This window comes from Siminovitchia acidinfaciens, from assembly GCF_003605385.1.
GTDB lineage: Bacteria > Bacillota > Bacilli > Bacillales > Bacillaceae_C > Siminovitchia > Siminovitchia acidinfaciens.
The window spans coordinates 288,031-403,373 of sequence record NZ_QYTV02000003.1 but is presented as its reverse complement, the minus strand read 5'-3'; the positions used below and the strand labels follow the sequence as shown (position 1 = coordinate 403,373).

Below are 115,343 nucleotides of genomic sequence, written 5' to 3'. Positions count from 1 at the left end.
TTATTGGAGATGAATTGTCGATTTCCTCCTCCGAGGAAAAACTGGTGATTACAGGTTTTACAGATAATGCCCGATTTAATGCTTCACCTGTCCTTTATGGGGCCATTGAAACTTACCAACGGATTAAATATGGCGATGCTGCCGAACAAAATAAAGATCAAATCAACGCTTTGGTTGTGAAAGATCCTAATATCGAATCCTTAAAAGCACCCAAAGGGTATGAGTGGGTTGAAATCGAGACATTCATTAGCAATTTACCAGGCTACACGGAGCAAAATCTTACACTCACATTCATGATTTATTTCTTATTTGTCATATCATCTGTTATTGTTGCAATTTTCCTTTATGTTCTGACTGTCCAGAAAATTAGCATGTTTGGCGTAATGAAGGCACAAGGTATCTCTAACCTATATCTTTCTCGATCAGTCGTAGCACAGACTTTTCTCCTTGCCTTTATCGGAACCTTTATTGGTTTTTGTTTGACGACATTATCCGGTTCCTTTTTGCCGGCGGCAGTCCCAGTTTCTTTTGATTTGGGCCTCATGCTTGTTTATGGCTTGGTGCTTATTGCGGTTGCAGTTGCAGGCGCTGTATTCTCTGTCTGGACTATTGTTAGAATCGACCCATTAAAAGCGATAGGAGGATAACGATGACCGTCTTGAAATTAATTGGGGTAAAAAAATCTTTTGGCACAGGCCATAAGAAAGTGGACGCTTTAAAAGAGCTCAATTTTACAGCTGACCGTGGAAAACTCATTGCAATCATTGGGCCCTCCGGTTCTGGAAAAAGTACATTTTTGACCGTTGTAGGCGGACTTTTGACACCAAATGCCGGAAAAGTGATCATTAATGGAGAAAACATTACAGAAATGAGCGAAAGGCAACGCTCAAATATTCGTTTGAAAGAAATTGGATTTATATTGCAGGCATCGAACCTGATTCCCTTTTTAACCGTTGCAGATCAATTAAAGCTTTTGGATAAAGTGAAAAAAGGCAACATGTCAAAAGCTGATTTGGAAAGACTGTTTATAGACTTGGGAATTGAAGAGCTTCGTAACAAATACCCGTCTGATTTATCTGGCGGGGAAAGGCAGCGTGTAGCGATTGCCAAAGCATTATACAGTAATCCAACAATAATCTTAGCGGATGAACCCACTGCTTCCCTCGATTCAAATCGTGCATTTGAGGTAATGGAGTTGCTGAGCAGCGTAACAAAAAATAAAAATACAACATCCATTGTGGTTACACATGATACTCGACTGACTCGCTATTTTGATAAAGTATACCGGATGACAGACGGGGTCCTCGAAGACGTGACAGAGCAAATGGGAGAAAATACTTCATTGGAACATAAGCTGGCAGCACAATGATCAAAACAATTGTGTTATTTCACAGGGATCTCCGGCTGCACGACAATCCGGCGCTCACAGCCGCTGCCCAACGAGGAATAGTGATTCCGGTTTTTATTTGGTCTCCAAACGAAGGAGCCTTTGGAGATGAAGGAAGCGCCTCAAGCTGGTGGCTTTCTCAAAGTTTACATGCCCTCCGGCAACGCTTGGACGGACACGGTCTGAAACTCATCGTCCGCATGGGTCAACGTTCGACTGTAATTAGAACATTGCTGCATGAAACTGATGCAACTGCCGTTTATATGAATGGATGCTATGAACCAGATTGCAGGAATACAGATGACAATTGGGTCGAAACATTCATTAAAAAAGGGATTGAGGTAAAGCAGTTTTCCGCTTCACTGCTAATATCCGCTACCAAGCTGTTAAATGTTCAAGGCAAGCCATACAAAGTTTATACTGCTTTTTTAAAAAAGTTTCATACAAGTTCTGTTCCCCGGCCCTTACCTGTACCAAAAGAGCTGCATGGGTTGAATGAAGATATTCACACTGAGACCATTGACAATCTTCCTTTGCTCTCTTCTAATACTTGGCATTTAAAATTGCACAACCACTGGGAACCCGGTGAGACAGTAGCGATTAAGAGATGGAATGAATTTTTGAAAACCTCTTTGATAGAATATAAGGATGGCAGAGACTTTCCAGGAGATGAAGCTGTTTCGAAGCTATCTCCGCATATCGCTTTTGGGGAAATCAGTGTGCGCGGAATATGGCACGCGATCGAGCGTAATCGAGTATTTTCGGAAAATCCAAAGCTCCATTCCTCCATGGATGCCTTTCAAAAGCAACTTGTCTGGCGCGATTTTTCCTATCACCAGCTTTTTCATTTTCCTTCAATCCGGACAAAGCCGATCCGACAGCCATTTGAACATTTCCCTTGGCACACGGATGCAGCTTCCCTCACAAATTGGATGCACGGGCAAACGGGCTATCCGATTGTAGATGCTGGAATGCGGCAGTTATGGGAAACGGGATGGGTGCATAACCGGGTTCGAATGATTGTCGCCTCGTTTTTAACCAAACATTTATTAATCGCTTGGCAAGAGGGAGAAAGATGGTTTTCAAATACACTTGTTGATTTTGATATGGCGAATAATGCCATGGGGTGGCAATGGTCGGCAGGAAGCGGGAATGATGCAGCACCATATTTTCGTATTTTCAATCCGATCTTGCAAGGGAAAAAATTCGATAAAAATGGTGAATATGTCCGAAAGTGGATTCCTGAATTGCGCTTATTGCCTAGTGCTTATATCCATGAGCCGTGGACCGCTCCAAAGCATATACTCGATGCTGCCCAGGTCCAACTGGGCGAAAATTACCCTTTTCCTCTTGTGGACCATTCAGTTGCCCGTCAACGGGCCCTTGAAGCTTATCAGCAGATAAAATGAGTGTTTCGGTATAATCTATATTGAAGCAAAAAGACGGCTCCTGATCATTTCGAGCAGGAGCCGTCTTTCTTATGAGTAACAGGGTGTTGGCATGCAGAGCTTACGATTTGCTTTCTTGCACTTGCTCCACGACAGAAGCACAACGCGGACAAATGGTCGGGTGTCCTTCGACATCTCCAACTTCAGGAGTTACAACCCAGCATCGTTCACATGTTTCGCCTTCTGCTTTTTCAATGACGACAGCTGCCTTCTCAAGCTTCAATGCATGGTCCGGCGCTTCATCATATGATCCAGCCACTTTAAACCCAGATACAATGAACAGTTGCTTAAGGCTCTCTGAAATGCTCTCGAGCAGATCCTTGACGTCGTCATTTACATACAGGCTCACTTTAGCAGTCAGTGATTTCCCAATCACTTTTTCATTTCTTGCTTCTTCCAACGCTTTTAGAACATCATCCCTGACAAGAAGGAATTCTTTCCATTTGTTTTCAAGTTCAGCTCCGTTTGCAATTTCCTCCACTGTCGGCATATCAGTCAACTGCACACTTTCTTCCTGAACTCCAGGGATGTGTGTCCAAACCTCGTCTGCTGTATGCGGCAATATCGGTGACAATAATTTTGCCAGAGCCACTACGCATTTGTACATGACAGTCTGCATGGCTCTTCGTTCAAAGTTGTTTTCCGCTTCAATATAGAGAACGTCTTTTGCAAAATCCATATAAAAGGAACTAAGATCAACTGTACAAAAATTGTTGACTGCGTGGTAAATATCAGCAAACTCGAAATCCTCGTAAGATTCAAGTGCCTCTTTAACCAAGTTGTTTAGCCTGATCAATAAGAATTGATCCACTTCTCTTAGATTCTCAAAAGAAATTGCATTTTCTTCAGGATTAAAATCAGCCAAGTTCCCGAGCAAGAAACGGAATGTGTTTCTGATTTTACGATAAACCTCGCTTACCTGTTTCAAGATCGGGTCGGAAATCCTTACGTCTGATTGATAATCGACTGATGCCACCCACAGGCGGAGGATTTCAGCCCCAAACTGGTTGGTCACTTTTGATGGAACAATTACATTCCCAAGGGATTTACTCATTTTGTGCCCTTCTCCGTCAAGGACAAACCCGTGACTTAATACTCCTGTATATGGAGCCTTACCAGTAACAGCCACAGATGTTGTTAAAGATGAGTTGAACCATCCGCGGTATTGATCTGAACCTTCCAAATACAGATCGGCAGGACGTCTTAAATCATCTCTTTCCACTAACACTCCCTGATGCGAAGATCCAGAATCGAACCATACGTCCATGATGTCCGTTTCCTTCGTAAATGTTCCGTTCGGGCTCCCTGGATGAGTAAAACCTTCAGGCAATAGTTCTGAAGCCTCTTTTTCAAACCAGATATTGGAGCCTTGTTCACGGAAAAGATCAGAAACGTGAGAAATCGTTTCATCTGTAATAATTTCCTCACCGTTTTCCGCATAAAATACCGGAATCGGTACACCCCATACTCTTTGGCGGGAAATGCACCAGTCTCCGCGGTCTCTGACCATATTATAAAGTCTGGTTTCTCCCCATTTAGGTACCCATTTCACATCTTTGATAGACTCAAGAAGTTCCTCCCTGAAATCTTTGATGGATGCGAACCATTGGGAAGTCGCTCGGAAAATGACCGGTTTTTTTGTCCGCCAGTCGTGCGGATAGGAGTGAGTGATAAACTCCAGCTTCAACAAAGCACCTGTTTCCTCAAGCTTTTCCGTAATCGGTTTATTAGCTGCATCATAAAACAGACCTTCGAATCCAGGAGCTTCCTCTGTCATATGGCCTTTATCGTCAACAGGACAAAGTACATCTAGGCCATATTTTTGGCCGATATTGAAGTCATCTTCCCCATGTCCAGGTGCTGTATGGACGCATCCAGTACCTGATTCCATCGTTACATGCTCCCCAAGAATAACTACAGAATCCCTGTCATAGAATGGATGCTTTGTAACAACGTGCTCAAGCTCAGAGCCTTTGACTGTTTTTACCACCTTGGCATCAGGCCATTCGAGCACATCTTTCAGAGTTGAAACAAGCTCTTCTGCTGCAACATATTTTTTACCGTCTTGTTCAATCACAGCGTAGGTTAGTTCAGGATGGACAGCAATAGCGAGATTTGCCGGAATCGTCCATGGTGTAGTCGTCCAGATGATGATGCTGCTGCCATCTTCCAAAACTCCATTTCCATCAGTCACTGTAAAAGATACATAAATGGATGGTGAGCGCTTATCCTTATATTCGATTTCCGCCTCAGCAAGGGCCGATTCACTGGAAGGTGACCAATAAACAGGTTTCTTCCCTTTGTAGATATAGCCTTTTTTAGCCATCTCACCGAACACTTTAATTTGTTCAGCTTCATATGCAGGCTTTAGTGTAATGTACGGATTCTCCCAATCTCCCCTGATTCCGAGACGTTTGAATTCCGTTCTCTGATTGTCAATTTGCTCATATGCATATTGTGTACATTTCTCCCTGAATTCAGCTACAGACATCTCCTTGCGCTTTACTCCTTTATTTGTCAGCGCCTGTTCGATCGGAAGTCCGTGCGTATCCCATCCAGGAACATATGGAGCACAAAAGCCTGCCATAGATTTATAGCGGACGATAAAATCCTTCAAGGTTTTATTCAGGGCATGCCCCATATGAAGGTCGCCATTGGCATACGGCGGTCCGTCGTGCAGAACATAAAGCGGCCTTCCTTGAGTTCGCTCCTGAACCTTTTGATAAATATTTTCCTCTTCCCATTTCGCTTGCATTTCCGGCTCTCTTTTCGGCAGATTTCCGCGCATCGGAAAATCAGTTTTCGGCATGAGCAGTGTATCCTTGTAATCCAATTCTTTTTCCTCCTTATATCCATATATCATTTTTTACAAACAAAAAACTTCCCGCCCCAAAAAGGGACGAGAAGGATTTTTTCCCGCGGTACCACCCAAATAGACAATACATCGTGTAATTGTCCGCTCATAAATCCGTATCGTGGATGGAACGCTCTCTTCTACTTGCAACGCTTTCGAATCAAGTACTCAAGGGTGATTTTCCAATCTCTTCTATTACCAGGCTCCCACCGTCCCCGGTTCGCTTTTCAATAGGAATTGAGATTGTACTCTCCCTCTCATCGCATAATATTATAAAATAATTTTACTACATTATATGAGAATCATAAATGCAGAGTCAAGTTTTAGTCCATTTCTTCTACTTCTTCCAAAGAGTTCAGCTCAGTTGCATCCAATTCAAACTCCATCAACTGGTCCCAATCATCATTATTGATCAAATCCAGTTGGGCTTCAATCAGCATTCTAAACCGTGTACGGAATACTTTCGACTGCTTTTTCAATTCTTCAATTTCAAGTGCGATTTTGCGCGCTTTAGATAATGACTCATTGACAATCCTATCAGCGTTCTTTTCCGCTTCTCTAATGATAAGCTTTGCTTCCTTCATCGCATTGCCTTTTACCTCTTCTGCGGCTTCCTGCGCTACGACAATTGATTTGTTAAGTGTTTCTTCAATCGTACTGAAATGACCAAGCCTCTCATTCATTGCGGCAATTTTTTCTTCAAGTTCCTTCTTCTCGCGAATGACCAATTCATAATCTTTTATTACTTGGTCCAGAAACTCGTTGACTTCATCTTCATCGTATCCCCGGAATCCTTTGCTGAATTCCTTGTTATGTATATCGACCGGTGTTAACGGCATTTTGCCACCTCCATAGCTCTAACTGGTTCATATGTTATTCATATTATACTAGAAGTTCGACTAAAGTTGGCGGGTTTCTTTATTATTTTACATTATTTTAATATTCCAACCTTCAATCTTGACTTGTTTTTCTTGGTTGTCCCTAGCAATTCAATGATTCTGCATCTGCCAAGCCTGCGTGCAGAAATCATATCTCCCTCCATGCATTCTGCTGCAGGATTTTCAACAGTTTTCCAGTTCAGCTTAACTAGCTTCTGCTCAATCAACGTCTGCGACTTTTGTCTCGAGATATTAAAAACTGAAGAAATAATCCCGTCCAAACGCAATGATGCAGCCGATATTTCTTTTTCCTTCCATTCCTCAGATTCCTGGATCGCTTCGTGAATAGGAAGCTTTTTAAGATGTACAGCTGCCCGTCCCACTTCTCTAAATTCAGCCATTAAAAATTGCTCAATCTCTTCACTTGAGAATAATTGAATACGATCTTCATCTACGAGAATATCGCCGAACTTATCCCTTTTTACTCCCAATGACATTAGAGAACCTAAGACCATGGGATGTTCAAGTCTGATAAACTTACGTGGGTACTCTATTTCGTAAAGACCTACTTGAAAATCTTCATTACTAGGTTCAAAATATTCGGGGTAAAGAAGGACCCTTTTTCGCTCACTTTGTTCTTTCCCTCCGAAAAACTTATACTTAACATCCGCCGCTTCACCAATGATGGATTTTAAAATAAACTGCTGACGCGGATCTAAAAAATCAGCCAATTTTGGAGCATATGTATTTTCTACATACTCCTTCCAATCTAGGACTGTATCAATGAAATGCTTTTCTTCAGGCCTGAAATGCTGATATATGGAAGACATTCAATACAACTCCTATTTACAAGTGCGGATACGCCATCGTCAAAATTAAATAAGAAAAGCGCAAAGGCGCGCAGCCTAAGGCGACAAGCGCAAGGCGAATTTTGATTAGGGAGCATTTCAGCCACCACAGCAAAGCTGCTTACTTAATTACATCGCGAAAAACATCTTTGAATATGCTTCGTGCAGCTTTGCGACTCGCTGAACGAGACCTGCTCGAATTAAGCTATGGTACAGGAGCACATTCAACCTGATATAGGCTTCCTTATAGCTTGTGCCCCTCGATCCGAAGGCGCATGGCCGCCTAGACCGCGACATCCTGTCGCTTCGGTGGCACTAGCGCGTCCTGCGCGTCGCCGCCTCAGGACGTGACATCCTGTCGCTTCGCCTGCACTAGCACTTCCTGTCCGTCGGAGCTGGACATAACGATAATTATCTGAAAGAAAACTTAGTCAGATTTTCTACTTCCTCACCATTTAAAAAAAGGAGAGCTGGTCAGCTATCCTTTTTTAACTTACCCATCTGGCGATTTCCAATAGCCCCGCTGATGCCAGCTTAAGGACCAAGAACGCTACAATCGGGGAAATATCAATCATTCCAAGCGAAGGGACAATCCGTCTGAATGGTTCCAGATAAGGCTCGCATATCCTCCCCAAAAATTGTCCAATCGAGGATTCCCTTGCATTTGGAAACCAGGACATCAATATATAAATGATCAATGCCCATGAGTAAAGGCTTATCAGCTGCATAATGATTGCTATTACAAAATTCATACCGTTTATGACCACCTCGGATCTTCATAATTCTCATCTTCAAACATCTCGGTAATATTTCCGGATACTTCCACATTATCCGGAGTACAAAGGAAAATATCCTTTCCAACCCTTTGGATATCTCCACCAATAGCGTATACCGTGCCACTTAAAAAGTCTACAATCCTGATTGCCTGATCGTGCTGGATCCGTTGTAAATTGACTACAACCGCTCGTCGATTGACGAGGTGGTCTGCCACTTCCTGAGCTTCAGCATATACTCTTGGCTCAACCAGCATAAGTTTTGAAGAATGCTGCACACTTTGAAGGCTGACAACATTTTGTTTACGGTTCGATGCTGCTGTCTTTGTTTCTTTCGCTGCTTGAGGTTCAATTTCATTTTTTTCTTCTTCGTATTCGTATTCATCTTCCAATAGGAAAAAATTCTTGAACTTTGATTTAATGCCCACTTTATTTCGGCCTCCTCAGCATCATTCTCCAACAAGGGCTGATCCGATACGTATGTATGTCGCCCCTTCTTCAATGGCAATTTGATAGTCATTCGACATGCCCATCGACAGTTCATGACACGGTGCATTCTTTAAGCCTAGCGCTTCTATTTCCTCTTTCAGGTTTCTTAGACGGCGGAAGTATGTACGCAATGCTTCCTGATCGTCTATATACGGTGCCATCGTCATTAAGCCGACGACTTGAACATTTTCATATGGCTCAAGCTGTTTAATGAATTCAATAGTGTTTTCAGGCTCAAGGCCATGTTTTGATTCCTCTCCGGATACATTGACCTGAACAAAGCATTTCACCGGCTTATCGGCACGCTTATTGATTTCACTTGCCAAAGACATGCGATCAAGCGAATGAATATATTCCACTTTATCAACGATAGCTCTGACTTTGCGGGATTGAAGTGTACCTATAAAGTGCCATGTCGGCTTGTCCTCTAAAACTTCCCATTTAGCCAATAACCCATCGTCACGATTTTCTCCGAGGTTATGGATGCCGGCTTCCAAAGCCTCGGCAGCCCTTTCGACTGAGACATATTTTGTAACAGCCACAATATGGACATCCTCGGGATTTCTATTCGACCGCTCGCATGCTTCTGCCACTTTTTCTTGGATTAATTCTAAATTCACTTTTACATCTCTCACGATTGATTGCTCCTATTATTGTATCTTCTTGTTTTTTCCTGAAAAAAAGACATTTTCTTAAGTGTACCATAAAAGTATGCGAACGGCATCCGAATTATCTAGTCTTTTGGCGTTTCGAGCTGCTGTTGAGTATATTGTGACCCCGAATACCTTACAAGAATGACATCCTCCCCGATTTTGATAATCTGATTCCAGGGGATTACAACCTCGTCTTCCTTCCCAAAAAAGCCGAGCAGTTTCCCCGTTGTACTTATGATAATTGATTCTATTTTTCCGGTATCCAGGTTAATCTCAATATCACCAATATTTCCAAGCTTTCTTCCGTCGGAAATATTGACGACATCCTTTACTTGAAATTCCGAAATTCTAACCATGTTGATCCCCCCACTTCTATCGTTCATTCGAACAAGAGCCTCCTCTTTATAGTTCATATATATGCTCATAGCCCCAGCCTTCATGATAATAGAAATAGAGCTGAATGTTCCTCCATGGAACATCCGGCTCTAAATGGGATTTGACCCCTTTTATTGCAATAAAAAGATCTGGGCCTGGCGCATCATTGGGCCAGTTACTTCCTCTTTAAGTTCTCCAAGGCACAGTTTATTCAAGCTTGTCAAAACCTCCTTGAAGATTACTCGATAAGTCAGCACTTTCCCATGATAAATCCTCGTCGCAAATCCGCACGAAGCTTTTTCGAATAGAAGTAAGCTGCCCGGCTTCGACTGATAGGACGTCCTAGTGGCTACCGACGTCACAGGGCCAATACAGGAGAAGCGACAGGACGTCGCTGCCCTTAGCCTGACGAGTGCCAGTCGTTAGAGGTCGCTTCAAAAAAAAAAACAATGAAGGCATACTGCCGCCTTCACTGTTTTTTCTCCAGCGCTTGTCGCCCCTGACGGGCGCCCTACGCTTTTCTTATTGGATATTGATATTTTTATTCATTTGTTTGATTGCAGCCTTTTCAAGCCGCGACACTTGCGCTTGAGAAATCCCGATTTCCTCTGCTACTTCCATTTGTGTTTTACCTTGAAAAAATCGCTTCCGAATAATCATTTTTTCCCTGTCATTGAGCCGCTGCAGCCCATCATGCAAAGCAATCTCTTCAATCCATTGACTGTCGCGGCTCCGCTCGTCACTCAACTGATCCATTACGAAAATCGGATCACCGCCGTCGTTATAAATCGGCTCAAATAATGATACAGGGTCCTGAATAGCATCAAGGGCAAAAACAACTTCTTCATGTGGTATTTCCAACTCTTTGGCAATCTCTGCCGCAGTTGGCTCTTTTGAGGTTTTTGCCATAAGACGTTCTCTTACATGGAGTGCTTTATAAGCGATATCGCGCAATGACCGTGAAACACGGATGGGATTATTATCCCGCAAATAACGGCGGATTTCTCCTATTATCATCGGAACGGCATAGGTGGAAAACCGGACATTCTGGCTTAAGTCAAAGTTATCAATCGATTTCATCAAACCGATGCACCCGACTTGAAACAGATCGTCCACATATTCTCCCCTATTGTTAAAGCGCTGGATGACACTCAATACGAGACGGAGGTTGCCATTAATCAATTTTTCTCTTGCTGTAATATCACCTTGCTGCATTTGCTTTAAAAGTTCCCGCATTTCTTCATTTTTAAGGACAGGGAGCTTTGAAGTATCCACACCGCATATTTCTACTTTATTTCGCTTCACTTATTTCCCTCCTAGCAGGAGCTGCTAAAAATAAGTATCTCCGCAGGAGGAAAATATATGCATAGGCAAATGGATGTAAATAGAAAAACCAGAAGGTGAAATTGTTAAAATCCAAGCAGTAATTTGAAAAAAACAGCTTAAATCATTTTATTGAATTCTTTTCGAAGGCGTTTGATAATCCTTTTCTCAAGGCGCGAAATATAAGATTGCGAAATACCCAAAATCTCGGCAACATCTTTTTGGGTCTTTTCTTCTTCTCCCGCCAGCCCGAACCGCAACTCCATAATCTGCTTCTCTCTTTGAGTCAGCTTTTGAAGGGCTGTAAGCAGCAGCTTTTTATCAACATGTGCTTCGATATCGCGGGTGATTATATCATTATCGGTGCCTAAAACATCCGATAATAGCAGCTCATTTCCGTCCCAGTCAATGTTCAACGGCTCATCAAAGGAAACTTCAGAGCGGATTTTATTATTGCGTCTTAAATACATTAATATCTCGTTTTCAATACATCTTGATGCATATGTAGCCAGCTTTATCTTTTTTTCGGGATTAAATGTATTAACCGCCTTGATCAGACCGATTGTCCCAATACTAATTAAATCCTCAATATTTATTCCCGTATTCTCAAATTTCCTTGCAATATATACTACGAGTCTAAGATTCCTTTCAATTAACAAAGACCTCGCCGTCTTGTCACCTTTTGGCAGTTTTTTAAGTAAGATGGCTTCTTCTTCCCTGGAAAGAGGCGGGGGTAAAGCTTCACTACCTCCAATATAATAAATTTCGTCAGACTTCCAACCTAACTTTTTCAGAACCTTATACCAATAATAGGTGAGATGCAATCGTATTTTTTTCACGCAGTCTCCTCCTCCCATATACTTTACACCTGATTAGGAAGCATTTTGAACGACAGCCTGTTCCACCATTGCCGGGTGGACAATACACTGGAAACGTCCATCACTGGATAATTCTTGATCTGTAAAAACTATAAGAACTTTTTTAGCAACCCGTCGCTCCTCTCCGGTTTGTAATAAAAGAGCGTCGGGCTTGAATGCACAAAGCAACTGATTATTGTTCCCTACAGTTTTGGCAGGTATCAGCCTCATCTTTTCACTCCAAGAATCTGGTATTGTATCTGCGAGTTCAATTGGATTGTTTTTCTTGTCAGCAAGCTGTGCAATTTCGTCCGGCAACTGATCATTAAAGGTGGAAATACTTGCAATCATAACCGGGGTTTTGGATATCGGGTCATATAATTGATTTCCGCTGTCAATTAACCCTTTTAGTTGAAGATCAAGACCATTGATTCGAATAGTGGCATCAATCAGAACATCATACTCAATTGAAGAAATCGTCAGGTCTTCCACCCTTCTTTTAGAGAAATGCCATGCTGCTGGAAAAGCGGCTGCCACAAACAGCCAGCTGACCGGGTCGCCGAATCCGCGGATACTTTCCAACGATACGGCCGTCCTAAGCTTCAAATCATACGTAAGTAAATAATGCGTTCCGAGTAAAACTCCACCCATGAGAAAAGTCGAGAAATAGAACGTCAACAAACAAGACATAAAGGACTTTAATCTTTTAAAACCGAATACAGTCAAAACCATGCAAAAGGACACGAACATTTTAATCACAGGATGACTTGCAAGAGCAGCGACAGGGGTGATAGCCAATAGGATTAGGCTAGAGCCCATCAGGCCTCCCAGGAGTATTCTCCAGGTCTTTACATCCCTTTTCAGGAATATGGCAGTTACCCATAGGAGTAAACTGTCGACTAGGAAGTTTAAAAACCAGATGACATCCATGTAAATGATCATTTGTACGACCCCCCAAAGAGGCTGAAGCATTTTAGAATGCCCGGCTTTTTCTATTAATGATTAGTATAACGGACGCAAAAATTGGATTGTGTCAATTCCTGTATGTGAATTTAGAGAAGTTTTCACAATTAGCATCGAAGAATGGCTAAAGAGGGAAAGATGAGAGCAAAAGCAAAAGCGCCTGTCCATCAACCTAAAGACTGATTGGAAAAGTGGGAGCCAGCCGCAACCTTTGAAAATGGTGAGCGATACGAATCTTCGTATTCCGGAAAAAATGGGGGATGGATGCCTATCATCTGCTTTCATAGTTACCGGGGAAGCGGTGAAAACTACTTTGTGGTCACTATGACTGCTTCATAGTGGCCACAAAAGCGAAGTTACTGGCAATTGGGGGACAGTGATGCGTTCATAGTGACTGAGATAGTAAGAATGTTAGGCTTTCGGCCACCATGACTTAAAATACACGCCTCTAACAAAAAAACAGTTGCCCGCGCACTGCATTTTTGCGCCGTAAGCAGATCCCAATAGCTCCCGTTATAAAAATAAAGCTGTCCAGTAAAGTCAGTTATCATTGACTTTCTGGGCAGCTTCTTTATAGAGCGGTAATTATCTTCTTCTATTTCTGTTTCTGAGAAAAGTAGGTATATCAAGCGTATCTTCAAGGGATTGTTGCTGGTTAGACCTTACGGGCTGTTCCTGCACTTCTTCCCTTTTTTGCTCACGGTTCTGCATTGGAGCTTGTTGTTGTCGCATTTGCCCAAACAATGGAGCTTGTTGCTTTTTTTGAGGTTTTGCATCGTTAAACCCGGTTGCTATTACCGTAACAACAATTTCTTCTTTCAAATTATCGTTAATAACTGAACCAAAAATCATATTTACCTCTTGATCGGAGGCAGTTGCAACAACATCTGCTGCTTCCTGGACCTCGAATAAGCTTAAATTGGCTCCGCCCGAAATATTCATCAAGACACCTTGGGCTCCATCAATGGAGGTTTCTAAAAGTGGAGAAGAAATTGCCTTTTTGGCCGCTTCCACTGCTCGACTTTCACCTGTTGCAACTCCAATTCCCATTAAGGCAGATCCTTTGTTAGTCATAATTGTTTTGACATCTGCGAAGTCAAGGTTAATCAATCCTGGGACAGCAATCAATTCGGAAATGCCCTGAACACCCTGGCGCAATACATTATCGGCTTCTCTAAAGGCTTCCAGCATCGGAGTGCTCTTATCAACAATTTCCAGAAGTCTGTCATTCGGAATGACTATTAATGTGTCAACAGCCTCTTTCATTGCGTCAATTCCGCCGCTAGCCTGTGTCGCTCGTTTCCGTCCTTCAAAAGTAAATGGCCTCGTGACTATTCCGACAGTCAGTGCTCCGAGGTCCTTTGCAATCTGAGCGATTACAGGTGCTGCTCCCGTACCAGTTCCTCCACCCATTCCTGCTGTGACAAAAACCATGTCTGCCCCTTTTAATGCTTCCTCAATTTGCTCTTTACTTTCCTCGGCTGCTTTTTTACCAACCTCTGGGTTAGCTCCTGCTCCAAGCCCTCTTGTGAGTTTGGCACCAATTTGCATTTTTATTTCTGCCTTGGATAAGTTCAATGCCTGGGCATCAGTATTTACTGCGATAAACTCAACACCTTGTACCTCATGTTCAATCATACGGTTTACAGCATTGTTTCCGCCGCCGCCAACCCCGATTACTTTTATAGTCGCTAAAGAATCAATATTTGTATCGAAATCCAACATGACATATCCTCCTGTTCGTTTTATTCAACCGGATGCATTACTCAAAAAAGTAGCCAAAAAACTTTTTAACTTTAGTGGATATTTTTTTGTCCGGATCCTTTTCAGCTTTTGGCTTAGCTGTCGGTTGTGGATCTTGCATCGACCCGTGTTCATGTTCATTAATTACGTGAACCGGAGATGTGCTAACAGTTCTTCCTTGCAATCTGGCATTCTGATAAGAATGCTTGATTAAGCCGACAGCGGTCGTATACTGGGGCTCACGCACCCCAATATAATCGGGAATTGCCACTCTTACTCTACTCTGGAAAATCACTTGTGCGAGTTCAACTACGCCCGGCATATTGGCGGAACCACCCGTTAATACAAAACCTCCAGGCAGATCAGTAATTCCCATTCTTTTTAATTCTTCTTGAACCAATTCAAAAATCTCTTCCATCCTAGCTTCCACAATATCCGAAAGTTCCAGCTGATTGAACTGCTGATGTTGGTCGCTGCCAATGATCGGCACACTGAACACTTCATCTTCAGATGCATGGTCATAAAATGCATGTCCATATGTAATCTTGATTTTTTCCGCATCTTCTGTGGCTGTCCTGAGACCGATGGACAGGTCTTTTGTAATATGTTCACCGCCTACTGGGATGACGCTGACACTTTTGATGCTTCCGTTTTCAAATACTGAAAGTGTTGTTGATCCGCCACCCATATCAATTAAAGCTGTTCCAAGCTGCTGCTCATCTTTTGAGAGGGCTGCAGCAGCAGCTGCGAGCGGTTGTAATACAATGTCAGTAATGCTCAGGCCCGCACGTTCAACACATCGCAGCGTATTATGTAAAATTGTTTTTGCTCCTGTGATAATGGTTCCTTCCACTTCAAGCCGGACCCCGATCATTCCTCTCGGATCTGTGATTTCATCCAGTCCGTCTACAATAAATTGGCGAGGTATCACATTGATGATTTCTCTTTCAGGCGGGATTGAAATGACTTGTGCCGCATCCATTACTCTGGCTACATCCTCGTTCGTAATTTCCCGATTTTGACTAGATACAGCAACCACCCCATGGCAAGGCTGTAAAGCGACATGGTTGCCGGCAATCCCGACAATCACATCGTTGATTTTCATCCCTATCATTCTTTCTGCCTGCTCGACCGCACTTTTAATTGAATGAACCGTTTCATCTATATCAACAATGGAACCTTTTCTAATTCCTTTGGAACTGACATTTCCAACCCCAATTATATTCAATGAATCACTACCCATTGAACCTATGATTACCTTTACGGTTGATGTACCTATATCAAGGCTTACATACATTTCATTATTGTTCATCCCGCGGCACCTCCTTTGATACTCTCTATATCTTGATATATCAAAATTTCTAAAATAATCATTCTTGACACAGCAATTACCTTTATGTATTCGGCAAATTCAGGAAATTCCCTTTTATTCCATTAAATTTTTTAGGAGTTTTATTCGTTATTTTTCTTGACACCGTTTATTTCATTCAACAACATTCTACGAATTACGGCAATTTCTACCTATCTATGGCTTTTACCAAATACAGCAGCTAAATATTAGTCTACACTAAGATGATGCCCTAGAAAAGCCAAACTTACCTCAAGTTGAATATTTAGGAAAATCACTTAAATTAACCGTCGATGTAGAACATTGTCAATAAATCTGAAAAAACATATAAAAGGGAGGAAGATTGCGTAGTTATTCTCCTTCATTTTTGTTATTTGATTCTTTAGTTTCATAGGCTTTGAAGAATGAACCTACCTCCAAATCTATGACCCCTTTGATTTTAGGATCCAACTGGCTGACGAAAGAAGGATAATGAACCATCTTTTCCGAGAAACTCAGTATTGTTGCACTCACTTCAAATCCATCATTCATAAAAAGTGTGATATGATACTTGTCCGTTTTTTTCGGCGTATAATATATTTCCGAAATGACATTTATAATTTCTGGTGGCAACTCCTTCAATTCCTTGGCCATATGCTCCAAAACCCCATCTTCTTTGAAACTCGATAGGATCGGCGCGCTTACCGGAACCCCCCCCTCATGATTGTTCACTACAATCAACCCGTTCTCCAGGATTGGGTGAAATTCTGTCCCAGTAGAGACGTAAGCTATCGTCTTAAACTCCTTTACTTGCAAATAAACTGTGTTAGGGAAACCAAGCTTGATTTTTGCATTCTTGATTTCTTGAAGCTCTTCAATATTTTTGACCGCTTCCTTCTTATCCAGTTTCCAAATATTGTTACCTTTCTTAAGACCGCTGTTTTTGATAATGATCTTATCCGGAACCGATTCATTCCCCTCAACTTTGATTTCATTAATATGACTTAAGGGAGATTGGAAATAAATGACTAACATGATCAAAAGAAAGAATAATGAAATAAGGAAAATGAGCCGCCTGTTCGCTTTCCGCCTTCGATGCTCTTTTATCTTTGGAATCCTGTCTTCCAGGGATAAAACTTTCCCTTTCTCCACGGCCATTTTCCCCCTTTCACTCTTATATCCTCTTTGAAAAAGTTTTATTTTTTATAGGTGCAACGCTTATCTAATGTTCAGCTCCGAGCTTCAGCAACTAGCAGGCTTCCCCCTTGGGTGCTCCAAGGCTATTCAGAAAGCTTTGTTACCAAAGCTGCACGAAGCGTACCTACTTAAAGAAATATCATGCGATGGGATTGAGTTCAGTAGGTTCCGTGTGGCATCTGAAAAATTCCTTCTTCGGGAATCGTCTTATTTGCCCGCACTGAACAAGGAGTTTCCGCTTATCCGGTCAGGTCTGTCGCTAAGCGTTGCCCTTTGCTTTTCTCTCTACTATTTCAACTTCCGTATGCAATTCAATACCGTTTCTTTCAAGCGCTGTTTCTTTCATATACTCTATCAGTGCCAATACATCCGCCGCTTTTGCCGTTCCATTGTTAACGATAAAATTCCCGTGGAGTTCTGATATTTGAGCTCCTCCAATAGAATATCCTTTCAAACCGGCGTCTTGCATTAGTTTTCCTGCATGTTCCGGCAGCGGATTACGGAATACACTTCCGCAGCACGGTTTAACCGGCTGGGTATCGCGACGATAAGTCCTATGTTTCTTCATTTCTGCCGCAATAATGTCGCGATCGCCTTCTTGAAGATTAAATACGGCTTCCAGGACAATTCCAGGCCGTTTCTTTTGAAGTATCGAAGTCCGGTATGAATACTCCATGTCTTCATTAGTCAGCCATTCGACAGCTCCATCAGGAAAAAGCACTCGCGCTTTTTCCAAAACCTTTGAAACATCGGATCCATGAGCACCAGCGTTCATATACACAGCTCCTCCGACAGACCCCGGTATCCCTCCTGCAAATTCAAAGCCGCTCAGCCCTTTTCTTCCCAATGCATTGGCCAGAACAATAAATGAATATCCTGCTCCAACACGGACGGTTGTTCCATCTATATCCAAATTATCCATGCCTTTAGCGAGTTTGATGACAACTCCAACAATTCCTTCATCGGAAACAAGGAGGTTCGACCCACGTCCGATGACTCTCCATGGCAGCTTATTTTTTTGGATAATTTCCATTGTCTTTATAAGTTTATCTATGGAATCAGGCTCAACGAAAATGTCCGCAGGCCCTCCGACTTTAATCGTAGTATGATTGGACAGCGGTTCATTTGCCTTTACCTTTCCAACTTCATTTGCACGCAGTTCTTCAATAATTTTTTCCATGTTCATGCCCCTTTCAACTCCTGCCGCGTTCAATCATATTTAAAAGCACGTCATATAACCGGTCGGATGCATCCGGCATCCCCAGCTTCTTCGATGCTTCTCCCATGCTCTTCCTTTTTTTATCATCCAATAAGATTTCATCAAGGGCGGAAATAAGCTTCTGGCTGGACAATTCCTTCTCTGGCAGCATAATAGCAGCACCAGCGGATGTCAAAACAGCCGCATTTTTTTCTTGGTGGTTATTAGTAACATACGGACTTGGTATAAGTATGGATGGAAGCCCCAACGCGGTAATTTCGGCCAGCGAGGTAGCTCCGGCTCTTCCAACAGCAACATCTGTTGCGGCAAGCACTTCTTCCATATTATGAATAAAAGGAACGACGACTACATTTGGAGAGTCGCCGATCAAAGCAACTTCTTTTTTTACAGCTTCAAAGTGAACTTCTCCGGTTATGTATAAAATTTGATACGGCTTATTGGCCAGTTGGGTCAATGATTTAATTACAGCTTCATTGATTGGCCTTGCTCCCCGGCTTCCGCCTGTAATCAAGGCTGTCGGAACGTTCTCCTTTAATCCCAGCTTCGCCAGTTCACCGCGCCCTACTTTTCCGACCACCTCAGAGGCTCTTGGATTGCCTGTCAGAATGACTTTGTTTGCAGGAAAAAACTCCTTGGCTGAGTCAAAACAGATAGCAATCTTTTGTACAAACCTGCTTAAAAACTTATTCGTTAAGCCCGGTACACTGTTCTGTTCGTGGATGACGGCGGGGATATTCTTTTTTGCTGCAGCATAAACTACGGGAGCCGAGACATATCCTCCTGTTCCAATCACCGCATCTGGTTTGAAGTCCTTGATAATCTGCTTGCATCGTTTGACGCCCTTGAAAAAACGGACAAGTGTCTTGATATTTTCAAAGGATAGCGACCGTTTAAACCCAGTGATTTCCACTGTTTCAAATGGTATGTTCTCCCTGCGGATAATATTTGCTTCCAATCCTTTTTCTGTTCCAATATATAGAAATGTTGTATCCGGATGCTTTTCTTTAATTGTCCGGATTAAGGCCAGCGCCGGGTATACATGTCCCCCGGTACCTCCGCCGCTTACAATGATTTTCATGGTAACACCTCAACTAGTGTAATCTACTTAATAGACCAAACTCCTTAATTATCTTATTTTACTATATTTTATACAAGAAAAATGTGTTCCCGGCAGATTGTTGTTATTTTGAAATAAAAAAGAAACCCAATTGATATTGAGTTTCTTTTCAGACTCTTGCATATCGGCTAATATTCAACAGGACACCCACAGCCATTAACATGATTGTCAGTGAAGATCCCCCGTAGCTTAAAAAAGGAAGTGTAATTCCCGTTACCGGCATTAATCCTGTCACTACGCCGATATTGATCATTACCTGGATAGCAATCATGGAAATGATACCTACTGCCAAGAAACTGCCATATAGGTCAGGCGCTCCAAGAGCAATTTTTATCCCGCGCCACAACAGCAGAGCAAACAGCAAGATGACGAGACTTCCCCCGATAAAACCAAGTTCTTCAGAAAGGATGGCAAATATGAAATCTGTCTGCGGCTCCGGCAAATAAAAAAACTTCTGCCTGCTTTCACCAAGCCCCAATCCGAACAAGCCTCCGGGTCCGATCGCATATAGAGACTGGATAATCTGAAACCCACTGTTTAGCGGATCCTGCCATGGATCTAGAAAGGAAGTGATCCTTGCGATTCGATAAGGTGCCGAGATAATCAATCCGACGAAGCCTGCAAGACCAATTAGGCCCAATACGGCAAAATGGAAAATCCGTGCACCTGCTATGAAGAGCATTACCATGCATGTCCCCACCATGACTGTTCCCGTACCCAGGTCCGGCTGCAGCATGATCAGCCCGAAAGCGAGAAACACCAACGACAAGGAAGGCGCCAGGCCTTTTTTTATCGTAGTAATGTAACGTTGCTTTTCGGAAAGGAACTTTGCCAAAAAGGCAATCAGTGCGAGCTTGATGAATTCAGACGGCTGAATGGAAAAGGCGCCGACCCCTATCCAGCTTCTTGAACCGTTCCTTTCCATTCCAATACCTGGAATCAGTACCACAAGCAATAATATAAAACATACGATCAAAATTGGCTTGGCCCACTTTCTCCAAGACCAGTAATCGATGTTCATCATTAAAAACATGGCGGCAAAACCCAGTCCTGCAAACAAAAGCTGCCTTTTTGCAAAGAAAAAGGAGTCGGCAAACTTATAATCTGCCCATACAGCGCTGGCGCTATAAACCATGATCAGTCCAATTGCCAGCAATGTCAGGGTGACGAGAATCAAAATGAAATCGGGTGTAGATTTTTTCAAGGGCAACAGTCAGCACCTCTGCCTCCACTGTATTTAAGCCTGTTCCATACACCTTTTTATTGGCTCTGTTTCAGTTTATGCACGGCTTGTGCAAAAATATTACCCCGTACTTCAAATGTCTTATATTGATCCCAACTTGCACATGCCGGTGACAACAGGACAACATCACCAGGTTCTGATACGTTAAATGAAAGCGGAACAGCCTCCTCAACATTATCGACGTGATAAATGGATTGTATTCCCGCTTCCCTTCCTGCTTCTTCCAGCTTATCAGCTGTTTCTCCAAACAAAATCAGCGCTTTTACACCTGACATATGCGGAACAAGCTCCGAAAAACTGTTTCCCCTGTCCAAGCCGCCGGCTAGAAGCACAACAGGCTGATCAAATGCCTGCAATGCACTTTTGGTAGCCAGTATGTTTGTTGCCTTTGAATCATTATAAAATCTTCTTCCATTCACTTCAGCGACAAACTGTGTTCTGTGCTCCACTCCTTGAAACGTGGCTAGTACACGTTTTATTGCATCGTTGCCAACTCCAAGGATTTTCACCGCTGCTATGGCTGCAAGAATATTTTCCTGATTATGTTTTCCTGGAAGTAAAATGTCTCTAAGGCCAATGACCTCTTCACCAAAGTGGAATACTTTACCTTCCTTGATAGATACCCCTTTTTCAAGATAACGTACCGTTGAAAAAGGAATGAGCTCGGCTTGGGAAAAGCTGACGAGTTCAAGGAGTTCTTCCTGGTCGGCATTCACAATTAAAAAGTCATCCTCGGTCTGGTTCCGGGTAATATTTGCTTTTGCCTCCGCATAATTTTCTTTTGTCTGGTGGTAATCCAGATGGGCTTCATATACATTCGTAATGATGGCGATATGAGGTTTGAACTGATCCACACCCATCAATTGAAACGATGACAGCTCCACAACCATTTGATTTTCACTGGTTGCTTTCATGGCCACTTCAGATGCAACCGTTCCGATATTTCCCGCAATCAGCGGATTTTTAGACGCCTCTTCTAACATGTTAAAGATGAGGGTAGTAGTTGTCGTTTTACCATTTGAACCCGTGATGCCGATAATATCAGCTTCCGACACTCGGTAAGCCAGTTCAATTTCCGTAATGATTGGGATATTCATTTCCATTGCTTTTGAAACAAGTGGATTTGTATAAGGGATCCCGGGATTTTTTACAATCAACTCGAACCCTTCATCAAGTAGCTCAGGCGGGTGGCTGCCGCATATTACCTTAATGCCTTTTTCCAGCAGGCTCTGGGCTGCAGTATTTTCCTCAAAAGGCTTTTGGTCGTTTACCGTCACAAATGCCCCCAATTCATGTAATAAAGAGGCGGCAGCAATGCCGCTTTTTGCTAACCCCAGTACGAGTATTTTTTTATGTTCATAATCTGTAATCTTCTTCAATTCACACCCACACCTCTATGTAAATTCCTAAAATGGCAAAAAGCAGACCGACAGCCCAAAACGTGACCACAACGCGCCACTCCGACCAACCGACCAACTCATAATGATGATGCAGCGGACTCATTTTAAAAATCCGTTTTCCTGTCAGCTTAAAAGAGATCACTTGTAAAATGACAGACAATGTTTCTATAACAAAAATACCGCCAATAACCAGAAGTATTACTTCCGTTTTGGTCAGAATGGCGACAGCCGCAATCGCTCCGCCAAGTGCAAGGGATCCGGTATCTCCCATAAACACTTTTGCAGGATGCGCATTGAAAACAAGAAATCCAAGCACGGCACCAACAACAGCAACTGAGAAAACCGACACTTCGTATTGCGACTGACTCCATGCCAAAATAGCGAATGCCCCAAAAGCAATCGCAGCCGTTCCTGACAAAAGGCCATCAAGGCCATCAGTCAAATTGACCGCATTGGAAAAACCTACTAGCCAAAATATGATGAAAAAGGCATAAAAAGGACCCAGATCAATGGAAATTCCCGTTAATGGGATCGAAATGGCCGTAGAAAAGTCAAATGACTTCAACACAAAATAAAAAATAAGGGCAATTACGATTTGACCAACCAATTTTTGTTTGGAGGTCAAGCCGAGATTACGCTTCAAGGCTATTTTGATAAAATCATCCAGGAATCCAAGGAGTCCGTAGCCAAATGTGACCAAAAGAAGCAAATATGTATCAGAACCGGGCTCCGTATATTTCCACGTCATGATCAAAGTCGTGATCATAATCGAGATAATGATCAAAATGCCACCCATTGTAGGGGTGCCGCTTTTCTTTTGATGTGATTTTGGACCTTCATCACGAATGCTTTGGCCAAACTTCAGTTTTCTTAAAAACGGGATGAAAAGAGGAGATAATAAAACAGTAATGAGAAAAGCCATGATAATTGTAAATAATACGACTCGCTCCATCATTCTTCATCCCTCCCCGTTCCTGACGTGTTCCCTGGGGGTTGAATCATCTGCTCCATTTTCTTAACCAAATCCTCAGGAACTCTGCCGTCTATCGGAAACTTCAACCATGTTTTTTTATCAGTTTCTGTCAGACTCATTTTGTTTCTGTAATTTCCTAATATCTGGATGACAGCTGACAGTGGCTCTTCTTCTGAAAGAAAAACCGGAAAGTGATTGGGTGTATAAAAAGGCAGTTCTTCATCTGATTTCCAAACCGCAGCAACCGCACCGTTTGTAATTGCTGCTTGAAGGTCATCATCTTTTCCGGTTTGTATAAACAGACCTTTTAATTGTTTTTCACTGCAGGTAAAAGCGATGCACCCGAAAGAAATGGCCGCATCACTGACACCTTTTGTTTCTGGTAAAATTTCTTTAATATTTTCATATGTCAACATGTTCTTAACTCCTTAATGGCATTGCTTGCAACGAGACGGTCGTCGAAATCAAATACTCGATCACCGATGATTTGATATGTTTCGTGGCCTTTACCGGCGATTAACACTACATCGCCTTTCTTAGCAGCACTAATTGCAGCTGTTATGGCTTTTTTTCGATCTGGTATCACTTGATATCGTTTGCCTTCCACGCCTTTTTCCATATCTTTCAAAATGGCAAGCGGATCTTCGGTACGGGGATTATCGGAAGTAAAAATCGGATCTGTAGCAAATGTGCACGCAGCCTCAGCCATAAGCGGCCGCTTGGTACGGTCCCTGTCTCCGCCGCAGCCGACAACAGCAAAAATCTTACCCTTGGCAAACTCCCTGATTGTTTTCAAAACGCTTTCCAGACTATCAGGCGTGTGAGCATAGTCAACGATGACAGAAAAGTCCTGGCCCTCATCGACCCCTTCAAATCTTCCTGGAACGCCTTGTACTCCTTCAACTGAACGGATGATTGTTTCAAGCGGAACCTTTGAAACATAAGCTGCGGCAATTGCAGCCAGTGTATTATAGACGCTGAATTTGCCCATCAACTTCAAAGAAATTTCATTTTTTCCTTCCGGTGAAACGAGTGTAAATGAAGTTCCGTTTCCGTCCATAACTATGTTTTCCGCTGTAAAATCAGCATGCTGGTCGATACCGTAGGTTACAACATGTGCAGACGTATCGGCAATGTACTGCTTGCTTGCCGGGTCATCTCCATTGATCACAGCAAATTTTGGCTTTGTATAGGTGTTTCCAAGTTTCGTAAACAAAAGCCCTTTTGCTTTTTGGTATTCTTCCATCGTTTCGTGATAGTCCAAATGATCTTGTGACAAGTTGGTAAAGACCGCCACGTCAAAATCACAGCCATCCACCCTTCCTTGGACAAGGGCATGCGAAGATACTTCCATGACAGCGGCATCCACACCTTCACTGACCATGTCTGCAAAAGTTTCCTGTAGTACAATCGTGTCAGGGGTTGTGTTTTTCGTCTCGATGATCCGGTCTCCGATTTTCATGCTGATTGTTCCAATCAAGCCTGTCTTGCGGCCTGCATCTCTAAATATCTCTTCAATCATAAAGCTTGTAGTTGTCTTCCCGTTTGTTCCTGTGATGCCAATCAAGTGAAGACTACCTGTCGGATGCCCATAAAACGCATCGGCAAGGACCGCCATTGCATGCTTTGTGTCACTTACAACGATTAAAGGCGTAGACAGCGGCATATCTTTTTCAGATATGATTGCTGCAGCACCATTTTCTGCCGCTTCCTTGGCAAAGTCATGACCGTCCACGGTATGACCTTTTATACAAATGAACAACGCACCAGGTTTCACTTTTCTATGATCATTTACAATATCAGTAATTTCCGGGTTTTCAATAGTGGGTTTTACTAACGGCAAAGCTTGCAAAAGAGTATGTAACTTCATTCTTAAGATCCTTTCTATTTCATTGAATGCCCGCATCAAACTACTTGTGTTTAGGCCTTCAAAAAATTTCATTTGGGAAAATATCCCCAACTCTATAAACTCTACTTGATTTGAAACCATTTTACCACATCCAGCTTTCATATTATACCGCGGCAGGCGGGTCTATGGAATGCGGAATCCCACATTTGTAAAGACTTTGGTAAAAAGTATCAATTCAGTTATTTCTCACATTTTTTCACTTAGAATACATACCATTGTTTGAAAAAAACATCGTTATCATCTATATGCTTGTTACTTAAGAAGTTCCCTTCTTTTGTAATAAATTTGAAAACCACAGTGCGCCCGTTTATCGACGACAAGCACAAGACGAATTTTGTTAAGGAGTTCTTCAGCCAGCGCAGCAAAGCAGCCGATTTCAATCCAATCGCGAAACATCACCGTTTTTTCTTCATGCAGCTTTTCGACGAAGGAAACATATGCTTCCCTCCAATAAGCTGTACCGGAGGAGCACTTTCTTCCCGAGAAAATTCCATGTGACTTGTGACCTAGTGCCGATGGGGCCTGAAGCTGGACATATCACACCATCATTTGAATATTAATTTCTTCTACAATAGGTCGAAATGAATTATTTCATCAAGTATAGGCCTGGTGCAATATATAATGGACAATAATGGTAACCCGGTTCGTTGATTGCGGTGGATAGCGGCGACTCCTCGAAAATGCTTCTTATTTCCTTCATGAGATGTTATTCAAAGAAGCTTTTTCTGGGTCCTGCGGGAGCAGCGTAGGCCTTGAGACCCCACGGGACGCGAAGCGGCATAAGAGGCTCTTGGATAAGCGGAAACGCCTTGCTTAGCCCCGAGATGCACAAGACGAGCGCTGACGAAGGCGTTCTTTGCCTTCAAAAGCGATTGACTTGTGACGGGCTAGGCGTTGCAGTTAGACAAGCCCCGCCTGTACAAAAGCGTCCATCTGGAACGGAAATCAACCTAAGTATGCACAAATTTTAGATCAATTTATATAGTTTTAAACTTTATTAACGATAAAAAAATCTACCCGTAATGATCCGGGTAGACTTTTTGATTAGCTCACAAATTGCAAATACACGACCCGTTAATTTTCAAAAAGAAATAATAAATTTATATGAATTTTGTTTTAAGATTAACACAGGCAGGACGCGTTAGCTCCACCAACGCACAGGAAGTGCTAGTGAAAGTACAGCGACATGACTAGGAAAACTTCGGCAGCGCTCATCATACATAGGAAAAGCATCAGCTTTTCGAGGACGTAGCGGCTGGAGGCAGCCAGCGCTTGTCGCCCCTAAGCGACCCTCTTCCGCATTTCAATTTTGTACGTTGCGAAACGGGCGCTAACACTTTCCTTATTTCATATAAACCCTTATGACCGATCCGGCTTCGACCTTGACGCCCGGCTCGGGAGCCTGCTGGATCACTTTTGTCCCCTCCCCACTTACTTCCAGCCGCAAATCTAACATTTGTTGCAGCAGCTCCTTCCTTGTATATCCTTGCAAGTCAGGAACAGTGACCATTTGCGGATCAAGCCAGTTGGTCTTTTTTTCGATTTGATTTTTTCTTGGTTTTACATCGAGGGCACGCAATGAGTCTTCCATTATTTTTCCTACAACCGGCGCAGCAACTGTCCCACCGAATTGAATAGTACCTTTCGGATTGTCCACAGCAGCATAAATGACGAGCTGGGGGTCGTCAGCAGGGGCGAAACCGATAAAAGAGACGATATGATTATTTTCCAAGTATCTTCCGTCTTTGGCTTTTTGCGCTGTCCCCGTCTTGCCGCCGACTCGATACGTATCTATGAAAGCATTCCGACCCGTACCTTGGGCCACGACACTCTCAAGCGCATGGCGGAGTTCCTTGGAAGTCTTTTCCGATATGACACGCCTTTTTGCTACAGGCGTCTTCCTCATAGCTACTGTACCTGTTATGGGATCAACCAGCTCCTTAGCTATATACGGCTGGTATAATGTTCCTCCATTTACTGCAGCAGCCACAGCGGAGACTTGCTGTATGGGTGTGACTGACACCCCCTGCCCAAAAGCGGTCGTAGCTTGTTCAACCGGCCCCACTTGGTCCATTTTAAATAAAATCCCTGTTCCCTCGCCCGCCAGGTCAATTCCGGTTTTTTGTCCAAAACCGAACCCCCGGATATAATTAAAGAGCTTTTCCTTGCCCAGCCTATCCCCTAGTTCGACAAACCCCGGGTTGCATGAATTTTGGACAACTTCCAAAAAGCTTTGACTGCCATGTCCGCCCTTTTTCCAGCACCTTAGATTTGCTCCTCCGACTTTCACTGAACCGCGGTCATAAAAATGGTCATGTTCCAAATCTACCAGCCCTTCTTCCAGGGCTGCGGCAAGAGTAATAATTTTAAAGGTTGAACCGGGCTCATAGGTGCTCCAAATAGGAAGGTTCCGATTATATATTTCTTGGGGCACATCCCGGAAATCGGCTGGATCAAAAGATGGCCTGCTTGACATGGCCAAGATCTCCCCATTATTAGGGTCCATAGCTATAGCCACAATTCCATCCGGCTTAAACTGCGCCTCCGCATTATCTAATTCCCTTTCCATAATGGTTTGAATCCTTGTATCAATCGTTAATTTCAAATTATATCCGTCTACCGGAGCTTCATAGTCGTCTGACATATCTGGCATTCTTCTTCCCTTGGCATCAGAGAAAAACTGGACGGAACCCTTCTTGCCCTGCAGTTCCTTGTCATAAAATAATTCAAGGCCCATCAATCCCTGATTATCAATACCTGTGAATCCTAATACATGGGATAGGTAACGGCCGAATGGATAATGGCGCTTTGAATCCTCTGCAATATAAACGCCTTTAATATTCAATGCCCGTACTTCCCTGGCCTTCTCATAAGATATCTTTCTTCCTTCCGGAATCCGTTCGATGGATGAATTCGCAGTCATATGCTTGTACAATTTATCTTTGGAAGCATTCAGGACAGGTGCAAGACTTTCAGCAGCCGCTGCAGGATTTTCAATTTGTCGGGGTATGAGATATACGGTCGGTGCACTTTTATTTTCAGCAATCGGTACACCGTTTCGGTCCGTAATTTTCCCCCGCTCCGGTTCAAAAGGAATATTTCTACTCCACGAATCACGGGCACGGCCGGTCAGATCATCCCCAAGTACGAATTGTACATAGCCCAGCCTTATATCAATAATTAAAAAAACGATAAGTCCAATCAGCAGGAAATAGGACAGTCTTTTTCTTACTGTAACAGTTGAAACCCGCTTCACAAAAGGCCCTCCTCTTTTTACGGCTCGTTCAACTATATGTCCTGTCCTGCATGATTAGACCAATCGTTAGCCCGCTTATGAATCAATCCAGCGGCGGTTCTTCATCAGATTTTGTTTTTTTCGCTTTGTTTTTTTCAATAATTTCAGTTTGGGGTGCAAAATTAACAACGAGCTGATCGCCGGCCGACACTCGGGATTTCGGCTTGATATTTTGCTTCATCACATAGCCGCTGCCAACCATATTGATCTTCAGCTCAGCAAGCTTGGCAACCTTGAGTACATCCCTTTTTGACCATCCCTTCATATTGGGAACGGAAAGGTTCCCGTCCGTCCTGATGATAACTTTTTCTCCTTCTATAAGCTTTTCGCCTTGTGTGGGAGAATAGGACACAATCTGTTTCCCAGACCCGAGCAGTATTGGTTTGAGTCCTCTATCAGTCAAATATTGCGTTGCTTTTTGCACACTCATTTCAGTCAGATCCGGTATTTCAGTGATTACAGCATCCTTTTGCTCCTCTGGCTCAATGTTCAAGTATTGAAGACTGCTTTTCATCACTGGCTTAAATATCTCAGATACCGGCATAGCTCCATTTTCATCCAGCTCAAGCTTCGGCTTTTCTACGACGACATACATGAGAAGCTTCGGGTCGTCTTTTGGGGCCATTCCCAAAAAAGAAAAAATATAATTTTCTCTCCCCTGTAAATAGCCTCCGCCAGGCGCCGCTATTTGCGCTGTTCCGGTTTTCCCTGCTACAGAATACCCATCAAGCTGGTAAAATTGATTACCTGTACCGATATCCGACGTAATGACTGTTTCTAAGATATCCCGGACTTTTTTTGCACTTTTTGGGCTTAACGGCTGCCCGCTGACTTCAGGCTTTGTCTCGGTGACCTCGCCGCTTGCTGGATCGGTAATTTTTTTTACAACATACGGCTTCATCATTTTACCATCATTGGCAATAGCCGAAGCCGCCTGAATCATTTGCATGGAAGTTACAGTAGTACCTTGGCCGAAGACGCTTGTCACTTTTTCAATCGGCCAATCGTATAATATTTTCCCGCTGGCTTCATTTGGAAGAGAAATACCGGTTTTCTGTCCAAACTTAAACTTATCCATATAGTTGCGCCATGTATCTGTACCCATCTTTTCCAAAAGATAGGCAAATCCGACGTTTGAAGAGCGTTGCACACCTTCCAAGTATGTAATGTCCCCCCAACCGGCTCCCTGGTTATGGTCTTTTATCGGTGGCTGTTTCTTGTCTAAATAATACTTACCAGATGGAAACTTGGTGTTTGGATTGAAAACTCCTTCTTCAACGGCTGCGGCCAAAGAAAAGATCTTCATTGTTGAACCAGGCTCAAAAGAGCTTTCGACCACTTCGTTATGCCATGTTTTCTCAATTCCTTCGCGGGTCACAGGATGATAGGTGGGGCGCTGTCCCATACCTAGAATCGCCCCCGTTTTCGGATCCGCAACAATTGCAAATATCCTGCTTGGTGAATAGTCCTGATCCACTTTATTCATTGCATCTTCCAAAAACGTCTGGATTTTTTTATCAATCGTCAAATAAATATCCTTGCCGTCTTTTGGCTCCTTGACCTGTTTTTTGGAATTCGGAAGAATATAGTTCCAAAAATCTCCTTTATATTGTAATGACCCATCCTTACCGATAAGCATTTCATTATAGCTTTTTTCCAATCCGGCTTTGCCCACAATTTCAGACGGCTTCCCATCAGACTGCTCTCTTTGGGCATAGCCAATCAAATGGGAGGCAAAAACGCCGTTGGGATAGAAACGCTTTGTATCCTTTATGAAGCCGATCCCTGGGAGCTCCAACTTTTCAATTTCTTCTTTTGTCCGGTGGGAAAGATCACGGCCCGCGGGACCAAACTCAACCTGCTTCCGCCCATCTTTTGTCAACAGATCATAAATTTCCTGTTCACTAAGTGAAATGTGTTCAGAAAGCTCTGCAGCCGTTTTCCGGGGATCCACGACATGGTTCGGGTGCTCTGGATCGGCTGTCAATGCCCCATCCAAAACTGCGACAAGTGTATAAGATGCGGAATCCTCAGCAATAACTTCCCCTTCGCGGTCGTAAATGGTTCCCCTCTTTGCTTTAATTACATCTGTGCGTAAATACATTTGTGCGGCTTTTGCGGCGAGAGCCTGGCCTTTCACTTCACCAGTGTATTGGATTGTAAAAAAACGAACTGCCAAGACAAAAAAGAGCAGCCCGAATATAAAAAATAACAGCGCTGCTCCTATATTTCTATTTTTTTTTTGAACATTCATCTATTCTCAACAACCTTAACATTATTCTCGTTTAAATTCAGTCCGAGCTCTTTGGCTTTCTTCCAAACCCGCTCATATCTGCTGAGTTCATCAACTTGCATCGACAGGTCGGCATTTATCTTTTCGTGTTTTTGTATCGTTCTTTCTATTTCTTGGACCTCTTTATTAACTTCATATACTGCTGCCTGCACTGTAACAATTTTTACTGCCATAAAAATTATAAATGCGGTCAGCAATAAATACAATATTTTTTCTCCAGGACTTACTTTAGCATGTCGCTGAACTTTAGTTATTTGAACTTCCTGCTGCTGAACACTATTGTTCTGCTGAAGTTGGCGAGCCAAATTACTCATTGTCTCTCCCCCATTCCTACTAAATTTTTTCTATTCTCTATAGTTTTTCTGCTATTCGTAATTTCGCCGACCTTGAGCGGTTATTGGATTCCAATTCAGCTTCCGATGGAATAATCGGTTTTCTATTGACCAATTTGAGAACAGGCTTGTATTCTTCCGGAATTATTGGTAAACCCGGAGGAAGGTCCGGACCTTCACTCGCATCTTTAAAAACATGCTTACAAATACGGTCTTCCAGAGAATGGAATGTAATGACACTGATTCTTCCTCCTGGATTCAATAGGCCGATGGCCTGCTTCAATGAATCTTCAAAAGCTTTCAATTCATCATTGACTGCTATTCGTATGGCTTGAAAAATCCGCTTGGCTGGATGGCCCCCTTTTCTTCTTGCAGGTGCCGGAATACTTTGCTTGATAAGATCCACAAGCTCATTTGTCGTCTCTATTGGCTTATTTTTCCTGGTCGACTCGATATTCCTTGCTACTTGCTTAGAAAACTTTTCTTCCCCGTACCGAAAGAAAATCCTTACCAAATCCTCATAAGCCCATTCATTCACCACGTCATAAGCAGAAATCTCGCCATCCAAATCCATTCTCATATCCAAGGGGGCATCATGATGGTAGCTGAACCCCCGTTCAGGAGTATCCAACTGCGGAGATGATACTCCAAGGTCGTAAAGAATCCCGTCAACCTGAGCAATACCCAACTTATCCAATTCATCAGCCAAATATTTAAAGTTGCTTTTTACTAATATCAATTGCTCTTTGTAATCTGCCAGCTTTTTTTCAGCATTATGAATGGCAGTCTCATCCTGGTCAAAGGCAATCAGCCTTCCGCCACTCGTTAATTGTGACAACAAGTACGCACTGTGGCCTGCTCCACCCAAGGTGCAATCGACATATGTACCGTTTGGCTTAATATCTAATCCATCAACTGTCTCTTTTAATAAAACCGTCGTGTGGGAAAACATTTTTTCACTTCACCATCCAAATCATTAAACGAAAGTCGGAGCGTTGTTCAAATATCAAAGTCGATCATATTCTCGGCAATTTCAGCAAAAGATTCTTCAGATGCTGAGAAATAGTCTTCCCATAAATCCTTGCTCCAAATCTCAAAACGACTGGATACACCTAATATGACACATTCTTTTTCCAGTTTTGCATAGCCAAGAAGCGACGCAGGCAAGTTGACCCTGCCTTGCTTGTCCAATTCACATTCCACGGCACCCGAGAAAAAAAACCGGGTAAAGGCACGTGCATCTTTCTTAGTCAGTGGGAGGGCTTTTAACTTTTCCTCAATTTGTTTCCATTCATCCAATGGGTAACCAAATAAACATTGATCCAATCCACGGGTGATAACAAATGATTCCCCGAGGTGTTCTCTATATTTGGCAGGCACGATCAAACGGCCTTTTGTATCAATGTTATGCTGGTATTCACCCATAAACATGACCTTTGCCCCCACTTTCTATAATTACTGTACCACAATCCCCCACTTGCCACCACTCTTTTTTATGTTATTTCCCAAGCTTTTTATCCTTTATTTTCGATAAAAAAAAAGCCTGCTCCCTAAGAAGCGGCTCATTTCCATTTATACCCTTATAATTTTATGTCTACCGTCAAATTCATACTGCAAGTTCAACAGTTCATCGATAAAATTCTGCCCGTATTCATTCAGATAATAAAATGTGTTCCATATTCTTTCCTGGGGCTGCCCATCAGGTTTAATGATCTGTTCGATGTGTTGAAATTTTTGCAAAGTAGCCTCATGTTTTTTAGTTATGCTGTCTTCCACTCTTTTTTGCAAGAATTCCAACTGCTTGATTTGTTTTTTCAAATTTGTCTCCGCAAGCCGAACATGCCCTCGGTCGATTTCTTCTAGATTCTCAATGATTTTGTCATACCGGCTGACCAATTCGTTTTTCGTTTCTAGTAGAACTGACTCGAATCTCTTATTTTTAATAGAGGCCAAAAATCGGTTTCTTTCTTCAGTCGTTCCTCTTTCCAATACGGAATTAATAGACAAGTTCAAGTCATCCATGTAACGTTCTGTCGTTTTATCAAGAAATGTGATATTCAGCCTTGGTACAATAGGCGGCATTTGGGTTTCCATAGCCTGAAATGCGGGCAGCAGTTCTCCCCAGTATGCGATTTCTCCTGGACCGGCAATAAATGCCAAGGTGGGAAACAGCCATTCTTGCATAAGAGGTCTTGTGACAACATTATTGCTAAAACGATCAGGATTTAATTCAAGTAAGTCGCCGAGCTCCTCGTCGGTAACACGCAATTCATTTGTTTTGCTGACAAATACTTTTTCTATAGGATCAAACTCCAGCAGTTCTCGCTCGTTACCATGATAATAAAAAACATTTGCCGCATACTCATCCATTTCAATTGCATTGGAGAAGCCCATGCTTTGTTTCTTTTCCTGCTGGGCAAGCACGGATTCAGTTATGATTTGCCTGTCATTGATAAGTCTGGAGAAAAAAGGCTTTTCAAGCTGGCGAAGCTTCGGATCTGCCGAATCAATGAGAAGCAAGCCATAATCTTTGAAGAAATACATGATCAAATATGAAAAAAATTCAGTGAAAGTGCTTGTCTTTGAGATTGCTTCATCAACGACAGTAAGCATTTCTTTCGTATGTGAACGGTCACCAAAACATGAAAAGATTTCGTGTACCCATGCAAACATCTTCTCTTTATTGAACACAAGATGTGAAGCCATCATTTTCCCCACAAAAGCTTCATTATAACTCTTCTTTTTTATGTGCTCGTTCTGCGGGGCAAATATATGATTGATCTCTAAATAATCGTGGTCTTCGCCTGCAATCCAAAAAACAGGTACGATGGGCCGGCCCAATTCCTTTTCCTGCTGCTCAGCCAATTTTATTATTGAAATGATTTTATGTATTGTATATAAAGGCCCTGTCAACAATCCCGCTTGCTGACCTCCGATTACCACAGCCGAATGCGGATTGCGAAATTTCTCTATAGAGAATTTAACAGCGTCTGATTGCGGGAGATTGCCCATATAATTTTCGATGCACTCAGCAACGCCATCCCGGTTAAAATCGCGCTTCATTAAATCTTCGTATCGCTGCCGGAAAACTGATTCATTTTTTATATTATATTGAAAGAAATCTTTTACGGATTCCATATCTTCAACGTAAAGTGAAGCGAAGCGGTTTGTTGCCAATGCGGCAGCGTTTTCCAATTCCATCTATGTACTTCCTTTCTCTTACTGTGTCAATCAAAAGAAGTATAGCAAACTATATAAGGAAAAGACATTTTCCTGCTTAGAGGCGCCATGCTAGACACTAAAGATCAAGTTTTTTGCTCTTGCTATGATGCCAAATAAAAGCAACCCGATATAAAAGAAAGAGAACATAAGAAAGTTTAGCCTTAGATAACCTGCAAATACTTTCCTGTATATGATCTCCTCCCTTGTTTTCCAGTGCAAAAAGGTAAAAAAAACTGCCGTTACAAGCATAAATAAAATAATAATAAATAGATAGGAGCTTTCCCATATGGTCATGATTAAAAAATGCACCGAGGCGATCAATACGAATGTAGTCATGTATATGGCAGCATTAAGCGCTTTTCGATGATTCCTTGTTAATTGTTTGACGAGAGTAAATATCAATATATAGAAAAGAATCGGCAGTGTTATGAATACAGCCGCCGCCGATGAAAAAAGAGTTCCCACCTTGATTAGCTCATCTCCTTTCCTGTTCAATTCCTTTGACCATGACATATACCATCTGAACCGTAGTAAGCTTTCTCCCTTTTCTTTCTGCAACTTTCAAGATGTAACCCAATATGGCATCTATTTCAGTTTTTCTGCCATCCTGGATATCTTTTAACATTGACGAAGTATTGTTTTTAGTATTTTCACAAATACCAACGATGCTGTTAAAAATTGACTCTTTATCGTCTAATGGGAAAACAGTGTAAATTTCTTCAAACATTAATTTCAAAATCTCGTAATAATACGGATTTTCAACAAGGCGGCCATTTTTTACACAAAAAATTACCGTCAGTGGATTGATCAACGCGTTAGCAATCAGCTTATTCATTAAAATGCTCTGATAATCCTTATGGAAACAAATTGGGAAGGCCGGGTCCAATGCTTGCGGAAATTCATCCTCCAAATGTAAGCTTCCTTTATATACAGCCACATTTGTCCGACCTATTCCATTATGCGAAACAGTCCAGTCATTGCCCCTCTTGGCACCGTGTTCCACAGTGGCAGTGAAAATCGATGCGTGCGGGAGTGAATTTAACATTTCAAGATGCCCCATCCCATTTTGGATGAAACATAGTGGAATATTCGCTGGAATCGTCAGTAAGAAAGGCTTTAAATTCGGAAGATCATATTGTTTTACAGCAATGAAGATAATATCCAGGTCAGACATTCCGTTGCCTATAGGCTCTGCTTTAACTTTTATCACTCTATCTTCCGGCCCCTGAAATTGGAGTCTAATTCCTTTTTCGTTCAATTCCTGCGCTTGTTCTTCACGTCTTGTAAATATTGTAATTTCGTGGCTTTTCCCAAGATATGCACCAAAAAGCAATCCTAAGGAGCCGCCGCCGATTATTCCTACTCGCATCTGATCACCCTACTATGTAATTAAACTATTCTTTTTATTTCATTGTAGCAAATGTATGTTTCCCAGCCTATTCCTTTACATTAAAAAGTTCCTCTTTCTAAAAAAAAGAGGAACTTTTTAGTTCTGATTTGAAGCCGTTTTTCGCATTTCGGAAGTGCTGTGAGCCGCCGGACATGCGCCTCCGCTTTGCTGCGTGTGTTTCCTTTATCTCGTCAGGAGTCGTCCAGCCTGTACGTCGTTAAGCGTCGCCCTCCGCTTTTCTAGTGTCTAGCTACAGCGCCTATCGACTAGCAGACTTCGCGCCTCCTCCTACGATAAGTCAACATCGGCTCCTTCGTCGCCGTGTTTCCTTTATCTCGTCGGAGTCACTCCAGTCTGTACGTCGATGGACAGGCGCTTCCGCCTTTCCCTACACCGGGTAAACCGGATGCTTTCGCGTACTGAATACAACATCTTTGGTTTCATATAATTTGAAACGGTCAATCAATACTCTTCGCAAATCATCAGGCTCTGTTATTTCATCAACAATCATTTCTGACGCAAGCTTATATATATCAATATGCTCCTTGTACTCTTCTTGCTTTTCCTTAACGAAAGCAAGCCGCTCCCCGGGATCTTCAATTGCTTCTATTTTATTCGAGTATACAGCATTGACCGCTGCTTCCGGTCCCATTACGGCAATTTGCGCCGTTGGCAAGGCGATGCATACATCCGGTTCAAAGGCCGGTCCAGCCATGGCATAAAGCCCAGCACCATATGCTTTACGCACAATAACGGAGATCTTAGGAACCGTGGCAGAACTCATTGCAGCAATGAATTTTGCTCCATGTCTGATAATCCCTGCCCTTTCCACTTTTGTTCCGATCATGAAGCCAGGAACGTCAGCAAGGAACAATAGCGGTATATGGTACGCATCACATAACTGGATAAATTTTGCTCCTTTATCCGCCGAATCTACAAATAGGACCCCGCCTTTAACTTTGGGCTGATTTGCAAGGATCCCAACTGTTGCTCCTCCAATCCTTGCAAATCCGGTAATCAGTTCGGGGGCAAAGAGCTTTTTTATTTCAAAGAAGCTGTCCTTATCGATAATAGCGTCTATTGCTTCGTACATATCAAACGGGGCGTTTTGGTTTTCAGGAATGATTTCTTCAAGAGCCCTTCCCTGACTAGGTTCTTTTGTTTCGAATTTCCTTGGCTTTTCCGTATAATTCTGCGGAAAATATGTTAAGTAATTTTTAGCAGTTTCTATCGCTTCTTCTTCTGACAACGCCAACAAATCACCGCAACCGCTGACAGAGCAGTGCATCCTCGCTCCACCCATTTCCTCAAGGGTCACTTTTTCCCCAATTACTTTTTCAGCCATTCTCGGTGACCCCAAGTACATGGATGCATTCTTGTCGACCATGATAACAATGTCACAAAACGCTGGAATGTATGCTCCCCCTGCGGCCGAAGGACCAAACAAGATACAAATTTGTGGAACCATGCCCGAAAGCTTCACCTGATTATGAAAAATCCTGCCGGCTCCCCTTCGATTGGGAAACATTTCCAATTGATCTGTTATTCTTGCTCCGGCTGAATCAACCAAATATAGTAAGGGAACTTTTAATTTTTCTGCTGTTTCTTGCATCCGGATTATTTTTTCAACGGTTTTAGCGCCCCACGAACCTGCTTTCACAGTTGAGTCATTGGCTATCACGCAAACAGTTCGACCATTCACCTTTCCAAGTGCAGTCACTACACCGTCTGCCGGTAAATCACCCGCTTGAAAGTTCGCAAACAGCCCATCTTCTTCGTAAAGTCCTTCATCAAAAAGGATTGACAGCCGATCTCTTACAAACATTTTATTTTGCTGATTTAATCTTTCATGGTATTTTTGGCTGCCTCCTGCCCGGACCATTTTCTTATTCTCTTGCAAAATATCCCTGTCTGTATTCCCAGCCATAGATTTATCTCTCCTTGATCATCTATTTTTCTAAGAAAAGCGCAAAGCGCGCATGTTAGGCGACAAGCACAAGGCGAATTTTAATAAGGCAGTTCCTCAACCACCACAGCAAAGCATCTGATTTCAATCACATTGTGAAAAACATCTCTGAATTTGTTTCATGCGGCTTTACGACGAAGTAATCATAGCTTTTTCGAATATGCTGTACTGCAGGAGACATTCATCCTAAATAAGCTTCACTGCGTCTTGTGACCTCGAGCCGATAGCGCCTGACTGTCTCTAGACCGCGTCATCCCGTCGCTTCCTGTCCACGGAGCTAGACAAAAACATAAATTTTCATGAAAAAATTAGCCAGATTTAACGGTTTCTTATCTTCCTAATAAAAGCGCATGCGACCGGATCAACTTGGTAAACAAGCTGATATTCGAGGTGTCAAGTCTTCAGCAATGACTTGAAATTCATCACATTATTTTAAGTCTCTCCAAGTATGCTTCATGCAGCTTTGGAATGATTCAAAACTTCCTCTAATAAAGTCAGTCGCGTTACCACAAGTCCTATTTTGCTGCTTGTGGCCTGTATGCTCTTTAGCTAGACAGTATAAAAAGGATATCTCCTTCATTAACAAAATCTCCAGAAGAGACGTTCACTTTTGTTATTTTCCCGGCTTCCGGACTTTCGATTGGGATTTCCATTTTCATCGATTCTAGTATCAACACGGTTTGACCCGGCGAAACTTCTTCTCCGATACTGACTTCAATTTTCCAAACTGTCCCTGCCATGGTCGCCTGTATTTCTTTCATTTCCATTCCTCCGTCTCTCCATATTTTCAGATCGAATCTAAAAGACACATCAAATAGTTAAGGTTCATGAGTGATGTAATCGCTTCCTCTTTTTTCATTATATCTGAAATTTTTCAGGCTTTGTTATATAATTAAATTAAATTAGATATTAAATTCAAATTATACATAGACAAAGGGGATGAAAGCATGCCGGAGGAAGTAAAAAAATTAAGAATCAACTATAAAACGTTGGAGGAGTTTAAAAAGTTCAAGGAATACGGAGCACAGGAATTATCCATGCTGGAGGATTTACAGGATAATATTGTGGAGGATGATTTGGACTCGCCATTTTACGGCATATACTTCGGGGATAAATTAGCAGCCCGAATGAGCCTATATAAAAGAGAAGCCAGATTTGATCAATATTTTAATCCGCCGCAGGATTATCTTGAATTATGGAAATTGGAAGTATTGCCGGAGTTCCAAGGCAAGAGATACGGAGAGAAACTTGTTAACTATGCAAAAAGCTTTAATATGCCAATCAAAACAAACCCAAGATTAAATTCTCGCCCATTCTTTGAAAAGATGGGATTCCAAAACGTCAAATATGATGTTGACAGAGACCTTGGCGAAAATCCGCTTGTCTGGTATCCTGCCGGAGTTACAGAACAAAAAAATAATAATGAATAATTGAAACTAAATATGCTCCCGCTTCGTACACACTAATATACTTTTACAGCTTGGGAGGTTTTTATTTGAAGCGTACAGGGGAACTAGTTCTTGGAATCATTGGCATTATTTCAAGTGCTATGATGTCGTTGGTCGGTATGGTTTTTATTTGGGCCAACAATTCTGATGACTTTAAGCTGTTTTTTGAAGAGGAATTTGCCTCCGATCCAGCCATGGAGATCAATCCTGATGAGATGGCTTTGGTGATGGAAGGCTTGGGAAGTTTTGGATGGGCTGTAGTTGTCGCTTCCATTATAGGATTCATCCTTGGTTTGGTTGGTGTAATCTGCATAAAGGGGAATAAAAAACCTAAATTAGCTGGATGGGTCTTCATCATTGGAGCTGTTCTGACAGGACTTATTTCTGTGGGACTGGGATTTGTTCCAGCTATCCTTTATTTGATAGCGGGAATTATGGCATTTGCCCGGAAAGTCCCTTCGGATACATCAGAACCACCAATCTATTGACAGATTCCGGGCCGGTACCAATAACCGGCCCGGTTTTCATTTAGTGAAGCTTCATTTCAATCCAACCCCGTCGATGAACAGGCGCCTTCGCTTTTCTATGCATCAGTGACTTCATATCCCGATTCATTTGCAGCCATTTTTCTTGCCTTGTCCATAATAGTCAGCAATGTGGAATACTCCGCCTTCAGCAGCCCATATTCCTTTTGCATCTCCTCTAACTTCCGATTAAACTCCTCAACTTTTTGCCTTAACATCCGATTTTCCTCTTTTAACATACTGTATGACTGAATATTTGCCTCTTGATCTTCTTGCAATCCATTTAAATAGCTGATCACATCCCGAATGGACAAATGGGCATCCTCTCTATCCTGCATGGCTGCGCTTTCAGTGGGAGGAGTCAAAGACGAACTATTTCCTTGAGTGTTTTTCCTATCTTTTTTGGCCAGTATGATTTCATTTTGATATGCCTTCCGCACATAGGAATTCCAGCGGAAACCACAGGCAGCAGCTGTCCTGGCTAACTTTGCCCCTGCCTCTTTGAATGCCTTTAATTGTGTACTTCCTTCCCGTATATGTGAAAGGACCAAATCCGCAAGTAATCTATCTTCTTCAGAAGTCCATGCATCCTGTCTTCCGGTTGCCAATCGAATCACCCCCGACTTTTTATCACATACATATGCACGTAATAGAAAAGATAGACTACTGAGCAAATGATCTTTATCTTTTCAAGAAGCGCAATACCGCCTCGTGATGTTCATCCTTCGACCAGAGTGAGGCGCAGCGCCTAATTTCTTTTTCCATTCGTTCCTTAAGATTGCTGGCAAGAAGCTTGCCAATCATTGCCTTTTTATAATCCCTCAAAACATCTGTCTCTATTGAGAGAGTATTTTCTAGAAATTTATTCATGGCATCCTGGGCTGATCCTTCAAACAATTTATCGACGAAACCGAATTCAGCCATTTCCTGTGCGGATAACACCCTTGCTCCCGTCAACAGTTGTAATGCGGAAGACATGCTCACCCTTTCAAATAGTAGACTGGCTCCTCCCCATCCCGTAGTTATAGCCAGATTCCCTTGAATAAACCCTAGACTAGCGTCGGACTTTGCTATTCTCATGTCACAGGCGGCAGCCAGTTCGCAGCCTCCGCCCAGCGCTGCACCGTTTATAACAGCCACTGTCGGCTTAGGAACCACTGCCAGACGATAAAGCAAACCACCCATTCTGGACAGCATAGTAAATGCCTGTTGGTCTGTTTTTAACTGGTGGAACTCGGCAACATCCCCACCCGAACAGAATGAACGCTCGCCTTCTCCTGTTATCGCAATTGCTTTTATGGAAGGGTTTGTTTCCGCCTCATCAAGCATCTGCTCAAGTCCATCCATCACTTGGTAATTAATAGCATTCCTTTTTTCTGGCCTGTTGATTTTCCAAACAAGCAGTCCATCAGCATTTTTTGTAAAAGAAAATTCCTTCACAATTATCCCCCGCTTTTCTTCTAATCTGTAAACACATACATACCACGGAAGGAGCAGGAAAACAACTTTATAAAAGCGCCTGTTCATCGTTGTACAGACTGAGCTAAAATGCCGAAACGCCTTGGTCAACCCCCGACAAGTATAAGACAATTCCCAAGGAGGCAGTACTTCAGCACCACAGGGAAGCTACTTACTTCAATGACATCCTGTGAAACTTCTTTGTATTGACTTCGTGCAGCTTTGCGACAGGCTGAACAAGACTTCCTCCAATTATCCATGGCACAGGAGCACATTCTTCCTAAATTAGCTTTCTTACAGGCTTATGACATCGAGGGGCTAGGCGTTGGAGCTAGACAATAGTGCCTCTTACGAGATAAAGGATAAGGAAGTGCGAGAGTGCCTGCTTATCGGCGACAAGCATAAGACAAGCGCTTCTGAAGGCGTTCTATGCCTTCAGAAGCAATTGGCTTATGACCTCGAGCCGATGGCACTCAGCAGGCTCAAAACGTGACATCCTGTCGCTTCGCTTGCACTAGTACATCCTTTCCGTCGCAGCTGTACATAGAAGTAATCCGCTTACAACATTATCCATAGGCATTGGAATGTTATAATACGCTACACAAACAAAAAAAACGTGAAGGATGTAATCTCTTCACGTCTTTTTCATTAGTCATTTACAACTGATTTTCCTTTGTATGTTCCGCACTCTTTGCAAACACGATGGGCAAGTTTCGCTTCACCGCAATTTGGGCACTCTACCATTCCAGGTACACGTAATTTGAAGTGAGTACGACGCTGTCTTTTAGCCGTCTTGGATGTTCTTCTTTTAGGTACTGCCATTCTTCCCACCTCCTTAAAGTTATTATCTTATTTTTGATTTTCATCTTCATCTTTTTGAAGCAATTTTGCCAGACCAGCAAGACGCGGGTCAACTTTTTGTTTTTCACGCTCTCTCGCCTCTAAAAGCTGTTCTTCTGTCAAAACTTCCCAATCTTTTCCGGATGGCAATGATGAACTTTCCTTCGCCTCTGGTGAAAAAACCTGAATGGGAACTTCAAGAAGAACCAGTTCATAAGCGACAGGCTCCAAATCAATGACGCCGCCTACTATCTCATGAATCTCTTCATCCTCGTCAACCTCATAATCGAGCGGCTTTAATAAAAAGGTTTCAATAGAATGAATATCGAATGGGTATTCCACATCTTCCAAAGTTCTGGAACAAGGTAAAGTGAAAGTACCCGAAATATGAAGATGGAAGGCCACCTTATGTGAATCAACATCCGCTCTTCCCTGTACCCGGATGGGAGAAACCCCTCTTATCTCCGGATCAGCTTTTTTCAGCTCTTCAGCAAGATCAATTGTCTTGTCGAACGTCATTGCCTCGTACTGATATTTATGTAATTCGGCAACAGTCCATTTCATTTATCATCACCTCTAGGCAACAAAAGTAATTATAGCTTTGCTCTTTCTGTTTGTCAATATAATCTTCTTTACACCCGAAGATTTTTAAAAGGATTGATTCATTAACTACTTTACCCTTTTATAGGACAATTGAACACTGTTTGTTCCCTTACTTTATTTAAGTTAGGTATGAGCTTATACAATTTTCAGCGGATAAACATAGACTATTTGGAAATGAGTTTTATGGGAGGTGGATTTTGTGAAAAAAGAAGAGAGACAGTACCCTGGCTATCCGTTTCACGGCGGTTATCCGGGATATGGCGGAGGATTCCCGATTAGTGTCGGGTATCCTGGATACGGAGGATATCCAGGTTATGGCGGTTATCCTGGGTATGGGCATCACGGACACCATCACGGATATCATGGATATCACGGACATCACCACGGTCACCATCATGGACATCACGGACACAGAGATACCGAATAATCATATAAGAGGAGTCAACTCCTCTTATATTTTAATCTTTTCAAAAAATCAAGTATGATAAAAGAAGAAGTACAGGCAGGGAGACGATTGAATGAGAAGTGTTGGAATCGTAGCTGAATATAACCCATTTCATAACGGGCATCTATATCATTTAAAACAATCAAAAGAGATTTCTGGCAGCGACGTTGCCATTGTTGCAATGAGTGGGAACTTTTTGCAACGAGGCGAGCCAGCCATCGTTCCAAAGTGGACAAGAACTAAAATGGCACTGTTATCAGGGGCAGATCTGGTTGTAGAAATCCCCTATGCTTTTGCCGTGCAAAAAGCGGAGATTTTCGCTCTGGGATCAGTTTATTTACTAGATGCATTAAAATGCAGTTCTATCTGCTTCGGAAGTGAATTAGGAAACATCCACCCCTTTTTACATACTGTTGATCTACTGAAGGATCAGGAGGAAACATACAATAGCAGAATCAGGTTTTATATAAAACAAGGTGTCAGTTATCCGAAAGCTTTGGCTCTCGCCTACTCGGACCTTGAAAAAAATAAAGATACAGTGGATTTATCAAGGCCAAATAATATTTTGGGATATCATTACATAGCTGCCGCAAAAAAATTAAAATCCAATGTTGAATTTTTTACAGTAAAGCGTAATACAGCGGAGCATGACGATCAAACGATCCATGATGATAAAATTGCAAGTGCAACCTCGATTCGGAAACTAATTAAACAGGAGGGGAATCTCCACCGCATCCGTCCCTATATCCCTGAGGCTACCTATAATGAAATGGAAGCATATTATCGTACATATAAGCATTTCCATGACTGGGAGGACTATTGGCCGTATTTGCAATACCGGCTTCTTACTATGAATAACGATGAATTAAACCAGATGTACGACATCGAGGAAGGATTGCCCTACCGTCTTCAAAGAGCTGCGGAATCTTCAGGCAGTTTCCAATCCTTCATGGAAAATGTCAAAACAAAGCGCTATACATGGACCAGACTTCAAAGAATTTGTGTTCATGCTTTAACAAATACAACAAGAACCGATATGAATTCAGCTGGAGAAACACCAGGATATATTCGTCTGCTTGGAATGTCCGCTAAAGGCAGGGAGTACTTGAATAAGGTGAAAAAGGATCTGCCTTTGCCCCTAGTATCAACTGTATCAGCTTTCCCTGAGGCTTTGTTTACCCTTGACCGCCGAGCGGCTCTTGTATACTCACAAGTAATGAAGGAGCCGGCAAGAAGCGATCTATTCTCCATGGAATACGCCCAGCCGCCCATCATGGCCGACTGATCAAGAATTTTCTTTTTGCCACCTTTTAATCGCCGACTGTATCGATGGAAGTTTTAATAAGGTGGCTTCCTCCCCTATTTTAATGATTTCTCCGATATTTTTAAAAGCCTTTGCGCTTAAATGCTCCACAGGTGGAAGTACCATAATATCTGACTCCACTTCCCGCGCTGTGATTATTTCCATTTGCAATATATCAATGCTTTGCATGATCACATCATATATAGTTAGTATCTCTGCACCGCGATTCACCCTTGAAACATCGACACCGATGACAATGTTCGCACCCATTTCTTTTACTGTTGATACTGGAACACGGTCCGCAACTCCACCGTCAACCATCAGCCTTCCATTTATTCTTTCCGGTACGAAGACTCCCGGGATAGATATGCTTGCCCTCACGATTTCGGGAATAGGCCCTTTTTTAAATACGACTTTTTCACCTGTCTGCAAATCAGTCGCAATGACCGCAACTGGAATGTTCAAATGCTCAAGTTGCTTTCCCTGCATAAAGAGGCGGATTAGATTCTTCACACGATTGCCTGCAATAAAGCCCATTTTCGGCACAGTGAAATCTATATAATATTGTCTTTTAAAAGCCGTTGATAATTTGATCAACTGGTCAATATCATGACCAAAAGCATAAAAACAGCCAACAAGCGCTCCCATACTACTGCCCGCAATCATATCAACGGGAATGGAATGGTCCGTAAGGGCTTTTAATACTCCTAAATGGGCAAAGCCTCTTGCTCCCCCTGATCCGAGTGCAAGGCCGACTTTCGGTCTCGTCACATTCACCGCCCCCCTTGACCCATTTTATGGTCTAAAAGAGTTCACTATGAGTATATTGGTTATGTAGGGTCCCTGGGACAAGGAGGTCTGAATTTGAATTTTTCAAAAATAAAAACCATTTTACTTGCCTCAATGGTCACATTAATGGCTGCTTCCATGGTCCTTCTTCCGGAAAAATCTTTTGAAGCGTCAGTACGAGGCCTGAACATGTGGTGGGAAATTGTCTTTCCATCCCTTTTTCCATTCTTTGTACTTTCCGAATTGCTTATTGGCTTTGGAGTTGTAAAGTTTATGGGAGTGCTGTTGGAACCGTTGATGAGACCATTGTTCAGAGTTCCGGGAGTAGGGGGATTTGCCTGGGCTATGGGAATGGCCTCCGGTTTTCCAGCAGGGGCAAAAATTACCGCACGACTCCGCCAGGAGGGACATTTGACCCGAGACGAAGCCGAGAGGCTTGTATCATTTACAAACTGCTCCAGCCCTCTTTTTATATTCGGGGCTGTTTCGGTAGGTTTTTTTCATAACCCTAAACTGGGTTTCCTTTTAGCCTTGACTCATTATCTCGGAAATTTTTCGGTGGGTATCATAATGAGAAACTTCGGTCAAAAACCGTCAAGCAAAGAGAAAAAGGCGAATAAGCGACCGCTCTTTGCTGAGGCCCTTTCAGCATTGCATCAAACCAGATTGAAAAACAAAAAGCCGATCGGAAAGCTGGTGGGGGATGCAGTCATTTCATCCATCAACACACTGCTTATGATCGGCGGTTTCATCATATTGTTTTCCGTAATCAACAAACTATTGTTTCATATGCATATTACTGCTTTTCTAGCCAGACTGATAGAAGGTGTCCTTAGTATTTTCCAGCTTCCTGCTACATTAAGCATGCCGGCAATTGCCGGTATCTTTGAGATCACTCTCGGCAGCCAGATGACCAGCCAGGCACCCGAAGCAACTTTGATGCAGCAAGTAATCATGGCGAGTTTCATTCTTGGCTTCAGCGGCTTCAGTGTACAGGCACAGGTGGCCAGCATACTTGCCCAGACTGATATCCGTTTCCGGCCTTTCTTTAACGCCCGAATTCTTCACGGCTTTTTATCGGGATTTTTTACATTTCTTTTTTGGAAACCTTTTGAACAAAGGCTTTTGAGTAGCCATTCTATGTCTGTTCCGGCATTCTTGCAAAAACATGATATTTGGTGGGAAAATATGCTCCTTTGGCTGAAGCAATACGGTCCGCTTTTCACGATTTTCATGTTGTTGGTATGTATTGCGGTCTATGTACAAACAATGGGGGCCAAAAACTAACCTATTATTATTTGAACTTTTCTTTTAATGCTTTTTCCACTTCCCAGGGAACGAGCTCAGATATATCTGCATTGTATTTAGCTACTTCTTTCACAATGCTTGAGCTTAAAAATGAATATTGATTATTAGTCATGATAAAAAACGTTTCAATATTTTCATTTAGGACCCTGTTCATGGAAGTGATCTGCATTTCATATTCAAAGTCTGAGACCGCTCTCAATCCTCTGATAATTGCATTAGCGTGTATACCGTTCGCATAATCGACAAGAAGACCGTTGAACGAATCCACTTTGACATTTTTAATGTCCTTGGTCACTGTTCGAATTAGCTCAGTTCTCTCTTCTGTTGAAAATAACGGCTTCTTGGCCGAATTGCTTAAAACGACAACGTACACTTCATCAAAAACCTTGGCTCCTCGCCGTATGATGTCCAAGTGTCCGTTTGTTATTGGATCAAAACTGCCCGGGCATACTGCGATGCTCGTCATCAGCGCTCCTCCTCTTTTTCCTCATTAATAAACATCGATAAACTGCTCAAGCCATAGTTGGCGCTTTTTACCCTTATTAAATCTCCGATTGTTTCAGGAAGCGCCACTTCTGGATCGTGCTCGCAAATAATGCAACCGGATTCTGTAACCAGGGACTTTTCTGCTATCATCTCAATCAATGCTTTTAGCTTTTGCCTTTTGTATGGAGGATCTAAAAAGATCAAATCGAATTGTAGATGCCTCTTAATAACTGCCTTCAGAGCACGCTCTGAATCATTATTATAAATTTCACATTTATCCTCCATTCCACACAAGGAAACATTTGCTTTGATTGTTTGTATCGCGTTTTTATTATTATCTACGAAAATCACAAAGTCCATGCCCCTGCTAAGTGCCTCCAGACCGACACCGCCGCTGCCCGCATATAAATCCAGGCAGGAGCCCCCTGAAAAATAAGGGCCGATCCAATTAAAAATCGTCTCTTTCATTTTATCTGTTGTAGGTCTTGTTGATTTTCCAGGGACCGCTTTTAATTTCCTACCTTTACAACTGCCTGATATTATCCTCATATTCGTCACCATTCGATCATTAGTTATCGTTCTTTATACTATCACAAAAACATACGACATTCTATAATGTGAATCAATTGAGTCTATTGCACAACAGATGTATAAAAGTTCTTTTTAAGGTGATAATATGGATAACAACATCGCAGCAGATGTTGTTGCCAACCGCGGAGAAGACTTACGCTTCCCCATAAGTTCTTCCTCCGGTTTCTCCTCTCCCTTTGCCTTCTATCCGTTTTTGCGGAAAATAGAAGGACCCTGCATTTTTTTGCAGGGTTTTTTATTTTATATTAATTTCATTTGTATTTTCCACCATGTTCACGCCAAATAATGTCGAAAGCGCAGCTGTATCTATATATACTTCTTTTTGATCCACGAAAAAGGGATTTTTGCGAAACCCTAACTGTTCTCCATTCAAATCGAATATTTTCTTTGAAAAAAAGAAATTATATCTGTCTCCTCTCTTATTAATAACGATTTCCCCTTTTTTTGATGAGCTTTCAATATGAAAGCCGAGTCTTTTAATCAAAGGAATAAATGAGATGTATGTCCGGTCATTTTGAATCAATATTTTCATGTCACCAGCTTTATGTCCGTTTACATATAATTCACGAGTATCCATGAAATAAAAGGGTTGATATGGCTGGCTTACTTCTGCATTTTTTTGAAAGAAGTCTGTTTTTATATTAGCGGTACTTTCCAACAGTTCATCCATTTTGGAACTGGATAATCCCGTTTCAACAGATAAGATGCTTTCCAGCCACCGTTCCAACTGATCTTCCGTCAAAATCGATGTGATTGTCTTCCGCATTTTTTCCACCTTTTTATTGTCAACAACCTTACCGGTCATCAATGATGCAATTAAATCAATATACCACTCTTCCTCTTTTTTCAAGGTAATCTTCTTTTTAAGCAGAAGTCTAGCCAGTTGCTCATTGGCATCTTCAGTTTGGGCCGGTACAAATAAAAGTCCACCTTTTTCGGTCACTTCTTCTGCAATGCTTGAAATAATGACGGATATTTTTTCATTTGGAACCAGCTTTTGAAAAACAGCTTGGTTCAAGGGAAGGTTTCCCTCTGTATAAATAGTAAGATGGTGATTCATTTCTTTTGGTAGAAGATCTTTTGAGTTCCAATACAACGCAGGCAGGCCGCCTTCTTTTTCAAATACATAATAATCTATAGCATCCATTTTTTGCTTTCCTGCCAATTCATCGCTCGCTGCCCAGCTACCTTTGCGCCAACTCAACTCTGTTAATTGCACGCGTGTAAAACTATAAGAAACCCCTTCGATATTTGCTCCCCAGTTTTCAAGCCAGTATTCGGAAGGATTCGTTGGCGCTTTTAATTTGTATGTAAAAGTGACAGGCATACCATTTCCTTTGAGTTTGTTTCCCTTTCCACTTACCCATTTGCAGGCCTTATTTTCTGCCGATAAACAATTGGTGTCAGACGCTTTTTCCGGGAACCGTATCTGATATTGTCCCTCCGGAAGATTATTGATGACCTGTTTAATAGAGAATTCATCAGCGCCATGACGAACAACAACGGTTTGCTCAAGGTTAGCTACAGCTTTATCTTTTTCTACTGAATATCCTTTCCATTGAATAAACAATATGCTTCCAATGACTGCAGCCATTAATAAAGAAAAATGAAAAATTCTTCTGGTCATCCATTAATCTCCTCCATGATTATGAAAAAACGAAAGTCCCCTGCTATAGAAAAAAGGCAAGGTGTGCAACCTTAGACGACAAGCACAGGACAAATTTTAATGAGGAATTTTTTCAACAACACAACAATAGCATGTGAAACATCCCTGAATAGGCTCTATGCAGCTTTGCAAAAAGGGAACCATGCGCTTCCCCGAATATGTAGTGCCGCGCTGAATATGCTTCTTGGCAGCACATGACCTCGAGCCGATGGGCGCATGGCCAACTTATGGGCCACGTCCTGTGGAAGCAAATGTCCGTCGGAGTATACATAATGTACCCTTGTTTGAAGAATAATTTTGGTTTATTTACCTTCTTTATCTTCAACAAAAGGCGACCCGTTATCGGGCCGCCCAATGTTAAACTTAAAGAAAGTATAGAATTAGTCAAAACTTTCTATTCGAACGAAGATCCGTTATGTCTAGCTCCGACGGACAGGAAGTCCTATTGCCACCGAAGCGACAGGCGCCTTACGCATTTCTTTAAAGACCTATTCTATAATCGTATTCTTTCGCTTTGTCCGGCTTGGCATTTTCAAATTCTGTCTTTAAAAACGGCTTATAGGAAGGTTCCACTTTTTTGACGAATGGAAGGGCCGATAATTTTTCCGACAATGTTTCCAATTCGCTCTGGTCGCAATAAAGTACTGCATACTTCATCCTTTTTGAAACAAAGTGGACATTCCCAAAACGCCTGAGCATCTTTGTATTCTTTAAATTATACAGCCATACGATTAATCCTTGTCTTTTTGTAAACATGTAACTTCCCCTTTTTCTACTTCCTTTATGCGGAACAGCCGCAGCCGCCACCAGTTCCGCACCCTCCCCCACAAGAAGAGCCTGTATCAAAAAATGGATTACCGGCAGCAACTTTAATATTGGCAGAGACAGCCTGTCCAACGATTACACTTACCTGGTCAAGCAATGACTGAAGGTCATTTTCCGCTTTACGGAAGTTTGCCACATTGTCATCCAAATCCATCTCTCGCTTTAGCTCCCTGGTTTTTCTCGTAATTTCCTTATACTCTGGATGATACCTGCCAAACCGCTGGACATCTTCATACAATTCCTTCATCTTGACAAATGCTTCAATTTTCTGTCTTGTACTTAGATCTTCACGCAATTTATGATAATAAAACCTGTATCGCTCGGCAATATCTGTTTCGCGAATAATTTTGCCAAGCGTTTCGGCATTCTCGATGATTTTAATTCTTTCAAGTGTAGCAAGCAAAGGAGCTCACCTCCACTGCTTATTTTAACATGTTTCCATAGGTGTTGCGACATTATCAATGAACAGTAGCTGTAAACTCTTTGCTGATTCCGAGCGGTTGATTGTCTCTGTCAACAATTTCAATTTTAAAAGTATGAGATCCACTCGGTATACCTTTAACAATAAAAGCCGCAGTTTCATATTCATTGTACAGTTGTCCATCAATAAATAAAAGTGCTTTTCCCAATTGGCTGCCGGCTTTGGCATGCGAAAAAGAAACACCAGGTATAAAACATTCAATATATAAAGTATTTCCATGTACGTTGTGATGCACGGTTATTTCTTTTTTATTTTCAACAGTTGATTCCATCGCTTTCGCTTTTTCTGCTTCCGGTTCCGGTAGCCTTTGTGCACATCCGGAAATAACAATAATTACTAAGACAAATGCAAACAATCTTTTCATAGTCATCCCTCCTCATCCTTTAGTTTTCTCCAAAGGATGAGGTTCATGCATACGAAAAGCGGAAGCGCTCGATTTGAGATATACGCGACTGATTCGAAAACGCCTTGCTCAGCCGAGGAGGCAGCATTCAGCCACCACAGGGAAGGCTGTTGACTTCAATCAAATCATGTGACTTCTTTAAGTGTTCTTCGCGCGAGGTGAGCATTCCTCACTCGGATATGCTGCGCACAGGTGCACATTAGGTGCGAAGTCCGCTAGTCACAGAACACTCTAACTAGACATAAAAAAGGAAGCACTCTGGACGTTAAAAAATTTTATGTTGCCGTTAAAAAATAAGAACACATTAAGAATATTAATGTGTTCTCCTTCATGATTTCATTGCTTGCAGCATTCCCATCATCATTGATGCCATTTGAACACCCTGGGAAAACTTCTGGACCCGGTGAGGGATTGTCTTTTCAAAATAATTGCTGGATGCAATTTCAAACTGCTCCAAAAGTTCAGGCTTGCGGGATAACGTCCGGTACCAATGCGGCTGTTCCCGAATAAAACGTTTCAGTTCATTATTAGAAAAAATATATTGTGAAATTTGTGCCCTCATGCCTTCAACTCCTCCTCAATCAATCTTTCCGGAATGAAAATGGATTTCGGGGAGCGTCATTTTGTTTCGGAGGAACACTTTCCTGACTATTCCCTTGAAATTGGGTCAATACTCCCTGGATTGCTCCAATAGCCTGACTCAAATTATTTATGTGGTGTTGCATCTGATTGGCATCCATTTTTTTAACCAATCCGGTCAATTGTTGGACCCACTTCTTTTCATCATCCTTTTGATGACCAGTCTGAATTGTATCCCCTTGTTTATATTGGGTCCATTTGGGATCGTCTTCACCGAGCAAATACCAATCCTCATATAGTTCCTGCCAAGTGTATTCATTATTCCTTACTAATTTTATGAGGTTTGGATGCTCTTTGATAAATGATTTGAATTTTTCTACTGATGGATGAAGTTTTTTCCCGGCCATCACTCAATCACCTCAATTTATCCGTCCATTTATATTATGATAATTGATCATGATTGTTCATGGCAAAACTGAAACACTTCATAATTCTGTCGGCTTAATAAAGTTTTGAGTATATTGTTTCTTATAGACTCCCACACCAATCAGAGTAAAGTCCTTTTCCAAAAGAGCTTTACGGTGATTTTCAGAATTCAGCCATCCCTCGACGGCAGCAGGTCCATCAATATATTCAGCCGCTATATTTTCACCAGCTGTTTGGAAGTGGATATCTCCATGCTTCAACCGTTTTGAAAGATCTCCGAAGACCGGCGAATCGTGCGCAAAATAATCGTTTTCACTCATATCTTTACTATGCCCGTATGCCACCTCTGCGACTTCTTCATCCCAACGCAGCGGAGTAAGATCAAACTTCATGCGAAAGATGTTAGTAATATCGAAAATTTGCTTTTCACTACCTCTTTCTATTGGCCTCCAATCATTTTCATCAGGATCCTTTGGGTCATTCAAGTCTCCACGGTAAACAAGCTCATAGGGACGATGGCTGATTAGTGTTTTTTTATCCAAGAATCTGACACTGAACAATGAACCGGTGAACTTATCAATTGACAGCTGCGCGAATATATCACCAAGCTGTATTAGCGGACGGATGTTTAAATCCTCTTCTGATAATTCGAACCGATAGGTGCCTTCTTGAGCATTCACTACAATTTCAGTCTCAAGTATTGTTGAACGATAGATATCCTCTATGGACTGATCCGTTTTAAAAGGAGAAATGTCCAGCTCTCTTCCAACCGCATATATGGTAACAACCTTGCCATTTTGAATGCCTGCCTGCATATACGAATCAAGTTTCTCATTGTAAATCCACCACTCATAACCATAAGCCGAAGGATCCTTTCTGTCAGGTTCACCATACGCTTCCACCAGCTCTTTCACAGGACTTCCAATCAAGGATGCAAGGCCTTCTGACGGCTGCTTATCCGTTACTGTCATATGGGAAGGAGGGATTGTTTTATCATTATCATGTTTTGGAGGGAGTGAATATGTATCGTCTTTTAAGGGGCCCACTTCTTTAGGGGTATATAAGTAAAAACTAACAACAAGTAATGCTGCTGTAAAAATTATGATTCGGAATAATGTACGCAGTTTTACCCCTTCTCTCTAGTACTCATTCATTATTTTGAGTATATTATACCATTTCCTTTAGTATGAACATATAGCCGAACAACGAAAAAACCCTGATTTATAGGGTTTTTCGTTGTTCAAGCATGTTTACTTAATTTTGACCGACAAGATGTCTAAGTACAAGCAATTCAATAAAATACTGCTGTTTGTCCGCGCTTATCAAGAATAAACTTCGTTTAATTTCATCAATGAGTGGCCTGCTCTCCATCATCCTCTGATATTTCCGACAGTGCATGCTTTGCCTGATTGTCCGTTAAATCTCTTACTGCCAAATCACCTAAAGCAACAATACCGACAAGCATGCCATTGTCCACAACGGGTAATCGACGAATTTGCTCTTTTGCCATTAATCTTGCTGCTTCCTGCGTTGTCGTATCCGGAGTGACAGTAAATAGATTTTCGCTCATGACGTCCTCCACCTTGGATGATGGAGGCTGTTTTTCCGCAATGCAACGAAGAACGAGATCCCTGTCTGTGATGATTCCCATCAGCCGTTTATTTTCTACTATGGGAATGACCCCGACATTCAGCTCTTTCATTTTAACAGCAACTTCAAAAACATTATCTTTAAGTGAACAAGTTTCTACGTCTTGAGTCATAATATCTCTAATATGGGTCATTTCGTTCCTCCTATAGGGATTTTTACAATTCTCGTTTCATATAATCACCATCCAAGGTTCATTTTATACTTGCAAAAAAGGGCCACCCGGGTGTACAGCAATTTATGATTGATTTCGTTGCAACTAGCTGTTTTTTCGACTATTATAAAATATGGGGTATTATTAGCGGCCTGAATTTCTTAGGAGGGAAAGAAACATGAAATTTGATAACATCGGATTAGAATCGTTTAAAATTGAATTGAACCGGCTTGACGAAGTAATGTCAAAACACCGCATGGTGCGTGCTGGTCAATGGGATTATGAAAGAGTGACATATGACCATAAATTTGTTATTCAAGAAGGTACATATTACTTGCGTATTCCTGGCTATGCAATTGAAGGAGATGTAGGGGCCGGCAAGGCGCTGATTCAATTAATGACCCCAATGCTCGGCAAGCACTATTATCCTCATGGTGTAGAATACGGCGAGGACGAAGTTTACCCTGCTTCACTCGTTAAGCAATGCAATGAAATTGTAGCTGCTATCAAGAAAGACGTAGAGGTTTTTGCAGCTCAATAATCATCAGCAAGAACACGGACAAAGCTGACCGTGTTCTTTTCTGTTTATATATAATTGACTATTCAAAAATGCCATACAATATAAAAGGGATGTGAATTGTTTGGTATGATAAAAAGAAAACACTTAATTATTGGTTTGATCATTGTACTAATTTCATTGGCACTTTACTTCATCATGCCAGTTTCCGTACCTCTGATTACTGCATTAATCACCGCTCTTATGCTAGATCCTATCGTTAAGCTTCTGCAAACCAAAGTATCTTTAAAAAGGCATTTCATAGTCATGATTGTTTTTGCAGTCTTTACGGCAATTCTGGGCACTGGCATCTTCTTTTTGACGACTAAGGTAATCGGACAAGGAGTTAAATTAGTCGAAGATTTTCCTCATTATGTAAACAATGTTTCTGATATATGGAGTGATTACGAGGAACGTTTTAAAAATACTGCACAAGCTCTTCCAGAAGAAGTAGTTCATTCAATTACCGATGAAGTGAATGGCTTTTTGAATTCGATGATAATTGGAATTCGCCAAAATATAAATATCGAAAATATAAGTGCTGTACTTTCATACATACCCAATTTCCTGGTCAGTTTTATAGTTTATTTAATCGCATTATTTTTATTTATGATTGATCTGCCCAAGATTCAAAAAAGTTTATATAGACACATGAAAGAAGAAACATCTGAAAAAGTTAAATTTATGATGGGTCAGATTTCACACGTGGTCATAGGCTTTTTCAAAGCCCAGTTTCTTGTGAGTTTACTGATTTTTGCAGTGTGCCTTATCGGCTTGCTGCTTATTTCACCAAAAACTGCCATCATCATGTCGCTTGTTATTTGGGTGATCGACCTTATTCCAATTATCGGTTCAATCATTATTCTTGGACCTTGGTCTTTATATCACCTGTTGTCGGGCAATCTGGTTTTGGGAACAAAGCTTGCCATTTTGGCTGTTATACTGCTTGTCATCAGACGCACAGTGGAACCAAAGGTAATGGGCACGCATATGGGCCTTTCACCGCTTGCTACTTTAATAGCCATGTATTTGGGCTTGAAGCTCCTTGGGGTGCTTGGGATCATTATTGGCCCACTGCTTTTGATCATTTTTAAGACAGCAAAAGAAGCCGGCATTATAAAATTGAATTTTAAAATATAAAAAGCATGCATGGCTAATTTTCACCATGCATGCTTTTTTAAAGACCCAAAATTGCTTTGAACAAGGAGGTCGTTTCCCCTCCTTCATAAAAGACATAAAGCAGTAAGTATACTAATACACCAGTAATTCCGGTACCAAACCAGACAATACTCGTAATAGGACCCAATTTCTTATGAATAGTTAATCTGTCTTTTAGCCCTGACCTAAGTGAAATGATGCCCAGAACAGCTCCTGTTGTAGACAACATAATATGAAAAATTAAAAAAATAGTATAAAAAAGTTTTAAACTCTGAGGTCCCCCAAAGGAAGTATTTCCAATAAAAACAGTTCTGCTTGAGTAGATGATAAAGAAGGCAACCGCAAAAAAAGCGGCAGCAATCATTGTTTTTTTATGACTGTCGATTTGGCCTTTTTTTATTTTTCCCCAGCCTACGGCCACAAGTACAGCGCTAATGACAATAAAGACTGTACTTATTGTCGGTAGTATTGGAACAGACATGATTCAAAACCCTTCCTTGTCTATAATATTTATAATGAAAAGTGCAAAGCGGCTGACAGTAATCACATCATATAAAGCATCCCTGAATATGCTTCATACAGCTTTGCGGCGTGGTAACCTTTGCTTCCAACAATATGCTATGCCTCAGGGGCACATTCTTTCAAAAAAGCTTACCAGCGACATGTGACGTCTAGCCAAAACGCTCAAGGTAAGACTTAACACATAATGGTGTTTAGATTTTCTTTTTTCTTATTAAAAAAAGGGGGTCATGCCCCCCTTTTCAAACAATTTAGTCCACAGGATGAGGGTCCTGTTGAACAAGGCTCTCATCAATCGGATCAATTTCCCTTGACTCTTTTTTATACCATTCAAAGAAAACTCTTGCTAAGATAGTTGCCAATACGATTTCTTGAATGATTTTCATCAGAACTCCGCCTAGCTGCTGATCTTCCTGGGCAGGCATATTGGTAAACAACTCCGGTCCGCTAATATTTAAGCCCTCGAGAGTTGCACCCGGTACACAAAGAGCCATTGCCTTCATCCACATTTCGCCGTCTGTGTATGTGGCATACATCGCTTCAGGTGCGAATATGATTAGTCCGCAGGCCGGAGTTAACAGTACTCCGTCCCCAAGAATATAACCTATTTTTTTCAAGCCGTGAAGCTGATAGTGGCCCGGGAGTTTGTTGACAAGCGGCCACCAAAGGAAAATTGCAAAAACAAACAGCACAACAGTATAAAAAGCGTGCAGGAAAATGTTCATTTTTACAAAGTCCATAACCATCGGAATATGATAGATGGAAAACAAACCATTAAACATAACAAGCGCAATTAATGGCCTTGTAAAGAAACGAAACAGTCCTTTGAATAACGTCATTTCAATGATATGCGTCCATACCCAATTCGGTATACCCAAGATAAGTAACGGTGGGATGACCAAATATAGGAAAGCCATTTGGACCATATGGTAAGTAAACATAATATGTGCCATCAAATCAACCGGCGATCCCTTGATGACGTAAAGCAGCAACATGCTGATTAAAAATAAAACAGCTTGGCCCCTTTTCAAAGGTTCACTTTCATTGAATTGATGACGCTTCTTGATTGTCAGAAAGAAATATCCTGCAATCAAAATTAATATGAAAGCCATGAAATAAGGACTCCAAAGTGCGCGAAAACCGAAAATACTTAAAGGCACTGCCTTCACCTCTTTTATGGTGTACAATCTCTTCTATATCCCATTATAACGTAGCTGATTTCCACACTTCAACGTTCCGGCATGACAAGTTGATGAACATTAGTAGAAATGCGGAAGACGGCCGTTTAGGGGCGACAAGCGCTGGAGGGCAATCCAGTGAAGTTGTTCTTTAACTTCATTGAATTGACCGAAGCGACCTCGAGCCCCTGCCGTCTGAAGCTAGACAGTAGAAAAGCGGAGGTGCCTGTCCATCGACGTACAGACTGAGCTGAAATGCGGAAACGCCTTGGTCAGCCCCGACAAGCACAAGACGATTCCCGAGGAGGCAGTACTTCAGCCACCACAGGGAATTGGCTTGTGACCTCGAGGGGCTAGGCGTTGTAGCTGGACAATAGTGCCTTCGACGAGATAAAGGAAACACGCGCAGCGAAGCGAAGCGAAGCGATGTTGACTTATCGTAGGAGGAGACGCGAAGTCTGCTAGTCGATAGGCGCCGCAGCTAGACAGTAGAAATGCGGAGGTGCTCGTTTAGCGACGTACAGACTGGACGGCTCCTGACGATATAAAGGAAACACGGCGACGAAGGCAGGCTCAGGACGCGACATCCTGTCGCTTCGCTTGCACTAGGACGTCCTGTCCGTCGGAGCCGATGTTGACTTATCGTAGGAAAGCAGCTTACTCAATCATGTGAAGCTTCTGGAATCTGCTCCAGCTTTGCGACGAGCTGAACAAGGCTTCCTCGAATTAGCTATGGCGCAGGAGCACATTCTTCTTGAATTACCTCCCTTGAAGGCTTGCGACCTCTAGGGGCTGAGCGCCCTAGCTGGACACTAAGTAAACCATAGGTGCCTGTCCATCGACGTCCATCCCCTGGCACTTTAGTCTTTCAAAACAATCCCGGACAATCATGATCCTTTCTACATGCTTCCATTATTATGCCCTGAACATGTCACTATTTACCATATTCGGCCAAATTAAAAAGCCAGTCGGAATTTCCGACTGGCCTAAAGTATTGCTTACCACCAAACGATGGTCAAGAAGCCCAATAGGGTAACGAACCCGATAATGACTCCCCCGTATATAAACAACTGGACTGCTTCATGTCCTTTTTCACTCATGTGCATGAAGTAATATAATTGGAATATTACTTGAACCAATGCAAGCAAAAGGATAAATGGAATGACAAACCATTTGTCAAATCCAGCAGCTACCGCGCCGAATGCCACTAGAGTCAAAAAGATCGAAATGGCAAAAGAAATTACTTGATGGCGCATGGCTTCCTTGTTTCTTCTTCTACGATACTCATAATCAACACGCGGATTTCCTGAACTTAAGTATTGATCTTCCATACGTTATCCCACCATTCCCATTAAGTAAACGACAGTGAAGATAAATACCCAGACAACGTCAATAAAGTGCCAGTAAATACTTGCTAAGTAAAACTTTGGCGCGTTATAAAGACTTAGTCCTCGTTTTCTGTTACGTACAAGCAATGCCGTGATCCATCCAAGACCGAAAACAACGTGGCCTCCGTGGAAACCTACAAGCGTATAGAAAGCGGAACTGAAGGCGCTGCTTGTAAAGCCGAATCCCAATCCTGTCGTATAGTGCCAAAACTCATAAATTTCAAGTACAAAGAACCCAAGACCTAACAAAATCGTAATAATGAACCACAATTGCATCTTTTTATAGTTAAAGTTCCTTAAATGGTAGATAGCATACACACTTGTGACAGAACTTGTTAAAAGAAGCATTGTCATCGCAAATGCGAGCGGTAAACCAAACACGTCTGTTGAAGTCAAGCTGTCACTGTTTGGAACTTTATCTTTAAGTGCCAAATACGTGGCAAAGAAGGAGGCGAAGAGAACGGTCTCGCCTCCAAGGAAAAACCAGAGACCCAAGAATTTATTCTTTCCTTCCAGAGTAGCCCTCTCTGGCGTCTCCGGCCATGTTTCCGGAGTAAATTGCTGTTCAACTGCCATTATGCTTTAGCTCCTTTCTCAGCATCTTCCTTCAATTCAGATACAGGAATATGATAGCCGTGGTCGTCTTTCAAGGAGCGTACAGCCATTGAACCAAAAGCAATGATGAACCCTATAATTAATACCGGAATTCCCCAAGCATGATCCTGGTTGTAAATGGCTCCAAATGAAGCAACAGTGAAACCAAATGAGATCATGAATGGTATGAATGAACCATTTGGCATATGAATCTCACCAAGAGGCTCTGCTGGAGTCATTTCAGTTTTCCCATCCATTTTTTCCAGCCAGTATGCATCAAGACCGCGTACTAATGGAAGCTGTGCAAAGTTGTAGTATGGAGGCGGTGAAGGTATCGCCCATTCAATTGTACGTCCGTCTCCCCATGGGTCATTAGCAACTTTTTCGTTCTTAGCAGTTGTAATAATAACGTTTATTAGTAATACAACTACAGCTACTCCCATCATCAAAGCTCCGACGGTACTGATCATATTTCCAGTGTTCAATCCTTGGCCATCAAGGAATGTATAAATTCTACGCGGCATACCCATCAAGCCGAGGAAATGCTGGATAAAGAATGTTAAATGGAATCCAACGAAGAACAACACAAAAGTAATTTTCCCTAAGGCTTCATTAAGCATTGTTCCGAAAATTTTAGGCCAATAAAAATGCGTTGCTGCCAAAATACCAAACACAGTTCCTCCAACGATTACATAGTGGAAGTGAGCAACAATAAAGTATGTGTCATGGTACTGATAGTCAGCAGGTGCTGCTGCCTGCATGATTCCTGTAACTCCACCCATTACGAATGAAGGAATAAATGCAGCTGCATAAATCATTGGAGTAGTAAATTTGATACTTCCACCCCACATTGTCAAGAGCCAGTTAAAGATTTTAATACCTGTAGGTACGGCAATTGCCATTGTAGCAACAGCAAAGATCGCGTTAGCGATATTACCAAGGCCAACTGTAAACATGTGGTGGGCCCAAACCATGAATCCAAGGAATCCGATTAATACAGTTGCGAATACCATTGAAGAGTATCCGAACAATCTTTTTCTTGAGAATGTAGCAAAGATTTCAGAGAACACTCCGAAAATCGGCAAAATCAAAATATAAACTTCCGGGTGTCCAAAAATCCAGAAGAAGTGCTCCCAGATAATTGTGTTTCCGCCTGCAGCGACATTAAAGAAGTTCGCTCCAAACATTCTATCAAAAGTCAACAAGAATAATGCAACAGTCAATGGAGGGAATGCGAACAAAATTAGTGCGGACGTAATAAATGTAGCCCAGCTAAACATCGGCATTCTCATATAAGTCATTCCAGGTGCACGCATGTTGATAATGGTGACAAGGAAGTTAATTCCACCCATAAGTGTTCCAAAACCAGAAATTTGGATACCTGTGACATAAAAGTCTACACCATGGCTTGTTGAGTTCATGGCAAGTGATGCGTAAGATGTCCATCCTGCATCAGGCGCTCCGCCAAGAAGCCATGAAGCATTCACCAACAAACCTCCGAAAATGAACAGCCATAAACCCAAAGCATTCAAGAATGGGAAGGCTACGTCGCGCGCGCCAATTTGCAAAGGCATGATCGCGTTCATAAATCCAATCAATATCGGCATGGCAGCAAAGAATATCATCGTTGTTCCATGCATCGTTAGCAATTCGTTAAATGTTCCAGCGCTGACAAAGTCATTATTGGGTATTGCAAGCTGGATTCTAATCATCATCGCTTCAATACCGCCTAAAAGAAAGAAGAAGGCTCCTGCAGCAAAGTACATGATTCCGACTTTTTTATGGTCCACAGTCGTCAAGTAGTCCCAGAGCGTGGCGCCAAAGCCTCTTTTTTGAGCAATAGTACTCACGAATAAACCTCCCTTTATTATACTTTAATTATTTTTGTACCTTCAGATCCATTAAATACGCAGCCAAAGCGTCCAATTCATCATCAGACAAATCAGGATACGTACCTGTCATTTTATTGCCTGGTTTAATCTTTTCAGGATCTTTCAACCAGCTTTTCAACTCTTCCTCATTGTGATCCAGAATCCCTGCAATCAATTCGCGATCAGCAAATCCTGCTAGGTTAGGAGCAGTTCTTGCCGCAGGCGGTGTACTATTGTCTGGTGTAACCGCATGGCAAGTGATACAGCTTTGGTTAAAGATTTCCTCACCTTGTACAGCTAAATCTGAAGTTGGCTCAGGTGCTTTTTCTTTCGCATTTTGCATGTCAGCTACCCAAGCTTCAAACTCATTTTGTGGAATTGCTTTTACTTTAAAGTCCATCAAAGCATGTGAAGGACCACAAAGCTCGGCACATTTTCCATAGAAGATATTTCCGGCTTCTTCAGCCTTATCGCTATCAGCAATCAACCAGAATTTATTGACGTTTTCCGGGTTCGTATCCAACTTACCACCTAATGGCGGAATCCAGAATGAGTGTTTAATATCTGCACCTTCCAGTTGGAAGTACACTTTCTCATCTGTAGGAATGACGAGGTCCTGGCTTGTTACAATTCCAAGGTCCGGATATTCAAATTCCCACCAGTATAAATGTGCACGAACGTTGACAACAAGGGCTTCCCTGTTTCCGTCAGCGTCTTTTTTATCAATTGCAGCAACATCACCTTGGCTGAAAGTAACAGCAACTGTTGGAACAGCAAGGATTAGAAGCAAAACAATCGGGATTACAGTCCAAACGATTTCCAGCGTATGGCTGCCTTCCACCTGTTTTGGAATTCTATCATCTTTACGTCGGAATTTAATGATGGCAAAGATAAAGATAATTACTACAACAATGATTACCAGTGACATGATCCCTAAACTAAGAAGAATGAGATCATACTGCTGTTTACCAACTTCTCCTGCGGGAACAAGCGCGGATAGAAACGGCTCGCCGCAGCCTGAAAGCAAAAGCGCCAACATCGTTAATAATGATAATAGACGCCACTTTTGCAGCCATAGTTTCATAATTCAATCAAACCCCTCTTTCGTAAAATATCTTAGTGGTTGCTAGGACCGGGTGTTTCTATATGGATTTCTTTTAAAAAGAAAGAATTCCCAAGCTAAATCACCGCAAAAATTACGATTGCAGTAAAAAGAATGGTCAAATAGTTTAAGGAATAAACAAACATGAGCGTTGCCCATTTTATATCATTTTTCATTTTATATCCAGCAATTCCCAACGCGAGCCAACCAATATTTAATATCGTGGCTAAAACGACAAATGGTATTCCCAACGCAGACATGAAAAATGGAATCGGAAGCAATAATGCCACCCACATGAGTATACTGCGCTTAGTGGCAGCAAAACCCTTCACAACAGGAAGCATAGGTATACTGGCAGCCCTGTACTCTTCAGTTCTTCTCATGGCCAGCGCATAAAAATGTGGCGGTTGCCATATGAACATGAGGAGGAAAAGCATCCATGCCATTGTTGGCAGACTTGGATCGACTGCTGCCCACCCGATAAGCGGTGGAACCGCTCCCGAAAGGCTTCCGATGACAGTGTTGCTAACAAGTTTCCGTTTCGCCCACATGCTGTAAAGGACCACATAGCTGAACACCCCAACAATGCCGATAACACCGGCTGTTGCATTGGTAAGAAAGATAAGGGTTAAGCCCAATATCACAAAAGTGAACCCTACTATTAGTACTTTCCCGCCACTTATTCTGCCCGTCACTGTTGGTCTGGTTTTCGTCCTCTCCATAATGGGGTCAATATCACGGTCAATATAATTATTGAAGGCACATGAACCAGCCATAATAAAGGCAGACCCTAGCAACGTGAAAATGACAGTGTCCAAGGATCGGAGGAAATGCTGTCCGTTGAAAATGAGTGCAAGCCATAGCCCGGCAAATACAGGAATCAGATTTGAATTGACAATCCCGATTTTGATCAGTGACATGAAGTCAGACCAGGCTGTTGAAGGAGGGGCCTCCACTTTAGATATGAGGCGACTGTTTTCCATATCTTTTTCCACTCGTCTCCTTTCCCAAAACATATTTACTTCTTATTCTTAATATAGGCCATCTTGAGGCAGTTTACCTGCATTATGTACTATGTTTCGTTATTTGTTCACTAATTTTCCTGTTTTTTCAACTTCAGACAAAAAGCATGCCAATGGACCTGCACACCATATTGTAGCATATAGTAATTGAAAAGCCAGGGCAGATGAACCGGTTCTTTGAACGAAGGCCTTCAACAATATATTTAATCATATAATCCAATGATTTTTATACTGCATTCAGCCATTATTTTGTCCAAAGTGTGTCATGCAGATATAACATACATCCAAAATGTGTAGCGGGGGAAAAGTTAAAAGGATATTAATTCACCATTCCCTATATACAATTTCTATCAAAAATCAACGTTTTTTTCAAGTTTATACCTTTTTCGACCTCGTTAACAAATTTGTCGGTTGTTTTTTTGAACTTGTTTATGTAGTATCAAAGTTGAAATTAATCATTATAAAGTAAAATTATATAAGGATAGTAGGTGAAATTTTGCACCGGAAATTAAAATGGTTTGCTGTACTTACTACAGTTGTGATGGTATTTGTACTTCTTGGCGGTGCATTAGTTACCAAGACCGACTCCGGAATGGGATGCGGAAGATCATGGCCTCTTTGTAATGGACAGCTCATCCCAACAAACATTACTGCAGAGCTTATCATTGAGCTGGCTCATCGGGTTGTTTCCGGAAGTGCTGCCTTTCTTGTTCTGATACTTTCTATTTGGGCTTGGAAAACAATCGGGGATAAAAGAGAAACAAAAACTCTTGCTATCCTGTCTGTTTTCTTTCTAATATTACAAGCTTTGATCGGGGCAGCAGCGGTAGTCTGGGGTCAGTCTGATTTCGTATTAGCGCTTCACTTCGGAATCTCACTAATTTCTTTTGCTTCCGTATTTTTATTGACCTTGCTAATTTTTGAAGTGGATCAAAAACTTGATACTTCGAACATTAGACTTGATAAAAAAATGAAATATCACACAATTGGAGTAACGGTTTATTCTTATGTTGTAGTTTACACAGGTGCTCTTGTCCGCCATACAGAAGCCAGCCTTGTATGTAAAGATTGGCCTTTTTGCATGAATAGCTCACCATTCTCCCTTCCAACCAATATATATGAATGGATTCAGATGGGACATCGATTCATGGCCGGCCTTATCTTTTTATGGATCGGTTACATTACATGGATGGCCATCAAACATTACAAAGATCAGATGGTCGTCGTCAAAGGTTGGATCATCGCTTTCATTCTCGTGTCATTGCAAGTAGTGGCCGGAGCGGTTGTCGTATTCACAAGCCTGAATATCTATTTCGCTTTGGCTCATGCTCTTTTCATTACTTGCCTGTTCGGCCTGCTAAGCTACTTCATCATGTTAATCACGAGAGGCAGCAGTATGGAATTTTCCACAGTTTCACAGACGAATGATAGCGCAAATGGAAAATCTGATATTAAATCGCCAAATATGATCACTCAATAAGAAATACTCTTTATTTAACCTCAATAAAAAAGATCTTGCACAGGTGTTCAATTGTGCAAGATCTTTTTTTTATTTCTCCACTACTATCAAGAGATCTCCCGGCTGAATGGCATCTCCGGCTTGGACATAAATATCCTTGATGATTCCTGAAAACGGCGCCTGGACCGTCGTTTCCATTTTCATCGCTTCGGTAAGGACGAGATGGTCTCCCTTCTTTACCTTCTCCCCTCTTTCGATAAGCACCTTCAAAACCGTCCCTGGCATCGTAGCGCCGATATGGGCCTGATTTTTTGGGTCGGCCTTCTTCTTTAGTACTACAGTCGACTTGATGTTCTCGTCCTTGATGACGACTTCCCGGGGCTGGCCGTTTAGTTCGAAGTAAACGACTCTTGTACCATCAGGTTGAGGCTGGCCGATTGATACAAGTTTAACGATCAATGTCTTTCCTGTCTCAATCTCCACTTCGATTTCCTCGCCGAGCCTCATGCCGTGGACGAAAGTGGGGGTGTCTAGTACAGAAATATCTCCGAACTGGTTCATCGTTGCGATATAATCTTCAAATACCTTCGGATAAAGGGCATAGGCAATGAGGTCCCTCGTTGAAACTTTTATTCCCGTCTCTTCGGCCAGGTCCTTTTTCAACTGCCCGAAATCCACATCTTCCAGGAGCTCGCCAGGACGGACGGTGATGGGCTCCCTCCCCTTCAGGATGACACGTTGCAGTTCTTCAGGAAATCCGCCATTAGGCTGTCCAAGATATCCCTCAAATAACTCTATGACGGAATCAGGGAAGTCGATGGACATGCCTCTCTCCAATACGGCCGCTTCATCCAAATCATTTTGCACCATGAACAGCGCCATATCCCCGACCACCTTGGAAGAAGGCGTCACCTTGACAATATCGCCAAACATATGGTTTACCCGGCTGTACATATCCTTAACCTCTTCCCAACGTCCGCCGAGACCTACAGCCTTCGCCTGCTGCTGCAGGTTACTGTACTGTCCGCCAGGCATCTCGTGCTTGTAAACTTCTGTGTGCGGTGCAAGCATTCCGCTTTCAAAGTCCCTGTAATATTTCCGGACATCTTCCCAGTAATACGACAGCTTCTCTAGCGAGTCAATATCAATTTCCGGAGCCTTATCCGTCCCTTCCAAGGCATAATACAACGTGTTCAGGCTCGGCTGGGACGTCAAACCGGCCATTGATCCGAGTGCCGTATCAATGATATCCACTCCCGCCTCAATCGCCTTCACATAGGTGAGGATGCCGTTGCCGCTCGTATCATGCATATGCAGGTGAATTGGCAGGTCGACTGTCTCCTTCAGTTCAGAGATTAGTCGATAAGCGGCTTCCGGCTTAAGCAAGCCAGCCATATCCTTGATTGCTAGCATATGTGCCCCCAGTGCCTGCAGCTCCCTGGCCATGTCCTTGTAATAGCCCATGTGGTATTTCGGTCTTTCCGGATCATTGATATCTCCTGTATAACAAATGGCCGCTTCAGCAATCTTTCCCGTCTGGCGGACCGAATCAATCGCCACTTCCATTCCCTTGACCCAATTCAGACTATCAAAAATCCTGAAGACATCTATTCCTGAATGTGCCGATTCCCGGATGAACGCCTTGATTACATTATCAGGATAGTTTTTATAGCCTACAGCGTTCGACCCCCGAAATAACATCTGAAAGAGGATGTTCGGCATCTTCTCCCTCATCTGGTCAAGCCGGTCCCACGGATCCTCCTTCAGGAACCGATAGGCAACATCAAAGGTTGCCCCTCCCCACATCTCGACGGAGAAGAGTTCGGGAAGAAGATGTGCTGTTGGTTCAGCCGCCTGTAGAAGATCGCGGCTCCGGATCCGGGTGGCAAGCAACGATTGATGCGCATCCCGGAAGGTCGTATCAGTAATCAGAACCTTATCCTGCTTCCTGACCCAGTCGACCAGGCCGTCAGCTCCCTGCTCATCAAGTATCTGTTTAGTACCCGGCGAAACCGGGTGGTCGACAGGAATAGCAGGAATCCTCGGATCCGGTTCCACTGGCTTTTTCGCTTTCTCGATGCCTGGGAAGCCGTTGACGGTGACTGTTCCTATGTAAGTGAGCATCTTTGTTCCGCGATCCTTGCTTTCGGGGAAGGAAAACAGCTCAGGGGCGCTGTCCAAAAAGGAAGTGTCATATTTGCCCGTGATAAACCGCTCGTGCTGCATGACGTTAATCAAAAACGGGATATTTGTTTTAATTCCTCGAATCCTGAATTCCTTAAGATTTCTGACCATTTTAGCCGCAGCCTGCTCAAATGTCAGTGCCTGGGTGGACAGTTTCACAAGCAAGGAGTCATAGTACGGTGTGATGACTGCTCCCTGGAATCCGTTCCCAGCATCCAGCCGAACGCCAAATCCTCCGCCAGTCCTAAACGCCATGATCTTTCCAGTATCAGGCATGAAATCATTAAGCGGATCTTCCGTCGTTACTCTTGACTGAATGGCATATCCATTCATTTGGATGTTTTCCTGCTTCGGTATTTGTACTTTATTTCCATGAAGAGGATGTCCTTCTGCAATCAGAATCTGCGATTGGACAATATCGATGCCCGTGATCATTTCGGTAATGGTATGTTCCACCTGGATTCTTGGGTTCACCTCAATAAAATAAAACTGATCCCCTTCTACAAGGAATTCAACAGTACCAGCGTTCAGGTATTCCACATTGTTCATCAGCTGGACAGCAGCATTGCAAATCCCGTCCCTCATGTCATCACTCAGCGACACGCATGGTGCGGTCTCTACCACTTTTTGGTGTCGTCTTTGCACTGAGCAGTCGCGTTCAAACAGGTGGACGAGATTCCCATGGGAATCTCCAAGGATTTGCACCTCTATATGCTTCGGATTCTCAATGAACTTTTCAACATAGACCTCATCGTCGCCAAAGGCTGCTTTCGCTTCTGACTTTGCACGTTCATATGCTTCCTTCAGCTCCCCTTTGCTTCGGACGATTCGCATTCCCCGCCCACCGCCGCCAAGAGAGGCTTTTACCATAATGGGGTAACCGTATTCATTTCCGAAGGCAGCCGCCTCTTCCAGGCTTTCTATGGGACCGTCACTTCCAGGGACTGCAGGGATGCCAGCAAGGACTGCCTGGTGTTTCGCTTTGACTTTATCGCCGAACATATCCAGATGACGAATATCAGGGCCGATGAAAGTCAGCCCCTCTTCGGCGCAGCGTTTGGCAAGCTCGATGTTTTCTGATAAAAATCCGTAGCCCGGATGGATGGCATCGGCCTCAGACCTCTTGGCAACCTCAATGATGCCCTCGATATCCAAATAGGCGTCGATCGGCTTCTTCCCTTCTCCTATCAGATAAGCCTCATCCGCTTTGTAGCGGTGATAGGAACCGGAGTCCTCTCTGGAATAAACAGCCACCGTGCGGATTCCAAGCTCTGTGCAAGCTCGAAACACACGGATGGCTATTTCCCCGCGGTTGGCAACTAATACTTTGCTAATCTTTGTCATCTAAGCTCTCCCTTTCATAAACAATTTATCTGTCTATTTAAGGTTCACCCATGGACGCTTATCTTTGCTGACTTCCCGAAATCTGTCAGTCCGGGGAACAGGAACAGTTTTTTCAGTCTTGTATTTTTCTTCATAGTTAGTGAACATTGATACATTAGTGAGTATTCCCATGGCTATCGATAGAACAAGAATCGAGGAGCCACCATAACTTACAAACGGCAATGTTACACCTGTGATTGGGATAATCCCGGACATACCGCCTAGGTTAATAAAGGATTGGATACCGATCATCCCGGATATTCCGATAGCGAGCATGCTTCCAAATGGGTCGCGGCTTCTCGTACTGATATATAGTCCCCGCAAAACTATGAAACTGAGGCCCGCCAAAACAAGCGTAACCCCGAAAACCCCCAATTCTTCCGCAATGACCGCCATGATGAAATCAGTGTGTGCTTCCGGCAAATACCCGAGCTTTTGAACACTGTTCCCCAAGCCAAGGCCCTTCAGCCCCCCCGAGCCAATGGCCAAATACGAATTTACAAGTTGAAAACCTTCATTTTGGCCTGTACCGAACGGATCTAAAAATCCAGAAATTCGACCTAGGCGTTTTTCAGTAAATATTTTGTCCGATTTCAAAATGACAAATGGTGCAAAAAACGCGGCCAAAAGCAGACCGAGCAGACCTATCTTTAAAATCGTCTTAAAGCGCATGCCCGAACACATGATAATCATCAGTCCAATAAGGAACGTGATAAGTGCGGTTCCGTTATCCGGCTGCATGGCAATTAAGAAACAGACAAAAATAAGAAATAACAACGGTGGCAAGACACCTTTATCGAGTTGATTTATGTACGCTTGCTTCTTGGAGTATACAGCTGATAAATACACAATGACACTTAGCTTTACAAATTCTGATGGCTGGATATTCCTTGTACCCAAGTCGATTCCTCTTTGGGCGTTTTTGGCTACATGACCAAAAATGTCAACGGAAAATAATCCGATGATTGCAGTCAGTGTAATAAAAATAAGAAACTTTTTATTCTTATATGCCTTGTATGGAAAAAGTGCAAAAAACAAAAAAACCAGAAAGCTGATCGCTAGATTCAATTTCTGCTTCTGATAAAAGAAATCAGGAGAAGTCTCATAATAATGAACGGCCATTACCATACTTGCACTATAAATCATAATTAATCCAAATAGACAAAGAATAAAATACGCCGAAATAATGGAATAGTCATATGATTTGATTATCTTTTTTAACATAAGTTTCATCCAATCTATCATTCAGATTTCACAAAAACAGATTACAAGTTTCCTGTGGGAATGAAACTTCCTGTCTTCAAGAGTTGGATTCGGTCATTCAAATAGACAAAAAAACTCAAACAATTACAGATGAACTGTTTGAGCTTTACTGTTCGGTGAGAAGTTTGCTGCTTGCACCTCTTCATTTTTCACTTTCAGTAAATGCGTCGTGAAGTGCAGACAGTTTCCTCTCTAATGAAAAAATCAACTCTTTTCCATCCTTTTCATCAACCAAACCCAAACGAACGGCAAAATCTATCTCACGAGAAAAGCCAAACATTTGCGTATCAAGAACTTCCTCGTATAAAGGACATTGAGGCATTGTTAAGTTGTCCATTTGCACCTGTATCAAACGCAGTATTTTATCTGCGTCTGCCTTCAAAAGAGCATAGGCTTTTTCCCGATGATTCAGTTTCATATCAGACACCACATTTAATCCCCCTATCTCCGGACAAATAGACAATACTATCTGTAAATTTTAACCCTATTACTGCTAAATTGCAAGGGATTGCGGTATTTTGTCTGCAGTTTTATGAGCGGGCTCTATCTTGATTATATATACGGTTCTTACCACGTTTCATATTTTTACCAGACTTTCAATTTCAACTTTTTAGAGTTATACTAACTGAAGTGAAAAAAGGAGGTAAGCCATGAATACAATCATGCCCATTAAGGGAAAAGTGAAGTATCCAATCACATTGGACGCCGGAGTATGGATTTTTGACGATCGGCGTATAGATTTGAATACATATTTTTCAGAGGAAAAGAAAGAAAAAGACACGGATGACCCAGAATTTACGGTAGCTTCAAAACATTGGGACCGCGTGATTAAAGAAGGGGCTGTCTCACCGCCTACACTAAAGTCGGAGCGCCAATTTGAAAAAGTGAAGATTTTGACCGGTTCCTTTGGTATTGCTTTAAAACCGTTCCTGGAAAATGCCGAACCTGAACAGGGGGCATCAGAACTTGTCATTGAAACTACAGAGGGTGAACTTTCAGTACCTCTTGATGAGGGGAAGAATCTGATTCTGGCCTTTTCTAAGAATGGAAAACCGCTTCGTGAGGATGGACCAGTCCATGTGTTGCATCCGGATGGCTCCAATAAGGAAAACCCCATAAAGAATGTGAAGGGGTTTCGGGTACAGTAACATTTAAAACAGGCGCATTGGCCGCCTGTTTTTTCTTTTTCTACAATATATCTGCCGCAAGCTGCGCCAGGTCAGATCTCTCTCCTTTTATCAACTTAATATGTCCGGCGGCACTTTCTTCTTTAAATTTCTCCAACACATAGGTCAATCCATTATTATATTCATCCAGATACGGATGGTCTATTTGTTGGGGATCACCCATCAGGACAATTTTACTTCCTTCCCCTACCCTTGTTAAAATGGTTTTTACCTCATGCTTTGTAAGGTTTTGCGCCTCATCTATTATGATGAATTGTTTCGGAATGCTACGCCCTCTTATATATGTCAGTGCTTCCACTTCTATGGTTCCCATGCCAGCAAGTATAGAATCGAGTTCACCCGGCTTTTTTGTGTTAAATAAATATTCAAGATTATCATAAATTGGCTGCATCCACGGCCGCAGCTTCTCCTGCTTCTCACCCGGCAAATACCCAATATCTTTTCCGACGGGAACGATCGGGCGTGCTACCAACAGCTTTTTATACCTTTTCATATCCTCAGTTTGCATCAATCCACCAGCCAAGGCCAAAAGTGTTTTTCCGGTACCGGCTTTGCCGATCATAGTTATCAACTCTATATCGGGTCGAAAGAGCAGCTCCACAGCCATCGTCTGTTGAACATTCCTCGGCTTGATACCCCATATGGAGTCGAAATGGGTAACAAGTTTTTTGATGATTGTTCCGGTTTCATCCACTATTCCCAGCCCTGACGATGAACTTCCCAGCTCATCCTTCATGATAATAAATTGATTTGGATACAAAGGTTTGCTGTTTATTACATCGATGCCAGATATTTCGCCAGTTTCATAAAAAATCCTTAATAAATCTATATTAACAAATATTTCCTGGGTCCCGGTATATATATGATCTACCTCGACAACCCGGTCGCTTAAAAAGTCTTCTGCAAGCAGTCCAAGGGCATCTGCCTTAACTCTTAATAAAGCATCTTTGCTGACGATAATGACAGGCTTCCCATTTTCTTTTTTCTCTTCTTCGAGTGCTATATTTTTTGCTACCGCCAATATGCGGTTGTCATTCGTTTTTTCCAAAAAAATTTCTTGAAGTTGATGGAATGATCTATGGTTGAGTTCTATTCTTAACGTTCCTCCATTTTCCAAGGCTATCCTTTCGTGCAGTTTTCCGATCTGTCTGAAGCCGTCTATCAATTTGGAAACATGTCTTGCGTTTCTGCCAATCTCATTCATATACCTTTTCTTTGAGTCCAATTCTTCCAACACAACCGCCGGAATCACAATCTCATTGTCTTGGAATGAATAGACGGCATTCGGGTCTTGCAACAAGACATTCGTATCTAACACGTAAATTTTCGTCAAATTGATGCCTCCTGCTCCTTTTTAATATCATATGATGCTGTAGATCGGCCGGTTCCATTAGAATGTACCATACAGGGACAGCTCTTTTTCTGAAATATATGTAGGCATGCATAAACTTAGAAGCCTTATTGCACAATAAAAAAATAACGATAGTTGGCGGAAAAAATATATTCAGGAGGAAATCACTTTGAGGATAGCTATTTTATTATTAATTGCTCTTACACTTGGGGCGTGTGGACAAATGAATGAAACCCAAAGAGATGATGGGCAGCCATCTGTTCAGAAAACAAGATCCGAAATAAACCGGCAGGATAACACCCGTACTGCTGATGAAAGCCGTGCAGATTATTTAGCCGATCTCGCTTCCAGTATTCCGAATGTAAGAGGTGCAACAGCTGTAGTAGCTGGCGACTATGCGATAATAGGGATTGATGTTGATAAAGATCTGGACCGATCAAAAGTGGGCACCATTAAATATTCTGTAGCAGAAAGCATTAAACATGATCCACTGGGAGCCGGCGCTGTTGTAGTAGCAGATCCCGATATCAACGCAAGATTGAAAGAAATTAGAGCGGATATGTCCGCGGGCAGGCCGATCCAGGGAATCATCAATGAATTAGCTGATATTACAGGACGGTTGATGCCTGAACTGCCGCCGCGCGAGAATAACAAAAACCCTCAAGAAGCGCCTCAAAAGCAGAAACAGGAATTGGACAAGCCTGAAAGACGCCAAATCCAAAAGGAGCAAGTAGAACAATCCAATCAGTGATAATACTTAAGAATATTTACAAAACCAATGTACTTCATAATCTTTACGCCAAATAACCATGTAAGAATTATGCAGCAACGTGCTATAATGAAGTAATAGAACAATATCCTTTTACAGAGGTGGTCAACTTGAAAGTGCAATGCGTTATTTGTGATCAGCAGCATGATCTGGAAAATGACACACCCCTTGCAAAAAAGTTAAGAAACAGGCCGATTCATACCTTTATGTGCGATGAGTGTCATAAAAGAATCGAAGTGAAAACAAAAGCACGTCTTGCAAGCGGGCAGTTTCAACTATACAGTTTCAATCAAAAAGAAAAAGAATTATAAGAATATGAACAGATGCGCAAGCGCCGGCACGCTCAGAACACGACTTCCTGTCGCTTCGCTTGCACCAGCACATCCTGTGCGTCGGAGGGCAATCCAGTGAAGTTGTTCTTTGACTTCATTGGATTGACCAAATGCAATCTCTAGCCCCTATCGTCTGGAGCAGGACGTAGAATAATCCGATAAACAAATTATCCATAAACATAGACCTTATTATTTCCTAAACGACAAAAAGACCGGAAGCTTCAGCTTCCGGTCTTTTTAGTTATTAAATGTACCTGCTTTTTTCTCCCTGTTCAATCTGATTTTATAAATTCCCAATATGAGCGCCGCTACGACGAGCCCTTCAGCAATCGGGAGAAAGATCGCAAGAAATGTAAACATCAAACAGCCGATAAACATGAAAATATAAATGATGGCTGATTTCAACAGCGGCAGTTTTTTGGCAAATCCGAGTTTATATACAAGGATACACAACGCAAAGATAGTAATAAACATAAGCCAATTTGAGATTTCCGCACTTTGCGTCAGTTGATAATAAAATTTTAAAAAAGGAGAAAATCTATCAATTGCAGCTTGGTCCGCTTTTGTCATGCCAATGACAAAATACAGACTACCGATGAAATTCATTCATGATACCTCCTATTTCTTTAGAAAGGGATTCCTTATATAAAGGAATCCCAATTAAGCATACCATATTTCGTAAGCTTTATAATGCTTTACGCAAACTTTTTCTTTTTAGCTACTTTTTCCCGTTCATTTTTGTTCAAAATTGTCTTACGCAGACGAATGGACTCTGGAGTCACTTCACATAATTCATCATCATTCAAATACTCAAGGGATTCTTCCAAAGACATGATCCGCGGTCTCTTGATTACTGATGTCTGGTCCTTATTTGCTGAACGGACATTTGTTGCGTGCTTCGTTTTTGTGATATTTACCGCCAAATCATTCTCTCTCGTATGTTCTCCGACAATCATGCCCTCATAAATCTCAGTGCCTGGCTCGACGAAAATTGTACCCCTATCTTCAATATGCATAATCCCGTAGGCAGTGGCTTTTCCGCCTTCCATCGAAACAAGCACCCCTTGACGCCTGCCGCCAATCTGGCCCGAAGCCATCGGCTCATATGTGTCAAATGTATGGTTCAAAATTCCATAACCTCGTGTTATTGACATGAACTCGGTAGTATATCCGATCAATCCCCTTGCAGGAACATTAAATATCAAACGGACCTGCCCTTTTCCGTTGTTTATCATGTCCAGCATTGTTCCTTTTCGTGTGCCAAGTGATTCAATGATGCTTCCTGTATATTCCTCAGGTGTGTCAATTTGGACACGCTCAATAGGTTCGCATAAGGTACCGTCAATTTCTTTGACAATGACCTTCGGTTTGGATACCTGAAGTTCAAACCCTTCACGGCGCATGTTCTCAATTAAAATGGACAGATGCAGCTCACCCCTCCCGGAAACAACCCAGGCATCAGGTGAATCTGTATCTTCTACACGTAGGCTTACATCCGTCTCTAGCTGTGTTTTAAGTCTTTCCTCAATTTTTCTAGCTGTTACAAATTTACCCTCTCTACCCGCAAATGGGCTGTTGTTGACCAGAAATGTCATTTGCAAAGTAGGCTCGTCTATTTTTACCATTGGCAGAGGTTCTTGATGATCAACCGGACATAGCGTTTCTCCAACGTTGATATCTTCCATTCCTGATATTGCCACGATATCCCCGGTATACGCTTCATCAATTTCAACCCTTTTTAATCCGAAGAAACCAAATAACTTTGTCACGCGGAATTGCTTGACATGTCCATCCTGTTTCATAAGGGCAACTTGCTGTCCTACCTTGATTGTTCCTCGGAAAATACGGCCGACACCAACCCGTCCGACATATTTATCATAGTCCAGGAGAGATACTTGAAACTGGAGAGGCTCATCCCGGTTTTCAACCGGTGCCGGAATATGTTCCAGGATCGTTTCATAAAGAACTTCCATATTTTCATCTTGATGAGTGGGCTCCTTGCTTGCCGTTCCGTTGATGCCTGAAGCATAAATGACTGGGAACTCCAATTGATCGTCATTGGCATCAAGCTCGATAAATAATTCAAGAACCTCATCTACCACTTCTTCAGGCCGGGCAAAGTCCCGGTCAATCTTATTTACCACAACGATGGGTGTAAGGTTCTGTTCCAAGGCTTTTTTCAATACAAAACGAGTTTGGGGCATGCAGCCTTCATATGCATCAACAACTAGAAGGACTCCGTCCACCATTTTTAATATCCGTTCCACTTCCCCACCAAAATCGGCATGGCCCGGTGTATCCATGATATTGATTTTTGTATCTTTATATTGAATGGCGGTATTTTTAGCCAAAATTGTTATTCCTCGTTCACGTTCCAAGTCATTGGAATCCATTACCCGGTCTTCGACATGCTCGTTCGTCCTGAAAGTTCCGGATTGCTTAAGGAGTTGGTCGACCAAAGTTGTTTTCCCATGGTCAACGTGAGCGATAATTGCAATATTTCTTATATCATTTCTTTTATTCAAAGTATTTCCTCCTGCCTGAGTTTTAAAGAAAAGCGCAAGGCAAATTGCGAGTAACAGTTCCTCAGCTATCACAGCAAGGCAACTGATTTCAATCACACCTTGAAAAACATCTCCGAAATCACTTACTTCATACAGCTTTTCGACGAGGGAAACATGCACTTCCTCGAATATAAAATGCCACAGGAGTATGTTCATCCTGAATATACTTCCTCGCAACTTGTGACCTCGAGCCGATGGTGTCTGGCCGACTTAATACGCCACGTTCTGTGGCTCCGTCGGTACTAGGACATCCTGTCAATCGGAGTTAGACATGATGAATCCCCTTTTGAATAGAAAATTCTGTCTAACGTTATATTTTCTACAAATTGAACAAATATAGCATATAACCTAATGATTATATCACAATAGTAGCCAAGCCGTTAATTTTTTTGTACAATAAATGGATGAGGAGGGCGAACAGCGTGAATGGCATTAAGTGGAATTTTCTTTTTTTAGCCATATTAGCAGCGTTATCTATCATAGGGATGGGCTTTTCCCTCGGTGCAGGAAGTCCCGTCGGAATGATCGTCTGTTTGATTATTTTAATCTCTATAATGGGCTATGGCTTTGCAACTAAGAAAAAATATAGAGAAGCAGGTAAATTGTAAACTTTGTTTTATGTTTACACTTCACTCCTGAATTCATACAGAAACGGTCCGGCAATATTTCCGGGCCGTTTCTTCAAAAGTAAAGTTTGTTTTAATATATTTTATTTAAAAGAAGCTTTTCATTGTCCAGAGACGCACAGGTCGTCCTTGTGCAAGCGAAGCAACAGGACAAGGAAACCTTCGAAAGCGTTCATCTCACGAAGAAAAAGCGTTAACTTCGATGATGCCACTGACGGAGCCTGCTTTAGCGCTTAGCCTCTCGAGGTCACAAGCCGCTTGCATTTTTCTTATGAAAATCCTTTTGATAGGTATTTTTGTATGATTTTTTCATGGAGACCCGGTTTCGCCACTACAATCGGATTTTTCTCCAAAATGTTTAAGGGCTCCCCCCTTAAATTGCTCACCTTTCCGCCCACTTCCTCCACAATGATTTTGCCCCCTGCAAAATCCCATGGTGAAAGCCTCATTGTTATGTATGCATCTAGCCGTCCCGTAGCAACATACACAAATTCAAGTGCAGCTGAACCGTACGAACGGGTTCCCCTTGCATCATTTACGAGTGGTATCAAAGTCTCTCTAGGATCAATCAGGCGATTGGATATAAGCCATGTTGAATTGATTCCAATCAAGGCTTTTTCCACAGGTACTTCTTTCAACAATGACAGCTTCACATCGTTCCAATAAGCACCTTCACCAGATTTTGCATAGTAAAGGTCCTGATGCACGACATCGTATACGTATCCCAGCCTTGGTTCTCCATCTTCATAAATTCCTATGGAAATCATAAAATTCCTTTGCTGATGAACAAAATTAGTTGTACCATCAATCGGGTCAATAATCCATATGATGCCCGATACTTTAGTCAATTCATCACCGAATCCTTCTTCGCCTAAAATACGGTGACTTGAAAATGTTTCTCTTATTTTTTCAGTAAAAAACTGTTCAGTTTCTTGATCGATATTCGTTACCAGATCATCCGGATTGGTTTTTGTCATGATTTCCGGTGCCGTTACAAAAGAAGAGACAATTCTTTTGCCGGCTTCTTTAAGCCATTCCTTGGCATGTTTATCTATCGTTGTCCAATTTACCATTGTCATCCTCCGATCAGTCTTTCCTTCTTCACTCTTCAGCTTATTGAATATCAAACATATTTTCAAGCGATTAAGAAAAGCGCATGCACCTGCTCATCAACGTACAGACTTGCGAAAATCAGAAACGCCTTGTCCAGCACGGCCAATAAGACAATTCTCGGGAGGCAGCACTTCAGCCACCACACGGGAAGCTGCCAACTTCAATCACATCATATGAAACTTGTCTAGAGTCGCTTCGGGCAGCTTTGCGACGAACAGAACAAAACTTCCTCGAGTCAACCTTTGGCGCAGAAGCAAATTCATCCTGTAGGACAAAAGTGACTCTGACGAGATAATGGATAGGGAAGTGCGAGAGTGCCTACGGCGACAAGCGTCAGACGCGCTTCTGATGGCGTAGTTTGCCTGCAATAGCGATTGGCTTAATCCTCACCTATGGCACTCGGCAGGCTCAGCGCGCCACATCCTGCCGCTTCGCTTGCACTAGAACTTCCTGTGCGTCGGTGGCACTCGGACGTCCTCTCCATCGAATCCAAGCAGCTTACTTCTAAGCGCCATGAGTCTTCCTCCTTCTAATAACTTCATGCGGCTTTCCGATGAGCTGAACAAGGCTTCCTGAGTAACTATGGCGAAGGAACAGAGTTTTTGTTGACTTAACGTATAGAAAAAGCGAAGTCTCCTAGTCGATAGGAACTGAAGCTCCATTCATTTTTCAGTTTATACATTAAACTTTTCTATCCAACAACAAAAGACGAACTCCTTCATCCCAAAAAGCTCTGAGAAAGAGTTCGTCATCAACCTCTGACTTATTTTGTTCATCTGCATGGATGGTTATAATGCTTCCATCCTTATCAATTCAGCACGGATTCTTTCCAGTTTACGTTTTGCTTTCGTCTTCATCTCTTCATTGTTGTCTTGCATTGCATCAAAAAGGACAGCGAGTTCATAGTTTAATTCCAGGTGAAGGACAGCAAGCTTTTGTTTATCCACTGACTTCTTTCGATAAGCGTTGACTACTTGCTTCATAATTGAACACTCCTTCCGAGATTAGTGTGCAAGTGCTTCCCTTATCCATTCGCTTACTCTATCATATGTTGCCGACTGAATGCCGGTAACAAAATTGTGCACTTACCCAGGATGTTTATAAATGAGTTCTTTGTTAGTAGTTAAGTACCCATTTGTCGACATTTATAAACCCTTGATGCCTGCTTGCGAATAATGACGCATTTAAAATTGTATCTTTTCTTCCGGAGCGGCCTGCCTCATTTTCTTGACAACCTGATAAGCTGAATAACCGCTTACTTCTTCAAATTCATTACAAATGTTCTTCTCATCTGCTTTCCCCGGAACAATCTCCTTAAAACGTCGGTATGCCTGCATCAGATCATTTCGCGTGATTCCTTTTTCATATGCTCGCTCTACGGATTGAAAAAAATTGATGACATCTACAGTCTCTTCAGTCGACCACTGATGGGAAATTGGATATTGGTAATCCATTATTTCACACTCCACTTCATACGAATTTTTTCTGCATCTCTTATAATCATTTTTATTAACTCTTCAACACTCAAGATTTTATTTATCAAACCGATCGCCTGCCCAGCCCAGCCAAAGCCTTGCTCTGGCTTTCCATCATAAATATATCTTTTGTTGGCCGATCCGCTTATATACTCTTTCAGATCTTCAAAGCTGGCTCCCGCATCTTCCAGTTCAATTATTTTATTTGACCACGGGGTTTCGATTACGCGTCCCGGTGCTTTTAGAGTTCTTTTAATAACCTGTGTATCCGACTCTGTTCCGTCGATAATCGCCTGTTTATAGCGATTAGACGCATGGATGCATTCCTTTGTTGCTATGAACCTTGTCCCCATCTCAATTCCTTCCGCCCCAAGACTCAAAGCAGCCATGAATCCCCTGCCATCCGCAATTCCGCCCGAAGCGATGACCGGTATCCGAAGAGCATCAACAACAGTTGGAACGAGGACAAATGTTCCTGTATCACCCCTCCCAATATGCCCTCCCCCTTCCTGCCCGACCACTATGACAGCATCGGCACCAAGCTCTTCCGCCTTGAGGGCCTGGCGCTTGGCAGCAACTAGAACAAGCTTTTTAACTGGAACTCCTTCAAGTTTCTTAAAAAATCCGGTTGGATTCCCGCCTGTTACGGATACAACCTGAATCCCCTCTTCGATTGCGGCTTCCAGCATGTGTTCAAATGGACGACCATGCTGGCCGATGGCAAAGTTCACACCGAACGGCTTGTCGGTCATTAATTTAGTCTTTCTTATTTCTTTTTTTAGTTCATCAGGGGAAGAAAGTGACATGGCTGTTATTTGCCCAAGGCCGCCAGCATTGGAAACAGCAGATGCCAAATCAGCATACGCAAGATAAGCCAGCCCTCCCTGAACGATCGGATATTGTATATTCAGCAAATCTGTCACTCTTGTTCTCCAATTTGACATCTTTGAAACAACTCCTTTTTCCTTAAGAGTCGTGGTTTATTAAATACAAAAGGAGCGTCCCTACTGGGATGCTCCATCACTTCCGTCATTTTTCATCTTTTTGTTCATTGCATTCACAGCAACAGGAATAAAGCTTCGTTACCTTTTCATCCTCGAAATATTCGATGGTTGAATTGCATTCCTGGCAGATGATGATCCCCATCTTCTCCATCCCTTTCTGTGAATAAACTTAAGCTTTGTTAATTTTATAATAATATAACACATATCGTTTTTCAAGCCTAAATTGTATGTCACAATCAAAGAATTGGAGATTTATTAAATTTCCGTATCAATTAAATCCGGATCAAGGATTTCATATCCTTGATCGCGCAAACCTTCAACTATCCTCTCCAAACCTTCATTCGTCCACTCGCGATCGTGCATCAACAAATTAGCTCCGTCTTGCAGCAACGGTGTGTTGACCATAATATCCGCGATAGCATCTCCGTTCATATATTCCGATTCCCAGTCATAGCCATATGTCCAGTTCATTAATAACATTTGTTCTTCCCTGACTAATTGTTTGCTAAAGTCAGTATTGCTACCAAATGGAGCACGGAAAAACTTTGGCTTTTCGCCCGTGACTTGTTCAACGATTTCGTTTACAGAAAGGATTTCCTCCTTTTGCTTTTCTTCAGGCAATGTTGTCAAGTCGCTATGGGAATATGTATGGTTTCCGATTACAAAACCAAGATCATGTATTTCTTTTATGATTTCTTCCTTTTCCGGAGTGTTGATGAAATGCCCATTGACGAAAAAAATTGCTGGCGCATCCAATTTTTTCAATGTTTTTGCCATTTCCAATGCGTGTTTATCAGGAGCATCATCAATGGTCAAAAGGGCGACCTTAGGATTTGCTTCCCCGATAGGTTCCAGAGCAAAAGTACCCTCATTCATTCTATACTCCGGCATGACTGCCAGATTCTCATTTTCCTGCTTATCTTCACTTACTTGATCTTTTTCCTTTGTCTCCTTTTGTATCTGATCATCAGTCTTGCTCTCCTGCTCAACCTTTTTATCCTCTACATGCTTGTCTTCCTGTGCCGCTTGCTCGCTACTGCATGCAGCCAGCAGAAGAATCACTGGCACCATGGTGAAAAACTTTCGCATCCCTTTCTCCTTCCATCTTAGCAAACTACAAATTTATTCCATTATAACTTTCTTTCAATATGATAGATACTGGAGAAACCCTCGTCAATTATAAAAAAGCCGATCTCAATAAAGTATTCAGCAATAAATGAATCCCTGCATAAGCACCTAAACTTGCAAGGGTTATGAATATTGTAGTTTTATTAGATTTAACTATCATTCTAGCAATCAAAAATGCAAGATAAAAAAATACAGCAAATAAAATCGTTTTCGCAAGCATATGGTCCCTTCCAGACAGCCATTCCACCAATGTAAATCCGCTCCATATCATCAACTGCAATAGGAGTGCCACATATTTTTTCAATGCATATCACCATCTTTACAGGAAATAACAACTCCTTATATTGATAATATGCACTTTATGGGACAGTTTAAACCTTCCAAAAGAAAAACCCATGGAAATTTAAACAGATATTTCCATGGGTTTATATATTATTTTATAACATGAATCGGAGTTCCAAGTGCAACCTCTGCAGCCTCCATTGTCATCTCACCCAGTGTCGGGTGAGCGTGAATGGTCATAGCTACATCTTCCGCGGTCATACCTGCCTCGATCGCAAGTCCGATTTCAGCAATCATATCGGAAGCATTAGCCCCTGCAATCTGGCCACCAATAATCAAACCGTCTTCTTTACGTGTAATCAACTTGACAAAGCCGTCTGTCTCATTAAGAGCCAACGCACGTCCATTTGCTGCAAATGGGAATCTGGCTGCTTCAATTTCAATGCCTTCCTCTTTAGCTTCCTGCTCAGAATATCCGACAGATGCCAATTCAGGCTCTGAGAAGACGACCGCCGGAATGCCGATATAATCAACTTCCGAAGATTGGCCAGCAATAGCTTCAGCAGCAATTTTACCTTCATAGGAAGCTTTGTGGGCAAGCTTTGGACCATCAACAATATCCCCAATCGCAAAGATGCTGGAAACATTAGATCTGCATTGTTTGTCCACTTCAATAAGCCCTTTATCGTTGATCTTGACTCCAACTTGCTCAAGTCCAAGTTCGTCTGTATTAGGCTTTCTTCCTACGGTCACAAGCACATAATCCGCTTCAATCGTTTGTTCTTCACCTTTAGCAGAATATGTAACTTTTACTCCGTCGTCTGTCTCTTCAACGCCTTTTGCCTCAGCTTTTGTAATGACCTTAACATTTTTCTTTTTCAAATTACGTTTAACAAGCGCAGTCATTTGCTTTTCGAATCCGGAAAGAATATCTGCTGCACCCTCGATGATTGTAACTTCAGTTCCAAAGTTGGCATAGGCGGAACCAAGTTCAGTTCCAATATAACCTCCGCCGATTACTACAAGCTTTTCAGGAAGTTCATCAAGGTTGATAGCTCCTGTGGAATCAATCACGCGCTTTGAATATTTAAAGCCCGGGATTTCTACAGGGCGGGATCCTGTTGCAATGATGGCATTTTTAAAAGTGTATGTTTGTGCAGAGTTTTCATCCATCACACGAATGCTGTTTTCATCTACGAAATAGGCTTCTCCTTTGACAATGTCAACCTTGTTTCCTTTGAGAAGTCCTTCAACGCCTCCTGTGAGTTTTTTTACAACCCCGGCTTTCCAGTCTTGAACTTTCCCAAAATCAAGGGTGACTTTTTCCGCGGTAATTCCGATGTCTTCGGAATTTTTAGCTTCGTGGAAACGATGGCCTGCAGAAATCAGGGCTTTGGATGGTATACATCCTACGTTCAGGCAAACTCCCCCAAGATCACCTTTTTCAACAATCGTCACTTTTTGACCAAGCTGTGCCGCTCGAATCGCCGCCACATAACCGCCCGGTCCGGCACCAACTACAATCGTGTCTGTCTCAATTGGAAAGTCTCCTACTACCATACTTTACGCCTCCATTAGTAAAAGTTCGGGATCACTTAACAGCCTCTTGATGTGATTTAATGCCTGTTGTGCAGTTACGCCGTCAATAATCCGATGGTCAAAGCTCAATGATAATGCTAACACAGGTGCAGCTACAATTTCACCATTTTTCACTATCGGTTTTTCTGCGATGCGTCCAATACCAAGGATTGCCGTTTCTGGATGATTGATGACAGGTGTGAACCATTGGCCGCCAGCTGAACCGATATTTGTGATTGTGCATGAACCGCCGCTCATTTCCTTCGGACTCAGTTTTCCTGTTCTTGCTTTATCAGCCAATTCATTGATCTCTTTTGAAATGGCGAAAACCGATTTGGAATCTGCGTGTTTAACGACTGGAACGAGCAACCCTCTATCCGTATCGGCAGCAATTCCAATATTATAGTAATGCTTTTGAATGATTTCTTCTTTTTCATCATCAACAGAAGTATTCAACGCCGGGTATTCACGCAATGCACTTACTAGGGCTTTTACCACATATGGAAGATAAGTAAGCTTAATTTCCTTTTCAGCTGCGATCTCTTTGAATTTTTTGCGGTGTGCAACAAGTCCGGTTACATCCACTTCATCGAGAAGTGCAACATGCGGTGCTGTATGCTTGGAATTGACCATCGCTTTGGCGATTGCTCTTCTTATACCGCTCATTTTTTCCCTTGTTTCCGGATAGTCTCCTTCCGGAATGACCGGTGTTGCTTTTTCAGGCTGTTTCTCCTCTTGTTTCGGGGCTTCTTTAGTTTCAGCCACTGTTTCTTCTTTCGCAGGCGCATTTAAGTATTCGTCAATGTCGGATTTTAAAACCCGGCCATTTTTTCCTGAACCATTGACAGCTTGGATGTTGACGTTTTTCTCACGTGCATATTTCCTTACAGAAGGCATGGCAATGATACGTTTATCGGATATTTCTTCCTCGCTCGCTTCAGGCTGGGAACCTGCACCAGTTTGTTCAACATTTTGCTCTTGCTTTTCCTCTGCCTTGACTTCTTCTTTTTGGACATCCTGTCCGGCTTCAGCTGTGGATTGAACATTCGCTTCCGTCTCTTCCTCCCCATGCTGTCCTTTAAATTGTAGATTCTCGTATCCAGGGGCATCAAACGTTATCAGCACATCGCCTACTACTGCTGTCTCACCTTCGCTGACAAGGATCTCTTCTACCGTCCCGGCAACAGGTGATGGTATTTCCACCACTGCCTTATCATTCTGCACTTCACATAAAACATCATCTTCTTCTACTTTTTTGCCTGATTCAACGAACCATTTGACAATCTCGCCTTCGTGAATTCCTTCACCAATGTCAGGCAGTCTAAATTGGAATGACAATGTATTTCACCCTCCTATTAAACGTTCTTTTCGTGTGCGGTTATTTTATTGTTCTGTTTAACTTTTTTTACAAATATTGGCGGATGGCGCGTTCTCACTAGAAAAGCGCGTCAGGAGAGACCCTCAGTCCGAAGCGAAGAGGGGGCTCACCAACCATCCGCGGGTAATCAACTAATTATTAAAACTCAAGCACTTTCTTGGCTGTTTCAATTATGTCCTTATGGTTCGGAAGCCAAACAGGTTCTGCCTGAGAGAATGGATAAACTGTATCCGGAGCTGTAACTCTAAGAACCGGGGCCTCCAAGCTTAAAATCGCACGATCATTGATTTCAGCTACAACATTTGCAGCAATTCCAGCTTGCTTCTGTGCTTCCTGCACAACAATAGCCCGATTCGTTTTTTCAACTGATTTGATAATTGTTTCGATATCCAGCGGGCTCACAGTACGAAGATCAATTACTTCAACTGAGTGACCTTCTTTCTCAAGAGCTTCTGCCGCTTTAATGGAGTCATGGACCATAGCGCCATATGTGATGATGGAAAGATCGTTTCCTTCACGCTTCACTTCAGCTTTACCAAGTGGAATTGTATATTCCTCTTCAGGAACCTCCTGTCTGAATGAACGATACAATTTCATATGCTCAAGAAAAATAACCGGATCATTGTCACGGATTGCTGAAATTAACAAGCCTTTTGCATCATATGGCGTGGATGGGATAACAACCTTTAATCCAGGCTGTTGTGCCATTAAACCTTCCAGGCTGTCTGCATGCAACTCGGGAGTATGAACGCCGCCTCCAAATGGTGAGCGGATTGTAATCGGCGCATGATAAGAACCGCCTGTCCGGTAACGCCAACGCGCCATTTGGCCGCTGATGGAATCCATTACTTCATAGACAAATCCGAAAAACTGGATTTCCGGAACCGGACGGAACCCCTGTGTCGCTAAACCAATCGCAAGTCCACCGATGCCTGATTCAGCTAGAGGAGTATCAAATACACGTTCTTCCCCAAATTCTTTTTGCAACCCTTCCGTCGCACGAAAGACGCCTCCATTAACCCCTACGTCTTCCCCAAACACAAGGACGTTTTCGTCATTGCGCAGCTCAGTGGCAAGCGCATCTGTAATTGCTTGAATCATAGTCATTTGCGCCATGGCTTACTTCGACTCCTTCTCTTTATATATTTCATTCTGTTCTTGCAGGTTAAATGGAAGCTCTTCATACATATTTGAAATTAAATCCGTCACTTTCTGTTTCGGCGTGTCGTCAGCTTTCTTAATTGCCTGCTTGATTTCTTCTTTAGCTTTTTCTATCACTTCATTTTCTTTCTCTTCATTCCAAAGGCCTTTGCCCTCCAGGTATATTCTGAAGCGGACAATAGGATCTTTTTTCTCCCATTCGCTGTCTGTATCAGACGTACGATAGCGTGTTGGATCATCACCCGCCATAGTGTGCGGTCCGTATCTGTAGCAAATCGTCTCAATCAAAGACGGACCTCCGCCATTGATCGCACGTTCTCTCGCTTCATGAATAACGGCATATACAGCAAGTGGATCCATTCCGTCAACGACAACACCCGGAATCCCGGCTGAAACAGCTTTTTGGGCAATTGTTGTTGCAGCAGTTTGCTTTTCACGCGGAGTGGAAATGGCAAATTGGTTATTTTGCACGATGAAGACTGCAGGTGCACCATATGCACCAGCAAAGTTAATTCCTTCATAGAAATCACCTTGTGATGAGCCGCCATCACCTGTGTATGTAACAGCTACCGCTTTCTTTCCTCGCTTCTTCAATCCTAGAGCAACACCAGCAGCTTGAACGTATTGAGCACCAATAATAATTTGTGGCGGGATCACATTGACATCCTCTGGAATCTGGTTCCCGACAAAATGTCCTCTTGAAAACAAGAATGCTTTATATAAAGGAAGTCCATGCCAAATAATTTGTGGAACATCACGATATCCCGGCAAAACGAAATCTTCTTTTTCTAGTGCAAAGTGAGAAGCAATGGCCGAAGCCTCCTGTCCAGCAGTCGGAGCATAGAAACCAAGACGCCCTTGGCGGTTTAATGAGATACAGCGTTGGTCAAGAACACGCGTATAAACCATTCTGCTCATAAGCTCCACCAATTGTTCGTCGGACAAATCAGGCATCATTTTCTCATTGACCACTTCGCCCTTTTCATTTAACACTTGCACCATTTCAAACTTTTCTTCAATGCTTTCAAGCGTTTTAACTGCATCAAATGGAGCTGTCTTCGCCTTTGAAGCCATTAAAACCACCAATCCTTCCTATATTTATTCTTGTTTTGACTTTTATTCTTAGATTACCCTAAACGGCATGTTCAACTATTGCAATGACTCTTTCGTATATGTTTTCCACAAAACTCGTGCAAAAAACCTATACTTTTCTCTACCTTCAAACTGTATTAATTGACATTTGCCGTTTTATAATACAATTTTTTATATATCCCGTTTTTTAGATTACATGACAACTTCTTTTAAGTCAACGATTTTGGTAATAAAAAGAGTTGTGTTTTAATCTGCTCCAAGTGATTCTATTTAACTGTATTATAAAATATAAAACTCCTGTACTACACAAAAAAGAAAAGTCCAAAGGTGTTATACAACATAATAGTCAAAATGGTATCCCGATTTGTTTGCATTTAGCCAAAAAGACTCGAACGGAGAATGGAAAGTTATACCTCTGACAACAAAAGAGTTAGGGCTTCTTTTGTTTTTTGGTATTATTTAAGACTCAATGGATAACCAAAGTCCATAATGAAGCTATGTTTCCATTAACGCCCCCAAGAAGCGTTCGAAATGCTAGTCCAATTATTATGGCTACCTCTTACTTTTTGGCCCTTAAGAATAGATGTCCCTTTTCAACTGCCGTACGTTATGTATTCTAGTAATTGGGAGGTGAAACATCCGGGGCAATGGGGATTCACCCTACAAACAAAGCAACTCAGATCGCATGATAGTTTGCCACAACCAGAGCCATCGCATCCCCACCTCCAGTAGCCACAACACGCTCATATACCGGAAATTTACACTCTGCTTGTCCCCTCACTTCATATTCTCAAACCCAGTACCAAAATAATTTGGACTGTTCATAAAAAGGCACTCCCCCAATAACACGCATAAAAGGGCATATTATTTCAGGGAAGCACATTACGATTAAACACGCCTATTCCGGTGGAGAATAAAATGGCTTCTTTCAAATCTATAAGGTAAACGGATAAACATGATCCTACTCTCTTTCATGATTCCTCTATTCAAATTAACCTTCCAGCATCCAAATAGCCATGACCTTGAACAAAAGGTGGTAGTCCCATATCTGTACATGCATGAATAAGTTTTTTTTACTTGGTCCGGTGATAAATGTGGTTCTTTTTGTAGAAGTTGTGCAACGACTCCTGTACAAATTGGTGTGGCCATTGAGGTTCCAGATAATGAGCAATAGTTTGTATCTACACGTGTCCCTGGATTTATTTTATCGAGGAAAGATCCTGGGGATCGCAAGGAAATAATACTGACGCCTGGAGTTAATAGATCTGGTTTAATCGGAGCATTTGGACCATCGATCGTTGGGCCGCGACTGGAAAAGTCGGCTACCGAATCATCAGAACGATTTATCGTATCAATGTCATTTGCAGCACCTACTGTTATCACTTTAGGACTGATTCCTGGGCTTGCAATGTTTGTTGAGAAGGACCAGAGTTGCCAACAGCTACACATACAACCATTCCGCTATCCCATGCTGTATCCACACCATGTACACGGCCTCGTTCGCTCTCTCATCGCTTGCCTTCTCCATATACATAAATTAAATAAGGGTGCTAATTTAATTAGCACCCTTATCTGACTGTCCGCCACAAAAAAAAAAAGGAAACGAACTATTCGTTTCCTGAAAAATTAAACTGAAATGTTAACCTTCGATGATGCCGGTCTCTCTATACAATTTTTCTTTTTCTTCATTGAACTTTTCCGTGAATTTGTTGAAACGCTCATTCGCTCTTAAAACTTCTTCCTGAGCCTGGTTCGCGGCATCAATCTGGCTCTCGAGATCTTCAAACTTCAGATCCTTATTTTTCACCAACTCATATATTTTCCGATCTTCTTTAATAACATCTTTATAAGCCTTTATAAGTTGCTCATGACTCTCGTATCGTTGATTCATTATTCCTTGCAGCTCTTTGGCTTTTTCTTTTAACCGATCATCCTTCAGTTTATCAATTAAATCATTGATTTTTTCAAATTCTTTCTTAGAGGCTGCCATTGCTTCTTCTTCTTTGGCAAGAAGCTCTTCCCGTTTATCCAAATTGGCAAGCGCATCATCGGCAAGAGAAGAAATTTCATCAAACTTTTTCATGCCCAACTTCATCATTTTGTCGAACAGTGCTTTTTCTTTCTCTTCGAGTTTCATCAAAGCTTTTTGCTGCTTTTCAAAGTCTTTCTCAATAACGACTGTTTCTTCAAGATTTTTATGTATTTGCTCTTCCGGGCTTCCGCATGCGGAAAAAAGCGCTGTGGATGCTAGTACTACCGCGGCTAAATATCTTTTTTTCACCGGTATTCCTCCCATCATTACCATAGTTTCTACTATAATGGCAATGATGGGATTTTACAACAGACTTTATTTTGATTGTCATTGTTGGTAAACTGATTTTTACAAGAGAACATTTCAGGAGGAAACACTAATGCTGCTAATGAAAGATATCATTCGGGATGGGCACCCTACCCTTAGAAAAATTGCAAAAGAAGTGCCGCTTCCGCCTGATCCTGCTGACATAGAAACATTAAAAAGCATGGAGGAATTTCTGATAAACAGCCAGGATCCGGTCATTAGTGATAAATACGGCCTTAGAGGCGGAGTGGGCCTTGCGGCACCACAGATTAATGTACCCAAGCGCATGTTTGTCATGCGATTGACTGATGAAAAAGGAGAGGAATATAATTATTCTTTTATTAATCCAAAAATCATCAGCCATTCTGTTGAAAAATCGTATTTGACATCCGGGGAAGGGTGCCTGTCCGTTGACCGGAATATTCCTGGGTATGTGTTGCGTTATGCAAGAATCACAGTAAAAGGCTTTAATGAGAAAGGTGAAGAACTCAAACTTCGTTTACGGGGACTCCCAGCGATTGTCTTCCAACACGAGCTTGACCACCTAAACGGCGTTATGTTTTATGATCACATCAATAAGAAAAACCCGTTTCAACTGAATGAAAATGCAATTCCCATCGAAAATTAAATCCGGTATATCCGGATTTTTTCATTCTATTGTTTCAAAGGAACCAGCCAATAGTCCGACTTCTTTTAAGCCTTTTACAAGGCCATCATGTTCCACATTTGTTGTAACAATATCAGCATGTTCCTTAACAATATCATGGGCATTTCCCATGGCCACACCGGTTCCAACTTCTTGTAGCATTTCAATATCGTTCAATCCGTCCCCAAATGCATAAACTTCATTCATATCCATTCCTAAGCGCCCAATCAGTTCCTCGATTCCCCTTGCCTTTGATCCGCCTTTCGGAACTATGTCAAGGGAATATTCGTGCCACCTTATAAATGATACATCGTCGAAATTAGACAAATAGTCGGCTTCATTTTCTTTTGTAAATAAAAGCGCCTGATATATATCCCTGTCAATAAAAAATTCTGGATCGTATTGCGGGTACGCCATTTTCAAGGTCCCTAGACTTTTTTGGATCCTGTCATTATGTTTGGTGTTTGTTTTTAACGTTAACTCGTTCATGTAAACCAGGGCATGGCCATGCTTGTCCGCTGTTTGCTGGATACTTTCCAGTATCCCAGTATTAATCGGGTTTGCGTATATCAATTTATTTTCAAATACTACATATTGGCCATTAAAGCAAACATAAGAATCTATATTCAATTCTTCGAGCAAGGAAGATATCATGAACGGTGCCCGCCCTGTTGCAATAGCTGTATAAATGCCATTTTTTTGCAACGTATGTATTGCTTCCTTCGCTGAGGCAGGAAGGTTTTTTTCCTCATCCAATAATGTTCCGTCAATATCAAAAAACACAATTTTCCTCATATTTGATCCACATCCAATAGTTAATTTTCCAATGAAACCCATGATAGAGATTTCTATTTTCAGCATATAATAAAACAAATAAACTTGCACAAAAAGAGCGTACATTCGCCAAGATGCTTTTACTTTGGACTAAAATCGGTTAAAATGGATGATAAGGAGTTGATCCACCATGTTTAAGAAGCTAAGAAGGAAGCTTTTAAAACAGTGGAAAGATTTGCTCAAGAAAAAGACGATTGCCTAATATTCAAATATTACCGTTTACAAACCCTCTTTTTTTTAGAGGGCTTATTCTTTTATTATATGCCATTCAACCTGTAAAAATTGTCCGCGTTAAAAACATGCATTAATTGCAGCTTTTTAATATAATAGAGAATATTGGAATTTGAACACGGAGCTAAGGAGAGAAAGTGATGATTTATAAAGTGTACTATCAGGACAGCTTGACGGAAATGCCTGTCCGGGAAAATACCAAAGTTTTGTTTATTGAAGCAGAAAGCGAGCTAGAGGTCCGCCGACATCTGAAAGACCGCCAATTAAATATCGAATTTGTTCAACTCTTGGAAGGACCTTACCTTGAATATGAGAAGAACAGTCCAAATTTCAAGTTGGAGACTGTGTAGCATATGAAATTTGTAAAAAATGATCAGACTGCAGTTTTCGCCCTGGGCGGTTTGGGTGAAATCGGTAAAAACACATATGCAGTACAATTCCAAGATGAAATCATTTTAATTGATGCGGGAATAAAATTTCCGGAAGATGAGTTGCTCGGGATCGACTATGTTATCCCTGATTACACTTATCTTGTAAAAAATGAAGATAAAGTTAAGGGACTTTTCATTACGCACGGCCATGAAGACCATATCGGCGGCATCCCATACTTGCTGAGGCAAATAAATATTCCTATTTATGCCGGTAAGCTTGCAATGGGATTGATTAAAAATAAGCTTGAAGAACATGGTCTGCTAAGAAAAACCACATTCCATGAAATTAATGAAGATGATGTCATCAAGTTCAGAAAGACATCGGTTTCTTTTTTCAGGACAACCCACAGCATCCCGGATTCATATGGGATTGTTGTAAAGACTCCGCCTGGGAATATTGTTCATACCGGCGACTTTAAATTTGACTTTACTCCTGTAGGAGAACCAGCAAATTTAACGAAAATGGCGGAAATTGGAAAGGAAGGCGTTCTTTGCCTGTTGTCAGACAGTACGAATGCGGAGGTTCCTCATTTTACAATGTCTGAACGCAAAGTTGGGGCAAGCATTCAAGATATCTTTCGCAAAGTGGACGGCCGAATTATATTCGCCACCTTTGCTTCAAACATCCACAGGCTGCAGCAGGTTGCTGATGCGGCAGTAGCTAATGATAGAAAAATTGCCGTCTTTGGCAGAAGTATGGAAGCGGCTATTGAAATTGGACAAGAGCTGGGTTACATCCGGGCTCCGAAGGATACGTTCATCAATACACAGCAGCTTAACAGGCTGCCTGCAAATAAAGTGACAATCCTTTGCACAGGAAGCCAAGGTGAACCCATGGCAGCATTATCACGTATTGCCAATGGAACACATCGTCAAATACAAATTCAACCAGGAGATACTGTAGTTTTCTCATCTTCACCCATCCCTGGGAACAAGAATAGCGTAAATAGAACGATTAACCTTTTATATCGTGCCGGAGCTGATGTCATCGCTGGCCCTCTCAGCAACATCCATACATCCGGTCATGGAGGACAGGAAGAGCAGAAATTGATGCTCCGTCTTATTAGGCCTAAGTTTTTCCTTCCAATCCATGGAGAATTCAGGATGCAGAAAATGCACGCTCAATTGGCAGTTGATTGCGGAATTCCAGAAGAAAACTGCTTTATTATGGATAATGGGGATGTTCTCGCGCTCAGTTCCGATCAAGCAGAAGTTGCAGGTAAAATACCGTCCGGCTCCGTATATATAGATGGGAGCGGCATCGGTGATATCGGCAATATTGTCCTTCGCGACCGCAGGATTCTATCTGAAGAAGGTCTTGTTATCGTGGTTGTCTCCATTGATATGGAGCAATATAGAATTGCTGCGGGGCCAGATATCATTTCCAGAGGATTCGTCTACATGAGAGAATCTGGTGATTTGATTAATGAAGCACAAAGAATGCTTGCCAAGCATCTAAACAGAGTTATGGACCGGAAAACTACCCAATGGTCCGAAATCAAAAATGAGATTACAGACACATTACTGCCGTTTTTATACGAAAGAACAAAAAGACGCCCAATGATCCTACCGATCATCATGGAGGTATAACAAAAAGGTACTACCTGTATTTTTGCAGGTAGTACCTTTTTTGTTAATGGCTAAAGCGCTTGTCGCTCCTAAGCAGCCGTCCTCCGCTTTTCTACTGTCCAGCTACAGCGCTCAGCGACTAGCAGGCTTCCTCTTCCTTCCTACGATAAGTCAACATCGGCTCCAACGGACAGGACGTCCTAGTGCCACCGACGCACAGGAAGTGCTAGTGCAAGCGAAGCGACAGGATGTCGCGTTCTGAGCCTGCCGAAGCCACAGGATGTGGCGCTTTGAGGCGGCCGAGTCGCCGTGTTTCCTTTATCTCGTCAGGAATCGTCCAGTCTGTACGTCGATAAACGAGCGCTTTCGCTTTCCTGCTGTCTAGCTACAGCGCCTATCGACTAGCAGACTTCGCGCCTCCTCCTACGATAAGTCAACATTCGGCTCCTTCGTCGCCGTGTTTCCTTTATCTCGTCGGAGTCGCTCCAGTCTGTACGTCGATAAACAGGCGCTTTCGCTTTTCTAATGTCTAGCTGCGGGCGGCAGGGGCTCGAGGTCGCTTCGGTCAAATCAATGAAGTCAAAGAACGACTTCACTGATTTGCCCTCCAGCGCTTGTCGCCCCTAAGCAGCCGCCCTCCGCTTTTCTACTCAACCAATACTTTTTTCTCAAAACGGTTAATGTCCGTATCTGCCCCAATGATAATTAAAATGTCATTAAGCTCGAGTGGTGCATTGGCCAATGGAGAAACAATGATTTCCTTTCCCCTTTTAATGGCAACAATGTTTAATCCATATTTAGCCCTTATATCAAGCTCTACAAGAGTGTGTCCCGCTAAGATATCGTTTACCATGACTTCCACGATACTATACTCCTCTGACAGTTCAAGGTAATCAAGGACGTTTGTTGAAACAATATAATGAGCGATCCGCCTACCCATATCCCGCTCAGGATGCACGACATGATCGGCCCCAATTTTCCGGAGGACCTTTTCGTGGTAGTCGTTTTGGGCTTTTACAGTGATATGTTCAACTCCAAGCTCTTTCATTATAATTGTTGTGAGTATACTGGATTGTATATTGTCTCCTATCGCAACAATTACATGGTCAAAATTGCGTATACCCAAACTTTTTAATACATTCTCATCTGTCGTATCCGCAATTACTGCCTGTGTTGCTATGGAAGCAAACTCATTCACACGGTCTTCATTGATATCAATGGCCATGACTTCCATCCCTTGTTCTGTTAGCGAACGTACAATACTACCACCGAAACGCCCAAGGCCGATGACTGCAAATTCTTTTTTCACTTTCATTCCTCCACTTTTGCTCTGTTGCTATTTTAGCATAATAGTCAGCCATTCACATATCCAAAGAGCTTCAAAACCTCAATCGCTTGGATAAAGATATACAACACATAACAAAAAAGTAAACCCTTCCACTAAGAAGAATTTACTTTTTAATGACTTCATTTTTAAATGCATAAATGACAGCTTGCGTCCGGTCCTGAACTTCAAGCTTGCTCAAAATATTGCTGACATGTGTTTTAACCGTTTTTAACGTGATGAATAACTCATCCGCAATTTCCTTGTTTGCTTTTCCTTCGGTCATTAAGGTGAGTATTTCCATTTCTCTGTTCGTCAGATCATCATGAAGAGGGCGTTCTGCTTTATGCTGAAATTTTTTCATCATTTTATCCGTAACTTCGGGCTCAAGTACTTTATGTCCTTTATATGCAGATCTGACAGCATCTGCAATATCACTCGCCCTCGAAGTCTTTAACATATAACCGGTGGCACCCGCCTCCAGAGCCGGATAAACCTTTTCATCATCCAAAAAGCTCGTTACGATTAAAACTTTTGCTTCAGGCCATTGCTCAATAATCGCCTTTGTAGCTTCAATCCCGTTCATACCCTCCATGACCAAATCCATTAAAATGATGTCCGGCTTTAGCGACAAGGCGAGCTCAACGCCTTGTTGACCATCTCCCGCCTCTCCGATCACCTGAATATCCGGTTGAATGGATAAGTAGGCCGAGACACCAATTCGAACCATTTCATGATCATCAACTAACAAGACCTTGATCATTTTTCATCCCCCTCCTTATTCGGCAGGGGGATTTTCACCTCAATACTTGTCCCCCGTCCCGGAAAAGTGACTATCTTGACATTTCCCCCAATTTCAGAAGCCCTTTCCCTAATATTCGTCAACCCATATGAACCTGCCTTTTGATCATCATTCATGTTGAATCCTTTTCCATCATCAATCACCTTTAAAAAAATGAATTGATCCACTTTCATCATATGGACTTCCAGTGTAGTTGCTTTTGCGTGCCTTAAAGTGTTAGAAACTGCCTCCTGCAATATTCGGAATAAGTGATCCTCGATGCCTCTTTCCAACTGTACATCCTGCAAATGCCATGTTACTGTCAGCGGAAGTTTAGCCGTCAATTCAGACAGGATTTCCTGCATTCCCATATGAAGGCTTTTGCCTTCCAGCTGAACTGGCCTGAGATGCAGGAGCAAAGCCCTCATTTCAGATTGAGCTTCGTTAATGATTTCTTCAACCAAAATCCGTTGTTTTGCAGTGGATTCACCCGCTGGATCAGGACTTTGATTTATAGCGGATAATAGCATTGTAGCAGCAAATAGCTGTTGGCTTACAGAGTCATGAAGCTCCCTGGCCAACCGATTTCTTTCTTTTGTAAGAACCTCCTCTTTTAATTCGCGGTTCCATTTCACCCGTTCATTGGAGAACTTTTGGTACAATATCGTTTGTTCCTTGAGCCGTGCTCTGATATTTTCGATCCCTTGCCAGATTGACGGAAAATTTCCATTTTTTTGAGCTGGAATACTTATTCGATCATAATTCCCTCCTTCCAGTTCCAATAGACTCCGCTCAACGTTCTCTATTTTTTTGTCAAGGGAAATTCCGACTATAAAGCCAGCTGTCGCACCCACTAATAAACATACTGCCAATATGAAAAAAACATTCGGAACAAGAAAAAAATCATCTTGCATCAATGATTGATACCAATCTGCATCGACGGTAAATAGAAGACTTAATAGGACAAACAGAAAAGTGAAGAAGGAGACGGACGCAAAATAAAATGAAAATGTTTTTGCCATTCTCATGTGCGTCTCACCTCAACATCTCCGAAAACAACACTTGTGATGATTTTTATTTTTCGCGAAGCCGAGTCATCTTCTCCGTCTGTATAATAAATGACATTGGAATTCAACAATTCCTGCTCCTGGTTAAAGATACTCAATTTACCACTAATCGCGGAGTGATTAATAGTTACGGAAGCATCGAATGGTACGATGAGCTGAATATTCCCTACCAAACCACGAATAAGAACTATACTTTCTCCTGGTGGAAGCATGGTCATTCCAAGATCTATGATCGTATTTCCAAATCCGCATTGTATATTAATATCATCCCATTCAAATATTTCATTGAATATCCTCTGATTTCCGGTAAGCGTATTTTTAATATAGGGGATCTTCTTGTTAATTTTTGACTTCTGGTTGGGCGGAATGGTTTCTATTATCATTTTTTTGGGTTGATTTTTTGTTCTTGAATATTGAATAAGTGCGAAAACAGCTGCGGATATAATAAAAATTTTAAAAACAACTGTTGAAATGAAAGGTATTAAAACAAGTGATACTCCGATTATTAAGTAAATTTTCTTTGAATCTCTATTCCTATAGCTTTTCCAATAGTAGATGAGAGAGCAACCTATCAGGAGGGGGACAAATAGCCTCCAATTCAGCAGAAGCTCCATCGCTATTCCAATACCTGCGATCAGCATGGCCCAGCCAATTTTGCTGTTTCGGCTGAAGTTTTTCATTGGTGTCCCTCCTCATAGGTAAATTAGTCACTTCTATATTATCACGAGTTGTTTCTTAATTCGCCTGTTTCTTGTTTATTTATTTCTTTTGCAAGCTGCTGTATACGTGCATCAAATAGGCTGATGTCATATTCATCATTTGCTTTCTTTTCCTCCCTATCGAATAACTTTTCAATGTTCTCCAAGTTTTCGGCGGGGATGCCAAATTCGGATTCTTTCAGGACCCTGTTCATTTTGTTTTTCATTATGACAATGTTTTCCTGGCCCATAAGCTCCAATCGTTTCATATGCATATCTTTCAGCTTCAATTTCATTTCCCGATATTTATGTTCGAGTTCCTCCAGCTGATTCATTGAATTCTCATAGCCTTGTTTCAGTCGCTCGGCACGCTCTTCATATTGAGCCTGCTCACGCAGTGCGATTTCCGACAGATCTTCTGCCCCCGCTTCCAAAGCAATCTCCCCTTGATGTCTTCGCCTGTCAGCCATTGTTTCCGCCTGTTTCCACTCCTTATAAAACTCATCCTTCAAAAGCTTTTGCCTTTCTATCAACTTTGATGCTTTTTTAACTTCTGCTTCGCTTTCACGCAAGTATTGATTGAGAAGAGAGATCGGATTCGACTGCTTCTGTTTTTCAGCGACTTCATAGAAGTCATCTTTTATGGCTTGTTTAATCTTTTCGAATAAAGTGTTCATTTTTAAAGTCCCCTTTGTCTTTAAATTTTTGTCCGGCCTTTTTCAAGCTCATTCCATTGGCGTTCAAAACTTGTGAATGGATCATGTTCTGTTTCAACTGCCTCTGCTTTTTCCTTCTTCCAGTTTTTAAAACCGACATACAGGACATAAACGGCAGCTATTCCTGCCAGTGCCGGCAAATTTCCCAATAGTCCCGACAACCCAATTACTCCCAAAATCCCCCAAGCGATTTTTTGCCATGTGGAATCGGTTTTTAAAAATTGTTTTAGCGAATAGTAGACAATGATCAAGCATATCGCTAACCCTACAATGTTTCCAAGGCTTGCAATGGCGATAATTGCCAATATAGCAGCCAGTGTGAAAGTAAGTAATTTTTTCACTTTTTTCTCCCCTTTCAATTCCTGCTGACTTTATCTTAAATGATTTAATACAATCACCAAACGACCCTAAGCCTTGTTTTTCTCTAAGACCAGAGACGTAGGAGATATGGCTTTGGTAAAAAAGTGATCTGGAATCACCGTATTTAAAACAAAAAAACCGACGTAATTCAACGTCGGATTAGTATTTCCGGAGCCTTTTTTTCTTCCTGCCTTTCATGACATCCCCTGTCCACCCTTTTTCATGCAGCCACCAATAGATCAATCCTGTGCTTAGCAAAATGACTCCCCAGGCAAGAGCATAGCCATATTTCCAATTAAATTCTGGCATGTACTTGAAATTCATTCCCCATAATGCTCCCAAAACAGTGATTGGTGTAACCAGAACAGTAAATACCGTTAAAGCTTTAATGATTTCATTCCCTCGATATGAATAAACGTTCATATTGATATTCAGTAGTGTCTCAATCTGGTTATCATAATGATAAAGCAGTTTCATTGTCCTCTCTACACGGATTACAGCTTTTCGATATGTATCCATCTTTTCCACCCGGTCCAGATAAGCCTCCTGCATGGCCAAAAGCATTTCCTCCACTGGTATTGCGAGTTGCTTTAAAAACAGCATTTCCGAGCGGCACTCAAAAATTTCTTCCAGTAGATTTCCAGGATTTCGCGTTCTAATTTTTTTCTCAAGCTTTAAAAGCTTTTCCTCGAAATCATCAATTCCATCAAGAAAGTTGTTGAGAACTTCTCCTATAATCAGAAGAAACCCCTCAATTGCATTTTCACACTTATTGAATTGTTTTATCAATTTCTCACGGTGATAATTAAAAATCGAGTCTATATCCAAATCAATTGTGATTAATACATCGTTTGAAATATAAAAATGAAGTAGTTCATAGGAATCTGCATTTTGCGGGTCACATAAATAATTTAATGATCCAACAAGGGATGCCCCGCCCTTTTCCAGCGCCAAAATTGCCAAGGACGTTGATTCGATATTTTTGGCATTCTTCATCCAAAGCCCAAATTCATCTGATTCATTTTGTAACCTCGAAATTTCATCTTCATCGTTAAAATCCAAATCGATCCATGTCCAACCATGTTGAATTTTATAAACTTTTCGTCCATCTTCCTTCATCCGCTCTACCCCTCACCACCATTATTAATCATTTATCTATTCCCTCTTGGCAAAAAAATTATTCCTGAAAATAATCTTGTTTATCGTCTAGAATATTCGGGAATTTTTATAAACGAAATGGGGTGAGATAATGGAACTGCTTTTAATGCTCGGATACTTTATATTTGTTGCAATGGTTATAGAAGCTTCCGCTACTCTACTTACTTTTACAGGGCTGAAAAGAAAAATTGCGAGATACCAAGTGATATCCATGCTGACCAATACAGGATTTACGACTGATGAGTCAAAATTAATTCTAGAACATCCTATTCGTAGAAAAATCAGCGCGTTTCTTATACTATTCGGAGCTTTTTCGCTTGCAGTCATCATTTCCATTCTCAGCAGCTATTTATCAGATGATATCCGCTTTAAACAATTGGGATATATTCTTGCAGGGAGCGGTATTTTATTATTCTTTCTGAAAATGAAACCTGTTAGAGAGTTTTTGCAAGGGAAGCTTGATACGTCCATGGAGAAGCAATATGCCCTTGACGAACGTCCAATACGGGAGGTCCTATACATGAATGATGATGATTTACTGACGGTCGTTCCTCTTTCTAATGAATCTTCCTTTGTAAATAAACAATGCAATGAAGTATTCGGGTATGGCGAAGATATACAACTGCTTTTTATCAAAAGAGGAGAGGAGGTCATCCGACTGCATTTAAATGATGAACAAATGCATGAAGGGGACCTCCTCTATGTTCTTGGAGATGAAAAATCAATCCGTGATAAGTTTAACCATGAATTGGAGTTTAAAGAACAATAATCTTTCGGGAGCTTATTGCTTTTCCTTATTGACTAAGTGGGTCCAGCCATCCTTTTGGATAACCTTTCCCTCTTTCATGAGTTTGCCCATCGCTCGTTTAAAGGAGCCCTTACTCATTTGAAACCGGTCCTTTATATCTTCTGGGTGACTTTTATCCCAATATGGCATATTTCCGCCGCGGCCCACCAGGTAGCTGTAAATACGATCGGCATCCTCATCAATGGCCTCATGTGCCCTCGGCAACAATGAGATATTCACTGATCCATCGTCCTTGACACCAATGACCCTTCCTTCCACCATTTCACCCAGTCGGGGCTCACGTACTCTTTCGGAGCGGTGGATAAATCCTATGTATCCCTCTTCACTGATAATATTAGATCCCTCGAGGAGCAGGCGGTAAACTGTTCCCTTTATGCTTTTATTAAAAATTTTTCTCTCTGCAGGTTTAGCCAATTTACGAATATCTTCCTCTGTCCCAAGTTCTCCAAACAGCCGATTTTTTTTATCTGTTTTCAGCGTACAATAAAGTTTGTCGCCCTTTGCTGGCCAGAGCCGGGACAACTCAGGTAAATCGTCCTTGGAGACGAGAACATCTTTTTTCAGTCCTATATGTATAAAAACACCCAAATTCTCCTTTACTTCCACAACTTCAGCCCATCCGAAGCTCCCTTTTCTGATATCAGGAATGGTTAAAGTCGCCGCAAGCCTTCCTTCGTGATCCTGATATAAAAAAACTGTCTGCTCCTGTAGCGGATCGAAGTCTTCTGGAACTTCGGTATGATGAAGCAAAACATCCTCTTCTCCATCTGTTAAAAAATAACCGAAAGGCACTTCTCGTGCTTCGGAAAGTTGAACAATTGTTCCTGCTTCTAGTTTTGCCATATTAGCTACCTTCTTTCGTAATCTATCCATTGTAAATTAATGCCCATTATACCATTTCCTTGCTGGAATAAGAAAAGCGGAAGCGCTCGTCAAGGGACGTATAGACTGAGCTAAAAAGTGGAAACGACCTAGTCAGCGCCGACAAGCACAAGTCGATTTTCGCGGAGGCTGTACTTCTGCCACCACAGGGAAGCAGCTGACTTCATTTACATCGTGTGAATCTTAATAAAACTACGCACAACTCGGCATATTTCCAGGATTTTTTCCATAACAACTTCCCCATCTTCAACCGATCATTTTTTAATATTTCCTAACCGCAAAAAATCTTCCGCCGGTCCGACGGAAGATCCATTCATGCATATATTTTAAGGTAACGTTTCTCTTTTGGCTTTGTCAACTAGGACAAGTATTTTTCCCTCATTCACTTCATCATGATAACGGTGGGCATCATCTTCAGGAATCCCCATACCAATTAAAGCACCCGCGAGGCCACCAACCCCAGCGCCTGCTGCAGCCCCTGATAACCCAGCTACTATCGGTCCAGCAGCAATCACAGGCCCTATTCCCGGGATCGCCAATGTACCAAGCCCGGCAAGTACGCCTCCCAATCCGCCAAGAACTCCTCCTGTAGCCGCACCAGCTGCCGCACCCTCAGGAGCTTTCGTATCAGTTTCATGTGTAATATGGTCCACTTCCTGCCTGTTTTTGCTTATAACAGAAATATCATCCTGATTATAGCCCTGATTCTTCAACTGCTCGATTGCACTTACGGCTTCTTGCTCAGTATCATACGAACCAACTACATACTTTTCTTCCATGAAAAAATCCCTCCTTCGTGCTTTTCTTACACTAATGGATTACCCTTGCACCATGAATGTAAACCGGTCAAAAAAACTGTCTGGGAATATTCCACTCGTATGTGTTTATTGGCTGCCCCTTTGATTGAAATAGAGATTATAAATATCACATCTTTTTTCCCTATCCTAAATGTGACAAATATGTTAACATATGTACCGAAATATCAATAATATTGTAGAAGTGTGAGTAATTGACCATTGGTTGGCACTTGGCAGCGCTCCTGTTTAAAGACTAACCACCGCTAAAAATCGCTTATCCAAAGATAGGCCTTATTTCGCGGTGGTTTTTTGTTTGAGCAACGGACTAATATCACAATGATTTTTCCCCAGATTATTACTCGTACTTCCAAATACTTTTTGATATTTCATCATTTGTTAGCGGTTTCAATCTACCAATTGAGGAGGAACATATTAATGGAGAAATTGAAAAACAGATGGCTCATCGTTGCTTCTGCAGTCGGCATCCATATTTCAATTGGCTCAGTGTATGCATGGAGCAACTTTACGAATCCTTTGATGGAAGAGTTCAATTGGACAGCAAGCCAGGTGCAGCTGACATTCAGCCTCGCAATTTTGTTCCTGGGACTTTCAGCAGCCTTTCTTGGCCATTTCGTTGAAAAACACGGGCCACGTAAAGCCGGGCTTCTTTCATCCCTGTTTTTTGGCGTTGGAATATTCTGTTCAGGATTTGCTGTAAAACTTGGTTCATTACCTCTTTTATACATAAGTTACGGCGTGATTGGCGGTATCGGCCTAGGTGTCGGCTACATAGCCCCTGTGTCAACTTTAGTCAAATGGTTCCCTGACAGAAGGGGGATGGCAACAGGCATGGCAATCATGGGTTTCGGTTTTGCAGCCGCGATCAGCAGTCCGATCATGGATTTGCTCATTAAATCTGTAGGTATCGCCAATACATTTTTCATTCTGGGAGTCGTCTATTTTATTATCATGACTTCGTCATCCCTTTATCTTGCGAAGCCGCCGGAAGGCTGGGCGCCTAAAGGCTTTAAAGAGAAGTTGGAATCCGGAAAAGTATCAGAAGATCTGTCACAGCTTACAGCCAACGAAGCAGTGAAAACACCACGCTTTTATTATTTGTGGCTTATGCTGTTTATCAACGTTACCTGCGGTATTGCCATATTATCTGCGGCAAGCCCGCTAGCCCAGGAAAGCATCGGCCTGTCTTCGATAGAAGCCGCAGCTCTTGTAGGAGTACTTGGGATCTTCAATGGCTTGGGCCGTATCGGTTGGGCTACTGCTTCTGATTATATCGGCCGGCCAAATACCTATACCATTTTCTTTGGAATCCAAATTATTTTATTTGCCTTGCTTCCATTTACAAGTGTATCCATTTTCTTCCAAATAATGCTTGCGATCATTCTTACCTGTTACGGTGGAGGCTTCTCCTGCATTCCGGCCTATATCGGCGATCTCTTTGGGACAAAGCAACTAGGCGCCATCCACGGCTATGTTTTGACGGCTTGGTCAGCAGCTGGCATAGCAGGTCCAATGTTTGCAGCAAAAATCAAGGATATGACCGGAAGCTATGGAAACAGTCTATTGTTTTTCGCAGCCTTCTTTGTGGTCGCTTTCGCTGTTTCACTGATCATTAGACTTGATATAAACAAGCTGAAAAAGCAAAAAGCTGAAAAAGGCGGACGAAAACAATTCGTAACCAATTGAACAATTATTTGAGATATTTTGTAAACATGATAGAATGATAGTAAGCATTAGGACAAGAGGTTATCGGACGATGAAAAACTACGAAGCTGAATTCAGCAACTTGGTAAGGTCTTTCCGTAAACGCCATATGGGCAAAGGTCCAAGCCAAATAAAAACAACGTTTTGCAAGAATTGGGCGATTTGCGAAATGGAGGGCAATCTGTCTCCGGTTGAAAAATTTATTGCAAGCGCCGAAGATGGGAAGCAGATGGTCCGGGCTGCAAGGACAGAGATGGTGAAAGAAATGTATCGTAAGAACCATCCTGTTGAAATGGAAGAGCTGCTGGGCGCAAAATTCGTCGATCTTTTTGTTGATATAGACATTGAGAAAGACTTGGGGATGTCGATCTTTGTATTCGATCAAGACCTCGAAGAGAAATTCAATACATGAGAAAAGCGCGAGCGCCTTTTTTGGTCAGACCGAGGAGGCCGTTCTTTAGCCAAGGAGCTGGCTTCCATCACGTCATGTGAAACTTCACTGAGGTTGCTTAATTCCTTTCCGATGAACAAGTCTTCTTCGATTAAGTTTTGGCGTAGGAGCACAGTCTTCCTTGCTGGCTTGTGAACTCAAGAGCTTCGGTGCCTCGCCTGCACTAGCACATCCTGTGCGTCGCTGGATGTTAGATAGTTTTTAAATAAACTCCAATAACAAGTTATGGTATCTTTTACTTAAAATAATTAACCAATGTGAGTTGGCACTTGACAGCGTTCCTGTTAAAGACTAACCACCGCAAAAATGCCTTTTCGGCGTTTTTTTGCGGTGGTTTTTTTTCTAGAAAAGAATAAGTGCCTTGCTTAGCGGGGGCAAACAAGACGATTCCGAGGTGGTTCTTTAATAACTTTATGTAAATCCTCTTCGAGTAAGCTTCTTGCAGCTTGGATATGATGTCCAAAACCTTCCTCGAACAAACTGCCCTTGATGTTGTGAACTCGGGAGCTGGGCGCTGAAACTGGAAATAGAAATAAATAGTTTTATAAATCTTAATATATAAAAGAAAGGAAGAATAAAATTGGGAAAAACAAAACATAGTGGTCCTATTAAGCTTTCAAAAAAACCGGATCCCAAACATTGGGTAAGTCCTATTCCCTTCGGAATTGGAAAGGTGAAACCAAAGCATATCCGTGACACAATGAAAGTTGTCATTGAAAACAGCGACAATCTGCCGTATGCCTATCGAATTTTAACACAGGGTGTTTGCGATGGTTGTGCGCTCGGAGTGTCAGGCCTTTATGACCAGACTTTAGCGGGTCCTCACCTGTGCACGACGCGTTTAAATGTTCTGCGTCTGAATACGATGCCTGCCATAAAAGAAGAAGTTCTTCATTCAGATATCGACGAACTAAGAAAACTGGACAGCACAGAATTGAGAAAGCTGGGTCGCATCCCCTACCCTCTTTCCCGCAAACCCGGAGAAAAGAAGTTCCGAAGAATTTCATGGGATGAAGCATTGGATAAGGTGGCGAATAAGGTAAAATCCATTAATCCGAAGCAAATGGCACTCTTTTTGACGGCCCGCGGAATTACGAATGAAGTATATTATACAGCTGGAAAATTTGCCAGGTTCATCGGTACAAACAATATCGATAATGCATCAAGAATCTGCCACTCGCCGAGTAAAACAGCATTGAAAAGATCACTTGGAATTGGAGCATCCAGCTGCAATTACAAGGACTGGATCGGCACTGATGTCCTCATCTTCTGGGGCTCTGTCGCGGCAAATAATCAGCCTGTATCAACTAAATACATGTACGCAGCAAAAAGAAAAGGCACCAAAGTTATCTGCATCAACCCTTATAAAGAGCCGGCAATGGAAGGGTACTGGGTTCCTTCAATAGCCGAATCCGCCCTGTTCGGCACAAAGATTGCAGATGATGTTTACCAAGTAAATATCGGCGGAGATATCGCCTTCATGAATGGCATCATGAAACATTGGTTTGAAATGGAAGAAAAGAATCCAGGTTCGGCGATTAATCATGATTTTATTGGACAACATGCTAATGGCTTTGAGGATTTGAAAAAACATGTACAGGAACAAAGCTGGGAGCAGCTTGAAAAATCATCAGGAATTACGAAAGATAGAACGCTAGAGTTTGCCGAGCTCCTGGCAAATGCAAAGAGCGGAGTTTTCGTCTGGTCAATGGGCCTAACCCAGCACCGGTTTGGAACCGATAACATTTCCCAGGTCGCCAACCTGGCAATTTTAAGAGGGTTTATCGGGAGGGAACATTGCGGGGTCATGCCGATAAGGGGTCACTCAGGTGTTCAGGGTTCCGGTGAAATGGGTGCCGATCCATTTGTTCTTCCTGGAGGAGATTTCGAACAGGAAAACATAGAGCGGATGGAAAAGGTATGGGGATTTGACATACCAAAGTGGCAAGGAGATATTGTGGGCGTTTCACTGGAAAATGCCGTACTTCCTGAAAACCACGAAAAAAAGTTGAAGGTTTTTTATACATCAGGCGGGAACTTCCTTGAAACGATGCCCGATCCGGCATTTATGGAACAATGTCTGAGCAGTGTCGACCTAAGGGTCCACCAGGACATCATTTTGAATACATCCACTCTTGTGGACGCCAAAGAGGAAGTGATTGTCCTGCCGGCCCAGACAAGATACGAACAGCGCGGCGGCGGAACTTCCACCTCAACTGAACGGATGGTCTATTTTTCACCAGAAATCAAAGGGCCAAGAATAGAAGAAGCCCGCTCTGAGTGGGAGATTTATGTAGATTTGGCTGCTCGGATCAAACCTGAGGAAAAGGATCTGATGAATTTTATAGAAGCCGAACAGATTAGAGAGGAAATTGCTGTTGCCAATCCAAATTATGACGGCATCCAGCATTTGAAAAACCAGGGTGATGTATTCCAATGGGGCGGAGCATGGCTTTGCGAGGACGGTAACTTTCCGACAGAAGACGGAAAAGCCAACCTGCTTCCCATCGAGCTTCCCGAACTGCGTAAGCCTGAAGGACATTTCTATGTCACGACAAGGAGAGGCAAGCAATTCAACTCGATGATATACAGTGAGAAGGATCCGTTTAATGCTGCAGACAGATATGATGTCTTGATACATGCGGAAGATGCCAAAGAACTTGGAATATTGGATGGAGATGCGATTGTCGTATATAATCGGTATGGAACCTTCCAAGGAAAAGCGAAGTTTGCCGATACAAGAAGAGGCAATATTTCCGTATACTGGCCCGAAGGCAATGTATTGCTGCAAAAAGGCATCTACGAACAATTCGCAGGAATACCCGAATATAATATTGGGGTTGTTGTGGAAAAAGCGGACACTTACAATGCCCAGAAAGACATAAAGTATTTGGAAGAGAGAGTTGATGACCTGGAACAAGAAATTAGCTAAGAAGGTGGTAATATGGAATCTATTGTCGGGGACCGTCTGCAAGTATTGCGATACACAGGAGGATCACTTACAGAAATAGAGGATCAGGCCGCTGTGGAATTCCCTCTTACTATATATTTAGACAACGAAGAATTTGCCACGGTCGTATGTACTCCGTCAAATTTGAAAGAGCTTGTTATCGGTTTTTTGGCATCTGAAGGCATGATCAGAAGCATGGAAGATATTTCTGCCTTCAATATCGATCATCATCAGGGTTTTGCCTACGTGGAACTGAAAATGAAGCAAGTAATCAGCAAGGAATTTTATTCAAAGCGAATGATCGGCTCATGCTGCGGTAAAAGCCGCCAGTTTTATTTCTATAACGATGCCAAAACGGCAAAAACAATCATGACCAGGAAAAAAATATCAGCAGGCCAATGTTTGGAGCTGATGCAACAAATGCAGGACAGCTCCGAAGAATTCCAACGGACAGGCGGAGTACATAACGCTGCATTATGTACAGAGGATGAACTGCTTTTCAGCTATTCGGACATCGGCCGTCACAATGCACTCGATAAAATATTCGGCCATTGCATCATGAATAAAATATCCTTAAAAGATAAAGTGATTGTTTTCAGCGGACGGATCTCATCCGAAGTCGTTCTGAAGGTAGCAAAAATTGGGGCAGGCATATTAATTTCCAAATCGGCCCCCACTACACTGGGGATCGATTTAGCTAATGATTTAGGGATTACTGCGATAGGATTCGCAAGGAAAAACCAATTAAATATATATTCACACCCAGAAAGAATTATAGAAGCAGAGTGTGTTTCCCAATAAAAAAGCCGGGCATCATAGCCCGGTTTTATTTTGTACTATAAAGTTCCACGTTTGCGGATAACTTGTTAATCGGATTATTCTAAGTCTAGCTCCGACGGACAGGGGTCCTAGTGCACCAATGTGCATAGGAATTGCTAGTGCAGGCAGCGACAGGACGTCGCTGCTCTGAGTCTAACAATTGCCACCGAAGCCACAGGATGCGCCGTTTTGAGGCGGCAGGCGCTTGTCATCCTAAACTGCCTGCTTCCGCTTTTCTGATCAGTCTGTACGTCGATGAACAGGCGCTTACGCATCTGTTCAAAAAAACAAAAAAGACGCCTTTCATCCAAAGCGCCTTTTTATTTTTCTTATTCTTTTTTCTCCAATTCGCCCAACACACGGTTCACGCGTTTTTCAAGCATTTTCATTCCGCCGCCTCCTGCTTGGAAATGGCGTAATTGCCCATCTTTATCAAATACGTAATAAGCAGGCACATATTCATTCTGGAAAGCGTCTGCCAGCTTTAATTCGCTGTCGACAAAGATTGGCTGTGTGATATCGTGCTCATCTGCAACTTTTTTGATCTCGTCTATGTCCAAGTCCTTTTCCGATCTTGGCATATGAACAGCGATAACATTCAATTTATCCTTATATGCATCACGGAATTCGTTGACCTGAGGCATGGCCTCTTTACATAGATGACAGCTGATGGACCAGTAGTGGATCAATGTCGGTTTCTCTCCCACCAAGTCTGCTTTTGTCAGCTGGCCATTAAGCCATTCGGTTGCACCTTCAAGTTCAGGCATAGGTTCACGCAATTTCATAAAGCGATCCCTCTCTTCTTTGGAAAAATTTTACCCAGATATGGGAAAGACAGACACAATAAGTGCCTGTCCTATTTATTGTCCAGCTGCGGGCATCAGCCCTTCGCTTTTCTAATTAAACGTTCAATGTTTTTTGGCCAGGTCTCCAGTTTGCAGGGCAGAGTCCGCCAGTTTGCAACGCTTGAAGTACACGAAGAGTTTCATCAACGTCACGGCCGATGTTGTTGTGGTTAACAACAGAGTACATCAATTCGCCTTCTGGATTGATGATATATAATCCGCGAAGTGCGATACCTTCTTCTTCGATAAGCACTCCGTAGTCACGGGAAACAACATGGTTTGTGTCTGCAGCAAGCGGGTATTTCAAATCTCCGAGACCATTGTCTGTACGGTCAGTGTTGATCCAAGCCAAGTGAGTGTGGATTGTATCAGTGGAAACACCGATTACTTCAGCATCCAAATCTTCAAACTCATCATAACGGTCAGAAAGAGCCGTAATTTCTGTTGGACAAACAAATGTGAAGTCCATTGGATAGAAGAAAAGAACTGTCCATTTGTCGTTTTTCATGTTTTCTTCAAGACTAACCTTACCAAATTCTTTATTTGGCATTACTGCTTCCATTTCAAATCTTGGTGCTTGTTTACCTACCATACGTTCTGCCACAATAAATCCCTCCGTAAATAATATAAAATTCAACTGAGAAAAACATATGTATATTCTCAGTGCGTAACCTTATCACAATTGTTATTATAGGATATTCAGAGTATCAAGTCAACATTAATTATAATAAATGTAAATAAAAAACTATTACTAATTAATCCGCTTGCTTTTTTCACTCTATTATCTATTCCACTAATCCGGATAAATATTCCTACCAATCAGTCTATCATGACTCATATCGACAACAAAACAAAATGCTCTACATTAAGCGATAAACCATGTGAAGACTGCATTTTCCCAATAATTTAGCCGCCCATTTAAAGAGCGGCTAAAATCCCATTCACTATTCCGGATGCTCAGTATTGTATTCACGGATAACATCAAGAAATGCCTGAACCTGACGCAGTTCAAATGCAGAATCATATCCGAGCAGCCATGTGTCACGTTTGATCGGAGAACCCCTTTCATCAAGCAAGGGAATCTGATGCATATTTTTTTCCGCACCATTCAGTGTGATGGCAGGTAAAATCGCATACCCGATTCCGTTATGGGCCATCTGCTTGCACGTCTCGATCTGATCAACAACTATTGTTCTTTTCGGTGCCGTTTGAAATTGACGGCGCCACCAATCCTGAATTTCCTGATAATAATTCGAATCACTTTTAAACTGGATAAAAGGGCGATCGGTCTGAAGTACGTCTTCAATCCTTTCGATCTCTCTGTCCACCAAATATAAACTGTCTTCGAACAGGTGATACTTTGCACTTTTCCAGTCAGCTGTTCCTCTGATGATGCCAATATGGACTTCTCCTCCATATAGTGCTTTTAATATTTCACTGCTCCAGCCGGTAATTAGGGATATCTTTGCATTAGGATATAAGCTTACAAACTTTTTCAATACTTTTGGCAGCCAATTTTGGCCAACAATTGTTGCGCAGGCAATTTTCAGAGTACCGTGTACATGCGTTTCAAGGGCCTGAATTTCCTCAACCACTTTTTCTTCCTTTTCCAGCATTTCTTTGGCGAATTTAACAACAATCTCTCCTGACGGAGTAAGTATTAAACCTTTTTGTGAGCGGATAAAGAGCTTCGTACCCCATTGCTTTTCAATATTTTGAAGCCGCTGTGATAATGCTGGTTGAGAAACAAAAAGTTTATCTGCGGCTTTTCGCATATTCATTTCCTCAGCGAGCACGGTTAAAAAACGTAAATCTGTGTTGGACATAGAAAACCCTCTCTCAGGCTGTGGTATTACTTCTTTTGGGCAGGAGAAGAACCAAAAGGAGACTTATGATGCCGAAAACGAGGACGGCAATATAAACTGTGTGTAATGAATGTGACAATCCCTCCTGCAGGAGCATCTTAACTGAAGCACTCAGTTGAGATCGATGTTCAGCTGTCAGAAGCATATTCGTTGAATCTAGCGTAAGATTTTGACCTGCCTTCCCTCCATGCTCCGCGAAATATCGTAGAATCTGGCCGTTCAATATCCCCCCGAGCAGAGCTGCACCTACAGTATTGCCCAGGTTCCTCATAAACATATTAGTGGCAGTTGTTATTCCTCGCTGCTTCCAATTGACTGACCCTTGAATCAGGACAATAAACGAAGTGCTGGTCAGCCCCATTCCTACACCAACGCAAAACGATGAGAAAGCTGCTCCCATCGGACCGGCAGAAGGTACAATAGAAACGAACAGTCCGCCACCGATTACAAGGAAAATACCACCGATTAATGAAGTGGTACGGTAGCCGATCTTTATGATCAACTTGCCGGCAGCTGTTGAAGCCAATGGCCAGCCAATGGACATCGCTGTCAATGTAAATCCGGCAATCGTTGCACTCTTTTCCATAACGCCCTGAACATAAGCAGGTAAAAAACTTGAAATCCCTATGAGCATTAATCCTGTCGTAAAAGACACCAGGTTGGCAATCAAAATTGGCCGCAGCTTCCAAATTTCGAGAGGCACCATCGGCTCAGAGGCCCTTTTTTCTTGAGATATAAACAGTAATAACGTACTTACGCCAATCAGTGCAAGTGTTATCACCTGGGGGGATGTCCAGGAAAAGCGGACACCCCCTTCTACTAATATGACCATAAGCGATGAAATGGCAATAGTCAGCAGGCTAGCACCAGCGTAATCAATATCCGGCTTCTTCTTCTCAACGGTTTCATGTAAAAACAACCAAATGCCTATTATGGAAAGGACGCCTAAAGGAATACTGACCCAAAAAACCCATCGCCAGCTTACGTATTCCACCAGGAGACCACCAACAGCGGGACCCATTACCGCTGAAATGCCCCATACACTGGAAAGATACCCTTGTACATTTGCCCGTTCCTCGCCAGTATAAATATCTCCCACAATGGTAGTGGCAATTGGCATCACGGCACCTGCACCTATTCCTTGGATAAGCCTGAAAACGATGAGTTGTTCCATAGAGGCGGAAAGGCCACATAAAAAAGACCCAATTAGAAAAATACTAACCCCTACTGTTAAAATCGGCTTTCTTCCATACAAATCTGAGAGTTTACCGTAAATCAGGACCGTGATCGTGTTCATCAATAAATAAGCTGAGAAAACCCAACTGTAATGCGCAAATCCTCCAAGGTCACCAATAATAGCCGGCATTGCTGTGGCTACGATTGTCGCTTCAACGGCTCCAATAAACATGACCAGCATGACAGCGGCAAGTACATATGGGCGCTTTGTCTGTTTCGGAATATTTCTGACCATTTCACCCATCGTTCCATCTCCCTTTTTCTATAAAAAAGCGCTAGGTACGCAGCCTTAGGCGACAAGCACAAGTCAAATTGTTAGGAGGCAGTTCTTCTGCCACCACAGCAAAACTGCTTAACTGATTACATCGTGAGAAACATCTTTGAGTATGCTTCAGGCGACTTTGCGACGGGCCGAACAAGGCTTCCTCGAAAAAGCTATGGTGCAAGAGCACATTCATCCTGAATTAGCTTCCTTGCAACTTGTGACCTCGAGCCGATGGCGCCTGGCCGCCTCAGACCGCGACATCCTGTCGCTTCGGTGGCACTAGCGCGTCCTGCGCGTCGCCGCCGCCTCAGGACGCCACATCCTGTCGCTTCGCATGAACTACCACTTCCTGTGCGTCGGTGGAACTAGGACCATCCTGTCCATCGGAGCTAGGTGTAGCATAAGTATGATAGATAAGGTTTCACAACATAATTTTTTACAATTTCAAACTAAAATTCTTTTTACTTTTTCGAGTTAAGAAGGCAATAAAAGAATAATGCAGATGCATGGCAGCAGAACATTACAATCCCCATTGACAAAATGCTTCCGCTTCCAAGACCGGCTAACGGCGCAGCTGCCGCTCCAAATACATGCGGCATAAGACCGTGCAAAGCAGCCGCACTCCCGGCAATTTTCCCTTTATCACCCATTGCAAGTGAAAAAGTGGTTGTACCGACAACTCCAACACTTGAAACTGAAAAAAAGAGCGGGATTAATACAAATAGCAAATCGGCATTGACTAAAAGCATCAGAAAAAGTATCCCACTGCTGACAACAGCCATATACAAGCCGCTCATTAACAACTTTTTTTCGTGAATCCTACCAGCAAGCCGGCCGGTTATTTGAGTTGCAGCAATAATGCCGGCACCATTTAATGCAAAGAAGATACTAAATGCTTGCGGAGACAGCTTAAAGTGTTCCTGCAACAAAAACGGTGAGCCCGCAATATATGCAAACATGGCAGCCATGATAAACCCTTGGGCCAAACAATAACCCATGAACACTTGATCTCTGAGAAGAAAAGAAAAAACTTTTAGCATGTTTAGGATGCCGCCCTCGGAGCGGTTGGATTTTGGTAACGTCTCAGGGAGGCCCCACAGAACAGCCAGCACCATAACGGTGCCTATGACAGCCAGGACTCCAAAAATGCCTTGCCACGGCATGATTGAGAGGAGCTGTCCCCCGGCTATAGGCGCGGCAATCGGAGCGACACCATTGACCAGCATTAACAAAGCAAAAAACTTCGTAAGTTCAACGCCCGAATATAAATCCCGTGCAACCGCCCTAGCAATTACAATTCCCGCTGCAGCCGAGGCACCCTGTACAAATCTCATTGCAATTAAGCCCCATATTGTCGGCATGGCCATACAAAACAACGAAGCAATTGCAAAAATAGCCAACCCAGCCATCAACGGTTTCTTTCGGCCTTGGGCGTCGCTTAGGGGCCCCATGATAAGCTGGCCAACCGCCATTCCGATCAAGAAAGCAGTGAGGCTAAGCTGTGCTAAAGAAGTCTGTGCCCGAAAATCTATGGCCAACTTCGGTAATGCCGGTAAATACATATCGACAGCAAGAGGACCAAATGCAGTTAAAGAACCCAGTATTAGAGCAGCCCATAGACGGTTAATTTTCGGGTAAGTAACAGCAGAATATTTATGTAGAGCAGATCCCTTCATGGTTCACCTCACATATGATTGCCTTTAGACAAATGCGCAACCGCTATTCGATAGACGTAGGGGCGACATCGCTAGCGGTCTCAAAGCGGGCACCTCCTGTCCGGCGGAGCCGTGCTACATGGGTTGCTCCTTGAAATGGCTTTGTGCGCTTTGTGACGAGCTGAACGAAACTTCCCCCAATTCAGCTATGGCGTAGGAGCAGATTTTTGTTGATTTTTCATATATAAATGGCTTCCTTTTCTAAGCTTCCTGTAGCTTTGCGGCATGGTGACATAGCTTCCTGAAAAAACTTGCCTTAGAGCACACTAGTCACTAAGTCTGCTAGTCGATAAAAGCTGGAGAGACGGAGACAAACCCAAATAAAGGATTTTTTATTGGCGTCAGATTTAATAGTGCTAAAAAACAAAAACAGGCTCCCGAGCAAGGGAGCCGCCTTTTTAAAAAATTCCGTTAAAGTTGCAATTTCAGCTCTTTCAAAAGTGCTCTTCTTGTAACAATGCCTTCAAAATATCCCTCTTCATCAAGAACACAAACGAAAGGATGATCAATAAGCAGATCTACCGCTTTCCTAAAATGATCATGGAGCATAACTTTCGGAATATTTACAGCCATGACGTCTTCAACTTTTTTATCACTAAGCTTTTCGAATTCAATCCTTTCCAATCCGAGGATTGATTCTGTAATGATTGCTGAACTGATCAAACCATGTAACTTAAAACGGGCATCAAGCACCGGTATGGCTGAATAGCCGCTCTTTGTCAAAACGAGCAAAGCATGTTCTAAATTATTTCCTATTTGGACATGGGCCACTTTTTCAGACGGTATCATGTAGTCACTAATCTTTGGTTCTGTAAACGCCTGACTTTTCAAGGAAATCATCTTTAAACTCCCTCATCTCTTTGCGAAATCGTTCTAATATCATTTTACCATAAATTTAGAAAAGGGAAACAAATCTGTTTATGAAAAAACCACTTCATAAAATAAAGGCCAAACGGCCTTAAAGGTGAAAAGACTTCCGCTGCAAGAAACGAGCGGAAGGAAGATCCTAACGATATGTTTTTTCTTCTTGAATAATATCAAATATTTCTATCGCCGCAGCATCAATGTCATCGAACTGATATGTCTGCTTATTGTTATCCTTATCATATTCTTCCACTTCGAATGTTCCGGTGCTTGAAAAGAACTTCACCTGGCAGATGACTTTACCATTCACTTCGAATTGTCTTTGTGGGACATCTTCTTGCCCCTCCATGCTTTGCATTGTTTGCAATCTTTGAATAATACCCATTAATTGTGACATGTTTTTACCCCTTTCTTTGGGAAGACACACCTATTATAAAAGAAGCCCCTTGAACAATGCAAATTGTTTTTTCATTCATGGAAAGCATTGGTATTAACGCAAAAAAATAAGGCAGGATTAACCTGCCTAAAAACATTTTCCCGGCTGCGGTTTAAAACTTACCTAAGGAAGGTGCAAGCCGCACATCCTCGGGCCCACAAGACCGGGAGATTTGTAAAGGAAGTTCTCAGCCTTTAAAGAAAACATGCTTTGCAACAGGGTGAGTAACTTCGACTTCCATAATTTATGTTGAGCCGTTCCTGAATAAGCTTCCTTGCGGCATAGATACTTTCGCCAATGGTGTATCCCGCCTATTGATCTTCTTTAATATTTAACAATGATTCATTCAGTTTTTTTATTGACCGGACAATTGTCTTCTTTCGATTGTATCCCTTCACATTGACGGAAACGCCGTTCATGCTCGTGTAAACCTTGCCCCATGAGCCATATGGTTTGAATCCATAAATATAGATTTTGATGACACCTGATTTAGAAGGCAGGAAAACAGCTTCATAGTCCCTGTTTTTTCTCACTTCAGCATCCCCTTCCTTATGGGATTTCTATTTTAAATTGATATGTGATAATAAGTAATTTTAAATTCCTCAAGCACTAACACAGTAAATATACACCTGGCATGCACCATTTTCAAGTAAAATTTCGGGTGATTATTCTCTTTGAACCTTGGCAAGCTTTTCATTGTGCTTTCAGGATGATATAATTATATGTAATTTCAATCAATTAAAGAAAGGAGAACTCATTTGTGGATCCGGATGTCAGAAGAAAAGTCCCGTTAGAACCAACTGTTGAGAACCTGTCTCAGGCTATATTCACGGTCAATCGGCACGCAAAAACTGCCATTAACCCAAAGTTCCTGTACAGCCTGAAAAAACAGGCGCTTGAAAAAATGATCAGGGAAGAGAAAGCAGCCAAAACCGGACTGCATTTTTCAAGAAACCCAAGATTCAGCCAGCAGCAATCAGATGTATTAGTCAAATGCGGAGAATACACATTTCATATTCCGCCGACAAAAGAAGACTTTGAACAATTACCTCATCTAGGCCATCTTGACCAACATTCCCGCAACCCAAAAACTCGCATGTCGCTAAGCTTTGCGAAACAACTCCTTCAGGAATATACCGGTCTCAAAGAACCCAAACATGAAAATAGTAGAAGAAAGCAGCAAAAGCCAGTATTCAAAAAATTGGGGGACAGCTTTTTTTAAATTTCAACAAACAAAACAAAGTCCGTCCAGAAGGTCCTTGAAAGGACTTTCTGGACGGACTTTATTGAATTTTAACGGAATTTGAGACCTTAACAAAAATATTGTTCGGTCATTATCGGTGCTGAAAGACAAAACGGTAATTCGGG

Annotated in this window: 113 protein-coding genes, 1 pseudogene and 1 other annotated feature (1 of these 115 running past the window's edge); of the genes and pseudogenes, 25 read left to right on the top strand and 89 right to left on the bottom strand. The window is 42.2% G+C overall.

Translation table 11 applies throughout. The features are described 5' to 3' along the window. The 3 genes in view from D4T97_RS09260 to D4T97_RS09250 are tightly spaced (at most 2 nt apart) and all read left to right on the top strand, a layout consistent with a single transcriptional unit that may run on beyond the window. Nucleotides 1-647 carry the 3' portion of an ABC transporter permease gene (locus tag D4T97_RS09260; RefSeq protein ID WP_126049907.1) on the top strand. 421 nt of this gene lie to the left of the window's left edge, so 647 of the gene's 1,068 nt are visible here — the last part of the coding sequence; its start codon lies beyond the left edge, outside the window; the stop codon is at nt 645-647. Nucleotides 648-649: 2 nt separating this feature from the next. Continuing rightward, on the top strand, nt 650-1,369 hold the full coding sequence (locus D4T97_RS09255; protein WP_126049905.1) for an ABC transporter ATP-binding protein: 720 nt from the start codon (nt 650-652) through the stop codon (nt 1,367-1,369). Then, nucleotides 1,366-2,796 (top strand): cryptochrome/photolyase family protein, encoded by a 1,431-nt coding sequence (locus D4T97_RS09250; RefSeq protein WP_126049903.1) that lies wholly within the window; start codon nt 1,366-1,368, stop codon nt 2,794-2,796. Before D4T97_RS09255 ends, D4T97_RS09250 begins: the two co-directional genes overlap by 4 nt. 100 nt (nt 2,797-2,896) lie before the next feature. Here D4T97_RS09250 and ileS read toward each other — a convergent pair whose 3' ends face one another. The 30 genes from ileS to D4T97_RS09100 all read right to left on the bottom strand — a co-directional run bounded on the left by ileS (nt 2,897) and on the right by D4T97_RS09100 (nt 38,235). Beyond that, nucleotides 2,897-5,668: an isoleucine--tRNA ligase gene (ileS, locus tag D4T97_RS09245; protein ID WP_126049901.1), complete on the bottom strand. Its 2,772-nt coding sequence runs from the start codon at nt 5,666-5,668 to the stop codon at nt 2,897-2,899. 59 nt (nt 5,669-5,727) lie between these two features. Next, nucleotides 5,728-5,959 (bottom strand) — a binding site (T-box leader). Between the two features lie 53 nt (nt 5,960-6,012). Next, nucleotides 6,013-6,528 carry a DivIVA domain-containing protein gene (locus D4T97_RS09240; RefSeq protein WP_126049899.1) on the bottom strand — a complete coding sequence of 172 codons (516 nt, stop codon included), beginning with the start codon at nt 6,526-6,528 and terminating at the stop codon, nt 6,013-6,015. A 92-nt stretch (nt 6,529-6,620) separates the two neighbouring features. Continuing rightward, the gene (locus D4T97_RS09235) at nt 6,621-7,397 is read right to left on the bottom strand and encodes a YlmH family RNA-binding protein (protein WP_126049897.1); all 777 of its coding nucleotides are present in this window, start codon (nt 7,395-7,397) and stop codon (nt 6,621-6,623) included. A gap of 506 nt (nt 7,398-7,903) precedes the next feature. After that, on the bottom strand, nt 7,904-8,167 hold the full coding sequence (locus D4T97_RS09230; protein WP_126049895.1) for a YggT family protein: 264 nt from the start codon (nt 8,165-8,167) through the stop codon (nt 7,904-7,906). Between the two features lie 5 nt (nt 8,168-8,172). After that, nucleotides 8,173-8,616: a cell division protein SepF gene (locus tag D4T97_RS09225; RefSeq protein ID WP_126049893.1), complete on the bottom strand. Its 444-nt coding sequence runs from the start codon at nt 8,614-8,616 to the stop codon at nt 8,173-8,175. A 21-nt stretch (nt 8,617-8,637) separates the two neighbouring features. Then, nucleotides 8,638-9,312, bottom strand: a complete 675-nt coding sequence (locus tag D4T97_RS09220) for a YggS family pyridoxal phosphate-dependent enzyme (RefSeq protein WP_126049891.1) — start codon at nt 9,310-9,312, stop codon at nt 8,638-8,640. Between the two features lie 98 nt (nt 9,313-9,410). Continuing rightward, the gene (locus D4T97_RS09215) at nt 9,411-9,686 is read right to left on the bottom strand and encodes a YlmC/YmxH family sporulation protein (protein WP_126050274.1); all 276 of its coding nucleotides are present in this window, start codon (nt 9,684-9,686) and stop codon (nt 9,411-9,413) included. 541 nt (nt 9,687-10,227) lie between these two features. Then, a complete protein-coding gene (gene sigG / locus D4T97_RS09210; RefSeq protein ID WP_126049889.1) occupies nt 10,228-11,010 on the bottom strand; it encodes an RNA polymerase sporulation sigma factor SigG in 783 nt (260 codons plus the stop codon). Between the two features lie 137 nt (nt 11,011-11,147). Next, nucleotides 11,148-11,867, bottom strand: coding sequence for an RNA polymerase sporulation sigma factor SigE (sigE, locus tag D4T97_RS09205; RefSeq protein WP_126049886.1), 720 nt, complete (start codon nt 11,865-11,867; stop codon nt 11,148-11,150). Between the two features lie 33 nt (nt 11,868-11,900). After that, complete coding sequence (gene spoIIGA / locus D4T97_RS09200; RefSeq protein WP_126049884.1) at nt 11,901-12,827, bottom strand: sigma-E processing peptidase SpoIIGA; 927 nt, start codon at nt 12,825-12,827, stop codon at nt 11,901-11,903. Nucleotides 12,828-13,433: 606 nt separating this feature from the next. Then, nucleotides 13,434-14,573, bottom strand: coding sequence for a cell division protein FtsZ (gene ftsZ, locus D4T97_RS09195; protein WP_126049882.1), 1,140 nt, complete (start codon nt 14,571-14,573; stop codon nt 13,434-13,436). A gap of 37 nt (nt 14,574-14,610) precedes the next feature. Next, entirely contained in the window at nt 14,611-15,903 is a 1,293-nt protein-coding gene (ftsA, locus tag D4T97_RS09190) for a cell division protein FtsA (protein WP_126049880.1), read from the bottom strand. A gap of 387 nt (nt 15,904-16,290) precedes the next feature. Continuing rightward, on the bottom strand, nt 16,291-17,076 hold the full coding sequence (locus D4T97_RS09185; RefSeq protein WP_408021596.1) for a cell division protein FtsQ/DivIB: 786 nt from the start codon (nt 17,074-17,076) through the stop codon (nt 16,291-16,293). A 298-nt stretch (nt 17,077-17,374) separates the two neighbouring features. Further along, nucleotides 17,375-18,295 carry a UDP-N-acetylmuramate dehydrogenase gene (gene murB / locus D4T97_RS09180; RefSeq protein WP_126049876.1) on the bottom strand — a complete coding sequence of 307 codons (921 nt, stop codon included), beginning with the start codon at nt 18,293-18,295 and terminating at the stop codon, nt 17,375-17,377. A gap of 13 nt (nt 18,296-18,308) precedes the next feature. Next, entirely contained in the window at nt 18,309-19,412 is a 1,104-nt protein-coding gene (gene murG / locus D4T97_RS09175) for an undecaprenyldiphospho-muramoylpentapeptide beta-N-acetylglucosaminyltransferase (RefSeq protein WP_126049874.1), read from the bottom strand. Nucleotides 19,413-19,560: 148 nt separating this feature from the next. After that, nucleotides 19,561-20,661, bottom strand: coding sequence for a stage V sporulation protein E (gene spoVE / locus D4T97_RS09170; RefSeq protein WP_126049872.1), 1,101 nt, complete (start codon nt 20,659-20,661; stop codon nt 19,561-19,563). A 50-nt stretch (nt 20,662-20,711) separates the two neighbouring features. Further along, nucleotides 20,712-22,073 carry a UDP-N-acetylmuramoyl-L-alanine--D-glutamate ligase gene (gene murD, locus D4T97_RS09165; protein WP_126049870.1) on the bottom strand — a complete coding sequence of 454 codons (1,362 nt, stop codon included), beginning with the start codon at nt 22,071-22,073 and terminating at the stop codon, nt 20,712-20,714. Between the two features lies 1 nt (nt 22,074). Then, a complete protein-coding gene (gene mraY, locus D4T97_RS09160) occupies nt 22,075-23,049 on the bottom strand; it encodes a phospho-N-acetylmuramoyl-pentapeptide-transferase (protein ID WP_126049868.1) in 975 nt (324 codons plus the stop codon). Further along, on the bottom strand, nt 23,046-23,483 hold the full coding sequence (locus D4T97_RS09155) for a hypothetical protein (protein ID WP_126049866.1): 438 nt from the start codon (nt 23,481-23,483) through the stop codon (nt 23,046-23,048). Before D4T97_RS09155 ends, mraY begins: the two co-directional genes overlap by 4 nt. After that, nucleotides 23,477-24,937, bottom strand: coding sequence for a UDP-N-acetylmuramoyl-L-alanyl-D-glutamate--2,6-diaminopimelate ligase (locus tag D4T97_RS09150; RefSeq protein WP_126049864.1), 1,461 nt, complete (start codon nt 24,935-24,937; stop codon nt 23,477-23,479). Before D4T97_RS09150 ends, D4T97_RS09155 begins: the two co-directional genes overlap by 7 nt. Before the next feature lie 1,381 nt (nt 24,938-26,318). Then, complete coding sequence (locus D4T97_RS09145) at nt 26,319-28,232, bottom strand: stage V sporulation protein D (protein WP_126049862.1); 1,914 nt, start codon at nt 28,230-28,232, stop codon at nt 26,319-26,321. Between the two features lie 82 nt (nt 28,233-28,314). Beyond that, complete coding sequence (locus D4T97_RS09140) at nt 28,315-30,525, bottom strand: penicillin-binding protein (RefSeq protein ID WP_126049860.1); 2,211 nt, start codon at nt 30,523-30,525, stop codon at nt 28,315-28,317. Then, on the bottom strand, nt 30,522-30,878 hold the full coding sequence (gene ftsL, locus D4T97_RS09135; RefSeq protein WP_126049858.1) for a cell division protein FtsL: 357 nt from the start codon (nt 30,876-30,878) through the stop codon (nt 30,522-30,524). Before ftsL ends, D4T97_RS09140 begins: the two co-directional genes overlap by 4 nt. Nucleotides 30,879-30,915: 37 nt before the next feature. Then, on the bottom strand, nt 30,916-31,848 hold the full coding sequence (gene rsmH / locus D4T97_RS09130) for a 16S rRNA (cytosine(1402)-N(4))-methyltransferase RsmH (RefSeq protein ID WP_126049855.1): 933 nt from the start codon (nt 31,846-31,848) through the stop codon (nt 30,916-30,918). A gap of 47 nt (nt 31,849-31,895) precedes the next feature. Then, nucleotides 31,896-32,327 (bottom strand): division/cell wall cluster transcriptional repressor MraZ, encoded by a 432-nt coding sequence (gene mraZ / locus D4T97_RS09125; protein WP_126049853.1) that lies wholly within the window; start codon nt 32,325-32,327, stop codon nt 31,896-31,898. A 141-nt stretch (nt 32,328-32,468) separates the two neighbouring features. After that, nucleotides 32,469-34,097, bottom strand: coding sequence for a bacillithiol biosynthesis cysteine-adding enzyme BshC (gene bshC / locus D4T97_RS09120; RefSeq protein WP_126049851.1), 1,629 nt, complete (start codon nt 34,095-34,097; stop codon nt 32,469-32,471). 90 nt (nt 34,098-34,187) lie between these two features. Beyond that, nucleotides 34,188-34,583: a DUF3397 domain-containing protein gene (locus tag D4T97_RS09115; protein WP_126050272.1), complete on the bottom strand. Its 396-nt coding sequence runs from the start codon at nt 34,581-34,583 to the stop codon at nt 34,188-34,190. A gap of 10 nt (nt 34,584-34,593) precedes the next feature. Continuing rightward, nucleotides 34,594-35,487 carry a 2-dehydropantoate 2-reductase gene (locus D4T97_RS09110; RefSeq protein WP_126049849.1) on the bottom strand — a complete coding sequence of 298 codons (894 nt, stop codon included), beginning with the start codon at nt 35,485-35,487 and terminating at the stop codon, nt 34,594-34,596. A gap of 409 nt (nt 35,488-35,896) precedes the next feature. Beyond that, nucleotides 35,897-37,435: an acyl-CoA carboxylase subunit beta gene (locus tag D4T97_RS09105; RefSeq protein ID WP_126049847.1), complete on the bottom strand. Its 1,539-nt coding sequence runs from the start codon at nt 37,433-37,435 to the stop codon at nt 35,897-35,899. A 584-nt stretch (nt 37,436-38,019) separates the two neighbouring features. Beyond that, the gene (locus D4T97_RS09100; RefSeq protein WP_126049845.1) at nt 38,020-38,235 is read right to left on the bottom strand and encodes an acetyl-CoA carboxylase biotin carboxyl carrier protein subunit; all 216 of its coding nucleotides are present in this window, start codon (nt 38,233-38,235) and stop codon (nt 38,020-38,022) included. A gap of 186 nt (nt 38,236-38,421) precedes the next feature. Here D4T97_RS09100 and D4T97_RS09095 point away from each other — a divergent pair, with 186 nt between their 5' ends. Further along, the gene (locus tag D4T97_RS09095) at nt 38,422-38,904 is read left to right on the top strand and encodes an N-acetyltransferase (RefSeq protein WP_126049843.1); all 483 of its coding nucleotides are present in this window, start codon (nt 38,422-38,424) and stop codon (nt 38,902-38,904) included. 65 nt (nt 38,905-38,969) lie between these two features. After that, nucleotides 38,970-39,410, top strand: coding sequence for a DUF4064 domain-containing protein (locus D4T97_RS09090; protein ID WP_164525517.1), 441 nt, complete (start codon nt 38,970-38,972; stop codon nt 39,408-39,410). A 95-nt stretch (nt 39,411-39,505) separates the two neighbouring features. On the opposite strand, the gene D4T97_RS09085 is transcribed toward D4T97_RS09090, so the two are convergent. After that, complete coding sequence (locus D4T97_RS09085; protein ID WP_126049839.1) at nt 39,506-40,054, bottom strand: RsfA family transcriptional regulator; 549 nt, start codon at nt 40,052-40,054, stop codon at nt 39,506-39,508. Nucleotides 40,055-40,127: 73 nt separating this feature from the next. Beyond that, nucleotides 40,128-40,886, bottom strand: coding sequence for an enoyl-CoA hydratase/isomerase family protein (locus D4T97_RS09080; protein WP_235872199.1), 759 nt, complete (start codon nt 40,884-40,886; stop codon nt 40,128-40,130). 343 nt (nt 40,887-41,229) lie between these two features. Between D4T97_RS09080 and D4T97_RS20470 the strand changes: the two genes are divergently transcribed. Further along, entirely contained in the window at nt 41,230-41,397 is a 168-nt protein-coding gene (locus tag D4T97_RS20470) for a hypothetical protein (protein WP_164525516.1), read from the top strand. A 155-nt stretch (nt 41,398-41,552) separates the two neighbouring features. Here D4T97_RS20470 and rpmF read toward each other — a convergent pair whose 3' ends face one another. Together rpmF and D4T97_RS09070 are read right to left on the bottom strand one after the other, a co-directional pair. After that, entirely contained in the window at nt 41,553-41,726 is a 174-nt protein-coding gene (gene rpmF / locus D4T97_RS09075; protein WP_126049837.1) for a 50S ribosomal protein L32, read from the bottom strand. A gap of 27 nt (nt 41,727-41,753) precedes the next feature. Further along, nucleotides 41,754-42,308 carry a YceD family protein gene (locus tag D4T97_RS09070; protein ID WP_126049835.1) on the bottom strand — a complete coding sequence of 185 codons (555 nt, stop codon included), beginning with the start codon at nt 42,306-42,308 and terminating at the stop codon, nt 41,754-41,756. 238 nt (nt 42,309-42,546) lie between these two features. On the opposite strand from D4T97_RS09070, the gene D4T97_RS09065 reads away from it, so the two are divergent. Beyond that, nucleotides 42,547-42,774, top strand: a complete 228-nt coding sequence (locus D4T97_RS09065; RefSeq protein WP_206435550.1) for a hypothetical protein — start codon at nt 42,547-42,549, stop codon at nt 42,772-42,774. A gap of 91 nt (nt 42,775-42,865) precedes the next feature. Beyond that, a complete protein-coding gene (locus tag D4T97_RS09060) occupies nt 42,866-44,077 on the top strand; it encodes a nucleotidyltransferase (protein WP_126049831.1) in 1,212 nt (403 codons plus the stop codon). On the opposite strand, the gene D4T97_RS09055 is transcribed toward D4T97_RS09060, so the two are convergent. Next, nucleotides 44,078-44,866, bottom strand: coding sequence for a patatin-like phospholipase family protein (locus D4T97_RS09055; protein WP_126049829.1), 789 nt, complete (start codon nt 44,864-44,866; stop codon nt 44,078-44,080). Between the two features lie 93 nt (nt 44,867-44,959). Here D4T97_RS09055 and ylbJ point away from each other — a divergent pair, with 93 nt between their 5' ends. Then, entirely contained in the window at nt 44,960-46,171 is a 1,212-nt protein-coding gene (gene ylbJ / locus D4T97_RS09050) for a sporulation integral membrane protein YlbJ (protein ID WP_126049827.1), read from the top strand. Nucleotides 46,172-46,178: 7 nt separating this feature from the next. On the opposite strand, the gene coaD is transcribed toward ylbJ, so the two are convergent. The 10 genes from coaD to D4T97_RS09000 all read right to left on the bottom strand — a co-directional run bounded on the left by coaD (nt 46,179) and on the right by D4T97_RS09000 (nt 53,432). Beyond that, the gene (gene coaD / locus D4T97_RS09045; RefSeq protein ID WP_126049825.1) at nt 46,179-46,658 is read right to left on the bottom strand and encodes a pantetheine-phosphate adenylyltransferase; all 480 of its coding nucleotides are present in this window, start codon (nt 46,656-46,658) and stop codon (nt 46,179-46,181) included. Next, a complete protein-coding gene (gene rsmD / locus D4T97_RS09040) occupies nt 46,658-47,227 on the bottom strand; it encodes a 16S rRNA (guanine(966)-N(2))-methyltransferase RsmD (protein WP_235872197.1) in 570 nt (189 codons plus the stop codon). Before rsmD ends, coaD begins: the two co-directional genes overlap by 1 nt. A gap of 277 nt (nt 47,228-47,504) precedes the next feature. Then, nucleotides 47,505-48,896 carry a stalk domain-containing protein gene (locus D4T97_RS09035; RefSeq protein ID WP_126049821.1) on the bottom strand — a complete coding sequence of 464 codons (1,392 nt, stop codon included), beginning with the start codon at nt 48,894-48,896 and terminating at the stop codon, nt 47,505-47,507. 519 nt (nt 48,897-49,415) lie between these two features. Next, the gene (locus tag D4T97_RS09030; protein WP_126049819.1) at nt 49,416-49,691 is read right to left on the bottom strand and encodes a YlbG family protein; all 276 of its coding nucleotides are present in this window, start codon (nt 49,689-49,691) and stop codon (nt 49,416-49,418) included. Between the two features lie 25 nt (nt 49,692-49,716). Then, nucleotides 49,717-50,163: a YlbF family regulator gene (locus tag D4T97_RS09025; RefSeq protein WP_126049817.1), complete on the bottom strand. Its 447-nt coding sequence runs from the start codon at nt 50,161-50,163 to the stop codon at nt 49,717-49,719. 55 nt (nt 50,164-50,218) lie between these two features. Then, nucleotides 50,219-50,605 carry a hypothetical protein gene (locus D4T97_RS09020; RefSeq protein WP_126049815.1) on the bottom strand — a complete coding sequence of 129 codons (387 nt, stop codon included), beginning with the start codon at nt 50,603-50,605 and terminating at the stop codon, nt 50,219-50,221. A gap of 367 nt (nt 50,606-50,972) precedes the next feature. Beyond that, nucleotides 50,973-51,206, bottom strand: coding sequence for a YlbE-like family protein (locus tag D4T97_RS09015; protein WP_126049813.1), 234 nt, complete (start codon nt 51,204-51,206; stop codon nt 50,973-50,975). Between the two features lie 19 nt (nt 51,207-51,225). After that, complete coding sequence (locus D4T97_RS09010; RefSeq protein WP_126049811.1) at nt 51,226-51,630, bottom strand: YlbD family protein; 405 nt, start codon at nt 51,628-51,630, stop codon at nt 51,226-51,228. A 78-nt stretch (nt 51,631-51,708) separates the two neighbouring features. Further along, a complete protein-coding gene (locus D4T97_RS09005) occupies nt 51,709-52,578 on the bottom strand; it encodes a CAP domain-containing protein (RefSeq protein ID WP_235872196.1) in 870 nt (289 codons plus the stop codon). 419 nt (nt 52,579-52,997) lie between these two features. Further along, a complete protein-coding gene (locus D4T97_RS09000) occupies nt 52,998-53,432 on the bottom strand; it encodes a CBS domain-containing protein (RefSeq protein WP_126049807.1) in 435 nt (144 codons plus the stop codon). 196 nt (nt 53,433-53,628) lie between these two features. On the opposite strand from D4T97_RS09000, the gene D4T97_RS08995 reads away from it, so the two are divergent. Next, nucleotides 53,629-53,991, top strand: coding sequence for a YugN family protein (locus D4T97_RS08995; protein WP_126049805.1), 363 nt, complete (start codon nt 53,629-53,631; stop codon nt 53,989-53,991). Nucleotides 53,992-54,087: 96 nt separating this feature from the next. After that, nucleotides 54,088-55,146 (top strand): sporulation integral membrane protein YtvI, encoded by a 1,059-nt coding sequence (ytvI, locus tag D4T97_RS08990; protein WP_408021595.1) that lies wholly within the window; start codon nt 54,088-54,090, stop codon nt 55,144-55,146. Between the two features lie 37 nt (nt 55,147-55,183). Here the strand turns inward: ytvI and D4T97_RS08985 are convergent, their stop codons facing one another. The 7 genes from D4T97_RS08985 to cyoE form a co-directional block, all read right to left on the bottom strand. Beyond that, complete coding sequence (locus D4T97_RS08985; RefSeq protein WP_126049801.1) at nt 55,184-55,645, bottom strand: DUF420 domain-containing protein; 462 nt, start codon at nt 55,643-55,645, stop codon at nt 55,184-55,186. A gap of 289 nt (nt 55,646-55,934) precedes the next feature. Further along, entirely contained in the window at nt 55,935-56,843 is a 909-nt protein-coding gene (gene ctaG, locus D4T97_RS08980) for a cytochrome c oxidase assembly factor CtaG (RefSeq protein WP_126049799.1), read from the bottom strand. Nucleotides 56,844-57,859: 1,016 nt separating this feature from the next. After that, nucleotides 57,860-58,192, bottom strand: coding sequence for a cytochrome c oxidase subunit IVB (ctaF, locus tag D4T97_RS08975; protein ID WP_126049797.1), 333 nt, complete (start codon nt 58,190-58,192; stop codon nt 57,860-57,862). Nucleotides 58,193-58,195: 3 nt separating this feature from the next. After that, complete coding sequence (locus D4T97_RS08970; protein WP_126049795.1) at nt 58,196-58,825, bottom strand: cytochrome c oxidase subunit 3; 630 nt, start codon at nt 58,823-58,825, stop codon at nt 58,196-58,198. Then, nucleotides 58,825-60,693: a cytochrome c oxidase subunit I gene (gene ctaD, locus D4T97_RS08965; RefSeq protein ID WP_126049793.1), complete on the bottom strand. Its 1,869-nt coding sequence runs from the start codon at nt 60,691-60,693 to the stop codon at nt 58,825-58,827. The genes D4T97_RS08970 and ctaD overlap by 1 nt, the downstream gene beginning before the upstream one ends. Nucleotides 60,694-60,721: 28 nt before the next feature. Then, nucleotides 60,722-61,798: a cytochrome c oxidase subunit II gene (coxB, locus tag D4T97_RS08960; RefSeq protein WP_126049791.1), complete on the bottom strand. Its 1,077-nt coding sequence runs from the start codon at nt 61,796-61,798 to the stop codon at nt 60,722-60,724. A 95-nt stretch (nt 61,799-61,893) separates the two neighbouring features. Continuing rightward, nucleotides 61,894-62,799 carry a heme o synthase gene (gene cyoE, locus D4T97_RS08955; protein ID WP_126050268.1) on the bottom strand — a complete coding sequence of 302 codons (906 nt, stop codon included), beginning with the start codon at nt 62,797-62,799 and terminating at the stop codon, nt 61,894-61,896. 535 nt (nt 62,800-63,334) lie between these two features. On the opposite strand from cyoE, the gene D4T97_RS08950 reads away from it, so the two are divergent. After that, nucleotides 63,335-64,318: a COX15/CtaA family protein gene (locus D4T97_RS08950; RefSeq protein ID WP_126049789.1), complete on the top strand. Its 984-nt coding sequence runs from the start codon at nt 63,335-63,337 to the stop codon at nt 64,316-64,318. Nucleotides 64,319-64,387: 69 nt separating this feature from the next. Here D4T97_RS08950 and pyc read toward each other — a convergent pair whose 3' ends face one another. The 3 genes from pyc to D4T97_RS08935 all read right to left on the bottom strand — a co-directional run bounded on the left by pyc (nt 64,388) and on the right by D4T97_RS08935 (nt 69,545). Further along, nucleotides 64,388-67,825, bottom strand: coding sequence for a pyruvate carboxylase (gene pyc / locus D4T97_RS08945; RefSeq protein WP_126049787.1), 3,438 nt, complete (start codon nt 67,823-67,825; stop codon nt 64,388-64,390). A 33-nt stretch (nt 67,826-67,858) separates the two neighbouring features. Then, nucleotides 67,859-69,088: an FtsW/RodA/SpoVE family cell cycle protein gene (locus tag D4T97_RS08940; protein ID WP_126049785.1), complete on the bottom strand. Its 1,230-nt coding sequence runs from the start codon at nt 69,086-69,088 to the stop codon at nt 67,859-67,861. A 181-nt stretch (nt 69,089-69,269) separates the two neighbouring features. Continuing rightward, a complete protein-coding gene (locus D4T97_RS08935; RefSeq protein WP_408021598.1) occupies nt 69,270-69,545 on the bottom strand; it encodes a YlaN family protein in 276 nt (91 codons plus the stop codon). A gap of 232 nt (nt 69,546-69,777) precedes the next feature. On the opposite strand from D4T97_RS08935, the gene D4T97_RS08930 reads away from it, so the two are divergent. Further along, complete coding sequence (locus D4T97_RS08930) at nt 69,778-70,275, top strand: peptidyl-prolyl cis-trans isomerase (RefSeq protein ID WP_126049781.1); 498 nt, start codon at nt 69,778-69,780, stop codon at nt 70,273-70,275. 40 nt (nt 70,276-70,315) lie between these two features. Here the strand turns inward: D4T97_RS08930 and D4T97_RS08925 are convergent, their stop codons facing one another. After that, a complete protein-coding gene (locus D4T97_RS08925; protein WP_126049779.1) occupies nt 70,316-71,647 on the bottom strand; it encodes a PhoH family protein in 1,332 nt (443 codons plus the stop codon). 187 nt (nt 71,648-71,834) lie between these two features. On the opposite strand from D4T97_RS08925, the gene D4T97_RS08920 reads away from it, so the two are divergent. Together D4T97_RS08920 and D4T97_RS08915 are read left to right on the top strand one after the other, a co-directional pair. Beyond that, nucleotides 71,835-72,416 carry a YhcN/YlaJ family sporulation lipoprotein gene (locus tag D4T97_RS08920; protein ID WP_126049777.1) on the top strand — a complete coding sequence of 194 codons (582 nt, stop codon included), beginning with the start codon at nt 71,835-71,837 and terminating at the stop codon, nt 72,414-72,416. Nucleotides 72,417-72,544: 128 nt separating this feature from the next. Further along, nucleotides 72,545-72,745: a YlaI family protein gene (locus D4T97_RS08915; RefSeq protein ID WP_126049775.1), complete on the top strand. Its 201-nt coding sequence runs from the start codon at nt 72,545-72,547 to the stop codon at nt 72,743-72,745. A 258-nt stretch (nt 72,746-73,003) separates the two neighbouring features. Here D4T97_RS08915 and D4T97_RS08910 read toward each other — a convergent pair whose 3' ends face one another. Both D4T97_RS08910 and typA read right to left on the bottom strand, forming a co-directional pair. Continuing rightward, nucleotides 73,004-73,372: a YlaH-like family protein gene (locus D4T97_RS08910; RefSeq protein WP_197721177.1), complete on the bottom strand. Its 369-nt coding sequence runs from the start codon at nt 73,370-73,372 to the stop codon at nt 73,004-73,006. A gap of 89 nt (nt 73,373-73,461) precedes the next feature. Continuing rightward, on the bottom strand, nt 73,462-75,291 hold the full coding sequence (gene typA, locus D4T97_RS08905; protein WP_126050264.1) for a translational GTPase TypA: 1,830 nt from the start codon (nt 75,289-75,291) through the stop codon (nt 73,462-73,464). Nucleotides 75,292-75,752: 461 nt separating this feature from the next. On the opposite strand from typA, the gene D4T97_RS08900 reads away from it, so the two are divergent. Continuing rightward, nucleotides 75,753-75,938 (top strand): YlaF family protein, encoded by a 186-nt coding sequence (locus D4T97_RS08900; protein WP_126049773.1) that lies wholly within the window; start codon nt 75,753-75,755, stop codon nt 75,936-75,938. 287 nt (nt 75,939-76,225) lie between these two features. On the opposite strand, the gene D4T97_RS08895 is transcribed toward D4T97_RS08900, so the two are convergent. The 13 genes and pseudogenes from D4T97_RS08895 to D4T97_RS08835 all read right to left on the bottom strand — a co-directional run bounded on the left by D4T97_RS08895 (nt 76,226) and on the right by D4T97_RS08835 (nt 88,448). Continuing rightward, on the bottom strand, nt 76,226-77,029 hold the full coding sequence (locus D4T97_RS08895; protein WP_126050262.1) for an inositol monophosphatase family protein: 804 nt from the start codon (nt 77,027-77,029) through the stop codon (nt 76,226-76,228). Nucleotides 77,030-77,857: 828 nt separating this feature from the next. Then, nucleotides 77,858-78,052: a hypothetical protein gene (locus D4T97_RS08890; protein ID WP_126049771.1), complete on the bottom strand. Its 195-nt coding sequence runs from the start codon at nt 78,050-78,052 to the stop codon at nt 77,858-77,860. A 201-nt stretch (nt 78,053-78,253) separates the two neighbouring features. Beyond that, nucleotides 78,254-78,523, bottom strand: a complete 270-nt coding sequence (locus tag D4T97_RS08885; protein ID WP_126049769.1) for a UPF0223 family protein — start codon at nt 78,521-78,523, stop codon at nt 78,254-78,256. Continuing rightward, nucleotides 78,523-79,488 carry an NAD(P)H-dependent flavin oxidoreductase gene (locus D4T97_RS08880; RefSeq protein ID WP_126049767.1) on the bottom strand — a complete coding sequence of 322 codons (966 nt, stop codon included), beginning with the start codon at nt 79,486-79,488 and terminating at the stop codon, nt 78,523-78,525. The genes D4T97_RS08885 and D4T97_RS08880 overlap by 1 nt, the downstream gene beginning before the upstream one ends. An 85-nt stretch (nt 79,489-79,573) precedes the next feature. Continuing rightward, the gene (locus tag D4T97_RS08875) at nt 79,574-79,690 is read right to left on the bottom strand and encodes a GapA-binding peptide SR1P (protein ID WP_126049765.1); all 117 of its coding nucleotides are present in this window, start codon (nt 79,688-79,690) and stop codon (nt 79,574-79,576) included. Nucleotides 79,691-79,803: 113 nt separating this feature from the next. Next, nucleotides 79,804-80,637 (bottom strand): polysaccharide deacetylase family protein, encoded by an 834-nt coding sequence (locus D4T97_RS08870; protein ID WP_126049763.1) that lies wholly within the window; start codon nt 80,635-80,637, stop codon nt 79,804-79,806. Between the two features lie 88 nt (nt 80,638-80,725). Beyond that, on the bottom strand, nt 80,726-80,980 hold the full coding sequence (locus D4T97_RS08865; RefSeq protein ID WP_126049761.1) for a hypothetical protein: 255 nt from the start codon (nt 80,978-80,980) through the stop codon (nt 80,726-80,728). Nucleotides 80,981-81,108: 128 nt separating this feature from the next. After that, nucleotides 81,109-82,518 carry a dihydrolipoyl dehydrogenase gene (gene lpdA, locus D4T97_RS08860; protein ID WP_126049759.1) on the bottom strand — a complete coding sequence of 470 codons (1,410 nt, stop codon included), beginning with the start codon at nt 82,516-82,518 and terminating at the stop codon, nt 81,109-81,111. Between the two features lie 3 nt (nt 82,519-82,521). Then, entirely contained in the window at nt 82,522-83,874 is a 1,353-nt protein-coding gene (locus tag D4T97_RS08855; protein WP_126049757.1) for a dihydrolipoamide acetyltransferase family protein, read from the bottom strand. Nucleotides 83,875-84,052: 178 nt separating this feature from the next. Beyond that, complete coding sequence (locus D4T97_RS08850; protein WP_126049755.1) at nt 84,053-85,030, bottom strand: alpha-ketoacid dehydrogenase subunit beta; 978 nt, start codon at nt 85,028-85,030, stop codon at nt 84,053-84,055. Nucleotides 85,031-85,033: 3 nt separating this feature from the next. After that, on the bottom strand, nt 85,034-86,149 hold the full coding sequence (gene pdhA / locus D4T97_RS08845) for a pyruvate dehydrogenase (acetyl-transferring) E1 component subunit alpha (protein WP_126050259.1): 1,116 nt from the start codon (nt 86,147-86,149) through the stop codon (nt 85,034-85,036). 1,004 nt (nt 86,150-87,153) lie between these two features. Next, nucleotides 87,154-87,675, bottom strand: a pseudogene (locus tag D4T97_RS08840) (S8 family serine peptidase); the annotation flags it as partial. Between the two features lie 131 nt (nt 87,676-87,806). Next, nucleotides 87,807-88,448 carry a YkyA family protein gene (locus D4T97_RS08835; protein ID WP_126049753.1) on the bottom strand — a complete coding sequence of 214 codons (642 nt, stop codon included), beginning with the start codon at nt 88,446-88,448 and terminating at the stop codon, nt 87,807-87,809. Between the two features lie 130 nt (nt 88,449-88,578). On the opposite strand from D4T97_RS08835, the gene def reads away from it, so the two are divergent. Then, the gene (gene def / locus D4T97_RS08830) at nt 88,579-89,133 is read left to right on the top strand and encodes a peptide deformylase (protein ID WP_126049751.1); all 555 of its coding nucleotides are present in this window, start codon (nt 88,579-88,581) and stop codon (nt 89,131-89,133) included. A 21-nt stretch (nt 89,134-89,154) separates the two neighbouring features. On the opposite strand, the gene D4T97_RS08825 is transcribed toward def, so the two are convergent. Then, nucleotides 89,155-89,946, bottom strand: coding sequence for a Cof-type HAD-IIB family hydrolase (locus D4T97_RS08825; protein WP_126049749.1), 792 nt, complete (start codon nt 89,944-89,946; stop codon nt 89,155-89,157). 410 nt (nt 89,947-90,356) lie between these two features. On the opposite strand from D4T97_RS08825, the gene D4T97_RS20660 reads away from it, so the two are divergent. Then, nucleotides 90,357-90,566 carry a DNA-dependent RNA polymerase subunit epsilon gene (locus tag D4T97_RS20660; protein WP_126432675.1) on the top strand — a complete coding sequence of 70 codons (210 nt, stop codon included), beginning with the start codon at nt 90,357-90,359 and terminating at the stop codon, nt 90,564-90,566. A 3-nt stretch (nt 90,567-90,569) separates the two neighbouring features. Continuing rightward, nucleotides 90,570-92,237, top strand: coding sequence for a ribonuclease J1 (gene rnjA / locus D4T97_RS08820; protein WP_206435549.1), 1,668 nt, complete (start codon nt 90,570-90,572; stop codon nt 92,235-92,237). Nucleotides 92,238-92,862: 625 nt separating this feature from the next. On the opposite strand, the gene D4T97_RS08815 is transcribed toward rnjA, so the two are convergent. From D4T97_RS08815 to D4T97_RS08785, 7 genes are all read right to left on the bottom strand, one after another. After that, complete coding sequence (locus D4T97_RS08815; RefSeq protein ID WP_126049747.1) at nt 92,863-93,531, bottom strand: potassium channel family protein; 669 nt, start codon at nt 93,529-93,531, stop codon at nt 92,863-92,865. 136 nt (nt 93,532-93,667) lie between these two features. Then, nucleotides 93,668-94,303 (bottom strand): response regulator transcription factor, encoded by a 636-nt coding sequence (locus D4T97_RS08810; RefSeq protein WP_126049745.1) that lies wholly within the window; start codon nt 94,301-94,303, stop codon nt 93,668-93,670. Beyond that, nucleotides 94,300-95,349, bottom strand: a complete 1,050-nt coding sequence (locus D4T97_RS08805; protein WP_126049743.1) for a sensor histidine kinase — start codon at nt 95,347-95,349, stop codon at nt 94,300-94,302. Before D4T97_RS08805 ends, D4T97_RS08810 begins: the two co-directional genes overlap by 4 nt. After that, nucleotides 95,346-96,068, bottom strand: coding sequence for a cell wall-active antibiotics response protein LiaF (gene liaF / locus D4T97_RS08800; protein ID WP_126049741.1), 723 nt, complete (start codon nt 96,066-96,068; stop codon nt 95,346-95,348). The genes D4T97_RS08805 and liaF overlap by 4 nt, the downstream gene beginning before the upstream one ends. A gap of 41 nt (nt 96,069-96,109) precedes the next feature. Next, nucleotides 96,110-96,763: a PspA/IM30 family protein gene (locus D4T97_RS08795; RefSeq protein WP_126049739.1), complete on the bottom strand. Its 654-nt coding sequence runs from the start codon at nt 96,761-96,763 to the stop codon at nt 96,110-96,112. A 20-nt stretch (nt 96,764-96,783) separates the two neighbouring features. Then, on the bottom strand, nt 96,784-97,143 hold the full coding sequence (locus D4T97_RS08790) for a lmo0954 family membrane protein (RefSeq protein WP_126049736.1): 360 nt from the start codon (nt 97,141-97,143) through the stop codon (nt 96,784-96,786). A 178-nt stretch (nt 97,144-97,321) separates the two neighbouring features. Continuing rightward, on the bottom strand, nt 97,322-98,281 hold the full coding sequence (locus D4T97_RS08785; protein ID WP_126049733.1) for a magnesium transporter CorA family protein: 960 nt from the start codon (nt 98,279-98,281) through the stop codon (nt 97,322-97,324). Nucleotides 98,282-98,411: 130 nt separating this feature from the next. Here D4T97_RS08785 and D4T97_RS08780 point away from each other — a divergent pair, with 130 nt between their 5' ends. Beyond that, the gene (locus tag D4T97_RS08780; protein ID WP_126049731.1) at nt 98,412-99,089 is read left to right on the top strand and encodes a TrkA C-terminal domain-containing protein; all 678 of its coding nucleotides are present in this window, start codon (nt 98,412-98,414) and stop codon (nt 99,087-99,089) included. Nucleotides 99,090-99,101: 12 nt separating this feature from the next. Here D4T97_RS08780 and D4T97_RS08775 read toward each other — a convergent pair whose 3' ends face one another. Both D4T97_RS08775 and D4T97_RS08770 read right to left on the bottom strand, forming a co-directional pair. Next, nucleotides 99,102-99,971: a CvfB family protein gene (locus D4T97_RS08775; protein ID WP_126049728.1), complete on the bottom strand. Its 870-nt coding sequence runs from the start codon at nt 99,969-99,971 to the stop codon at nt 99,102-99,104. 365 nt (nt 99,972-100,336) lie between these two features. Continuing rightward, a complete protein-coding gene (locus D4T97_RS08770; protein ID WP_126049726.1) occupies nt 100,337-100,789 on the bottom strand; it encodes a general stress protein in 453 nt (150 codons plus the stop codon). A gap of 453 nt (nt 100,790-101,242) precedes the next feature. On the opposite strand from D4T97_RS08770, the gene D4T97_RS08765 reads away from it, so the two are divergent. The 4 genes from D4T97_RS08765 (at nt 101,243) to fdhD (ending at nt 106,731) form a co-directional block, all read left to right on the top strand. Further along, entirely contained in the window at nt 101,243-102,511 is a 1,269-nt protein-coding gene (locus D4T97_RS08765) for an L-lactate MFS transporter (RefSeq protein WP_126049724.1), read from the top strand. A 70-nt stretch (nt 102,512-102,581) separates the two neighbouring features. Further along, entirely contained in the window at nt 102,582-102,941 is a 360-nt protein-coding gene (locus D4T97_RS08760) for a DUF2294 domain-containing protein (protein ID WP_126049722.1), read from the top strand. A 619-nt stretch (nt 102,942-103,560) separates the two neighbouring features. Continuing rightward, nucleotides 103,561-105,912 (top strand): FdhF/YdeP family oxidoreductase, encoded by a 2,352-nt coding sequence (locus tag D4T97_RS08755; RefSeq protein WP_126049720.1) that lies wholly within the window; start codon nt 103,561-103,563, stop codon nt 105,910-105,912. 12 nt (nt 105,913-105,924) lie between these two features. Then, entirely contained in the window at nt 105,925-106,731 is an 807-nt protein-coding gene (fdhD, locus tag D4T97_RS08750) for a formate dehydrogenase accessory sulfurtransferase FdhD (RefSeq protein WP_126049718.1), read from the top strand. Between the two features lie 347 nt (nt 106,732-107,078). Here fdhD and D4T97_RS08745 read toward each other — a convergent pair whose 3' ends face one another. The 8 genes from D4T97_RS08745 to D4T97_RS08710 all read right to left on the bottom strand — a co-directional run bounded on the left by D4T97_RS08745 (nt 107,079) and on the right by D4T97_RS08710 (nt 114,508). After that, complete coding sequence (locus D4T97_RS08745; RefSeq protein ID WP_126049716.1) at nt 107,079-107,534, bottom strand: TlpA family protein disulfide reductase; 456 nt, start codon at nt 107,532-107,534, stop codon at nt 107,079-107,081. A gap of 115 nt (nt 107,535-107,649) precedes the next feature. Beyond that, nucleotides 107,650-108,198 (bottom strand): peroxiredoxin, encoded by a 549-nt coding sequence (locus D4T97_RS08740; protein ID WP_126049715.1) that lies wholly within the window; start codon nt 108,196-108,198, stop codon nt 107,650-107,652. A gap of 340 nt (nt 108,199-108,538) precedes the next feature. Next, a complete protein-coding gene (locus D4T97_RS08735; RefSeq protein WP_126049713.1) occupies nt 108,539-109,420 on the bottom strand; it encodes a LysR family transcriptional regulator in 882 nt (293 codons plus the stop codon). 13 nt (nt 109,421-109,433) lie between these two features. Continuing rightward, entirely contained in the window at nt 109,434-110,939 is a 1,506-nt protein-coding gene (locus tag D4T97_RS08730) for an MDR family MFS transporter (RefSeq protein WP_126049711.1), read from the bottom strand. Nucleotides 110,940-111,421: 482 nt separating this feature from the next. After that, a complete protein-coding gene (locus D4T97_RS08725; RefSeq protein WP_126049709.1) occupies nt 111,422-112,636 on the bottom strand; it encodes a multidrug effflux MFS transporter in 1,215 nt (404 codons plus the stop codon). Between the two features lie 450 nt (nt 112,637-113,086). Further along, nucleotides 113,087-113,515, bottom strand: a complete 429-nt coding sequence (cbpB, locus tag D4T97_RS08720) for a cyclic-di-AMP-binding protein CbpB (protein WP_126049707.1) — start codon at nt 113,513-113,515, stop codon at nt 113,087-113,089. 166 nt (nt 113,516-113,681) lie between these two features. Beyond that, complete coding sequence (locus tag D4T97_RS08715) at nt 113,682-113,936, bottom strand: YkuJ family protein (RefSeq protein ID WP_126049705.1); 255 nt, start codon at nt 113,934-113,936, stop codon at nt 113,682-113,684. A gap of 350 nt (nt 113,937-114,286) precedes the next feature. Further along, nucleotides 114,287-114,508 (bottom strand): hypothetical protein, encoded by a 222-nt coding sequence (locus D4T97_RS08710; protein WP_126049703.1) that lies wholly within the window; start codon nt 114,506-114,508, stop codon nt 114,287-114,289. A 227-nt stretch (nt 114,509-114,735) separates the two neighbouring features. On the opposite strand from D4T97_RS08710, the gene D4T97_RS08705 reads away from it, so the two are divergent. Further along, entirely contained in the window at nt 114,736-115,197 is a 462-nt protein-coding gene (locus tag D4T97_RS08705; protein ID WP_126049701.1) for a YkyB family protein, read from the top strand. Nucleotides 115,198-115,343 lie beyond the last annotated feature (146 nt).

Coding starts and splice junctions, on each gene's coding strand:
- D4T97_RS08715 (WP_126049705.1), bottom strand. CDS start 113,936: ATGTCACAATTAATGGGTATTATTCAAAGATTGCAAACAATGCAAAGC.
- mraZ (WP_126049853.1), bottom strand. CDS start 32,327: ATGTTTATGGGTGAATACCAGCATAACATTGATACAAAAGGCCGTTTG.
- D4T97_RS09140 (WP_126049860.1), bottom strand. CDS start 30,525: ATGAATGTTCAAAAAAAAAATAGAAATATAGGAGCAGCGCTGTTATTT.
- D4T97_RS09185 (WP_408021596.1), bottom strand. CDS start 17,076: ATGGCCGTGGAGAAAGGGAAAGTTTTATCCCTGGAAGACAGGATTCCA.
- D4T97_RS09240 (WP_126049899.1), bottom strand. CDS start 6,528: ATGCCGTTAACACCGGTCGATATACATAACAAGGAATTCAGCAAAGGA.
- ftsA (WP_126049880.1), bottom strand. CDS start 15,903: ATGAACAATAATGAAATGTATGTAAGCCTTGATATAGGTACATCAACC.
- D4T97_RS08725 (WP_126049709.1), bottom strand. CDS start 112,636: ATGAAGGGATCTGCTCTACATAAATATTCTGCTGTTACTTACCCGAAA.
- D4T97_RS09070 (WP_126049835.1), bottom strand. CDS start 42,308: ATGAAATGGACTGTTGCCGAATTACATAAATATCAGTACGAGGCAATG.
- D4T97_RS09255 (WP_126049905.1), top strand. CDS start 650: ATGACCGTCTTGAAATTAATTGGGGTAAAAAAATCTTTTGGCACAGGC.
- D4T97_RS08745 (WP_126049716.1), bottom strand. CDS start 107,534: ATGAAATTGCGTGAACCTATGCCTGAACTTGAAGGTGCAACCGAATGG.
- D4T97_RS09100 (WP_126049845.1), bottom strand. CDS start 38,235: ATGAAAGAAATACAGGCGACCATGGCAGGGACAGTTTGGAAAATTGAA.
- D4T97_RS08890 (WP_126049771.1), bottom strand. CDS start 78,052: ATGAAGCAAGTAGTCAACGCTTATCGAAAGAAGTCAGTGGATAAACAA.
- mraY (WP_126049868.1), bottom strand. CDS start 23,049: ATGATGGAGCGAGTCGTATTATTTACAATTATCATGGCTTTTCTCATT.
- D4T97_RS09010 (WP_126049811.1), bottom strand. CDS start 51,630: ATGGCCGGGAAAAAACTTCATCCATCAGTAGAAAAATTCAAATCATTT.
- liaF (WP_126049741.1), bottom strand. CDS start 96,068: ATGAAAAACTTCAGCCGAAACAGCAAAATTGGCTGGGCCATGCTGATC.
- D4T97_RS20660 (WP_126432675.1), top strand. CDS start 90,357: ATGATTTATAAAGTGTACTATCAGGACAGCTTGACGGAAATGCCTGTC.
- D4T97_RS08785 (WP_126049733.1), bottom strand. CDS start 98,281: ATGAAGGAAGATGGACGAAAAGTTTATAAAATTCAACATGGTTGGACA.
- D4T97_RS08875 (WP_126049765.1), bottom strand. CDS start 79,690: ATGGGGATCATCATCTGCCAGGAATGCAATTCAACCATCGAATATTTC.
- D4T97_RS08970 (WP_126049795.1), bottom strand. CDS start 58,825: ATGGCAGTTGAACAGCAATTTACTCCGGAAACATGGCCGGAGACGCCA.
- D4T97_RS08765 (WP_126049724.1), top strand. CDS start 101,243: ATGGAGAAATTGAAAAACAGATGGCTCATCGTTGCTTCTGCAGTCGGC.
- coxB (WP_126049791.1), bottom strand. CDS start 61,798: ATGAAACTATGGCTGCAAAAGTGGCGTCTATTATCATTATTAACGATG.
- D4T97_RS08735 (WP_126049713.1), bottom strand. CDS start 109,420: ATGTCCAACACAGATTTACGTTTTTTAACCGTGCTCGCTGAGGAAATG.
- D4T97_RS08880 (WP_126049767.1), bottom strand. CDS start 79,488: ATGTCAAATTGGAGAACAAGAGTGACAGATTTGCTGAATATACAATAT.
- D4T97_RS09060 (WP_126049831.1), top strand. CDS start 42,866: ATGAGAAGTGTTGGAATCGTAGCTGAATATAACCCATTTCATAACGGG.
- D4T97_RS08870 (WP_126049763.1), bottom strand. CDS start 80,637: ATGCGAAAGTTTTTCACCATGGTGCCAGTGATTCTTCTGCTGGCTGCA.
- D4T97_RS08775 (WP_126049728.1), bottom strand. CDS start 99,971: ATGGCAAAACTAGAAGCAGGAACAATTGTTCAACTTTCCGAAGCACGA.
- D4T97_RS08995 (WP_126049805.1), top strand. CDS start 53,629: ATGAAATTTGATAACATCGGATTAGAATCGTTTAAAATTGAATTGAAC.
- D4T97_RS09250 (WP_126049903.1), top strand. CDS start 1,366: ATGATCAAAACAATTGTGTTATTTCACAGGGATCTCCGGCTGCACGAC.
- D4T97_RS08930 (WP_126049781.1), top strand. CDS start 69,778: ATGAATACAATCATGCCCATTAAGGGAAAAGTGAAGTATCCAATCACA.
- fdhD (WP_126049718.1), top strand. CDS start 105,925: ATGGAATCTATTGTCGGGGACCGTCTGCAAGTATTGCGATACACAGGA.
- rsmH (WP_126049855.1), bottom strand. CDS start 31,848: ATGTTTTCCCACACGACGGTTTTATTAAAAGAGACAGTTGATGGATTA.
- D4T97_RS08780 (WP_126049731.1), top strand. CDS start 98,412: ATGGAACTGCTTTTAATGCTCGGATACTTTATATTTGTTGCAATGGTT.
- spoIIGA (WP_126049884.1), bottom strand. CDS start 12,827: ATGATCATTTACATGGATGTCATCTGGTTTTTAAACTTCCTAGTCGAC.
- D4T97_RS08850 (WP_126049755.1), bottom strand. CDS start 85,030: ATGGCGCAAATGACTATGATTCAAGCAATTACAGATGCGCTTGCCACT.
- ftsL (WP_126049858.1), bottom strand. CDS start 30,878: ATGAGTAATTTGGCTCGCCAACTTCAGCAGAACAATAGTGTTCAGCAG.
- rnjA (WP_206435549.1), top strand. CDS start 90,570: ATGAAATTTGTAAAAAATGATCAGACTGCAGTTTTCGCCCTGGGCGGT.
- D4T97_RS09215 (WP_126050274.1), bottom strand. CDS start 9,686: ATGGTTAGAATTTCGGAATTTCAAGTAAAGGATGTCGTCAATATTTCC.
- D4T97_RS08760 (WP_126049722.1), top strand. CDS start 102,582: ATGAAAAACTACGAAGCTGAATTCAGCAACTTGGTAAGGTCTTTCCGT.
- D4T97_RS08825 (WP_126049749.1), bottom strand. CDS start 89,946: ATGAGGAAAATTGTGTTTTTTGATATTGACGGAACATTATTGGATGAG.
- ftsZ (WP_126049882.1), bottom strand. CDS start 14,573: ATGTTGGATTTCGATACAAATATTGATTCTTTAGCGACTATAAAAGTA.
- pyc (WP_126049787.1), bottom strand. CDS start 67,825: ATGACAAAGATTAGCAAAGTATTAGTTGCCAACCGCGGGGAAATAGCC.
- D4T97_RS09155 (WP_126049866.1), bottom strand. CDS start 23,483: ATGTTGACATATGAAAATATTAAAGAAATTTTACCAGAAACAAAAGGT.
- D4T97_RS09235 (WP_126049897.1), bottom strand. CDS start 7,397: ATGTCTTCCATATATCAGCATTTCAGGCCTGAAGAAAAGCATTTCATT.
- bshC (WP_126049851.1), bottom strand. CDS start 34,097: ATGGAATTGGAAAACGCTGCCGCATTGGCAACAAACCGCTTCGCTTCA.
- D4T97_RS09000 (WP_126049807.1), bottom strand. CDS start 53,432: ATGACCCATATTAGAGATATTATGACTCAAGACGTAGAAACTTGTTCA.
- D4T97_RS08940 (WP_126049785.1), bottom strand. CDS start 69,088: ATGTTAAAAAAGATAATCAAATCATATGACTATTCCATTATTTCGGCG.
- rpmF (WP_126049837.1), bottom strand. CDS start 41,726: ATGGCAGTACCTAAAAGAAGAACATCCAAGACGGCTAAAAGACAGCGT.
- D4T97_RS08815 (WP_126049747.1), bottom strand. CDS start 93,531: ATGAAAGTGAAAAAAGAATTTGCAGTCATCGGCCTTGGGCGTTTCGGT.
- D4T97_RS09230 (WP_126049895.1), bottom strand. CDS start 8,167: ATGAATTTTGTAATAGCAATCATTATGCAGCTGATAAGCCTTTACTCA.
- D4T97_RS08885 (WP_126049769.1), bottom strand. CDS start 78,523: ATGGATTACCAATATCCAATTTCCCATCAGTGGTCGACTGAAGAGACT.
- D4T97_RS08805 (WP_126049743.1), bottom strand. CDS start 95,349: ATGAGAATGGCAAAAACATTTTCATTTTATTTTGCGTCCGTCTCCTTC.
- def (WP_126049751.1), top strand. CDS start 88,579: ATGCTGCTAATGAAAGATATCATTCGGGATGGGCACCCTACCCTTAGA.
- D4T97_RS08810 (WP_126049745.1), bottom strand. CDS start 94,303: ATGATCAAGGTCTTGTTAGTTGATGATCATGAAATGGTTCGAATTGGT.
- D4T97_RS08795 (WP_126049739.1), bottom strand. CDS start 96,763: ATGAACACTTTATTCGAAAAGATTAAACAAGCCATAAAAGATGACTTC.
- D4T97_RS09150 (WP_126049864.1), bottom strand. CDS start 24,937: ATGAAGTTACATACTCTTTTGCAAGCTTTGCCGTTAGTAAAACCCACT.
- D4T97_RS08985 (WP_126049801.1), bottom strand. CDS start 55,645: ATGTCTGTTCCAATACTACCGACAATAAGTACAGTCTTTATTGTCATT.
- D4T97_RS09105 (WP_126049847.1), bottom strand. CDS start 37,435: ATGGCTGGGAATACAGACAGGGATATTTTGCAAGAGAATAAGAAAATG.
- D4T97_RS08895 (WP_126050262.1), bottom strand. CDS start 77,029: ATGGTAAATTGGACAACGATAGATAAACATGCCAAGGAATGGCTTAAA.
- D4T97_RS08935 (WP_408021598.1), bottom strand. CDS start 69,545: ATGAAACTGAATCATCGGGAAAAAGCCTATGCTCTTTTGAAGGCAGAC.
- cyoE (WP_126050268.1), bottom strand. CDS start 62,799: ATGGAAAACAGTCGCCTCATATCTAAAGTGGAGGCCCCTCCTTCAACA.
- D4T97_RS09015 (WP_126049813.1), bottom strand. CDS start 51,206: ATGAGGGCACAAATTTCACAATATATTTTTTCTAATAATGAACTGAAA.
- ctaF (WP_126049797.1), bottom strand. CDS start 58,192: ATGGAAGATCAATACTTAAGTTCAGGAAATCCGCGTGTTGATTATGAG.
- D4T97_RS09020 (WP_126049815.1), bottom strand. CDS start 50,605: ATGAAAAGATTGTTTGCATTTGTCTTAGTAATTATTGTTATTTCCGGA.
- D4T97_RS08770 (WP_126049726.1), bottom strand. CDS start 100,789: ATGGAAGAAAAGTATGTAGTTGGTTCGTATGATACTGAGCAAGAAGCC.
- D4T97_RS09035 (WP_126049821.1), bottom strand. CDS start 48,896: ATGACCAGAAGAATTTTTCATTTTTCTTTATTAATGGCTGCAGTCATT.
- D4T97_RS08730 (WP_126049711.1), bottom strand. CDS start 110,939: ATGGGTGAAATGGTCAGAAATATTCCGAAACAGACAAAGCGCCCATAT.
- D4T97_RS08910 (WP_197721177.1), bottom strand. CDS start 73,372: ATGAATTTCATCGGTAGTCTGTATTTTGTCATTGGCATGACAAAAGCG.
- lpdA (WP_126049759.1), bottom strand. CDS start 82,518: ATGGTAGTAGGAGACTTTCCAATTGAGACAGACACGATTGTAGTTGGT.
- pdhA (WP_126050259.1), bottom strand. CDS start 86,149: ATGGCTTCAAAGGCGAAGACAGCTCCATTTGATGCAGTTAAAACGCTT.
- D4T97_RS09110 (WP_126049849.1), bottom strand. CDS start 35,487: ATGCGAGTAGGAATAATCGGCGGCGGCTCCTTAGGATTGCTTTTTGGT.
- rsmD (WP_235872197.1), bottom strand. CDS start 47,227: ATGAGGATAATATCAGGCAGTTGTAAAGGTAGGAAATTAAAAGCGGTC.
- D4T97_RS09095 (WP_126049843.1), top strand. CDS start 38,422: ATGCCGGAGGAAGTAAAAAAATTAAGAATCAACTATAAAACGTTGGAG.
- murG (WP_126049874.1), bottom strand. CDS start 19,412: ATGAAAATCATTGTAAGCGGCGGAGGTACCGGGGGACATGTATACCCG.
- D4T97_RS09030 (WP_126049819.1), bottom strand. CDS start 49,691: ATGTTTACAAAAAGACAAGGATTAATCGTATGGCTGTATAATTTAAAG.
- coaD (WP_126049825.1), bottom strand. CDS start 46,658: ATGACGAGCATCGCAGTATGCCCGGGCAGTTTTGATCCAATAACAAAC.
- cbpB (WP_126049707.1), bottom strand. CDS start 113,515: ATGATTTCCTTGAAAAGTCAGGCGTTTACAGAACCAAAGATTAGTGAC.
- murB (WP_126049876.1), bottom strand. CDS start 18,295: ATGGAAAAAATTATTGAAGAACTGCGTGCAAATGAAGTTGGAAAGGTA.